Origin of the sequence: Streptomyces sp. NPDC007929 (assembly GCF_042959065.1) — a bacterium.
GTDB lineage: Bacteria > Actinomycetota > Actinomycetes > Streptomycetales > Streptomycetaceae > Streptomyces.
The window spans coordinates 729,321-841,715 of record NZ_JBIBKD010000003.1 but is presented as its reverse complement, the minus strand read 5'-3'; the positions used below and the strand labels follow the sequence as shown (position 1 = coordinate 841,715).

The window sequence follows — 112,395 nt, the reverse complement described above, 5'->3', positions numbered from 1 at the left end:
CGAGGACGACATCCGCACCCGTCCGGGCCGCCGCAACACCCGGCCCCGGACGAACATCCGCCCCAAGCACGAGGACGCCGCCGAGGGCCTGGTGCTCACCGTCGACCGGGGCCGACTGACCTGCCTCGTCGAGGACCGTATGGTCCTGGCGATGAAGGCCCGCGAGCTGGGCCGCAAGGCGGCGGTGGTCGGCGACCGGGTGGCCCTGGTGGGCGACCTGACGGGCAAGAAGGACACTCTCGCGCGGATCGTGCGCATCGAGGAACGCACCTCGGTGCTGCGGCGCACCGCGGACGACGACGATCCGTTCGAGCGGGTGGTCGTCGCCAACGCCGACCAACTGGCCGTCGTCACCGCCCTCGCCGACCCGGAGCCCCGCCCCCGCCTGATCGACCGCTGTCTGGTCGCGGCCTACGACGGCGGCCTGGATCCGCTGCTGGTGCTGACCAAGTCGGACCTCGCCCCGCCCGAGAAGCTGCTGGAGCTGTACGGCGACCTCGACATCCCCTACGTCGTCACCAGCCGCGCGGAGCTGGAGAGCGGGGTCGCCCTCGCCCGGGTGCGGGAGCAGCTCGACGGCAAGATCACCGCGTTCGTCGGTCACTCCGGGGTCGGCAAGACGACCCTGGTGAACTCGCTGGTGCCACAGGAGCGGCGGCGTACGACGGGTCATGTGAACGCGGTGACCGGCCGCGGCCGGCACACCACGACCTCGGCGCTGGCGCTGCCGCTGTCGGGCGGCGACGGCTGGGTGATCGACACCCCGGGCCTGCGGTCCTTCGGGCTCAACCACGTGGACCCGTCCCGGGTCATCCACGCCTTCCCCGACCTGGAGCCGGGCACCGAGGGCTGCCCGCGCGCGTGCAGCCACGACGAACCGGACTGCGCGCTGGACGCGTGGGTGGCCGAGGGGCACGCGGACCCTGCGCGGCTGTACTCGCTGCGCCGGCTGCTGGCCACGCGGGAGCGCAAGGAAGGCGACTGACCTCCGCGTTGTTTGTCCTGGCGTGTGAACGGTAAGTGCATAATCGCACCCAAGCCGGACGCGAGCCGGGCCAAGGCCCGGCAAGCGCGACGGAACTGACGAAGCGGTCACTGAACGTGGGATACGGGAGGACGACTCATGGCGTGGCTGCTGGTCATCGTGGCCGGATTGCTCGAGACCGGCTTCGCGGTGTGTCTGAAGCTGTCGCACGGCTTCACCCGGCTGTGGCCGACGGTCGCGTTCTGCGTCTTCGCCCTCGGTAGCTTCGGACTGCTGACCCTGGCGCTCAGACGGCTCGACGTGGGTCCCGCGTACGCGGTGTGGACCGGCATCGGCGCGGCCGGGACGGCCATCTACGGCATGATCTTCCTCGGTGACCTGGTGTCCACCCTGAAGATCGTGTCGATCAGCCTCGTCATCATCGGCGTGGTCGGGCTGCAGTTGTCGGGGTCGGCACACTGACGCGCCGTCACCCCGTCCGCCGGTGAAGGGCGCTGCGGACCAGGTCGGCGACGCCGCCCTCGGCGGGTGGCGCGGCCACGCACGACAGCGCCAAGCGGACGGCGAGTTCGCAGGAGCGGGCCAGGTCGGCCGAGTCGGAGGTGGCTATGCCGGGGCCGGCCAGGAGACCGACGGCCCGGTCCCGGACGAGGGCGACGAAGTCGCCGGGTGAGGGCAGCGGCCCGTCGGCGCGGCGCTGGGCCGGTACGGCGGAGGTGGACGGCACCGCCGTCAGGGCCGGGGCGGGCAGCCGCTCGCTCCAGCAGCCGGTGAGCATGGCGCGCACCAGGAGGTTCTCCCGGGCCGCCGACGCGGTCCACTCGGCGGTGGCGGTGAGCCGGTCGCGGGGGTCGCTGGGCCCGGTGAGCGCGCGGTCCACCCCGGCGAGGAATCCGTCGGCCTCTCTCCTGACCAGGGCCCTCGCGAGGCCGTCCTTGCTGCCGAACTCGTTGTACAGCGTCTGCCGGGACACTCCGGCCGCCGCGGCCACGTCCACCATCCGCACGGCGGACCACGGCCGGCGCGCCAGCGCCGTGTACGCGGCGTCCAGTAACGCTTCCCGCGCTGCAGGCATCTTCGCCTCCCCTTGGGGCGAGCGGTCTGCGCCCAGATTTGACGCGCACAGAACGACTGTCAAGGGTTCGAGAGCGCGCACGGGGGCGCGTTTCGGCCTTGTCGCGCGGGGTGTTGGCCGCAGGGCTCTGGCTGTGGCGGCCCGCGGTGTCGGCCCGGGGCTACCTCGGGTCGGCCCTGTCGCCGTAGGACTTCCGCGGCCCGTGCGCCGCGATGGCCAGATCGGTCATGAGAGGTGCTCCTTCGGACAGGCGGCGGGCTTCTAGAGGCTGCGGGCGGTGATGTCGCCCTGGCCGGTGGTCGCGTGGATGGTCAGGCCGGCGACACCGTCGGCGTTCTTGAGGGCGTTGTGGACCCGGCCGTGGCCGGTGCCGGCGTCGAGAGAGGCGGAGACGCCGTGGGCGGCGGCGACGGTGATGTCGCCCTGCTCGGTGCGCAGTGCGACGGCGCCGGACACGGCCTCGGCGACACGGAGGTCACCCTTCTGGGTGCTGATCTCGGCCGCACCGCCCAGCCGGCCGACGGAGATGTCCCCGGCGAGCAGGGCGAGGCGGGCGCTGCCGGTCTCGTCGAGCTTGACCGTGCCCTGGGCTCCCTCGAAGGCGACGTCGCCGAGCCGTCCGACGCCGCGCAGGTCGGCTGCGGCCGCCTTCGCCTGGACGCGGGATCCGGCGGGCAACTGGACGGTGACCTCGACGGATCCGGAGTGGCCGAGGAGGCGGTTCTTCGCCGCGGGGGCCTCGATCCGCAGGACACCGTCGTCGAAGGCGACCTCGATCTGCTCGGCCGCCTTGACGTCGCGGCCCTTGCCGGGGTCCGCGGGCAGGATCTCGACGGTGGTGTCGGTCCGGTCGGCGGCGATGAGGTTGATGCGCCCGGCGGGGATGTCCAGGACGGCCGAGACGAGGGCGGGGCTGTCGAACTTCTGCATCGTTGCTCTCCTTGACCTGAGGTCGTTCGTCGTTTCCAACGATGGAAAAGCTACGTTGCGTTCACGCGATAGGCAACTACTGCGTTGCATGCACGACAAGTAATCACAGCTCAAAGCCACAATTTCATTGCAACGACCTTGCCGACAAACGCAACACCCCTACGCCCATTCGTTGCAATGACATGGAGACGAACGCTATGGTGCGGACATCACACACCACGAAGGAGGCCGCGATGCCGGGAGGCAGACTCACGCAGCAGGAGCGCCAGCAGATCGCGCTGGGGCTGGCCGACGGCCTCGCCTACGCGGAGATCGCCCGGCGCCTGGACCGCCCGACCTCGACGATCACCCGAGAGGTCATGCGCAACGGCGGCCCCACGGCCTACCGCGCCGACCTGGCCCACCGCGCCTCGGAACGCCGCACCCGCCGCAAGCGGACCGCGCCACGCGACCCGGAGGCGCTCCCGCGAGCGGACGGCCGGGACGCCGAGGCCGTACGCGACTTCGAGGAGACGTTCACCACCGTCATGATGGGGTCGGGCATGCCCAAGATGATGTCCCGGGTGCTGGCAGGCCTCTGCATGACCGACTCCGGCAGCCTCACCGCCGCCGAACTGGCCCAGCGCCTCCAGGTCAGCCCGGCGTCGGTGTCCAAGGCGGTGGCGTTCCTCGACAGCCAGGGCTTCGTCCGCAGGGAGCCCGACCAGGGCCGCCGCGAGCGCTACATCGTCGACGACGACATCTGGTACCGGTCGATGCTGGCCAGCACACAGGCCCTCGCCAAGATCGTCGAAACCGCGCGGCAGGGCGTCGGCATCCTCGGCCCCGGCACCCCGGCCGCCGCCCGCCTGGAGAACATCGCCCGATTCCTCGACTTCGTCGCCGAGAGCTCCGCCCGCGCCGCCGAGCAGGCACGCGACATCCTCCACACCAAGCCCGAGCTCCACACCAAGCCCGAGCTCCACACCTGAGCCCGAACGCGACGCCCATCCCGAGACCGCTTCCGAATCCCCCACAAACCCCCGGTAGCCCCACCACCACCTCGGCAGATAGGTTCGTTGCATGCCCGACTACCTCGACGACCTGCGTCTCGCCCACGTCCTCGCCGACGCCGCCGACGCCGCGACGATGGACCGGTTCAAGGCCCTCGACCTCAAGGTCGAGACCAAACCGGACATGACCCCGGTGAGCGAGGCGGACAAGGCCGCGGAGGAACTCATCCGCGGCCACCTCGGGCGCGCCCGCCCCAGGGACGCGATCCTCGGCGAGGAGTACGGCGTCGAGGGCACCGGCCCCCGCCGCTGGGTGATCGACCCGATCGACGGCACCAAGAACTACGTGCGCGGCGTTCCCGTCTGGGCCACGCTCATCTCGCTGATGGAGGCCGGCGAGGGCGGCTTCCAGCCCGTCGTCGGCGTCGTCTCCGCCCCCGCGCTCGGCCGCCGCTGGTGGGCCGCGAAGGGGCACGGCGCGTTCTCCGGCCGCAGCCTCACCAAGGCCTCCCGGCTGCAGGTCTCCCGCGTCTCCAAGCTCTCCGACGCCTCCCTCGCCTACTCCTCACTGAGCGGCTGGGAGGAGCAGGGCCGCCTGGACGGCTTCCTGGACCTGACCCGCGAGGTGTGGCGCACCCGCGCGTACGGCGACTTCTGGCCGTACATGATGGTCGCGGAGGGCTCCGTCGACATGTGCGCCGAGCCGGAGCTGTCCCTGTGGGACATGGCCGCCACCGCCATCGTCGTCACCGAGGCGGGCGGATCCTTCACCGGCCTCGACGCCCGCCCGGGCCCGCACAGCGGCAACGCGGCCGCGTCGAACGGCCTGCTCCACGACGAACTACTCGGGTACCTCAACCAGCGCTACTGACGTAGACGGCCGGCGATCTTTTCCGGTCCGGGAGCGGATACGCGCGTTCGAGCCCCCCGTTGTTACCGAGCGCCCCCTTGTTGACCCTCCCTTTACCTGCCACCCTGAGAGTCCCCCCACTTGTGAATTTGTGAAATTCCGAACGAACGGCGGGGAGACCCCCAGGAGGTGGCTCCATCCATGCTCGTCCGTGACGCCATGAGCACAGTCGTCCTCACCATCGGCCCGACCCACACCCTGCGCCAGGCCGCAGCGCTGATGTCCGCGCGCAAGGTCGGCGCGGCCGTCGTCCATGACCCCGATTCCGGCATCGGCATCCTCACCGAACGCGACATCCTCAACTCCGTGGGTCTGGGTCAGGACCCGGACGCGGAACGCACCCACGCCCACACCACCAACGACGTCGTGTTCGCCACCCCGGCCTGGACCCTGGAGGAGGCGGCGGCCGCCATGGCGCACGGCGGCTTCCGGCACCTCATCGTGCTGGAGGGCGGCGAGCCCGTCGGCATCGTCTCGGTCCGCGACATCATCCGCTGCTGGGCACCGGCACGGCAGCGGGTCCCGGCGTAAGCACGCGGACGGGCCGGGCCCCGAAGAGGACCCGGCCCGTCAGCCACGCAAGCGGTCCAGCGCTGGAGTTCAGCCGCGCAGGGCCTGGACCGCGACCTCCAGCCGCTTGCCGTAGTCTCCGTCGGCCCGACGGAAGTTGTCGATCGCCCGCTCGACGATGTCGTCGCGCGACACCTTGGCGATGAAGCCGGCCAGATCGGCGATCAGGCGCTCCTTCTCGTCCTCGCTCATCAGCCGGTAGAGGTTGCCCGCCTGCACGAAGTCGTCGTCCTCGGCGTGCACCGGAGTCTGGTGGCTGCCGGTCGCGCCGCTCACGGCCGTGGCGGACCACAGCGGGCGGTCCGTCTGGAACGGGCCGCCGAAGCTGTTCGGCTCGTAGTTCTTCGCACCGGCGTGCCGGCCGTCGTAGAGGTACCCGTCCCGGGAGTTGGTGCGCGCCACGGTGGCGTGCGGCCGGTTCACCGGCAGATGGTCGGCGTTGATACCGACCCGGTAGCGGTGGGCGTCGCCGTAGGCGAAGAGACGGCCCTGGAGCATCTTGTCCGGGGACGGTCCGATACCCGGCACGAAGTGGGCGGGGCTGAAGATCGACTGCTCGACCTCGGCGAAGACGTTCTCCGGGTTGCGGTTGAGCTCCAGCTTGCCGATCTCCATGACCGGGTAGTCCGCGTGCGGCCAGACCTTGGTCAGGTCGAACGGGTTGAAGCGGTAGGTCGCCGCCTCGGCCACCGGCATGATCTGCACGCCGACGGTCCAGGACGGGTACTCACCGCGCTCGATGGACCGGCGAAGGTCACGCTGGTGGGAGTCGGGGTCCTCACCGGCGAGCCGGGCGGCCTCGGCGCTGGTGAGGTTCTTGATGCCCTGGTCGGTCTTGAAGTGGTACTTCACCCAGAAGGCCTGGCCGGCCTCGTTGCTCCACTGGAAGGTGTGCGAGCCGAAGCCGTCCATGTGGCGATACGAAGCGGGGATGCCCCGGTCGCCGAACAGCCAGGTCACCTGGTGCGTCGACTCGGGCGACAGGCTCCAGAAGTCCCAGACGTTGTCCGCCTCCGTCGAGCCGGTGTAGGGGTCGCGCTTCTGGGTGTGGATGAAGTCCGGGAACTTGATGGCGTCCTTGATGAAGAACACCGGGGTGTTGTTGCCGACGAGGTCGTAGTTGCCCTCCTCGGTGTAGAACTTCAGCGCGAAGCCACGCGGGTCACGGACCGCGTCCGCCGCCCCCAGATTGCCCGCCACCGTCGAGAAGCGCAGGAAGACCTCGGTCTGCTTGCCGATCCCGGAGAGGAAGGCGGCCCGCGTGTACGAGGTGACGTCGGCGGTCACCGTGAAGGTGCCGTACGCACCGGCGCCGCGGGCGTGGACGACACGCTCCGGAATGCGCTCACGGTTGAAGTGAGCCAGCTTCTCCAGCAGCAGCTGGTCCTGGACAAGCACCGGGCCGCCGACGCCCGCGGTCTCGCTGTTCTGGTTGTCGGCGACCGGAGCCCCGGCTTCCGTCGTAAGCGGTCCCTGCGTCACATGCGCCTCCTGCACCGTTCCTGACCGGCCTGTCCCACCGGTCGAAGCTGTTCTCGATCCTACAATAGACAATGTCTAAAGCAAGCAGGGCTCTAAACTCACACCTGTTCGGGACCTGGTCCCTTTAGCTGTTAGGCTGGTGGCCATGAGTGACCTTCTGGAACGCCTGCGCGGACGCGGATGGCGGATGACCGCGCAGCGACGCGTCGTGGCCGAGGTCCTCGACGGCGAACACGTCCATCTGACGGCCGACGAGGTCCACGCCAGGGCCGTCGCCAAGCTGCCCGAGATCTCCAGGGCGACCGTGTACAACACGCTGGGCGAGCTCGTGACCCTCGGTGAGGTGCTGGAGGTCTCGACCGACCAGCGCGCCAAGCGGTACGACCCGAACGCCCACCAGCCGCACCACCACCTGGTCTGCGCCCAGTGCGGCGCGATCCGGGACGTCCACCCGGTCGGCAACCCGCTGGCGGACCTCCCCGACACCGAGCGCTTCGGCTTCGCGGTCTCGGACGTCGAGGTGACCTACCGCGGCATCTGCCCGAACTGCGCGGCCGCCTAGCCCGCACGAACGCGCGAGAGCCCCGGCACCGATGGGTGCCGGGGCTCTCTGCTGCCACGCCACATGACCTCGCCGAAGACGACGCCGCCGCATACACCGAGGGCCGGAACCCTTTCGGATTCCGGCCCTCGGCCTTCAGTAGCGGGGACAGGATTTGAACCTGCGACCTCTGGGTTATGAGCCCAGCGAGCTACCGAGCTGCTCCACCCCGCGTCGGTGAATGCAACGTTACGTCACCGCGGACGACGGATGCAAATCCATTGCCCGGCCGCACCCCGGCCCCTTCCGCACCACCTCACGCGGACAGCTCCTGCCGCAGCGCGTCGCGCAGCCGCTCCGCCCGCTCGGTGACGGACGCCGGCCCCAGGGACACGGCCCGGTCGGCCCACCGCTGGCCCTCCGCCAGCTCACCCCGACGCGCGTAGACGAGAGCGAGCCGCAGCGCCGCCCGCCCGTGCCCCGCGTCGGCGGCGCGTGTCCACCAGACCGCCGCCTCGGGCTCGCTCCCCTCCCGGGCCAGCAGCAGCCCGAGATTGAACGCGCCGTTGCGGGACCCGGCCTCGGCCGCCTCCCGGTACCACCGAGCCGCCTCGACGACATCACCCCGGGCCGCCGCCAGCATGCCGACGCGGACCTGCGCCCGCCGGTGCCCCTGCGAGGCCGCCCGCTCGTACCACTCCTCGCACTCGCTGCGACGGTGCACCGGCTCCCCGAGCTCGTGCGCCGGCTCCGGCGGACGCCGGGCGTCGAGCACGGTCGCCAGCCGGTACGCGGCCTCGGCGCTCCCGCCCCCGGCCGCGCACCGCAGATGCCGCTCGGCCTCCTGCTCGTCGCCGTCCCGCAGCCGCGCCATGCCGACCTGGAGCGCCGCCTCGGTGTGCCCGGCGGCAGCGGCCCGCTCGTACCAGCGCAGCGCGGCCCGCTCCTCGTCCCGCCCGGCGTGCAGGATGCCGAGGTTGAAAGCGGCGTCGACGCTCCCGGCCTCGGCGGCCTTGGAGAACCACGGCTCCGCACCCGTCTCGTCGCCGCCCCGCAGCAGCAGGATCGCCAGCGCGTTCGCGGCCTCCCGGTGCCCTGCGTAGGCCGCACGCCGGTACCATTGCTCGGCCTGCGGGGTGCGCCCCTGCTCGGCGCAGAGCAGGCCGAGGTTGTACGCGCCGTTCACGTCGCCCGCGTCCATCGCGGCGCGGTACCACCGCTCGGCGGTCTGGGTCTCGCCCCGCTCGGCGTGCAGCGCGCCCAGCGCGTTCGCGGCGTTGCCGTCGCCGTCCTGGGCGGCCCGCAGCCACCACACGGCGGCGTTCTCGGTGTCGCCCGCGTCGCGCAGCAGGAAGCCGAGCGCGCAGGCGGCCCGCGCCTCGCCGTCCTTGGCGGACGTCAGGTACCAGCGTCCGGCCTCCTTGAGGTCCCCGCGCCTCTCCAGGATCGTCCCCAGGTGCAGGGCGGCCCGCCGGTGGCCGCGCGCGGCGGCCTGGCGGTACCACTGTTCGGCCTCCTCGGGTGCCTGGACACCGTCGTCATCGCCGGCTTCCCGTGCCGCCTTCCGGTCCAGCGCCCGCGCCAGCCGGTACGCCGCCTCCCGGTGGCCGCGCTCGGCCGCGACCCGCATCCACCGCTCGGCCGCGGCGTCCCCGCGGTGCTCCAGCAGGTCGGCGAGCGCGTATGCGCCCAGCGTGTGGCCCTGCTCGGCGGACTGGCGCAGCCAGTACTCGGCGGCGGGTTCGTCGCCGCGCTCGCGGTGGTGCCGGCCGAGGGCGTGCGCGGCCGCCGTGGATCCGGCGACGGCGGCGATCCGCCACCATCCGGCGGCCTCGTCGGCGTATCCCCGCTGGTGGAGGAGGACTCCCAGGTTGTTGGCCGCCGCCCGGTCGCCCGCGGCGGTGGCGGCACGCAGATGAGGCTCGGCACCGTCGAGATCGCCACGGCGCAGCAGCATGGCCCCGAGGACACTCATCGCTTCGACGTCGCCGGCCTCGGCGGCCAGCCGCTGGCGCAGCTCCTCGGCCGCCTCGTCGGCGATCTCCCCGGTCTCGTCCGGGGTCTCGGTGTCCTCCCGGCTGGAAGGCTGCACAAAACGCCCTGTCTCGAACAGAGTTGCCTTGTCCCCCATAACGTCCATCGTCGCACCACCTGCAACCTGGGTACACCTGGTATACCGCAGCCAGTGAGGTCACTTCAGCGTTTTGTCGACATGCCCACAGAGAGACAAGTCAAACACAGATCGCCCAACTCCCCACGGCGGCGCGGCCACGGCCTGGTCCAGCACATGCGTTCACACATCACGAAGGCCCGGATTCCTTGTGGAATCCGGGCCTTCGATGTCGCTACGTCACTCGGACATCGCGACTTCAGTAGCGGGGACAGGATTTGAACCTGCGACCTCTGGGTTATGAGCCCAGCGAGCTACCGAGCTGCTCCACCCCGCGCCGTTGTGTTCACAACCGTATCACGGCGCGGGATGGGCATTTGACCAGGCCAGGGCGCTAGCTACTGGGCTTCGGGCTCGGACTGCCGCTGGGGCTGCCGCTCGGCTTGCCGCCGGGCTTGCTCTCGCCGCCCCCGGAGCCGCCCGCGCCGCTCGCCTCGGACTGCGCGTCCTCGGCCCGCCGCAGAGCGTCCTCAAGGTCCTTCTGCGCCTTGCCGTACGCCTCCCAGTCGTTCTTCTTCAGGGCCTCCTGGCCCGCGTCGAACGCCTTCTGGGCGTCCTCCAGGGCCTGTTGGACCGTCGGGTTGTCGGACGTCGGCGGTGGTGGCGTATCGCCCTCGTCCGGTGGCTCGGTGGTCGAGCCGTCGGCTCCGAAGACCTTGTTGAGTGCCTCGTCGAGGGTGTTCTCGAAGGCGGTCTTGCCTCCGTAGGTGACCAGCACCTTGCGCAGCAGCGGATATTTCAGTCCGCCGCCGCGTACGTAGACCGGCTCGACGTACAGCAGTCCGCCGTCGAGCGGGACCGTCAGCAGGTTGCCGTACTCGACCTCGGAGTCGCCGCCTCTCAGGAGCCTGATGGACTCGGCGATCTCCTCTTGCGAGTTGAACTGGCTCTGGACCTGCTTGGGTCCGTTGACCGTGGTGTTCGTCGGCAGTTTCAGGATTCTGATCTTGCCGTAGTCACTCGTGCCCGCCTCGGCGTCGACCGCCATGAACGCACTGAGGTTGTCCCGGCCGTTGGGCGTGAAGGTCGTCGTCAGCGAGAACGCCTGCGCCTGCTGGTCGGGCATCTTCATGCTCAGGTAGTACGGCGGCACGGCGCTGCCCGACCGGTTCGTCGGGTCGTCCGGCACCTGCCACACCTCGCTGCCGCTGAGGAACGTCGTGGCGTCCTTCACGTGGTAGCGGGTGAGCAGCTCCCGCTGGACCTTGAACAGGTCCTGCGGGTAGCGCAGGTGGTCCATCAGGTCCTTGGAGATGTCGCTCTTGGGCTCCACCGTGTCCGGGAAGGCCTTCATCCAGGTCTTCAGGACCGGGTCCTCGGTGTCCCACTGGTAGAGCTTGACCTCGCCGGTGTACGCGTCGACGGTCGCCTTCACCGAGTTGCGGATGTAGTTGACCTGGTTCTGCTGGGCCACCACCGCGCGGTTGTCGTTGGTGGCGGTCAGCGAGTCGGCCGTCGTGTCACCGAGGGTCGTACGTGAGGAGTACGGGTATCCGTTGGTCGTCGTGTAGGCGTCGACGATCCACTGGATCCGGTGGTTGACCACCGCCGGGTAGGCGTCGCCGTCGATGGTCAGCCAGGGGGCGACCGCCTCGACGCGCTCCTTGGGTGTGCGGTTGTACAGGACCCGCGAACCCTCGCCGATGGCACCGGAGTAGAGGATCTGCGGCTCGCCGAACGCCACCGCGTACGCGGCCCGGTTGACCGGGTTGGAGAGGTCGACCCCGCTGTCACCCTTGTAGCTGGTGGTCTTTTCGCCGTTGTCGTCGGAGTAGTCGATCTCCTTCTGGGGGCCGCCGACGATCGAGTACGTGGTGGTCTTCTCGCCGTAGTAGACCCGCTGCTCGTAGGTGCCGAGGTCGCCTTCGGACGGGAGGTCGGACTCCGTGAAGTTGGGCCGGCCCTGGGCGTCGGCGCTGGTGCCCTCGGCGGCGACCACTCCGTATCCGTGCGTGTAACGGAAGTGGTTGTTGATCCAGTTCTTCTTCGGGATGCCCGCGAGGTTCAGCTCGCGCAGACCGATGACGGTGTCCTGGTCCTTGCCGTCCTTGGTGTAGCGGTCCACGTCCAGGTTGTCCGGGAACGCGTAGTAGTTCCTGATCTGCTGGAGCTGCTGGAACGTCGGCGAGACGATGTTCGGGTCCATGATCCGGATGCTCGCCGTGGAGGGGACGTCATCGCGCAGGGTCGACTTGTCCTCGGTCTTGCTGGTGCCCGAGTAGTCGGTGACCTTGGTGCCGTCGATGCCGTACGCCTTGCGCGTGGCCTCGAGGTTCTTCTCGACGTACGGCGCTTCCTTGGCCTGCTCGTTCGGCTGGACCTGGAACTTCTGCACGATCGCCGGGTAGAGGCCGCCGATGAGGATCGCGGAGAGCACCATCAGACCGAAGCCGATCACGGGCAGCTGCCAGGTGCGCCGCCAGATGGTGGCGAAGAACAGCAGCGCGCAGATGACGGCGATGCAGAACAGGATGGTCTTCGCCGGCAGGTAGGCGTTGGCGTCGACGTACCTCAGGCCCGTCCAGTTGTCGGTCGCCCTGAAGTCGCTGGACTTCACCGCGAGCCCGTAGCGGTCGAGCCAGTAGGCGACCGCCTTGAGGGCCACGAAGATCCCGATGAGCACCGACAGGTGCCCGGTGGCCGCGGCCGTGGCGCGGGCGCCCGGGCTGGTGACGCGCAGTCCGCCGTAGAGGTAGTGGGTCAGCGCGGCGGCGATCACGGACAGGATCGCGGCGGCGAAGCCGAAGCCGAGCAGGAACCGGTACCAGGGCAGGTCGAAGGCGTAGAAGGCGACGTCCAGCTTGAACTGGGGGTCCTTCTGGCCGAAGGGCACGCCGTTGACCCACATCAGCCATGTGCGCCACTGGCCGGAGGCGGAGGCTCCGGCGATCAGGCCCACCAGGGCGGTGATCCCGAAGAGCAGCCACTTCTTGTAGGGCGCGATGCTCATCCGGTAGCGGTCGAGGTTCTGCTGCTCCATCGACATGGCGCTCAGCGGCGGCCGCAGCCGGTGCGCCAGCCAGATGTTGAAGCCGACGGCGAGCGCCATGAGCAGGCCGAAGACGAAGAAGAGCCCGATCTTGGTCCACAGGGTGGTGGTGAAGACCGAGGAGTAGTTCACCGAGCGGTACCAGAGCCAGTCCGTCCAGAAGCCCGCGAACATGGTGAACGTCATGCCGAGAACGGCCAGGACGCCCAGTGTCATGAGCAGGGTCCGGACACGCCGGGACGGGCGGCCCACTCTGATCCGCGGCCCTGTCGGGCCTCCGCCGCGGTCCGGCATCTGGAAAGCCAAGGTGCGCACCTCGAAGTTCGCTGTTGATCCGTCAGGCCCGCGTCTTCACGGACCGTGTGTGGCCCCCGTGATCGTGGGCCCTCACCTATGCAACTTACTCACCGTTTACTCGGTTCCCGATTCCGGTGAGGAACGAGAGAGGATTGTGACCATGTCCAACACTCCCATGGCTGCGAACCCGCTCACCCGGGCCGTTCTCGAGATCGACGAGTACGTCTCCGGACTCGGCTGGGACCAGCCCGCCCGCCTTTTCGCCCTCGTCGACACCGCACGACTGCGGGCCGAACAGCCCTCGCTCGCAGACCGGCTCGGACTGGGGGACGAGCCGGAGAACTCCGGCCTGACCCCGATCGAGCAGGACGAAGTTCCAACGGGCAAGCCGCTCGACGAGTTCCTCGCCACCATCGCCTGGCCCGACGCGGTGGTCGGCTGCGCCCTCGCAGTGGAGCGCCTGATGCTGCCGCCGTCCGCGGAGGCCCAGGTTCCGAAGGGTCTGAGCGAAGCCGCGCTCACGAAGTGGGTGGCGGACCACCCGGACCGTCAGGAGGTCCGTATGACGGTCGCGGTCCTGCGGGACGCCACGCGCGAGTCGGCCCTGCGGCTGCGCGAGAAGGACTCCCCCACCGAGGTGCTGACCGGGTCCGACCTGGTCCCGGGCCTGGCGGAGGCGCTGGCGGCGACGTTCGAGGAGTAGCCCTGGCCGGGCAGTCCCCGACGGCTGAGGGGTCCGGCTTCCCGGACCCCTGGTCAACGTCCTACTTGCCGCACTTCGGCAGATCCGCGGTGTCTCCGCTGCGGATGTCCTCGAGAGCGCCGAGGGCGTCCTTGATGGTGCCCACCTTGATCAGGGTGAGACCGTCGGGGGTGTCCTTGGCGGCGGCCGCGCAGTTGTCGGCGGGCGTGAGGAAGTACCGCGCGCCCTTGGCCCGCGCGCCCACGGTCTTCATCTCGATGCCGCCGATCGGCCCGACCTTGCCAGCGTCGTCGATCGTGCCGGTGCCGGCCACGAACCTGCCGCCGGTCAGGCTGCCCGGAGTGAGCTTGTCGTAGATGCCGAGCGCGAACATCAGCCCGGCGCTCGGTCCGCCGACGTCGGCGAGCTTGATGTCGATGGAGAACGGGAACGTGTGGTCGGTCCCCGCGGAGATCCCCACAATGGCCCGCTTCTCACCGGTGTCGTCGGACGTCGTGGTGGTGATCGCGATGTCCTGCGTCTTGGTCGGCGTCCGCTTCTCCTTCTCCGCGGCGGCCTGCTCCTTGGCCGGCACGATCGTGAAGCGGACCTCCTGGCCCGGCTTGTGCTTGGTGACGAGCTTCGCGACGTCGGCCGGCTCCTTCACCGCCGTACCGTCGACGGCCTTGATCACGTCCCCCGCGTGCAGCTTGCCCTCCGCCGGGGATCCCTTGACAACCGTCGAGACGATCACCCAGGACTTCACCGGAACGTCCAGCTGCTTCAGGGCGGCGACCTTGGCGCTCTCCTGGGACTGGCTGAACTCCTCGGCGTTCTCCTGGGTGGACTGCTCCTCGGTCTTACCGTCCGGGTAGAGCGTCTCGTGCGGCACGACCTTGTTGTCGTGCGCGAGCCAGCCGTAGACGGCCTCGACCAGGTTCATCCGGTAGTCGGCGCTCGTGACGCGGACCGTGGTCATGTTCAGGTGGCCACTGGTCGGGTAGGTCTTCTTGCCCGCGATCTGCAGCACCGGCTCACCGTCGTGGTCGCCCAGCGTGTTCACCGTCGGCCCCGGGGACATCTCCGCGTACGGCACGGGGATGAACACTCCCGCGCACAGGAGCGCGATCAGCATCAGGGTGGAGGCGAGCATCGTCGCGGTGCGGCGTGGCATGACACGACACTACGGGACGGTCCTGTCAGCGCACCGTCAGGGCCGCCCGTCCGGGGCGACCCTGCGCTCCATCATGTCTGTGACCTGCTGTTTCCTGTCCGGTCAGGCACCGGGCCGGGGCTTTTCCATGGCCTCCCGGAAGCGGGCGTAGCCGGTGAGCTCCGGGCCGTCGTTTCGGACCTTGCGGGTCCGGTTGGCCCAACTGCCCCAGAGCCCCGCGCCGATGGCAGCCACAAGCGGAATCAGCAACCAGGCGAGCGCCGCCATGCCGACCTCCAACCCCTCTGAGCGTCCGCAACTGACTGATCAGCAGATTAACGATCCGCAGTGACAACGCTCACGCCGGGGGTGCGGTTACGCAACCGGAGGACGGCCCCCGGGATCAGCAGGCGCCGACCCACTCCTCGGTGCCGTCGGAGAACCTCTGGTGCTTCCAGATGGGCACCTCGTGCTTGAGGTCGTCGATCAGCTTCCGGCACGCCTCGAAGGCCTCTCCGCGGTGCGGGCAGGAGACGGCGACGACCACGGCGAGGTCCCCGACCCTGAGGTCCCCCACGCGGTGCACGGCGGCCAGGGCCCGCACCGGGAACTCGGCCACGACCTTCTCGGCGACCCGCCGCATCTCCGCCTCGGCGCCGGGGTGGCACGAATAGCCCAGCTCGTCGACGTCGGCACCCCCGTCGTGGTTGCGCACGGTTCCCACGAAGAGCGCGGTCCCACCGGCCGCGTCGTCCCCGACCGCCCGGAACACCTCGTCCAGGGAGAGGGCCGAGTCGCGGATCCCGATCAGCTTGATCGGGTCCTGCGCGGCCTGCTCACCGGGGTGATCGTTCGTGGTTGCCATGGGTCCATCGTGCCGCACCCGACCGACAGCGCGGAATAGAGCTATCGCCCGGCACGCGCGCGTACGCGTTTGGAGCCTCCTACAGGGGCGTCCCGCTCCAGCCCCGCCGAGGCGCCCCTCAGATCCGGCGCCGGGCCTTGCGCGCCCGCCGCACGACCGCCGCCGCGCCCAGCAGCGCCACCGTGGCACCCGCGGCACCGGCGGCCGTGGCGTCCTTGCGGCCCAGCCGCCGTCCGGCGACCGTGTGCCGACCGGACACCTCCTCCAGGAGTTCCGCCAGCACCTCCTCGTTGGTGTACCGCGGCCGCCACCCGGCGTCGTGCAGCCGGCTGCCGCTCACCACCCAGGGGTACATCGTGTACGCCAGGTCCCCGGCCGGGGACGGCGTGAGCCCGATCCGGTGCAGGCGCGCCGCCGCGCCGAGAGCGACCGCCGAGGGCAGCTCCATGCGCCGGATGCCGCTGAGCTCCTCGACCTCCTCCCCGACGGTCAGTTCCCCGTCGACCTTCTCCAGGACGGCGTACTCCAGCGCGCTGCACAGGTCCTCGACGTGACAGAACTGCCACGCGGGCCGCGACCCGGCGACGACGAGCAGCCGGGGAGACTCGAAATACCTGGTCAGCGCGGTGTCCGTACCGCCCACCAGCACGGCAGGCCGGACCACGGTGACATTGAGTCCGGGGTGCGCCCGGGGCGCCCGGCGCGCCAGCCGTTCGATCTCCAGGAGGTCGCCGACCCCGGTCGCCTCGGCGGTGGCGCGCAGCTCGGCGTCCTCGGAGAGCGGCAGCTCGTTGTCGGGCAGCGCCCCGTAGACCATCGCCGAGGTGCACAGCACGACCCGGTGCACCCCGGCCGCCGCGGCGGCCGTGAGGACGGTCTGCGTCCCCCGTACGTTGTAGGCCGTTCGGGCGGCCGCGTCGGTCTCCAGGTCGAGATCCAGCGCCAGGTGCACGACCACGTCGGCCCCGCGCAGTTTGTCCGCGATGGCCGGATCACGGACGTCCAGGATGTGCCACTGGGCCGCCGCGCACTCGCCACGCCGCTCGTCGATGGCGAGGACCTGCTTGACCTCGTCGGACGCGGCGAGCCGCTCCGTGAGCAGGGCTCCTACGCCGTACGCGGCGCCGGTCACCGCGACGACGGGTCCGCGCGCCGCGGGACTCGCGGAACTGGTTGACTGGTTTCGCGCTGCGCGAACCTGCGGATCTGGGGAACTCACCGGGCGTCTCCAGCGGTTGTCTTCAGTACGAGCGCGTCCGACGCGTGCGTACCAGGTGGCATCCATCCTGCCGCAGGCCGTCAGTCGGCGAAGCACCGAGGCCCGATCCGCCCCAGGTGTCTACGCTGGGTGGTGTTGTCGGGCAGCCGTGCCGCCGGAAAGAACCGGCGGCCCTACCAGCCGAGGAATCCCGTGAGTGACACCCCATTCGGATTCGGCCTTCCGCCGGAGGAGCCGGACGACGGCGACGAGGGCAAGAAGAAGGACCAGGAGAGCGGTGGTGGTCAGGGACCGGCCAACCCGTTCGGTTTTGGCGGCCTGCCCGGAGCCGGAGGCTTCGGCGGCGGTCCCGGTGGCCCCGGCGGCCCCGGTGCGGACAATCCGTTCGCAGCCATGTTCGGGTCGCTGAACCCCACCGACCTGGGCGCCGCGTTCCAGCAGCTGGGCCAGATGCTCTCCTACGAGGGCGGCCCGGTGAACTGGGACATGGCCAAGCAGATCGCCCGCCAGACGGTCTCCCAGGGCAGCCCTGACGGCACCAAGGACGCCAGCGTCGGTACGGCCGACCGCAAGGGCGTCGAGGAAGCCGTCCGCCTGGCCGACCTGTGGCTCGACGATGCCACGTCGCTGCCCTCCGGTGCCGCCTCCGCGGTGGCGTGGAGCCGCGCGGAGTGGGTCGAGGCGACCCTGCCCGCCTGGAAGGAGCTCGTCGATCCGGTCGCCGAGCGCGTCGGCACCGCCATGGGCGACGTCCTGCCGGAGGAGATGCAGGCCATGGCCGGTCCGCTGATCGGCATGATGCGCTCGATGGGCGGCGCCATGTTCGGCACGCAGATCGGGCAGGCCGTCGGTGTGCTCGCCGGTGAGGTCGTCGGCTCGTCCGACATCGGCCTTCCGCTCGGCCCGGCCGGCAAGGCCGCGCTGCTCCCGGTGAACATCGAGACCTTCGGCAAGGACCTGAGCGTCCCCCAGGAGGAGGTGCGGCTCTATCTCGCCCTGCGCGAGGCCGCCCACCAGCGCCTCTTCGCGCACGTGCCCTGGCTGCGCTCGCATCTGTTCGGCGCGGTCGACGGCTACGCCCGCGGGATCAAGGTCGACACGGCCAAGCTGGAGGACGTGGTCGGCCAGTTCGACCCGCAGAATCCCGAGCAGTTGCAGGAAGCCCTCCAGCAGGGCATGTTCCAGCCGGAGGACACGCCCGAGCAGAAGGCGGCCCTGGCCCGTCTGGAGACGGCTCTGGCGCTCGTGGAGGGCTGGGTGGACGCGGTGGTCCACGCCGCCGCGAAACCGCGTCTGGCGTCCGCCGACGCCCTGCGCGAGACGCTGCGCCGCCGCCGCGCCTCGGGCGGCCCTGCCGAGCAGACGTTCGCCACGCTGATCGGCCTGGAGCTGCGCCCGCGCCGTCTGCGGGACGCCTCCCGTCTGTGGGCCTCGCTCACGGACGCGCGCGGTGTCGACGGCCGGGACGCCCTGTGGCACCACCCGGACATGCTGCCCACGGCGACCGACCTGGACGACCCGGACGGCTTCGTGCACCGCGAGCAGATCGATTTCTCCGAGCTGGACAAGATGCTCGGCGAGGCGGCGGACAAGCCCGACCTGAAGAAGAAGGACCAGGGCGGGGCCGACGGCGAGAGCAAGGGCGACGACGCCGGGTGAGCCTGTACGACGACGCGGTCCTCGTGCTGAAGGAGTACGAGGACCAGCCTGAGCTGCGCCAGGCTTATCTGGACCACCTGGCGGAGCACCCGGACGGCCTGTGGAAGGCCTGCCACGCGGGTCACATCACGGCGAGCGCCCTGGTGATCGACCCCGAGGGCGGCCGGGTGCTGCTGACCCTGCACAAGAAGCTGCGGATGTGGCTCCAGATGGGCGGCCACTGCGAGCCCGGTGACGCCTCTCTGGCGGACGCGGCCCTGCGTGAGGCGACGGAGGAGTCCGGCGTGCCGGGTCTGACCCTGCTGTCCGGCGGCCCGGTGGGCCTGGACCGGCATCCGATCCCGCCGCCGTGCCACTGCCACTTCGACGTCCAGTACGCGGTCGTGGCGCCCCCGGGCGCCGCGCACGCGATCAGCGACGAGTCGCTCGACGTGCGCTGGTTCGGGTACGACAAGGTGGCCGAGGTGGCGGACGAGTCGGTCGTGCGGCTGCTGAGGGCGGCCCGCGCGAGGCTCGGGGTCTGAACACCTGGGTAAGGGACGGCCGCTGTGGCGACCGCCCCTTACCCTCCTGCTGACAGTGGGCAGCGCCCCCTCATGGGCGGGGGAACCGCGCGAGCGCGCACGGACGGCCGGCCGGCCGAGGCGAGAGGCACAGCCCCCGACCTGAACCGGCCGAACCCCGCGGAGCGCTCGCTCAGCTCCAGACGTTGCCCTGGTTCTGCCCCCGCGCCCCCTGCTGCCCCATGCCGTACTGCGCGGCGAGGCCCGAGCCGATCTGGGCGCCCTGCGGCGGCAGCAGCTCGCTGGGCTGGACCAGCGCGAAGCCGGTGCCCATGAAGCTGAGCTCCCAGCCCTCGCCGGTGCTGCCGCGCCGCCGCCACACCCCGGACGAGTGCGTCTGGGCCTGCATCTGCACCCGCAGGCTCGTCGACCAGGCGACGATCGCGTCGGCGTCGCAGTTGACGTACTTGTCGGGCGTCACCTGCAGCGCCAGCGGCATCCCGGACGTCATCAGGGCGACCTTGCCCCGGCCGGTGATGTTGAGCTGGTACTTACCGGAGCCGGAGATGCCGTACAGGCTGTCCACGGCGATGACCTCGTGGTGCAGGGAGGAGTCCATCGCCAGCACATAGCTGCTGTCGACGGTGAGGCCGTCCTGGTCCACCTCCATGACGTGCACGTGCTGCTTGAGGTTGGCGAGGTAGACCGTGCCCTGCCCGTGGCAGCGCATCAGGTCCAGACCCTCCCCGGTCTGCGCACGCGCGCGTGACTGCTGGTTGTTCTGGAACTCCGCGTCGAACTCGACGAGGCCCTGGTAGGCGACCATCGTGCCCTTGCGGGCCAGGACGTCGTCGTGGCCCTCCAGGGTGACGCGCAGCATCTGCTTGTTCTGCAGGCTCCAGCGGTCCTGGGTCTGCTGCTCGTTGTAGGCGAAAATCGGGCTCTGCATGACGTGTGGCTCCCCCTCAGCCCCGGACCCGGAGGCGGTCGGTGCTGTCCTCGCTGGGCTGGACGACGACGATGCCCTGACCGGAGAAGGCCATCTGGTAGGCCTCGCCGCTGCCGCGGCCGATCAGCGACTGGGCCCGGAAACTGCGCTTGCCCTTCACCTTGAGGTTCGGGGACCAGGCCACGAGCGCGTCGGGGTCGACGTAGGTCTCGTCCTCGCCGCCTCCGCAGTCGACGACGATGGGCTTGCCCCGGGAGGTCAGAGCAACCCAGCCCTGCCCGGAGATCTTGGTGTTCCACAGGCCCTGCCCGGCGAACTTCGCCAGGCCCTTGACCCGCTCCACGCCCCATGTGAGGTGGGCGTCGAAGGCGAGCAGGTTGGTGGCGTTGACGGAGATGCCGTCGCCGTTGAGGTTGATCACGACGACGTTGGCACCGTAGTCGGCGAGGTAGAGCAAGCCGTCGCCGGAGCACTTCATCAGGGGCGCGCCCTCACCGGTCATCCAGTCCTTGGCGATCTGGCGGACGGCGGGCGGGTTGGGCTCGTACTGGACGAATCCCTCGTAGGCGACCATCGACCCCACGCGCGCGAGGAGGTCGTTGCCGGTCTGCATGGCGACCTTCAGCATGTGATTGCCGTGGTTCTCCATGCGGGCGGTGACGGGTGCGGGGGCGTGGCCCGCGAACTGCTGTGTCATGACGGGCTCCCTCAGACCTCGTACGGCTGAACGACGATGAAGTTGCCGGGCGCTCCCCGGAACTGGAGGTTCACGCTCTCCCCCGTGTCACCGGGGTAGGCGTTGCGGCGCATCCGCACCTGGCTGGAGACGACGACCTGGGCGGCGGCCGACCAGGCGACCACGGCGTTGCAGTCGGCGAAGGTGGTGGGCGTGACGGGCAGCACCACGGGCGTGCCGTGCGTCTTGACGACGATGGTGCCGGTGCCCTGGAACTGCATGGTGAACAGTGCGCCGCCGGGGATGCCGTGGCCCTCGATGCGGCGGACCTCATAGGTGAGGCTCTCGTCGAAGGCGAGGACGTTCTCGGCGGAGACGCAGACGGCGTCGCCCTGCAGTTCGAGGGGGTGCAGCATGGTCGAGTTCTCGGCGAGGAACACCTGCCCCTGGCCGGTGCAGCGCATCAGCTGCATCTCCTGGCCGGTCGCGTTGCCCACGATCCGGCCGGCGAACCCGGCGCCCTTGTAGCTGAAGTCGACCTTGCCCTGGTAGAGCACCATGCTGCCCTGCCGGGCCAGCACGGGCTGTCCACCGATGCCGAGGTCGACGCGGACGAGCTTCTTGTTCTGCTGCGTCCAGCGCTGCCCCGTGGGGGTCTCCTTGAACTGCTGGAGCGCGCCGGACACACCGGGGCCCTGGGGAGCGCCTTGCGGGGCGCCCTGGGGAACGCCCTGCGGGGCTCCGTAGGGGGCCTGTCCCATCGGCGGCGGCTGCTGTCCGTAGCCGGGGGGCGGGGTGGGCTGGCCGTATCCGGGGGGCGGGGCCGGGGCGTGGGGCGCCTGAGGTGCGTGAGGCGCTTGGGGCTGGCCGTAGCCGGGCGGAGGCGGGGCCGTCTGACCGGGGACCTGACCGTACTGCGGCGGCTGGCCGTGCTGCGGGGGCTGCTGGCCCGGCTGGCCGTAGGGCGCGGGCGCCGGGGCCGGAGGCGGCACCTGGGAGCCGCCTGGCGGGGTGTGCAGAGGCGCGGCGATGGTCGGGGCAGCGTGCACCTGGGGCGCGGGCGCCGGGGTGGGCGGCGGGGTGGCGCCGGGCGGGGGCGCGAAGCCCTGGGCGGCCGGCTGGGGCGCGGGCGCTGGAGGGGCCGCCGGTGCGGGCGCCGGAGCCGGGGCGGGTTCCGGAGTGCCGGGGACGCCGAACGCGGGCGGGGCGAAGCCCGGTGCGGCGCCGGCCTGCGGCTGCTGCGGGGCGGGCGCGGGCGTCTCCTCCTCGGCCACCTCACCGCCGAAGTTCTTCAGCAGCGCGTCCAGACCGCCGTCGAAGCCCTGCCCGACGGCGGCGAACCGCCAGACGTCCTTCAGGTAGAAGTCGCCCAGCATCACGGCCCGTTCGGTGGAGAACTCCGAGCCGTTGAAGGAGTAGCGCGCCACCTCCTCGCCACCCGCGACGATGCGGATGTAGCCGGAGGTGATCTGCGACATCTGACCGGCGCCGTCGATCGTCGCCGTGAAGGACAGCTTCTGGATCCGCGACGGGACCCGGTCGAGCGTCACGCGGAAGGACTCCGTGTCGCCCGCCTGGGCACCCAGGAGCTGAATGGACTCCTCGGGAGACTTCGGCTGGTTGAAGAAGACGAAGTACCGGTCGTCCGAGAGCCGTTCATCGGCGTCGAGGCCGAAGCAGCTGATGTCGAAGCTCAGTCCGGGGCCGGCGATCTGTACACCTACGTACAGATCCGTGCCCGCGGTGAGGTCACTGATCCTGGCCTTGTGGCCGCGTTGGAATTCCCTGGCCATGCGTTACGACCGTCCCCCATCCAGAACGTGATTGCGTCGCGCCAGGCTAACGGCAAACCCGGACAACGGACGAGGTCGGTACAGAGCCGGTACAGAACGGCCACTCGGCCGTATCGGCTGTTCGCTCGCGGAAAGCGGCCGGTCACCCCGCGGGGCTCTCACCCCGCGCGCCGGGCACATGGGGCAACCGCTCGGCGGCGACCACGCCTTCGAGGTACCCGCGGGCCCGCTCGGTGCGCGGATAGGCCTCGAGGAGTTCCCAGAAGCGTGGACCGTGTCCGGGGACGAGCAGATGGGCGAGTTCGTGGAGGAGGACGTAGTCGACGACGTACTCGGGCATGCCCTGGAGTCGGTGCGAGAGGCGGATGCTGCCCTCGGCGGGGGTGCAGGATCCCCAGCGTGTGTTCTGGTTGGTCACCCAGCGCACCGACGCGGGCCGGGCCCGTCCGTCGAAGTACTGGTCCGACAGGCGCCGGGCGCGCTCCGCCAGCTCGGCGTCGCCGAGGGCCCGCTTGCTCTCCTGGGCGGCCAGCTTGTCGAGCATGACGTTCACCCAGCGTTGCTCCTCCGCCTCGGACATACGGGCGGGGATGAGCACCACGGTGCGATCGCCCTCGCGGTACGCGGAGACCGTTCTGCGTCGGCGCGCGCTCCTGCGGACCTCGATCGCGCTCGCCCCCGAGCCGGTCGGCGGCTGGCTCGTCTTGCTGCGGTGTGGCGTTCCGGCGCGGTGCAGTGGGTCGGCGGGCACGCCCCGACGTTACCCGCTGCACACGGGGAAGTCCCGGCTCCTGGACGGTTCGGTGCCGCCACCCCCACCGGCCGCCGGATTTGTACGACGAATGCTCGCGCCTGTGGACAACTTTCGGCAGCCGACGGCGGGGTTGGGCATGCTGGATCCCGTCGGCGAAGCGATGGCGGGGTCGGTCCGGGACCAGGGACCGGGAGCCCTGCTTGCGACCGGCCTCGGCGTTCCCTGCCCTGGCCCGCATCCGCGTTCCGCCGACACACGGGGACGATCTATGACATACGGGGGCTTGTCATGCATCCAGTGGTGAAACCCGCGCTCAAGCGTGGCTGGCGCAACCTCAACACCGTGCAGTTCGGGATGACACCGGCGCATGCGTTGACTCTCGGCCCGATGGACCAGGCGACGGGCAGCTTCCTCGACCTGCTGAACGGCACGCGGGGGCTGGAGCTCCTGCGCGAGGAAGGACGCCGCATGGACCTGCCCGACGGCCATGTCGACAGGCTGGTCCGGGGGCTCGCGGGGGCCGGGCTGCTGGACGACGCCCGGGGCGGTGGCCCGGCCGCCGATGCCCTGCGCGAGAAGAAGGACGTGCTCGACCGGCTGCGCCCCGACCTCGCCTCCCTGTCCCTGACGACCTCGGCGCCCGGGGAGGCCATGGGGCATTTGGCGGCCCGGCGCTCGCAGCGCGTGCGGGTGCGGGGCGCGGGACGGGTGGGTGCCGTGCTCGCCTCACTCCTGGCCGGGGCCGGCGTGGGCGAGGTGGATGTGCTCGACGGTGGCCATGTGGAGCCGTGGGACATCGCGCCCGGCGGGCTTCCCGCGGAGTCCGTCGGCGACCGCAGGGACGAGTCGGCACGCCGTGCCGTGCGCCGGGCGGCCCCGGACCGGCCGCCGCGCCGCACGACGGCCGGGGCGTCCCTGGAAGAGGGGGACCCCGGTTTCTCACTGGTGATCATCACCCCGCGCGACGATGTCGCCGTGCACGCGCCCGACCCGGCCGCCGCCGAGCCGCTGATGGCTTCCGGGACACCCCATCTGTACGCCGGGGTCGTGGAGGGCACCGGCGTGGTCGGCCCTCTCGTGCTGCCCGGGGAGACGAGCTGCGCGGGGTGTCTGCACGAGGGCCGCACCGACCGGGACCCTGCCTGGCCGCGCATGATCGCCCAGTGGCGCTCCGGCAGGCAGCGTCAGGTCCGGCCCTGCGATCTGACGCTGGCCACGACCGTGGCGGGCCTGGCGGCCGCCCACGCGCTGGCTTTCCTGGACGGCCGGGTCCCCTCCAGTGCCGGGTCACGCTGGGAGGTATCCGTCCCCGGTCTGCGCTGGCACGCCCGGTCGATCCGGGCACATCCGGAGTGCCCGTGCGCGGCGGTGGAGAGAGGAAAAGGGGAGCACCTCTCGGAGGACGGGGAGTCGCACGAGACAATGGCGGTGCAACGGCCGTCGGAGCAGTGCCGTGAGGCAGAGGCGGAGCGGCCGGCTGGGACTTGGAGGGCGCATGTCTGATCTTCCCCGGAAGGCGGTTACCCGGACCGCCAAGCTCGCCGCGCTCCCGCTCGGCATCGCCGGGCGGGCGACCTGGGGATTCGGCAAGCGGATCGTCGGCGAATCCGCCGAGCTCGTCGGCCGCGAACTCCAACAGCGAACGGCCGAGCAGCTGTTCAAGGTGCTCGGCGAGCTCAAGGGCGGGGCGATGAAGTTCGGCCAGGCCCTGTCCGTCTTCGAGTCCGCGCTGCCCGAGGAGGTGGCCGGCCCCTACCGGGCCGCGCTGACCAAGCTCCAGGAGGCCGCGCCGCCCATGCCGACCCGTACCGTGCACGCGGTGCTGGAGGAGCGGCTCGGCGAGGGCTGGCACGAGCTGTTCCTTGAGTTCGAGGACAAGCCCGCGGCGGCGGCCTCGATCGGCCAGGTCCACCGGGGGGTCTGGCACGACGGCCGCGAGGTCGCGGTCAAGGTGCAGTACCCGGGTGCCGGTGAAGCCCTGCTGTCGGATCTGAACCAGCTGAGCCGTTTCTCGCGACTGCTCGGTCCGCTGATCCCCGGCATGGACATCAAGCCGCTGATCGCGGAGCTGAAGGACCGCGTCTCGGAGGAGCTGGACTACGGTCTGGAGGCCCAGGCCCAGCAGGCGCACGCGGAGGAGTTCACGGACGACCCGGACGTGGTCGTGCCGCAGGTGGTCCACCAGTCCGACCAGATCCTGGTCACCGAGTGGATGAACGGCGTCCCCCTGTCGGAGATCATCTCGGACGGCACCCAGGAGCAGCGCGACCGTGCCGGTCAGCTGCTGGCCCGCTTCCTCTTCTCCGGCCCCGCCCGCACTGGCCTGCTGCACGCCGACCCCCACCCGGGCAACTTCCGGCTCCTGCCCGGCGGCCCGGAGGGCGAGGACGACTGGCGCCTCGGCGTCCTTGACTTCGGCACGGTCGACCGGCTGCCCGGTGGTCTGCCGGCCACCATCGGCGAGTCCCTGCGGATGACCCTCGACGGTGAGGCCGAGGCGGTCTACGAGCTGCTGCGCGTGGAAGGGTTCGTCAAGGAGACGATAGAGCTGGACCCGGATGCCGTCATGGACTATCTGTTGCCGATCATCGAGCCGGCCCAGGTCGAGGAGTTCACCTTCACACGGGGCTGGATGCGCAGCCAGGCCGCCCGTGTCGCCGACATCCGCTCCCCCGCCTATCAGCTCGGCAAGCAGCTCAACCTGCCGCCGGCCTATCTGCTGATCCACCGGGTGACGCTGAGCACGATCGGGGTGCTGTGCCAGCTCGGGGCGACGGTGCGGCTGCGTGACGAGCTGGAGGAGTGGCTGCCGGGGTTCGTCCCGCAGGACCCGGCGGACGACGGGGAAGAGGTGGCGGAGGCGTGAGTCCGGCCGTGGGCGTCACCACCAGTCCGAGTCCAGGCGGCCCTCGATGGATCTGAGGTTGTCCCGGGAGCAGGTCTCGCAGTAGTGGCGGCGGGAGCCGTCCTCCACGGAGTAGGTCCAGGTCAGCGGTGGGCCGTCGGTCAGGGCGTCGGCCGATGCGCCGCAGCGGGCACAGACAAGGCGCCGCGGCTGGGCGGCGGAGCCGTCGTCACTGCCTCCTGAAGGACTCGTCACCCTGGCGACGATAACTCCGCACCCGGCGATTCGGAGGGCACGAGCCCCGGTGCCTGCTGAGCGGCGCGGCATCACCCGGCTCGAAGCCCCGGACGCCGACCTGGCACGCCTCGGGCCGATGGAAGCGGTGCTCCCTGCTGCGCAACGCGCCACGGGGGCCGGTCCGTTCGGTACGGACCGGCCCCCGTGATGAGAGGCCGACGGCGGCAGCCCGGGCTCATGGCCGGGCTGGCGCCACGTCAGGTAGTGCGGGTTACTGCATGACCGCCATGGCGAGCGCCCGGCGGGCACGCAGGGAAGCGCGCTCCGCCCTGCGCTGCATCCGGCGGGCGGCGATCAGGCGCGCGGCCTGTCGGTCTCGCTCCGCCTCTTGCAGTCGCTCGCGCATATGCGCGCGGGCCATGGCTTCTGGAATGAGTTGCATCTCACGGGTCCTGTTCTGACGCGAGTCCTTCGCGCCGCTGATGGTGAAGTCTTGGTTCGCGGAGCCTGCGGGCTCGTAAGTGGACGGCTTCATCGGGGCCTGCTTCTGGGGGTCGTGCGTGAGGGGGCGGTCGATTGTTCCTGCGGTGTTCATGCCGTGACCGGGTTCTTGCGCGGGCGACCACGCGGCCGCTTCCGGGCGACGACGACACCCTGGACGAACAGCTCGCCACCCCAGACGCCCCAGGGCTCACGCCGCTCCTTGGCGCCGGCGAGGCAGGCCTCGACCAGCGGGCAGGTACGGCAGAGGGACTTGGCGTACTCGACGTCCGCGGGCGACTCGGCGAAGAAGACCTCCGGGTCGTAGGAACGGCACGGGACCGGTACGCCGAGGTTCTCGATGGCGTCGTCGAGCGCGGTGAGCGCGGTGAGCGGGGTCAAGGTGGGGTCCTCCGTGGAGCCGGGCTTGGGGATCGTGTCGGAAGGCGGTACGGACGGGACGTGCGCTTCGAGTTGCACGGTTCGTCTTCCTCGTCTGTTCGTTCCGGCCTGTTGGCCGGGGGGTGGTGGTACCGGGTTCTTTTCTTGTCCCGAGGCGCCTTCGGTCCGTCATCCCTGTTCAGAGACAAACAGAAGGGCCGCGGATCCCGGATGGGGTTCCGCGGCCCTGAAGGCGCCGGCCTGATCGGCGATCAGGCTGGATCACTCCAGGGTTCTGGCCCACGGAAGGCCCACATCTGGTGGTGCTGCGTCGTCTGCTTCCGGAATCCGGCACCGGTCGCCGTAAAGGCATAGGCCTGTGCCTGTGCCGCTACTGCCGCTTCCAGTGCCTTGGTCGGTCGCTCATTGCGCTCGCGGACAGGAAGACCCGCGGGAGCAGCGGAGGAGGACGCCGGACGGATGGCACGGATGCCGGACAGACCGGTGCCCAGGTTCGAAACGCCGAGCATGCACGTGGAGACGGCCGAGCGATCGGTCATTTTCACGATGCTGACGGAGCTGGTGTTGATGCTGATCACTGGACTCGCCTCCTCTCGGCGTCTCGGGGGACTGGACGAACCAGTCCTGCGGATATGCAAGTACAACACGGAATCAGGGCCTCCGAGAAGGCCGCTGCTCTCGTGCCTAAGAACCTATGGGGATTGCTGGGGCATGCGCAAACTATTTTTCTGACGAGTTGGTGTCAGTCGTCGTCCGTGCTCTCGGCGCGTGACTGGCCTGCGCAGATGGCCAGTACGTCGGCCCCGTAGCGGGTGAGCTTGCGCATGCCGACGCCCGGGATGCGGGCGAGCTCCCGCTCGTCGTCCGGGGCGGACTCGGCGATCGCCATCAGGGTGCGGTCCGTGAACACGCAGAAGGCGGGCTGGCCGCTGCTGCGTGCCTGGTCGGCGCGCCATTCGCGCAGCCGCTCGTACAGGCCCTCGTTCATGTCGGAGGGACAGTCGTCGCAACGCATCAGCTTCATCTCGCCCGGGTCGGTCAGGGTGCGGCCGCAGACTCGGCAGCGGGCGGGAACTCGCTGGGCCCGTCTCGGGGCGGACTCCCTGATTCCGGGGATTCCGCGCTCGATTCCGCCCGCCGCGCCCGCGGAGGGACGGCCCGTGGTGGCCGTCGAACCGGGGCGCAGTCCGTCGAGGAAACGGCTGGGGCGGCGGTTGGGGCGGCCCCCGGGCGAGCGGGAGAGCGCCCAGGAGACATGGAGGTGTTCGCGCGCGCGGGTCACCCCGACATAGAGGAGGCGGCGTTCCTCCTCGATCTGTTCGTCGGTCTTGGCGTAGGTGATCGGCATCATGCCCTCGGCCACGCCGACCAGGAAGACGACGTCCCACTCCAGGCCCTTGGCGGAGTGCAGGGAGGCGAGGGTGACGCCCTGCACGGTGGGGGCGTGCTGGGCGTTCGCCCGTTCGTCGAGTTCGGCGACGAGGTCGGCCAGGGTGGCGTCCGGTCTGGCGGCGGCGAAGTCCTGGGCGAGGTTCACCAGGGCGGCCAGGGACTCCCAGCGCTCTCGCACGGCGCCGGAGCCGGCCGGTGGCTGTGTCGTCCAGCCCTCTCCCGACAGCACGGCGCGCACCTGGGAGGGGAGGTCGACGACATCGTCGAGGAGGGAGTCGTTGCCGCCGAAGCGGGCCGCGCCGCGCAGGGCGATGCCCGCCTTGCGCACTTCCGGGCGGTCGAAGAAGCGCTCGGCGCCGCGCAGCTGGTAGGGCACTCCGGCGTCGGCCAGGGCCTGCTCGTAGGTCTCGGACTGCGCGTTCGTACGGAAGAGGATCGCGATCTCGGAGGCCGGGATCCCCGAATCGACGAGCTCGCGGATCCGGCGGGCCGCGCCTTCCGCCTCGGCGGGCTCGTCGGTGCACTCGACGTAGACCGGCTCGGGCCCCGCGGAGCGCTGGGAGACGAGCTCCAGGCGGTGGTCGGCGGCCCGGCCGCGGGCCTGGGCGAGCAGGCCGTTGGCGAGGTGGACGACCTGGGGGGTGGAGCGGTAGTCGCGGACCAGCTTGACGACCGTGGCACCGGGGTGGCGGGTGCGGAAGTCGAGCAGGTGGTCCGGGGTCGCGCCCGTGAAGGAGTAGATCGTCTGGCTGGCGTCCCCGACCACGCACAAGCTGTCACGCTCGCCCAGCCACAGTTCGAGCAGGCGCTGCTGGAGAGGGCTGACGTCCTGGTACTCGTCGACCACGAAGTGCTGGTACTGAGCGCGAATCTGCTCGGCGATGTCGTGCCGGTCCTGCAGGACGGCCACGGTCAGCAGCAGCACGTCCTCGAAGTCGATGACGGACCGCTCGCGCTTGACGTCCTCGTAGGCGGCGTACAGCTGGGCGATCTCGGCGGGGTCGCGGGGCGACTCGCGGCCGGCCTTGTCGGCGGCGGGCGCGTAGTCGGCGGGGACGGTCTGGGTGACCTTGGACCACTCGATCTCGGCGGTGACGTCCCGCAGCTCGCCCCGGTCGAGACGGATGCGGCAGGCGGCGGCCGCGTCGGCGACGAGCTGGATCTTGCGGTCGACGAGCCGGGGCATGGAGCCGCCGATCGCTTTCGGCCAGAAGTACTGGAGCTGACGCAGGGCCGCCGAGTGGAACGTGCGGGCCTGGACGCCCGCGGCACCGAGCTGGCGCAGTCGGCCGCGCATCTCCCCGGCCGCGCGGTTGGTGAAGGTGACGGCAAGGACGCTGGAGGGCTGCAGGATGCCGGCGCGCACTCCGTAGGCGATGCGGTGGGTGATCGCCCGGGTCTTGCCCGTGCCCGCGCCCGCCAGGACGCACACCGGACCGTACAGGGCGGTCGCCACCTCGCGCTGCTCGGGGTCGAGCCCTTCGAGCACCGCGTCGGCGGAGTCCGGTACCTGCGGGAACAGGGTGGAGTGCGTTGCTGCTGTCACATGGCCATGCTGCCAGGTCGCGCGAGACGGCCGCGTCGGTTGTCCACAGGCGGGCACTGATAGTCGTACTAATGCGGCAGGCGTCACGTCAGATGCGGCAGGCGTCACGTCGGGTGCGGCGGGCGTCACGTCGCAGCGGGCCCCGGGGCGGGAATGGTGGACCTTTCACATACGTTCCTCCACTGCGACCACCCGCCCCCGAGCCACCTGAGGAGCACGAGAGACATGCTGGGCACTGTGACGATGTACAGCACCACGTGGTGCGGCTACTGCCGCCGGCTGAAGAGCCAGATGGACCGCGAGGGCATCGCGTACACCGAGATCAACATCGAGCAGGACCCGGAGTCCGCCGCGTTCGTCGAGAAGGCGAATGGCGGAAACCAGACGGTGCCCACCGTCCTCTTCCCGGACGGCTCGACGCTCACCAACCCGTCGCTGGCGCAGGTGAAGCAGAAGATCGGCGTCTAGGCACCGATCGCTCGTGCGGAGAAGGCGGCTCCTGAGGCACCTCAGGGGCCGCCTTCTCGTGGTCGGTCCTGCCCTCGGACCCTCGGACACGTGGTGGCGTCAGGCGGCGCTCCGTGTCGGGAGCGGCTTGCCGTACCAGAGCTCGATCAGGCGGGCGGCGATCGAGATGCCGTAGGGCGGGAGCATCTCGCCGGACTCGAACGCGGCTCGCAGGTCCTCGCGGGAGAACCAGCGGGCCTCGTGGATCTCGTCACCGTCGACCTCGATCGCGGTCGAGGTGGCGCGGGCCATGAAGCCCAGCATGAGGCTGGACGGGAAGGGCCAGGGCTGACTGGCGACGTACTCGACCTGGCCGACGCTGATGCCGACCTCCTCCAGGACCTCGCGGCGCACCGACTGCTCGATGGACTCCCCGGGCTCCACGAAGCCGGCCAGCGTCGAGAAGCGGCCCTCGGGCCAGTGGACCTGGCGGCCGAGCAGGATGCGGTCGTCCTCGTCGGTCACGGCCATGATCACGGCCGGATCCGTGCGCGGGTAGTGCTCCGCGCCGCAGGCCGGGCAGCGGCGGATGTGCCCGGCGGCGGCGATGACGGTGCGCTCGCCGCAGCGCGAGCAGAAGCGGTGCGTGCGCTGCCAGTTCTCCAGGCCCACCGCGTGCACCATCAGGCCCACGTCGCGGGCCGACAGCAGCGCGCCCGCCTCGCGCAGTCCGGCCGGGCGCGCGGACTGGTCCATGCGCCCGGGCAGGGAGTCCTTCTGGAGGGCGAAGTAGCTGACGCCGTCCTCGTCGTTGCCGAGGAAGTAGCGGTGCGCCTCGGTGAGAGGGGCCTCGAAAGACGGGGTCATGACGAGTTCGGTGCGCCCGTCCGCCGTCTCGTCGATGAGGACCTGTCCGCCGGAGACGACGAAGCAGCGCGTCGTCGGGTGGCTCCACGCCGCCGCGAGCCAGGCCTCGTCGAGCCGGTGGTGAGCGGCCCGGTCGATGCCGCTCGGGGCGGTGAGCGAGATGGGGCGGTCGGCGTTCGGGTCGGTCCAGGTGGTCACGGGTGCTTCCAACTCCCCGGTGGAACGGTCGGGTTCGGCGTGCGATTCAGTGGATGTACGGCGGGAGGCGACCGGGTCCGGCGGGCTCGGGCGGTGTGGGCGGCGTGGGGCGGCGCCTCCAGTGTGCCCCGCGCGCGTGCCCGGCCCGGGACGGAACGGTGGGCTCAGGGCGCATGGCGCCAGTTCTCGGCGAGGTCACCCCACAGGTACGCGGTGGTCTCGACGCCCTTGAGGAGGAGGTCGAGCTCGACCTTCTCGTTCGGGGCGTGCCAGCCGTCCGAGGGGACGGAGATGCCCAGGAACAGCACCGGGGCGCCAAGGACGTCCTGGAGGTCCGCCGCCGGTCCGGAGCCGCCCTCGCGCGTGAAGCGGACCGGCTGCTCGAAGGCCCGGCCCATGGCGCGGGTGACCGACTGCAGAGCCGGGTGGTCCAGCGGGGTCAGGCACGGGCGCGTGGCCCCGCTGAACGTGATGTCGCAGCGGATCCCCGGCGGCACCTGCTGCTCGGCCCACGCGCGGACGGCCTTCTCCACCTGGCCGGGGTCCTGGCCGGCCACCAGGCGGAAGGACAGCTTCACCAGGGCGGAGCTGGGGATGATCGTCTTGCTGCCGGGGCCCTGGTAGCCGCCGCCGATGCCGTTGACCTCCGCGGTGGGACGGGCCCAGATCCGCTCCAGGGTGGTGTAGCCGGCCTCCCCCTGGGCGGCGTGCGACTTGGCCGTGCGCAGCCACTGCTGCTCGTCGAAGGGCAGTTCGGCGAGGAGGTCGCGCTCGCGGTCGGTGAGTTCGATGACGCCGTCGTAGAAGCCGGGGATCGCCACGCGTGCGTGCTCGTCGTGCAGGGCGGCGACCAGGCGGGCGGCGGCCGTCGCCGGGTTGGGCACCGCGCCGCCGAAGGACCCGGAGTGAATGTCCTGGTCTGGGCCGTGCAGACGTATCTCGCACTCGGCGAGGCCGCGCATGCCGGTGCAGACCGTGGGGGTGTCCTCGGACCACATGCCGGTGTCGGAGACGATCACGGCGTCGGCGGCCAGCCGCTCGGCGTGCTGCTCGACCAGGGCCCGGAAGTGCGGGGAGCCGGACTCCTCCTCGCCCTCGACGATCAGCTTGAGGTGCACGGCCGGGGTGGTGCGGCCGGTGGCGGCGAGGTGGGCGCGGACGCCGAGGGTGTGGAAGAACACCTGGCCCTTGTCGTCGGCCGCCCCGCGCGCGTAGAGGCGGTTCTCGCGCACGACCGGCTCGAAGGGCTCGCTGTCCCAGCCGTCCTCCCGGGTGGCGGGCTGCACGTCGTGGTGGCCGTAGACCAGGACCGTGGGCGCCTGGGGATCGTCACAGGGCCACTCGGCGAACACGGCGGGCGCACCCGGGGTCTGCCAGACCTCGGCCGTCGGGAAGCCGGTCTCCTTCAGCTTGGCGGCGAGCCAGTCGGCGCTGCGTCGTACGTCGGGCGCGTGGTCCGGCTGGGCGGACACCGACGGGATGCGCAGCCACTCGGTGAGGTCGTCGAGGAAGGCGGCGCGGTGCTGCTGGATGTACGTACGGACGACGCTGTCCGGGGTCTGGCTCATGGTCACGAGCCTATCGGCCCGCACCGACGTCCTCGGAGTGCGGTTCCTCACCGGGCGGCTCCTCGCTGAGCAGCCGCTCCAGTGCCGCCCGGTCCGGCAGGGCGTCGGGGCGGACGATCTCGCCGCTGCGTACGTACAGGAACGCGGCCGTGACGGACTCCGGGGGGATGCCCTGCTGCTCGGCCCACGCGATGCGGTAGACGGCCAGCTGGAGGGGGTCCGCGGTGCGGGCGCGGTGGGTCTTCCAGTCGACGATCTCGTAGGTCGCGCCCTCGCCGTCGCCCACCTTGTAGACGGCGTCGATGCGGCCCCGTACGACGCGGCCGGCGAGCGCGAGCTGGAAGGGGGCCTCCACTCGGTAGGGCGTGCGGTGGGCGTACTCGGTCTGCTCGAAGGCCTCCTTGAGGGCCTCCAGGTCTTGTTCGTCAGCGATCTCGGCATCGCTGCCGGGCAGCTCCTCCGGCTCCAGCATGGGCAGCGTCAGCTCTTCGAATCGGGCCTCGACCCAGGCGTGGAAGCGGGTGCCGCGGCGGGCGGCCGGCTGGGGCGGCCGGGGCATGGGGCGGGCCAGCTCCTCGGCGAGGCCGTCCGGATCGGCGGCCAGGAGCAGCAGCTGGGAGGCGGTGAGGGACGTGGGCAAGGGGACCTCGGTGATGCTGTCGCGGGCGCGCAGGAGCTCGCCGGTGAGGGCGTCGAGGTCGCGGTCCCAGGAGGCGACGGTGCGGGCTTCCTCCGGGGTGAGGCGCGGCGTGGGGTGTCGCTGTGGGCCCTGGGGTCCCGGTGGGCCCGCCTGGTGGGGGACCGTGGGGCGGCCGGCGTCGTGGAAGGGGCCCGCGTCGGTCTGGAAGGGTGCCGCGTCGTCCTGGAAGGGTGCCGCGTCGTCCTGGAAAGGGTCCGTGGCGACGTCGAACGGGTCCGGTTCGTCGTGGGGAGGCTCTGGGGGCTCCTCGTCCTCGGGGGGCGGCGGCCACTCCGGGTCGTCGAGGGCGTCCGGGTCGTGCGTCGCCGTGGGGTACCCGGACTCCTCTGACGCGAGGTGTTCCAGGTGGGCCAGGACCGTCTCAGCGGCGGCGCGGCGGCGGGCCAATGCGGCCGCGTCCAGGGGCAGGGGCCACACTTGGTCGGCCGTCGCCCGGTGGAGGGCCGGGTTCTCCTCGTCCTCGGCGGGTTCCTCCGCCCAGGCCTCGATCTCGCCGTACCCGGCCTCGCAATGCTCGTAGAGGGCCTGGAGGAACGTGGACGGTCCGCGGCGCTTCTTCTGGGTGGGGCCCCACCAGTGGCCGGAGCCCAGGAGGAGGGAGCGTGGGCGGGTGAAGGTGACGTAGCCGAGGCGGAGTTCCTCGGTGTGCTGGTGGTCCTTCATGGCCTCGTGGAAGGCCTTCAGGCCCCTGGCGTCCCAGGACGTCACATCGGGCAGGGTGTCGGCGTCGCCGCGCAGCTCGTGCGGCAGGACCTTGCCCTGGGAGGTCCATTTCTCGCGGCCCTGGCTGCTGGGGAAGGTGCCGGTGACCAGGCCGGGGACGACCACGACGTCCCACTCCAGGCCCTTGGACTTGTGGGCGGTGAGCACCTTGACGGTGTTCTCGCCGCCAGGGAGGGCGTTGTCGAGGCCCTTTTCGTACTGGGCGGCGGTGCGCAGGAAGCCGAGGAAGGCGAGCAGGGACGCCTCGTTGTCCCCGGCGGCGAAAGAGGCGGCGACGTCCAGGAAGTTGGACAGGGTCTCGCGGCGGCGGGCGGCCAAGGCGTGCGGGGACGCCGACAGCTCGACCTCCAGGCCGGTGACGGCGAGGACCCGGTGCAGGACGTCCATCAGCGGGTCGGCCAGGGAGCGGCGCAGCTCGCGCAGTTCGGTGGCCAGCCGGGCGAAGCGCACGCGCGCGTCGGGCGAGAACGGCAGTCCGTCGTCGTCGCGGCCGTCCAGTGGTGTCTCCAGGAAGGTGTCCAGGGCGTCCGCGAGGGAGATCACCTCGGACGGGTCGACCCCTTCGACCGCTTCGGCGAGGCGGCGGTCCTGGTCGTCGTCGTCCGCCACGCGCGCGTGGGCCACGAGGAGCCGGGCGCGCCGCCCCAGGAGAGCGAGGTCGCGTGGGCCGATGCGCCAGCGCGGGCCGGTGAGCAGGCGCACCAGGGAGGCGTTGGCACCGGGGTCCTGGAGGACCTCGCAGACGGCGACGAGGTCGGCGATCTCGGGGAGGTGCAGCAGCCCGGACAGGCCGACGACCTCGACCGGGATGTCGCGGGCGACCAGGGCTCCCTGGATCTCGGCGAAGTCGGTCGCGGTGCGGCACAGGACGGCGATCTCACCGGGCGCGGTACCGGTCCGGACGAGGTGGGCGACGGAGTCGGCGGCCCAGTCGATCTCCTCGGCGTAGGTGGGCAGCAGAGCGCAGCGGACGATGCCGTCGTGTTCGGCGCCGGGGGCCGGGCGGAGGGCCTCCACGCCCGCGTGCAGGGCGCGCAGGGGCTCCGCGAGACCGTTGGCGAGGTCGAGGAGGCGGCCGCCGCTGCGGCGGTTCTCGCTGAGGGCCTGGCGGGTCGCGGGCCGGCCGTCGGCGTGGGCGAAGTGCTCGGGGAAGTCGTCGAGGTTGGCGACGGAGGCGCCGCGCCAGCCGTAGATCGCCTGGCAGGGGTCGCCGACGGCGGTGACGGGGTGGCCGGTGCCCTCACCGAACAGGCCTGCCAGGAGGACGCGCTGGGCGACCGACGTGTCCTGGTACTCGTCGAGCAGGACCACGCGGAACTCGTCGCGCATGGCCTCGCCCACTTCGGGGACTCCGGCGAGCCGGGCCGACAGGGCGATCTGGTCGCCGAAGTCGAGCAGGTCCCGCTCGCGCTTGGCGGCCCGGTAGCGGGTGACGAGCTCGGCGAGTTCACGCCGGGCGGCCGCGGCGTCGGGGACCTTGCGCAGGTCGGCGTTGCTGAGCTTGGCGCCCCGCAGGGTCAGCAGCAGTTCGGCGTCGTACGCGCGCAGCGCCTCGGGGCGCACGAGGTGCTCGGCGAGCTCGGAGTCGAGGGCGAGGAGGTCGCCCACGAGGTCCGGGAAGGAACGGGTCAGGGCCGGGTAGGGCCCGGGGGCCTCGCGCAGGACGCGCGCGGCGAGCTGGAAGCGGGTGGCGTCGGCCAGCAGCCGGGACGTGGGCTCGAGGCCGATCCGCAGGCCGTGGTCGGTCAGCAGGCGGCCCGCGAAGGCGTGGTAGGTGGAGATGACCGGCTCGCCCGGCGGGTTGTCCGGGTCGATGGCGTCCGGGTCGGTGACGCCGGCCTTGACCAGCGCCTTGCGGACGCGCTCGGCGAGTTCGGCGGCGGCCTTGTTGGTGAAGGTGAGGCCGAGCACCTGCTCGGGGGCGACCTGGCCGGTGCCGACCAGCCACACCACGCGTGCCGCCATCACCGTCGTCTTGCCCGAGCCGGCTCCGGCCACGATCACCTGCGGGGCGGGCGGCGCGGTGATGCAGGCCGTCTGCTCGGGGGTGAAGGGGATGCCGAGGAGCTCCTTGAGCTGCTCGGGATCGGAGATACGGGAGGGCACGTCAGAGAGGCTAGCGGCGGCCACTGACAGTGGCCGCCGGATCGGCTTGCGGGACGGAGGAAGCGCAGGTCACCACGGGTGGTGCGGTTCATCACTCGACGCGCGGTTCATCGCTCGACGAGCGCTTTCATCACTCGACGAGCGCTTCATCACTCGACGACATGGCGGCCCTCCTGCCGGGCGCTGCACGAGGCCCGGAACGCGCAGTGCGTGCAGTGCTGTCCGGCGGTCGGCGTGAACCTCTCGTCGAGGACCTTGCCGGCGGCGGTGGCGAGCAGGTCGCCGATCCACTCCCCCTCCAGCGGCTCCTGGGCCTGCACCTTGGGCAGGCTCTCGCCGCCGTCGCGTTTGGCCGCTCCCTGCCGGAGGTGGACGAGCTCCGCGCCGCCCGGCTCCGGACGTACGCCGTCGAAGGCCTCGTCGACGGCTCCCTCGCGGACGGCCAGCTGGTAGACGGCGAGCTGCGGGTGGCGCTCCACGTCCTTGGAACTGGGCGCCTGCTTGCCGGTCTTGAAGTCGACCACGTAGGCACGGCCGTCGCCGTCCGCCTCGACCCGGTCCATCTGGCCCCGGATGCGCACCTGGTAGTCGCCCGCTTCGAGGGTGACGTCGAAGTCGTGCTCGCTGGCCACCGGTGTCCGCCCGGTGCGGTTCGTCACGTGCCACTGCAGGAACCGTTCGAGCGCCACGCGCGCGTTGTCCTTCTCCTGGGCCGACTTCCACGGCGCGTCGAAGGCCAGCGCGTTCCACACTGAGTCGAGGCGCTCCATGAGGACGGTGAGGTCGGCCGGGGTGTGCCCGGAGGCGACCTCGTCGGCGAGGACGTGCACCACGTTGCCGAAGCCCTGGGCGACGGTGGCGGGCGCGTCGGCCTTCACCTCGCGGCCGAGGAACCACTGGAGGGCGCAGGTGTTGGCCAGTTGGTCGAGGGCGCTGCCGGAGAGCACCACGGGCTGGTCGCGGTCGCGCAGTGGCACCTTGGACTCGGTCGGCTCGAACATGCCCCACCAGCGGTAGGGGTGCGCGGACGGCACCAGGGGGCGGCCGTCCTCGTCGGCGAGGGCGGCGAGCCGGGCCAGGCGGCGGGCGGCGGCCTCCCGGAGTGCGTCGGAGACGCGCGGGTCGACCGTGGTGGCGCGCAGTTCGGCGACGAGCGAGGCGACGGACAGCGGACGACGGGGGCGTCCGGTGACGTCCTTGGGTTCGACGCCGAGTTCGGTCAGGAAGCGCGAGGGCTGGTCGCCGTCGTCCGCGGGAGCCTTGACGGCGGTGACGACGAGGCGTTCACGCGCGCGCGTGGCGGCCACGTAGAACAGGCGGCGCTCCTCGGCGAGCAGCGCGCCGGGGGTGAGGGGTTCGGCGAGTCCGTCGCGGCCGATGCGGTCGGCCTCCAGGAGGGAGCCGCGGCGGCGCAGGTCCGGCCACAGGCCCTCCTGGACGCCCGCGACGACCACGAGGCCCCACTCCAGCCCTTTGGAGCGGTGCGCGGTCATCAGGCGGACGGCGGCCGGGCGTACGGCTCGCCTGGTGAGGGTGTCGGCGGCGATGTCCTCGGCGTCGATCTCCGCCAGGAAGTTCAGGGTGCCCCGCCCTCCGGTGCGTTCCTCGGCGCGGGCGGCGGTGGCGAACAGGGCGCAGACGGCGTCCAGGTCACGGTCCGCGTTGCGCCCGGCGGCGCCGCCCCGGCGGGCGGCCCGTTCCAGGCGCGTGGGCCAGGGCGTGCCGTCCCAGAGGTCCCACAGCGCCTCCTCGGCCGTGCCGCCGCCGGCGAGGCGTTCGCGGGCCTTGCGCAGCAGCGCGCCGAGGCGCTGGGCGCCACGCGCGTACGTGGGGTCGTGCACGGCGAGCCGCTCCGGTTCGGCGAGCGCCTGGGCGAGCAGCACGTCGGAGGGCGGCGGCAGCGGGTTGCCGGCGGCCCTCTCCTCGTCGCGCAGGGCGCGGCCGAGGCGGCGCAGATCGGCGGCGTCCATGCCGGCGAGGGGCGAGGTCAGGAGGGTGAGGGCGATTTCGGTGTCGAGCCAGCAGTTGTCCTGCGGCACGACGGGAGCGCCCTCGGCGGAGGGCTTCCCAGCCTCCGTTACCGGAGCCGGAGCCTCCCCGGAGGAACGTCCCGCACCCCTCGCGCCCTGCGGCTCCGTCGATCCCACTTCAGCCGATCCGACCTCCGCCGAACCGACCTCCGTCGATCCCGCCTCCGCCGCGGCCACCGCCCGCAGTGCCGTCAGCAGCGGCGCCACCGCCGGTTCGTGCCGCAGCGGCACGTCGTCGCCGTCGACGTCCACGGGGACGCCCGCGGCCGTGAGGGCGCGGCGGACCGTGGGGATCGTGCGGGAGCCGGCCCGCACCAGGACGGCCATGTCGCTCCAGGGAACGCCGTCCTCCAGGTGGGCCCTGCGGAGGATGTCGGCGATGTTGTCCAGCTCCGTCCCGGGCGTCGGGTAGGTGTACGCCTCGACGCGGCCGCCGTCCCGTACGGGGGCGAGTTCGCGGTGGGCGCGCACCTTCTCGGCGGGCAGCCGGGTGAGCGGCATGCGCTGGGTGAGCAGCCGGGTGGCATCCAGCAGGCCGGCGCCGGAGCGGCGGGACGTGCGCAGCACGGCGACGGGGGCGGGGCGGCCGTCCACGCGCGGGAAGGCGTGCGGGAAGTCCAGGATGCCGTTGACGTCGGCGCCGCGGAACGCGTAGATCGACTGGTCGGGATCGCCGAAGGCCACGAGCGTGCGGCCACCGCCGGCCAGGGCGTCCAGGAGTCGTACCTGAGCGGGATCCGTGTCCTGGTACTCGTCGACGTACACGGCGTCGTACCGGGCGGCGAGCCACGCCGCTACCTCTCGGCGGTGGGCGAGGAGCACCGCGCGGTGGACGAGTTCCGCGTAGTCGATCACGCCCTGGAGGTCGAGCACGTCGAGGTACTCGGCGAGGAAGCCCGCCGCCGCGCGCCAGTCGGGGCGTCCGGTGCGGCGGGCGAAGGCGTCCAGGGCGTCGGGGCCGAGGCCCAGTTCACGGCTGCGGGCGAGGACGGCGCGGACCTCGTCGGCGAAACCGCGGGTGGTCAGGCAGGCGCGCAGTTCGTCCGGCCAGCGCACATGGGCGAGTCCGAGCCGTTCCAGGTCGACCTGACCCGCGAGCAGCTCGCGCACCGAGACGTCCTGCTCGGGGCCGGACAGCAGGCGCAGCGGTTCGACGAACAGATCGCTGTCCTGGTGGGCGCGGACCAGGGCGTAGCAGAACGAGTGGAAGGTGGTCGCCTGGGGAGTGCGGGCCGCCCCGGCCCGCCGGGCCATGCGGTCGCGCAGCTCGACGGCGGCCTTGCGGCTGAAGGTGAGGACCAGGATGCGCTCGGGGTCCGCGCCCCGGGCGACGCGTTCGGCCACGGACTCGACGAGTGTGGTGGTCTTGCCCGTGCCCGGACCCGCGAGGACGAGCAGCGGGCCCCGCGTGTGGTCAACCACGGAGCGCTGCGCGGCGTCCAGAAGAGGGGGGTCCACCCGGGCAGGAGGGGTACGTACCAGTCGGTAGGCGCCATGGCTCCCCCGCCGCGCCCGGGGGTGCGACAGGCCGCTGGTGAAGGAAGAGGAGCTCACGTGGTTCGCCGGTTCTGGTGGAAGTGCTGGTGGGCGGGCCACCGCGGGTGGCGGGCGGTGGCCGCGGGGTGACGGGGGCGCGCGCAGCCGACGCTACGCCGGTGACCGAGGCAGAAGCAGGGCTTCCCCTTCTTCCCGCCGGCCACTCTGGGCACTCGTGGCACTCACGCCCCTCGCCTCCCGAACGTACGGCATGCCCCCGGTGTGCCCCGATTCCCCCGTACGGATCACGCGTCACACGACAGGCCGTCCGATGGCGGAAGCTGTCAGGTGTGACCCTCCGCGCGATCGCCGCCGTCCCACCGCGCCCGTCTCATGTCGATGCGCGGCAGGTGGCCCTCGGCGGCACGGCTCGCCGTCTTCAGGGGCGTGCCCTCCGCCCGGTAGTGGCCCAGGGCCCGCTGTTCGTGCCCGGGCAGCAGGACGCCGTCCGCCCGGACGACCCGCCACCAGGGAGCGGCTCCCCCGTAGAGCGCCATCACACGGCCGACCTGCCGCGGGCCCCCCTGCTCCAGCCACTCGGCGACATCGCCGTAGGTCATGACGCGACCCGGCGGGATCAGTTCGGCGACGTCGAGGACCTGCTCGGCGTACTCGGGCAGCGCGTGCGCGGGCCCGTCCTCGTACCGGCCCCCCTCAGGGCTCTGCTCACTCATCCGCCCCATCCTGCCCCACCCCACCGACAACGGGCGTGGCGTGCTCCGGAGCGTTTCCCTCGCCCGGCAGGGGCGCGTCGGGCAGACTGTCCGACCCCGCATGTGCACCCTGATTGCCCCGTGTGCCGGTGCGGCATGCCACCATCGTGCGGGCGGTGATCGGTGATACGAGATCAAGAAGAGACGATGAAGCAGCAGGGTGCGCACCCCGGGGACACGGAGGGCACCTCTGACGCTTCGTCGCGCCCGGACACCCCGGCCGACGGTCCGAAGGGGGCCGCGAAGAAGGCCCGGGCTTCCGCCGAGGAGCCCGACTTCGCGCACATCGACGAGGTGGAGGGCGACGAACCGCTGCTCCCCGCGCGCGTGCACCGCCCGTCCGACCTGATGCGCCTGCTGGTGGGGGTGCTCGCCGTCGCGATCCTGATCGGGATCGCCGCCTTCGCGCACGGCACCACCTCGGGCCTCGAACAGGACATCAACAAGGGCACCGGACAGGCGCCCGACCTGCTCATCAAGATCGCGGGGCTGGCCTCCAGCATCGCGATCCTGCTGGTGCCGGTCGCCTTCGCCATCGAGCGCCTGATCAAGCGGGACGGGCTGCGCATCGCCGACGGCGTCCTCGCGGCGGTCCTCGCGCACGGTGTGACCCTCGCCACGGACCTGTGGGTGGCCCGGGCCGCCCCCGATTCGATCCAGGAGGCGCTCACCCAGCCCTCCCCCGGCGACATCCACGCCCTGACCGATCCCGTGCACGGCTATCTCGCCCCGGTCATCGCCTACATGACGGCCGTCGGCATGTCACGCAGACCGAGATGGCGCGCGGTGCTGTGGGTCGTGCTGCTCCTCGACGCCTTCTCGATGCTCGTCACCGGGTACACGACCCCGTTCTCGATCATCCTGACCGTGCTGATCGGCTGGACCGTGGCCTACGGCACGCTGTACGCGGTCGGCTCGCCCAACGTCCGTCCCACCGGGCAGACGCTGATGGCCGGTCTGCGGACCGTCGGGTTCCGCCCGGTCAGCGCCTCACGCGAGGACACCTCCGACAACCCGGACACCGGGGACCGGGGCCGCCGCTACTTCGTCACGCTGGAGGACGGCCCGCCCCTGGACGTGACGGTGGTCGACCGTGAGCAGCAGGCCCAGGGGTTCTTCTACCGCGCCTGGCGCAACCTGACCCTGCGCGGCTTCGCCACCCGCAGCAGTCTCCAGTCGCTGCGCCAGGCCCTGGAGCAGGAGGCCCTGCTGGCGTACGCGGCCATCGCGGCCGGGGCCAACGCTCCCAAGCTGATCGCCACCTCCGAGCTCGGCCCCGACGCGGTCATGCTCGTCTACGAGCACAGCGGCGGACGCACCCTGGACTCGCTGCCGGACGAGGAGATCACCGACGGCCTGCTGCGCGACACCTGGCGCCAGGTGAAGGCCCTGCAGTCGCGGCGCATCGCGCACCGCAGGCTGGTGGGTGACGCGATTCTGGTGGATCGTTCCGGCAAGGTGATCCTCACCGACCTGCGCGTCGGCGAGATCGCGGCCGGAGATCTGCTGCTGCGCATGGACACCTCCCAGTTGCTGGTGACCCTCGGCCTGCGGGTGGGCGCCGAGCGCGCGGTGGCCTCGGCGGTCGGGGTGCTCGGCCCCGACGCGGTGGCGGACTGCCTGCCGATGCTCCAGCCCATCGCGCTGAGCCGCTCCACGCGCGCGACGCTGCGCAGACTGGCCAGGGAGCGAGCACAGCGCGAACGTGAGGCGGTCCTGGAGGCGTCCCGGCAGGCCAAGCAGGCCCGCCTGGGCGAGGACGCGGACGACTCGCCCGTCGTCCTGGAGAAGCCCGACAAGAAGGCCGTACGGGCGGAGCAGCGGGCCGAGAAGCGGGCGATCGACGAGGCCCTGGAGGAGGCCCGCGAGGAGGACCTGCTCACCCAGATCCGGCACGCGGTGCTGCGGATCCGGCCGCAGGCGCCCGTCGAGCCGGCCCGGCTGGAGCGGGTGCGGCCGCGCACGCTGATCAGTTTCATCGCCGGCGCGATCGGCGCGTACTTCCTGCTGACCCAGCTCACGCACATCGAGTTCGGGCCGCTCATCGCGAACGCCGAGTGGGGCTGGGTCGCCGCGGCCGTGCTGTTCTCGATGTGCAGCTATGTCGCTGCGGCGATGGCGCTGCTGGGGTTCGTGCCCGAGCGGGTGCCGTTCGTGCGAACCGTGGCGGCGCAGGTCGCCGGGTCGTTCGTGAAGATCGTCGCCCCGGCGGCGGTGGGCGGGGTCGCCCTGAACACGCGCTTCCTGCAGCGCGCGGGAGTGCGGCCGGGGCTCGCGGTGGCGAGTGTCGGCGCCTCGCAGCTGTTCGGCCTCGGCTGCCACATCCTGATGCTGCTGTCCTTCGGATACCTGACCGGCACCGAGAAGACGCCGTCCCTCTCGCCGTCCCGGACGGTCATCGCCGGGCTGCTGACGGTGGCCGTGCTGGTGCTCGTGGTGACGTCGGTGCCGTTCCTGCGCAAGTTCGTCGTCACGCGCGTGCGGTCGCTGTTCGCGGGGGTCGTGCCACGCATGCTGGACGTGCTCCAGCGGCCGCAGAAGCTGGTCACCGGCATCGGCGGCATGCTGCTGCTGACCGCCTGCTTCGTCATGTGCCTGGACGCGTCCATCCGCGCGTTCGGCGACGAGTCCACGTCGATCAGCATCGCCAGCGTCGCCGTCGTCTTCCTCGCGGGCAACGCGCTGGGGTCCGCGGCGCCGACGCCGGGTGGTGTGGGCGCGGTCGAGGCGACCCTGACGGTCGGTCTGATCGCCGTCGGGCTGCCGAAGGAGGTCGCGGCGCCGGCGGTCCTGCTCTTCCGCCTGCTGACGCTGTGGCTGCCGGTGCTGCCGGGCTGGCTGGCCTTCAACCACCTCTCACGCAAGCAGGCCCTCTGACCCGACCGGCGGGGAGCGGGGCCGTCTTCTGACCCGACAGGCGGGGAGCGGAGCCGTCTCTGACCCGACCGGCAGGGAGCGGACCTTCTCCGGCGGCGGCCTCCCCTGCCCCTCCTACCTCATACGGCACGCGTCCCGCGCGCCCCGTTCGCCGCCGCCGCAGGATGGAACCATGCCATCGCTCCCCCGGCTGCGCGCCGCCGCCCTGACCGCCTCCGCCGTGCTGCTGTCCACCGTGCTGGCGGGTTGCGGCGACGACGCCAAGGACCAGGACCTCACGCGGCAGAACCTGAGCTGGAAGGCCTGCCCGGCCCCGGACGCGGCCCAGGGCGGAGGCCCCTCGCCCTCACCGCTGCCGGACGACGGGGAGTGGCAGTGCGCGACCATGAAGGCCCCACTCGACTGGGACGACCCGAAGGGCGACACGATCGGCCTGGAGCTCATCCGGGTCAGGACGACCGGCGCGGACAACGCCCGCATCGGCTCACTCATCTTCAACTTCGGCGGCCCCGGCGGCTCGGGCGTCACCTCCCTGCCCGCTTTCGCGGAGGGCTACGAGAAGCTGCGCACCCGCTACGACCTGGTCAGCTTCGACCCCCGCGGGGTCGGCCGCAGCGACCCCGTGATCTGCGAGAACGACCAGCAGCTCGACGCCTTCTTCCAGCAGGACGCCACCCCCGACGACGCCGCCGAGCGCACCCAGCTGGTGGACAACACCAAGGAGTTCAACAACGCCTGCGAGGACAACTCGGAGAAGATCCTGCCGCACGTGCGCACCACCGACGCGGCCCGCGACCTGGACCTGATGCGCCAGGTCCTCGGCGACGACAAGCTGCACTACTTCGGCATCTCCTACGGCACCGAGCTGGGCGGCGTCTACGCGCACCTGTTCCCCCAGCGGGTCGGCCGAGCCGTGTTCGACGCCGTCGTCGACCCCACGCAGAACCCCGAGCAGGGATCGCTCGGGCAGGCCAAGGGATTCCAGCTCGCGCTCGACAACTTCGCCGAGGACTGCGTCTCGCAGGCCGAGGACTGCCCGATCGGTGACAGCGCCCAGGACGTGAAGGACCGTATCGCCAGACTCCTCGACGACCTCGACCGCAATCCGATCGAGGGGATCTTCCCGCGCCAGCTGACCCAGACCGCGGCGACCAGCGGCATCGCACAGGCGCTGTACTCGAAGGACTTCTGGGAGTACCTCACCGAGGGTCTGGAGCAGGCGTACGACGGCGACGGCAGGATCCTGTTGTCGCTGGCCGACTCGATGAACGGGCGCAGCGAGAACGGCGAGTACAGCAACATCACCCCCGCCAACGTCGCCATCAACTGCGCCGATGACAAGCCCCGCTACGACACCGCCTACGTCGAGCGGAAGCTGCCCGAGTTCCGGGCCGCGTCCAATCTGTTCGGCGACTACCTGGCGTGGTCCATGCTCAGCTGCACCGACTGGGCCGTACCGGGAGCCGCCGACCACCCGGACGTGAGTGCTCCGGGCTCGGCCCCCATTCTGGTCGTGGGAAACACCGGCGACCCGGCCACGCCCTACGAGGGCGCTCGGGCCATGGTGAAGGCGCTGGGCGAGGGCGTCGGCATCGAGCTGACGTACCGGGGCCAGGGGCACGGCGCCTACGACAGCAAGAACAAGTGTGTACAGGGGGCGGTGGACGGCTATCTGCTGGACGGGAAGGTGCCGCCGACGGGGACCGTCTGCTCCTGACACCTGCACCGATCCCGGAGAAATCGCAGGTCAGAAGGTTATCCACAGGCTGAAACGGACGGCGCGAGATCTGCCTACCATGGCCTGACCGCCATCCGCGGCACGGAGCGGACGGCCTGCGAGGGGGATGCGCGATGACACGCTTGGTTCGGTGGACCGCTCTGGCGGCCGCCTCGGCCCTGCTGGCCACCGGCTGCGGCGGCGGCTCGTCCGGCGACGACAAGGGCGGGCTCTCCTGGGGCCGTTGCAAGGCGACCGCCGACGGGCCGGCGCCTGGCGGCGAATGGCAGTGCGCGACGGTGAAGGTGCCGCTGGACTGGTCCGAGCCGGACGGCGAGACGATCGGGCTAGAGCTCATCCGCGCCAAGGCCCGCGGCGACGACCGCCTCGGTTCACTGCTGTTCAACTTCGGCGGCCCGGGCGCCTCGGGCGTCTCCATGATGCCGTCGTACACCCCGGCCGTCTCCTCCCTGCGCGAGCGGTACGACCTGGTGAGCTGGGACCCTCGCGGCGTGGGTGCCAGCGAGGGCGTGCGCTGCCGCGGTGACAAGGAGATCCAGGCCGCCGAGTCGGTGGACGTCACCCCGGACACCCCCGCCGAGGAGAAGGCGTACTTCGAGGACGCCGCCGGCTTCGGCAAGGGCTGCCAGAAGGACGCCGGGAAGCTGATGGCGCATGTCTCGACCGCCGACTCGGCCCGCGACATGGACCGCATCCGGGAGGTCCTCGGCGACGACAGGATGAACTACTTCGGCATCTCCTACGGCACCGAGCTCGGCGGCACCTATGCCCACCTCTTCCCGAAGAAGGTGGGACGCATGACGCTGGACGCGGTCGTCGACCCCACCGCGGACACTGTGCGGCATGCCCAGAACCAGGCCAAGGGCTTCCAGCGCGCGCTGAACGGCTATCTCACGTCCACGGGCCAGGACCCCGAGGACGGCACGCGCAAGATCGCGGAGCTGCTCCGCCGCATCGACGCCCGCCCCCTGCCTACGGGGACGCCGGAGCGGAAGCTGACCCAGAACCTCGCGGTCACCGGCATCATCCTGCCGCTGTACAGCAAGGACAGCTGGCCGACCCTGTCGAGCGCTCTGGAGGCGGCGGAGGACGGCGACGGCTCGGAGTTGCTGACCCTCGCCGACCGCTACAACGAACGCGATCCTTCGGGGCGTTACGGCACGACGACCCATGCCCAACGGGTCATATCGTGCTTGGACGACAAGCAGCGGCCGACCGTGTCCGAGACGAAGAAGCTGCTGCCTCGGTTCGAGAAGATCTCCCCGGTCTTCGGGACGTTCCTCGGCTGGGACACGGCCGGCTGGTGCCACGACTGGCCGGTGCCCGGACAGCGCGACACCCCGGAGGTGAGCGCCCCCGACGCGGCACCGGTCCTGGTCGTCGGCAACACCGGCGACCCGGCCACACCCTACGAGGGCGCGCTGAGGATGGCCAGCGAGCTGGGCAAGGGCGTCGGAGTGCTGCTCACCTGGCGGGGCGAGGGGCATGGCGCCTACGGCAGTGGGAGCGACTGCGTGGACTCCACGGTCAACGCGTATCTGCTGCACGGCTCGGTGCCGAAGGACGGCAAGGTCTGCTCATGACGACGGCGGGGGCTTCGGGCACCCTTCGTGCCGGAAGCCCCCGCCGCGGGGAAAGGTCAGTACACCGGCTTGGACGGCTCGATCTGGTTGACCCAGCCGATCACGCCACCGCCGACGTGCACCGCGTCCGAGAAGCCCGCGGACTTCAGGACCGCGAGGACTTCCGCACTGCGGACACCCGTCTTGCAGTGCAAGACGATCTTCTTGTCCTGCGGGAGGCTCTCCAGGGCGCTGCCCATGAGGAACTCGTTCTTCGGGATCAACCGGGCGCCCGGGATGGAGACGATCTCGTACTCGTTCGGCTCGCGGACGTCGATGATGTCGATGCTCTCGCCGTCGTCGATCCACTCCTTGAGCTGCTTGGGAGTGATCGTGGAGTCCGCGGCCGCCGCCTGGGCCTCTTCGGAGACGACGCCGCAGAAGGCCTCGTAGTCGATGAGCTCGGTGACGGTCGGGTTCTCGCCGCAGACCGCGCAGTTCGGGTCCTTGCGGACCTTGACCTGGCGGTACTGCATCTCCAGGGCGTCGTAGATCATCAGTCGGCCGACCAGCGGGTCGCCGATGCCGGCGAGGAGCTTGATGGCCTCGTTGACCTGGATGGAGCCGATGGACGCGCAGAGCACGCCCAGGACGCCGCCCTCGGCGCAGGAGGGGACCATGCCGGGGGGCGGGGGCTCCGGGTAGAGGCAGCGGTAGCAGGGGCCGTGCTCGGACCAGAAGACGGACGCCTGGCCGTCGAAGCGGTAGATCGAGCCCCAGACGTACGGCTTGTTCAGCAGCACGCAGGCGTCGTTGACCAGGTAGCGGGTCGCGAAGTTGTCCGTACCGTCGACGATCAGGTCGTACTGGCTGAAGATGTCCATCACGTTGTCGGCCTCGAGCCGCTCCTCGTGAAGGATCACGTTCACGTACGGGTTGATGCCCTTGACGCTGTCACGGGCGGACTCGGCCTTCGGGCGGCCGATGTCGGCCTGGCTGTGGATGATCTGACGCTGCAGGTTCGACTCGTCGACCTCGTCGAACTCCACGATGCCGAGGGTGCCGACGCCCGCGGCGGCCAGGTACATCAGCGCCGGCGAGCCCAGGCCGCCGGCGCCCACACACAGCACCTTGGCGTTCTTCAGCCGCTTCTGCCCGTCCATCCCCACGTCGGGGATGATCAGGTGGCGGGAGTACCTGCGGACCTCGTCTACGGTGAGCTCGGAAGCCGGCTCGACCAGGGGTGGCAGCGACACGGGGACTCCGTTGGTCGGTCAATCACTACGGTTGTTCTCCCCGTAACAGTGCCATGGCCTTTTTCATTCCGAGACACCCGTTCCGATACGCGAGACGAATTCGTCCCAGTAGCCGGGCATGGCCTCCCAGGGGTCGGTTTCTCCGTCGCGATCCGTGTGGTCGGTGATCCAGACCGTCGCGGCGCCCTGCCAGCGGGCGATGCGCAGCGCCTCGGCCAGGTGCGGGCGGGGCACGCCGTGGACGAAGTGGCAGAACCGCTCGGGCGCGTGGTCGGCGGTCCACTCGGCCACCTGGGACCAGCGGTAGTCGCTCCACGGCCCGGAGAAGGTGACCAGCTGGTCGGCGAGTTCGACGTAGCCGGGGTGCGGGTGGATGCCGTGGCCGAGGACGATGTGGGCAGCGTCACGGATCACACGGAGTGTGGCGACCATGCGGCGGACCTCGGGCAGCCCGGCGTGGTCCGCCGGGCAGCGCTCCAGGAGGAAGCCGTCGACCTGGTACCAGTCGACGAACCGGTGCGCGTCCGAGATCAGCTCGCCGAAATTGCGGGTGCCGTAGCGGGTGTCGAGGTGACCGAGGACGCGGATGCCCGCGTTGCGCAGCCGGCCGGCCGCTTCCAGGCAGTGCGGGTCGGGGCGGGTGCCGGGGCCGTCGGCCACGTTGAGGACCACCCAGTGCAGCGGGGTGCCGGGACGGGTCAGCTCACCCCACTCGGTGGGGGCGAGGAGGGGGTGCGCATAGCCGGGGACGCCGACGCCGGGGCGCAGTTCCGTGTCCGAGGCGCGACTCAGGGATCGGGTCAGATGCGGCATGCCGCCTCCATCCAGATGTCCGCGAGGGACTCCTCAAGGCCGATCCGGGGGCGCCAGCCGAGCCGGTCGCGCGCGGTGCGCACATCGGCCTGCTGCCAGCTGCCGCAGCCGTCGGGGTACGGGTATGCGACCGGGGGCGCGTGGTCCGGGTCGGGGCGGGGGTGGCCGATGGCCGAGCGCAGGGCGCCGGGCGGTCCGTCGAGTTCGTGGAGGGCGCCGCCGTATCCGGCGACGCGGGCGAGGACGGCGGCGGCGTCGCGCAGGCGCACGGCCCGGCCGGAGCCGATGTTGATGACCCCCTGCGCGGCGGAGAGCGAGGCGGCGTGTACGGCGCGGGCGACATCGCGGACGTCGACGAAGTCGCGCTGTGCGCCGAGACCGCCGAGCTTCAGCTCGCCGTCCCCGGACTGCATGGCCCGGCGCATGGCCTCGGCGAGGCGGCCCAGCGGGGAGCCGGCGGGGGTGCCGGGTCCGGCCGGTGAGAAGACTCGCAGGACGACGGCGTCCAGACCGGAGCCGAGGACCAGTTCGGTGGCGGCGAGTTTGCTGACGCCGTACGGACCTCCGGGCCGGGGCACGGCGTCCTCTGCGGTGGAGGAGCCGGGCTGGCTCGGGCCGTACTCCGCGCTGCAGCCGATCTGCACCAGCCGGGCCCCGCAGCCGCTGCGGCGCAGGGCCTCGCAGACGGTGGCGACGGCGACGGTGTTGTGGCGGGTGAGCTCGCGGGCCCCGCCGCGGGTGGCGCCGGCGCAGTTGACGACGACGCCCGGGTGGACCGCGTCGAGGAAGCGGGTGAGGGCGCCGGGGCTGCCGGAGGCGAGGTCGAAGCGGACATCGGCGTCGTCCCCGCGGCCGAGGGCGGTGAGCTGCACGGCCGGGTCGGCGAGCAAGCGGTCGGCGACGAAGCGTCCGATATAGCCGTTGGCTCCGATCAACAGGACTCTCATCGCACGGCTCCCCAGGTGGCCGGGGTTTCTGGGTGGGTGATCATGCGGGTTCTCCTCGAAGCGGTAAGGAAATGACGGGGCGGGTGTTGCCCGCGGCGGTGGGGCCGGTGTCCGCGGCGCTCACCGCGCGGGCTCCGGCGGTGCGTGGGCCGAGGCCCGGGTGAGCTTGCGCGTCGCGTGGACCAGGAGGGCCAGCGCCGCGGCTGCGCAGGTGAGGGTGGGCACGCTGTCGGCACCCCACGTGGTGACGAGGGCTTCGACGGGCGTGGCCAGGAAGCCGAGGCCGGGGAGCCGGGCGGCGAAGACCGTGGCGAGGGCGACCGCCTCGACCGTGGCCGCCGCGGTGAGGACCACGGCGGGGGCGTAGGTGAAGCCGTGCGTGGTGAGGAGGCGGGCCAGGAAGAGGAGGGCGCCCAGGGCGAGGGCCTCGACGTGGGCCGCGGGCTGGCCGAGGGCCGCGCCGCTGAGGGTGAGGAGGACTGCCAGGGCACCCAGGAACAGGGCGAACACACCGAGCAGAAGGGGGCGTACGGCGGTGGCGAAGTCCTCGAGGCCTCGGCTGGCGGCGAGTTTGCGGCGGGCGCGGGCGGTGAGGAGGTGCGCGGCCCAGGCGGCGGGTGCGCAGGCCAGGGCCAGGGCCAGGACCGGGGCGGCGGTCAGGGGCCAGGGGCCGTCGGCGGTGCCGGTGGGCAGGGTGTCGGGGCCGCCGGCGAGCGCGTTGTCGAGCAGGCCGTTGCCCAGGAGGGAGTAGGCGAGGAGCCACAGCGTCCAGGGCGTGGTCCTGCCGGAGGCTGCGCCGGGTCGTGGCCCGGGGCGGTCCGTGCCGGTCCTGCTGAGGGGCCCTCGGCGCAGGGCCGCGTGGAGGGCCAGGGCCACGGCGAGGGCCCCGGCCGCCGCCGCGAGCAGACGCGAGCGCCCGTGGGTGAGGTGCACGGCGGCGAGGGCGGCTGCACACAGCACCCCGGGCAGGAGGGTCAGCACAACCCAGCCGGCGTGCACGCGGGGAGCGGCGGGCGGGGCGGGCTGGGAGGTGTCTGCGTCCCGGGAGACGCGCGCGTACATCTCCTCGGCGAGGGCGAAGACGTCCCGGTGCCGGAAGCGGGCAGCGGTCCGATCGGTCATGCCGTGCGCCTCCAGCCCGGCGGCGATCTCGAGGGGGTCCACCGCGCGCTCGCAGAGCTCCCGGTGACGGTGCATCAGCGCCTTCACCGGATCGACGACCCCGCGCCGCGGTGTGGAGGCGGCGGCAGAGCGCGCTGCGGCGTCCCGTCGGTCCAGTTCGTCCAGGCCGCTCATCGTGCTGCCCCCGGGGCGGGGGCAGGAGTTGTGGCGCGTACGGGCCTGCCCGACGCCCAGCCGGGGCCGCCGCGGGTGGTGAGGCGGGGGGACGCTGCGGTCCAGCGAACGGGGACGTGTGCCTCGGCGGGAACCGCGAAGGGCAGCGGCTCCCCCGCCCCGTCGAGGGCGACCCGGCGCACGGGCGCGCGCGAGACGATCTCCAGGTAAATGCTGTGAAACGCCTCGATGTTCTGCTCGACCGTGAACAGTTCGAGGGCACGGGCGCGGGCGGCGGCGCCCAGGCGCGCACGGCGCTCGGGGTCACGCAGCAGCGCCACGCACGCCTCGGCGAGCGCCCGCGGATTGCGCGGCGGCACGACGAGCCCGGTGCCGCCGATGACCTCCACGACCACGCCGACGTCCGTCGACACCGTCGCGCGCCCGCAGAGCATGGCTTCGGCGAGGCCGACGGGGAAGCCCTCGACGACGCTGGAGAGGACGGTCACGGCACCCGAGGCGTAGGCGTCGGCGGCGGCCGGGAGGTCGGGGCCGCCGGTCTCCTCGAAGGACACCGGGTTGTCGCCGGTGGCATGCGGGCCCGCGGCCTCGTCGGGGAAGAGCTGGGCGGCCAGGGACCTGCAGTGTCCGAGGTAGGCCGCGCCCTCGGGGCCGGTGGGGGCGCCGACGATGCGCAGACGGGCCCTCGGCTGCTGTTTGCGGACCTCCGCGAAGGCGTGCAGCAACGAGACCAGGTCCTTGGCGGGCTCGACGCGGCCGACCCAGACGAGCGTGTCCGGGTCCGCGCGGTCGGGGGACTCGCCGATTTCGGCGAAGGGCCCGGCGTCCATGCCGGGGTGGACCGTGCGGAGCTTGTCGCGGCCGGCGCCGCAGCGCTCCTGCCAGCGGCGGGTGTGGGTGTTGCCGGCGGTCACGACCTCGGCCCGACCGTAGGCCTCGGCGGCGAGCCGCCCCTGGAAGGCGGCCAGCAGCGACCGTACGGCGGGTGGGGCGTCCGGAGTGGTGAGGTAGTGCGTCCGCAGGCGCACGCCGTACTCGGTGACCATCAGGGGGACGCCGGTGAAGTGCCGGGCGAGCAGGCCGGGCAGAACGGCCGTGCCGCCGGACGCGGCATGGCAGAGGTCGACAGCGCCGAGCCCGTCGTCCTCGTACCAGTCGAGGGAGAGGGGGCGCAGAGCGCGTTCCACATGGCCGGCGACGGCGAGCAGATCGGGTACGCGCGCCCCGCGCGCGGCGTGATGGGCGCCGGGCGCGCGACAGGCGCGTTCCAGGGTGCGTACGGCGGCCTCCGAGCGGAGGGCTCCTGCCAGCCCGCCCTCGTCGCGGGCGAGTTCGGCGAGTCCGTACAGAGCGTTGGCGAAACGGTCCGCCTCAGCGGTCGGCGCGCCCACGGAAACGCTCCCGGCCGCACCCTCGGGCACGTTCCCGGCCGCGCCCGAGGCGCCCTCGGGGACTCCGCACAGCACGGCGGCCAGTTCCCCGAAGTGCTCGGTGAAGCGCCGGCGCGCGCGGCGCCCGAGCACCACCTCGTCGTCCTCGGCCATCCACAGCGGGGCGGTGCGCACCCGGCGGACGTTCGGTGGCAGCGGGATCCAGCCCTCGTCCTCCTGGTGCTCGCTGCGGCTGAGCGCGTAGACGTCGAACTCGTGCTGGGCGAGTCCGTGCACCAGCCGGTCGCACCAGAGCTTGGCGTCACCGCTCACATACGGATAGCCACCTTCCGTAAGCAGTCCGATCCGCACGAGTGCACCCCCGATCTCCCGTATGGGGAGCCACCGTTGCCCGGCGGCTCGCAGCGGGACGAACGTATGCGGACAAGGCGGTGGTGCGATGGACGGTTGTCCGTCGCACCACCAAAAGGGGTGAACGGTCGTAACTTTCCTGTGCGGGTCGCGTTCTGTCGCGCTAGGAGATCAACCAGACACGGATCGTCATGCCGCGCCAAATCCCGACGCCGAGCGCGGCGTCATTGCCTCACCGCACCGGCCGTGACGCCTCAGCTCCCGGGATACGGCCAGGCGTTGGCGCGGCAGTCCACACCGTCGTGGTCGATGAACTTGGTCTGCTGCTGCATGACCGGCGCGAGTTCGCCGTCCTTGTCGCAGGTGACGTGGCCGTAGCCGAGGCGGTGCCCGACCTCGTGGTTGATGAGCATCTGACGGTAGGCGTGGATCTCGGCGTCGCCGTAGGTCTCCGAGCCCTGCGCCCACCGGTAGGCGTTGATCATCACGCGCTCGGTCGCGGCCGAGTCGCAGGAGACGTTGTCCTCGGTGGTGTCCAGACCCGATTTGGCGCACCAGTCGGCGGTCGTGCCCGGGCTGGCGAGCGTGATCACGAAGTCGGGCTCGCCGGAGTGGATGCGCTCGAAGGTGCGCGCGCCGTTGTGGGCCCAGCTGCGCTGGTCGTTGAGCGTCTTCTGCACGGCCTCGGCGAACAGCTCCGCGTCGAGTCCGAGCCCCTGCTCCACGTCCACGCGGTAGGTGAACTTCTGGCCGGCGCCCGGCGCCTTGGCGATGCCGGGGACGGCGTCGAACTTCCCGGATCCCTTGAGCTCGACGCCGAGCGGGTAGGTCCGGCCCATCTTCTCGGCGTAGGTCAGCGGGGTGGCCTCGGGGGCGGGTGCCCGGCCGTCCGCGCGGGACGCGCCGCCCCGGACGTCACGGGCGCGGTCGGGGGCGGACTGCGACTGCACGCCCGCGCCGTCGGGGTCGTCGGCGACCTGACCGGCGACGATGACGGCCAGCACGGTGGTGACGGCGGCGGCCGCGATGCCGGTGAAGGTACGGCCCTTGCCGCCCTTGCCCGCGACGGGCGCGCCGGTGGGCCTCGCGTCGTCGTCGCCGGGCCCGGATGCGGCCGGGGTGCCGACGGTCCAGTCGGAGACGGAGGCGTAGGCGTCCGCGGCGTGCGCGGAGGCGGGCGTACGGGGCGCGAAGACGTCGTCCTCCTCGTGGAAGGCGTCAAGGTAGTCCTGTCGCGGCTCGGGCACGGAGGCCCGGCGCTGCCGCGGTATGGGAGCACCGACACCGGCGGGCCCCCCGCCACTCCCCCTCAACTCGCCCCAGCCACCCCCGGCTTCGCGCTGCTCGGGATGCCCACTCCGCGCCTGCGGGAAGCCGTGCGCGGGCGTCCCGTCGGGCAGCCGGGGAACGCCGTGCGCGGGCGTCCCGTCCGGGAACCGCGGAACGCCTCGCGCCGGAGCGCCGCCGGCCGGCCGCGGAACGCCGCGGGGCGGAGTCCCGTCCGGGAACCGCGGAACGCCTCGTGCCGGGGTGCCGTCGGGCAGCCGGGGAACGCCATGCGCCGGGGTGCCGTCGGGCACCCTCGGAACGCCCTGCGCTGGAGCCCCCTCCGGCATGCGCGGAACGCCCCGCGCCGGAGTGCCGTCCGGATGCCAGCCGTCGGGCAGGCGCGGCATGCCGTGCGGCGGAGTGCCGTGCGGCGGCATGCCATATGACGGCGTGCCAGGTGACGACCCGCCATATGACGGCGCGCCATGTCGCGGCATGCCCTGCGATGGCCCGCCCTGCGGCGGCATGCTCTGCGGCGGCAAGTCGTACTGAGGCGGCGTGCCGTGCGGCGGATTTCCCACTGGCGGCACACCGCGCGTCGACTGCGGACCGTCCGTCGGTGCGGGTCGTGGGCCCGGCACGCGGCGCTGGCCCGGCGGCGGCCAGCCGCTCTGCGGCACGCCGGGCGGTGCGCCGGGCGGTGCGGTCCGGGCGGCTCCCCGGCCGGTGTCCGGCGCCTGGCCCTGGCCCGGCCTCTGCCCCTGCGCGGACCCGGCCCGGCCGCCTCGTACTGCTGTGGTGTCCGCGCTGTCGCCCTTGGCGACCGGCCCGCGGCGGCTGTGGCGTCCCACGTCGCGCCTCAGCCCCCCATGCTCTCGTCGGTGCCTGCTCTGTCGACGGCGTCGACCCCTGCCCCCGCCGGCTCGGCCCGGTCGGACCGCCGCGCCCGCCTTGCTCGCTGCGCGCCCAACTCTCCCGCATCTTCGAGGAGTTCGCGAAATGCCATGGCCACGGTCTCCGGGTACTCCATCATCGCCACATGACCGGCATCGGGCAACGTCACCAGCCGGGAGTCACGGAAGGCCCGGGCCGCTTTCTGGGCCATGCGGTAGCCGACGAGCTGGTCACGGCCGCCGTAGACGAGGAGGGTCGGCGCGAGAACTCGTTCGGCCTGGCGCCACAGCCCCTGCTGGCCACCCAGCGTGTAGGCGTTGACGATCCCGCGCGCGGAGCGCGCCATCGCGTCCCAGAAGTACGGCAGCCGCAGCCGCCGCTCCATCTCCTGCACGGCGTTGCGGAATCCTTCCGGCGTCACCCGCCCGGGATCCCCGTAACACAGCGCCATCACGCCGCGAACCCGCTGCTCCGCCGTCCACTCCCGGGTGAGCCGCGTGAAGAGCGGCGCGACACCCGGCACCGCCAGCAGCCCCGTGGGCACGGCGGTGCGCTGCACTCGGAGTTCCGGCAGAGCGGGCGACACAAGGGTGAGCGTACGGACCAGATCGGGCCGAACCGCGGCGACACGGGTGGTGACGGCGCCGCCGAGCGAGTTCCCGAACAGGTGCACGGGACCGCGGCCGCGGGCGTCGAGGAAACGGATGACCGCGCGCGCGTGCCCCGTGACGGAGTAGTTGCCGTCGTCCGGTGGCGGGGAGTCGCCGAAGCCCGGCAGGTCGACGGCCTCGCCGTCGACGTCACCGTCCAGCAGCGCCATCAGCGCCGACCAGTTCTGCGAGGAACCGCCCAGCCCGTGCACGTACAGCGCGGGTGGCAGATCCTCGCGCGCGGGTGGTCTCGACCGGACCGTCAGGGTGACTCCGGGCAGCTCGACCGACCGCAGGCGCTCGCCCTCCGCGACCCGGACGGTCCCCACCTTCGGCAGCACGTTGGCGGGCGGCACGAAGGGCAGCTCGGTCGAAGACATGCGGCAATGTTACGAGACGATCACGCAGTGACTCATGTGTTCGCCTGTGTTCGCCGTCACAGGAATCGGCTCGTTGAGGCACCGGAAAGGGAGGCACCCGGGGCACGCGTGGGTAGCCGCGTGGGTAGCCGCGTGGGTAGCAGTGAACGGGATGAGCGCTGTGTCACGTCGTGGACGCGGATCGCATAGCGTCCGGACCGGGTGTCTCCTAGGCTCATAGGGAGGGCACCCGCGTGTGGCCCCTGCATTCCCAGGGACGTTCGTAGGAAGGGAGCCCAGCATGGCCGTAGACCCCAGCGACCCGGAGACGTTCGAGGTCGAGGACGCGCCCGAGGAGCAGGAATTCGACGTCGAGGCCCCCGAGGTCGACGCGGCCGAGCAGCAGGCGGATCTCGCGCCGGACCGCGACGACCCGCTGACCGGCGTCGACCCGGACCGTGCCAACGAGGCCGATCTGGTGGAGCAGGCCCGGATCGTCTCGCTCGACGAGGACGACTACCGGTGAGTTTCGCCGCCGACGGGCGACAAACAGCTCCATCACAAGGGAAAGAGGCAGCATTTTGCCCGCTCTGCCCCTGTTTGAAACTTTCGCAACCGCTTTCGTAACCGTCCGGTCCGTGAAATTCTGCGCTCTCACCGCGCACACCACGGTTACCGAAAAGTACGATGGCGACGCGGCCAGATCCGCACGTGGACGACTATGGGAGGCGGCGTGACAGCCATCGAGCAGACAGAGGCGGTTCGCCCGCGGGGCACACGCCTGCCGCGCCGTGCCCGACGCAACCAGCTCCTGGGCGCCGCCCAGGAGGTTTTCGTGGCCCAGGGCTACCACGCGGCCGCGATGGACGACATCGCGGAGCGCGCGGGCGTCAGCAAGCCGGTGCTCTACCAGCACTTCCCGGGCAAGCTCGACCTCTACCTCGCGCTGCTGGACCAGCACTGCGAGTCGCTCATCCAGGCCGTACGGAACGCGCTCGCGTCGACCACCGACAACAAGCAGCGCGTCCGGGCGACCATGGACGCCTACTTCGCCTACGTCGAGGACGACGGCGGCGCGTTCCGCCTGGTCTTCGAGTCGGATCTGACGAACGAGCCCGCCGTGCGCGAGCGCGTCGACAAGGTCACGAACGAGTGCGCGGAGGCGATCTGCGATGTCATCGCCGAGGACACCGGCCTGTCGCGCGCGGAGTCGATGCTGCTCGCCTCGGGCATGGGCGGCCTCGCCCAGGTGGTGGCGCGGTCCTGGCTGCACAGCGACCGCAGTGTGCCGCGCGACCAGGCCGTGCAGCTGCTCACCTCGCTGGCGTGGCGCGGCATCGCGGGCTTCCCGCTGCACGGCATGGACCAGCCGCACCACTGACGCCGTTCACCACCGACGGCACTTTGTTCCCGCCCGATGTTCGCTCGTGGCGTTCTCGGGCGGAGCATGTACGTCCCCTCACCGGGCTAATGTGTGCTGCGTACGGCGCGGAAGGTCGCGCACATCACTGACCGTCGGAGGGACATAGCCGTGGAGGTCAAGATCGGCGTGCAGCACGCGCCCCGCGAGATCGTTCTGGAGAGCGGTCAGACTGCCGAGGAGGTCGAGCGCGTGGTCGCCGAGGCGCTGGCCGGCAAGTCGCAGCTGCTGAGCCTCGTGGACGAGCACGGCCGCAAGCTCCTCGTCCCGGCCGACCGTCTCGCGTACGTCGAGATCGGTGAGCCGGCCCCGCGCAAGGTGGGCTTCGGCGCGCTGTAGGCGCATGCGTGAAGCGGGGCGGGACGGCTTCGGCCGACCCGCCCCGTTCGCGTACCCGGCCCGGTTCGCATACTCGGGCCGGTTCGCGCACCGCGGCCTGTTCGCATACCCGACCCGATTCGCGCACCGCGGCCTGTTCGCGTACCCGGCCCGGTTCGCGCACCGCGGCCTGTTCGGGTGCGCCGCTTCGCGTGCCACCCCTGTGTGGGAGGCAGGCTGCCCCGTTCGCACCACGACCCCGTTTGCGCCGCGCTCTCCCGGACACCCCTCCCGCGTAGCCCTCGGATTCCCCTTCCGGCGCACCGGTTTCTCCACGGATGGAGCACAAGTCGCCCACAGGGGTGGATTGGATTCCGCAGGTCAGGGGTAAGACGGGCTACGACCGATTTGGGCAGGCCGGCCATGTGGGAGGGACCCCGACATGCTCCTGGAAGCGCTGAGTTCCGCGATCCTCGGCCTCGCTCTGGCGTGGGCGGCGACCCAACGCCTGCCGCACCGTCTCCCGGCCCGCCCCATGGTCCTGTCGACCGGGGTCGCCGGTGCCCTCTTCGGGGCCTTCGTCATGCACAGCGCGCTCGACGCGGGGCATGTGCTGCTCGTCCTGCTCGGCGCGGCCATCGTCTCCGTCGCCTCGCTGTCGCTGCTGCTGCGCCCCGCGGGAAGACTGCGCCGCCGATCGGCGACCGCGTGACGAGTCGCCGATGGTGGCGGCGCTGACGACGCCGCCGACGGGCCTTTCCGGCGTCAGGCGGCCAGGCCCAGAGCGGCCATCCGCTTGGTGTGGGCCTCGGTGATCCGCGAGAACATCTTGCCGACCTCGGCGAGGTCGAAGCCGTCCGCCACCCCGCCCACCAGCATGGTCGACAGCGCGTCCCGGTCGGCGACCACCCGCTGGGACTGCGACAGGGCCTCGCCCATCAGCCGCCGCGCCCACAGCGCGAGCCGCCCGCCGACGCGCGGATCGGCGTCGATCGCGGCCCGCACCTTCTCGACGGCGAAGCCGCCGTGCCCCGTGTCGTCGAGCACGGCCAGCACCAGATCGCGGGAGTCGGAGTCCAGCCGGGCGGCGACCTCGCGGTAGAAGTCGCTGGCGATGGAGTCACCGACGTAGGCCTTGACCAGTCCCTCCAGCCAGTCCGAGGGGGCGGTCTGCTTGTGGAACCCGTCGTACGCGGCGACGAACGGCTCCATCGCCCGCGTCGGCTCCTCCCCGATCTCGGCGAGCCGGTCGCGCAGCCTCTCGAAGTGGTGGAACTCCGCCGAGGCCATCTTCGCCAGCTCCGCCTTGTCCGCCAGCGTCGGCGCCAGCTTGGCGTCCTCCGCGAGCCGCTCGAACGCCGCCAGCTCCCCGTACGCGAGCGCGCCGAGCAGATCCACGACGGCGGCGCGGTACTGCGGGTCGGCGGAGGCCGTCGCCCAGTCCTGGGCGGCGACCGAGGTGGGTTCGGCGGCGGCGGTGTCCGAGGCGTTCTCAGGCTTGTCAGAGCTCGTCATGAAGCGCACAATAGCCCGCCCGCCAGGAGGCGTAAGGCCCTGGTCAATCACTGTGACGACGACTACGTGACCGAATCGGCCATCGCATGTGCGCGAATCCGGGGTATGGTGGTAATGCGCCTGCTGGTACGTCGACGTACCTCGACAGGCCGCACGTATGAGGATGCCCGGTCGGTGGCCCGATCGGCTCCGACCCGACAGCCCTCCCCGGCCGTCCGCCACTGTGCGTACGAGACCCGGAGGGGGACACCCTCAGCGGCACGAGCGCTAGAGCGTCGGCGCGGTCCCGTGCTCTACGGCCCGCCCGTAGGCAGCCGACGTCCCCGGCACGGTCTGACACGACCCCGCGCTCGCCTCGCGCCGCCCACACAGAAGAGGCAGCACCCTGACTACGTTCCGAGAGCTCGGAATCCTCCCCGAGACCGCCGAGGCCCTTGAGGCCGTCGGCATCATCACCCCCTTCCCCATCCAGGAGATGACGCTCCCCGTTGCCCTGTCGGGCAAGGACGTCATCGGCCAGGCCAAGACCGGCACCGGCAAGACGCTGGGCTTCGGTCTCCCGCTCCTTGAGCGCGTCACCGTCCCCGCCGACGTCGAGGCCGGGCGCGCCGAGCCCGAGGACCTCACCGAGGCCCCGCAGGCGCTCGTCGTCGTCCCCACGCGCGAGCTGTGCACGCAGGTCACCAACGACCTGCTGACCGCGGGCAAGGTGCGCAACGTCCGCGTCCTCGCCATCTACGGCGGCCGGGCCTACGAGCCTCAGGTCGAGGCCCTGAAGAAGGGCGTCGACGTGGTCGTCGGCACCCCGGGCCGGCTCCTCGACCTCGCCGGGCAGAAGAAGCTCAACCTGAAGCACGTCAAGTCGCTGGTCCTCGACGAGGCCGACGAGATGCTCGACCTGGGCTTCCTGCCCGACGTCGAGAAGATCATCAACATGCTTCCGGTGCGGCGTCAGACCATGCTGTTCTCGGCGACCATGCCGGGTGCGGTCATCGGCCTGGCCCGCCGCTACATGTCGCAGCCCACGCACATCAGCGCCACGTCGCCGGACGACGCGGGCGCGACGGTCGCGAACACCAAGCAGTACATCTACCGCGCGCACAACATGGACAAGCCCGAGATGGTCGCGCGCATCCTCCAGGCCGAGGGCCGGGGTCTTGCCATGGTCTTCTGCCGCACCAAGCGCACGGCGGCCGATCTCGCGGACCAGCTGAAGCAGCGCGGGTTCGCCTCCGGCGCGGTCCACGGCGACCTCGGCCAGGGCGCCCGCGAGCAGGCGCTGCGCGCCTTCCGCAACGGCAAGGTGGACGTGCTCGTCTGCACCGACGTCGCCGCCCGCGGCATCGACGTCGAGGGCGTGACGCACGTCATCAACTACCAGTCGCCGGAGGAGGAGAAGACGTACCTGCACCGCATCGGCCGTACGGGCCGCGCGGGCGCGAAGGGTACGGCGATCACGCTGGTCGACTGGGACGACATCCCGCGCTGGCAGCTGATCAACAAGGCGCTGGAGCTGGACTTCAACGACCCGCCGGAGACGTACTCCACCTCCCCGCACCTCTACTCCGACCTCGGCATCCCCGAGGGCACGAAGGGTGTTCTGCCGCGCTCGGAGCGCACGCGCGCCGGGCTGGACGCGGAGCAGCTGGAAGACCTGGGCGAGCCGGGCGGTCGCGGACCGCGCGGGCGTGGCGACCGGGGTGGCCGGGGTGGCCGCGGCGACCGGGACGAGTCCCGTTCGAGCGAGCGCGACCGGTCGTCGCGTACGCCGCGTCGTCGCCGCCGTACCCGTGGCGGTGCCGCGGTCGACGGTGCGCCCGAGCCCACCGGCAGCACCGGCAGCACCGCGCCGGGCAGCACGGGCCCCGGTGGCGCCGCCGAGGCGGACGCCGTGACCGGTCCGCGCACTCCGCGTCGCCGTCGCCGCACCCGTGGTGGGGCGCAGTCCGAGCAGGCTCAGGTCGCGGTGGTCGAGTCCCCCGTGTCGGAGCAGGCGGAGCAGGCGGAGCAGGCGGAGACCGCCGTCGCCACGGCGGAGGGCACGGCCGCGGACGTCGTCGAGACGGCCGCGAAGCCGCGTCGTCGCCGCACCCGCCGGTCGGCGGAGACGCCGGCGGTGGCGACCGAGGCCGCGGTGACGCCCGCGGCGCAGACCGAGGCGTCGGCGTCCGCCGTGACGCCGACGACGGTGGAACCGGCGATCGTCGCCGAGACCCCGGCCGCCGCGGAGACGGCGCTGCCCGAGGCAGCCGCCGCCACGCCGCGCCGCCGCACCCGCAAGACCGCGGCGTCCGCTGCGTCCGCTGCCGAGGCGGCGGTCGACACGGCCGAGGGGACCACCGAGTCCACGCCGGAGCCCGCGGAGACGAAGCCGCGCCGCACCCGCAAGACGGCCGCGAAGGCCGAGGCGAGCGCCGACACGGCCGAGGCGACCGAGGCCAAGCCGCGTCGCACCCGCAAGGCGGCTGCCGTGGTGGAGGACACCGCCGCCGAGACGGCCGAGGTGACCGAGGCGAAGCCCAGGCGTACGCGTAAGGCGACGGCACCGGCCGAGACCGCGGTGGACACGGCGGAGGCCACCGAGGCCAAGCCGCGCCGCCGTACGCGCAAGGCCGCGGAGAGCGCCGAGACCGCGGGCGAGGCCGTGGCCGTCGAGGCCGCGGAGGCCAAGCCGCGCCGTACCCGTAAGGCCGCCGCTCCGGCGGAGGCCGCGGTCGACACGGCCGAGGGCACGGAGGCCAAGCCGCGCCGCCGCACCCGCAAGGCCGCCGAAGCCGCTCCGGCCGTCGCCGAGATCCCGGCCCAGACGGTTCAGGAGCCGGAGACCGCCGAGGCCAAGCCGCGGCGCACGCGGAAGACCGCCGCCGTCGCCCCGGACGCGGAGACCGTGGAGGCCAAGCCGCGCCGTACGCGCAAGACGGCCGCCACTGCCGTGGACGCGGAGGCCGCCGAGGCCAAGCCGCGCCGTACGTGGAAGGCCGCCGCTTCGGCGGAGGCCGCCGTCGACACGGCCGAGGGCACGGAGGCCAAGCCGCGCCGCCGCACCCGCAAGGCCGCCGAAGCCGCTCCGGCCGTCGCCGAGATCCCCGCACAGGCGGATCAGGAGCCGGAAGCCGCCGCCAAGCCGCGCCGTACGCGCAAGGCGGCCGCGAAGGCCGAGGCGAGCGCCGACACGGCCGCCGCTTCGGAGGATGCGGCGGAGGCGAAGCCCAGGGCCCGCCGCACCCGCAAGGCGACCGCCACCGCGGAGCCCACGGACGGCTGACCCACCCACCCCTCCACGACGGCCCGGCCCCCTCACAGGGAGCCGGGCCGTCGGCGTTCTCCCGGGGCACACAGGACCCGACGCAGCTCACAGCACCGGCCCCACCGATCCCCACCCGGGTCACAAGGCCCGGCCCGACCCGCCCGGGTAGGGCACCGGCCCCCTGCCGATCTCCACCCCGCGCACGAAGCCACTCCCCAACTCCGCCCACAGCACCAGCGCCACCCCACCACCCAGCCCACCCGCTGCCGACCCGCTACCCTCGCCCCGTGACCAGCCACTCCCCCTTCCCCCCGCCCCCGGGCGCCCGCGCCTACCCCCTGCGCACCGCACGCGGTGAGTTCGCCGTCGTCGACTCCTCCGCGTCGCCGGAGGCGGGTGTGGTGCGGGGAGTTGTGCTGATGTTGCCCGGGTTCACCGGCAGCAAGGAGGACTTCAGGCTGCTCCACGAGCCACTCGCGCGTCGGGGGTACCGGGTCGTCGCCGTGGACGGGCGGGGCCAGCACGAGTCGGACGGGCCCCTGGAGGATGAGTCCGTCTACGCCCAGCGGGAGCTCGCGCGGGACGTGCTCGCGCAGGCCGAGGCACTGGGCGGGCCCGTACACCTCGTGGGGCATTCGCTCGGCGGGCAGATCGCCCGTGCGGCCGTGCTGCTCGACCACGCCCCGTTCGTCTCGTTCACCCTGGTCTCGTCCGGCCCGGCGGAGATCTCCGTCTCCCAGCAGCAGCGCGTGAAGCTGCTGCGGGACGCGCTCGCCGTCATGTCGATGGCGGAGGTGTGGGAGGCCATCCAGGCCATGGGGCCGCCGGAGGAGGTCGGCGGGCCCGCTCGCGGCCTCGGCGACCAGGACCAGTTGCGCAGCCGCTGGCTGCGCCACAGTCCGGCCCAACTCCTGGCGACCGGGCGTCAGTTGTGCACCGAGCCGGACCGCGTCGCCGAGCTCGCCGCGATCCCGCTGCCGATCCACGTGCTGTCGGGCGCGCACGACGACACCTGGCCGGTGGCGATCCTGGACGACATGGCCCTGCGGCTGGACGCGCACCGCACGGTCATCACCGGAGCCGAGCACTCACCCAACGCCGACCAGCCGCTCCCGACGGCCCACGCCCTCGCCGACTTCTGGGACGGCGTCGGGCCGGGCCGGTGCCCGTCTGCTTCCGGAACGGCCTAGTACTGCGTCCGCAGGTGATCCCAGAAGCCGTCCCGCAGTGCCCGTCGTAGGTCCGCCTGCCCCCGCAGCGAGTACTGCAGAAGCCCCTCCGCCTCCACGAGCAGTTCCTGGTCCACCGAGCCGGGCAGGTACGGGTGACCGGGCAGCAGCTCCACCAGCGTGTCCCGGCCGCGTGCCGCCAGCCATTTCGCCGCGATCTGCGCGCCGACGAACCGCACGTCCTCGCGGGTGGGCCGGTTCACGGTCGTCTCGTAGCCGGGGGCGGTGCGGCGGGAGACGTACGGCTTGAAGAAGTCGAGGTCGAGGGTGCGCTGGCTGTCGACCTCCCACAGCAGGGGCTCGGCCTGGTTGCGGCCCTCCGGTGCCTCGATGCCCCACAGGTGGACCCGGGCGCCGTACCCCTGGGCCGCCTCGACCGCCGAGACCAGGTCCTCGTCGCCGCCGAGCAGGGCCGCGTCGCTGATGGCGCGGTGCCGGGCGAGGGATTCCAGGTCGGAGCGGATGAGTGAGTCGACGCCCTTCTGCTGGTTGTTGGCGTTGAGGTTGCCGAGGCGGACCTTGACGTCCGGCAGTTCCGCGATGGTCTGCTGCTCGGCCGTGTGGATGCGGCGCCGGGCACCGTCGTACCAGTAGACGCGCAGCAGCCTGCTGTCCGCGAAGATCGTGCGGGCCCGGTCGATGAGCGCGTCGATCAGGCCCTCGGCGTCCAGGTCGAAGGCGCGGCGGTCCTCCGTACCGGCGACGAGGCGTCCCGCGGCCGCGTAGAGATACCCGGCATCGACGAAGATCGCGTGGGTCGAGGGCGTCTTCGCCACCTCGGCGAGCATGCGCTGGAGCAGCTCGTTGGTGCGGTCGATGCGGGTGTGGAGGGCCGCGAGGTCGTCGTTCATCGCCCCCATTGTCCCGGCGGTCACGCTGCGAACACAACCGGTCCCCGTCGGTCCCGTAACAACACTCTTACGACTCAGTAATTAGCCGTTCGAAAAATTTCCTTAGCGTAGGGAATGTTTGACCCCCGCATCCCCGTTGACCCATACGGAACACCGGGCACGGGCCTGGTGGGCCGCACACCCAAGTAGTTCTCCTCAGGAGGATGACCAGACGAAGGGAGAAGCCCTTGCGCTTCGAAATCATGCGACTCGACGACGTCGACGGCACGCCCGTGGACTCGACCGTTGTGGACGCCGCCTCCGTCAATCGCATCGTTCAGCAGGCGGCCGCCATAGGGCAGCGCCTCTGGATCCGCCCGGCCGCGACCACGGCCTCATAACGCGCAGCTCTCCCACACTTCGCAGCCCCCGCCCGGCATCGGCCGTGCGGGGGCTTGCTGTTGCGGGCGGTGCCGGCCGGGGGCGTACTGACTGAGGGGGCACGGCGCGCACCCCAACGGGACGCGCGAACCCAGAAACAGGACGGTGGAGCATGTCGGTGACGGACCGGTCGCACAAGGAGCTGCACCAGCGGGCCGCCGACGAGGCCGCGCGGCGCTACGAGGACTCGGCCGAGGAGCGCGAGCGGGTGGAGGACCGTCTCGCGGCGGGCGAGCGGTTCCCGGACTCCCCGGACGCGCTGGCCGTGCGCGCGGACCGGATCCTCGACCGGGGCGGCCTTTCGCCCTCCGCGGTGAAGGCGGACATCCACCGCGAGGCCATGGATCTGCCGGCCGCCAACGAGCGGATCATCGACCTGTCCAACGAGCTCCAGGCCTGGAGCTTCCTGCCGCGCGGGGTCAGGGCCGGGGCCACCGTCGCCAGGATCACGCTGCGGCGCGGCGGCCGGGAGCTGCCGCACGGCACCGGCTTCCTGGTGTCGCCGCGACTGCTGATGACCAACCATCACGTCCTGCCCGACGAGACCTTCGCCCGCGGCTGCTTCGCCGAGTTCAACGCCCAGATCACGGCCGACAACCTGCCCGACACGGTCGTCCGGATGGAGCTCGACCCCGGGACGTTCTTCGCCGCCGACCGGCGGCTCGACTTCGCCCTGGTCGCGGTGCGGCCCACCCAGGACGGCCTCGCCCCGGGCGAGGTCTTCGGCTGGAACCGGCTGAGCGTGCAGATCGGCAAGCTGGTGCTCGGCGAGAAGGTGAACATCATCGGCCATCCCTCGGGGCGGCTGAAGGAGATCGCGCTGCGTGACAACGCGGTGCTGGTCCGCCTGGACGACTTCGTCCACTACAAGACCGACACCGAGCCGGGGAACTCCGGCTCCCCCGTCTTCAACGACCAGTGGGAGGTCGTGGCGCTCCACCACAGCGGCGTGCCGAAGAAGGACGCCCAGGGCCGCGTCCTGCGCAAGGACGGCCGGCCGTGGCAGCAGGGCGACGGCGACGACGCCATCGACTGGGTCGCCAACGAGGGCGTGCGGATCAGCTCGATCCTGAAGCACCTGGCCGGCCTGGACCTCGAGCCGGCCCGGCGCGCCCTGCTGGCCGAGATGGGGCCGGACGCGGGTCTGGACCAGACCATGACCATGGCCACCGCCCCGCCTGCCCCTGCGACGGCCCCGGTGACCCGGCCCGCTCCTGCGACGGCCCCCGGGACCCGGCCCGAGCAGGCGACGGCTGCCGGGACCCCGACCGCACCCACGAACGCGGTACCGGGCGTCACCACCCCGCCGGTCCCCGGGGTGCCGGTGACGGTCCCCATGACCGAGAGCGAGTCCGGGGCCCAGCGGCCCAGGGTCGGGCTCCGGGCCCGCGACACCGCCTTCGGCGGCCACCGGCACCTGGTCTTCCTGCACGGCCGGGACCAGCAGGAGAAGTGCCCCGACGATCTCCGCCTGTCCTGGACGGCCGGCCTGAACCGCGGGCTCACCCTCGCGTCCCTGCCCACGCTCGACCCGGAGGACATCTGGTTCCCGTTCTACGGCACGCGACTGCACGACCTCGTGACCGGCAGGGAGAGCACGGCGGAGCCCATCGGCCTGGACCGCGTGAGCGCCGCCGCTGCCGCCGAGGTGTTCGCCGCGGAGTCACCGACGGGCGCCTACGAGCAGCTGCTGTACGAGGCCGCGGCCCGGGCCGGCATGCCCCAGAACGGTCCGGCGACCACCGAGGGCTTCGGCTCGGGCCTGGTCGGGGTACTGCACCGGCCGCTGAGCTGGCTGGCCGCCCGTTCCGACCTGGACGAGTGGACCATCGCCACGTTCCTGCGGGACGTCGACCTGTACCTCGGTGACGACGCCGTGCGGCAGGCGGTGCTGGACAGCGTCATGGAGACGATGCCGACCAGCGGTGAGCTGGTGCTGGTCACGCACAGCCTGGGGACGGTCGTGGGCATGGACCTCCTGACCCGTCTCCCGGCCGCCGTCGACCCCGTCCTGCTGGTCACCGCGGGCAGCCCGCTCGGCCTGGACGGCGTCAACGAACGTCTCCTCACCCGCGGCCCGCACCAGCCGCCCCGGGTGCGTGACTGGGTGAACGTCTGGTGCCCCACCGACGCGGTCGCCATCGGCTGCCCCCTGGAGGACGAACGGTGGGGGAAGCTCACCCAACTGGCCGTCTCCAACGGCCGCGACCGCGCCCACAACATCGACGAGTACCTGGGCCACCCCAAGGCGGCCCAGGAGATCCGCGGCGTCCTGAGGGCCTGAGAACACCTCGGGAACCCAGATGCGTCAGCTCCCCTGGATCACCTGAGTGACGCCGTTGATGATCTGCTGCACGGCGATCGCGGAGAGCATCATGCCGGCGAGGCGCGTCACCAGGACCACACCGCCGTCCTTGATGATCCGGATGATCACCAGTGAGTAGCGCATCACCATCCACAGCACGACGTGGATGGCGAGGATCGCGGCCCACACGGACACCTGCGTGGCGACGCTGTGGGCCTTCTGCACCGCGAGGATCACCGACACGATCGCGCCGGGCCCGGCCAGCAGCGGCATGCCCAGCGGCACGAGGGCGACGTTGACGTCCTTGGTCTGCTTCGGCTCGTCGGTCTTCCCGGTGAGCAGGTCCAGCGCGATCAGCAGGAGCAGCAGACCACCCGCGATCATCAGCGCGGGCACGGACACGTGCAGGTAGTCGAGGATCTGGTGCCCGAGGAGCCCGAACACGGTGATCACACCGCCGGCGACACAGACGGCCTGGAAGGCCATCCGCTTCTGCACCTTGCCGGGGCGGCCGGCGGTGAGCGCGAGGAAGATCGGCGTGATCCCGGGGGGATCCATGATCACGAAGAGGGTCAGGAACAGGGAGCCGAAGACGGCGAGGTCGAACATGAGTGAGCCTTGCGGGATTGCTGAGAAGCGCGGTGGGCAGCAGCGAGCCACGACCGCTGTGGGCAGGCGTTCCGCGGGGCGGAACGGAGGGGCACGACCGGTGACACCGGGTGCCTGAAAGGGGATCCGGACGACAGGAACTCAGCGAGCCCCGCCGGTCCCCTTCGGGACTGGAGAGATACTCGGCGAGCCGCCGGCCCCCGTTACGGGAGACGGGACAAGCTCAGTGCGCCCCGCCGGCCCCCGGCACGGGAAACGCCCCGAAGGCCCGCCGGGTGATCTCCCCGTACACCTCGGGATCGGTCGTGTACTCCCCGAGCACGCACGTCTTGCGGCTGCCGTGGTAGTCCGACGACCCGGTCACCAGGAGCCCCAGCTCCTTGGCCAGGCCCCTCAGCCGCGCCCTGGTGTCCGCGTCGTGGTCCATGTGGTCGACCTCAAGGCCGTCCAGCCCGGCCGCGGCCATCTCGGCGATGGTGGCCTCCGGCACCGTGAGCCCGCGCTTGCTCGCGCCGGGGTGCGCGAACACCGCGACCCCGCCGGCGCCCTTGATCAGCCGGATCGCTTCGAAGGGGTCGGTCTCGTGCTTCTCCACGAAGACCCGGCCCCCGTCGGCGAGCCAGTCCTGTGTGAACGCGTCGTTCACGGTGGGCACGACACCCAGCTCGACGAGCGCGCTCGCCACGTGCGGGCGTCCGACGGACCCCTCACCGGCGATCCGCGCCACCTGCTCCCACGTCACCGGCACGCCCAGCTCCTGGAGCTTGGCGATCATCCCCTGGGCGCGCGGCACCCGGTCGTCGCGGACCAGCTCCCGCTCGGCGAGCAGCGCCGGCTCCTCGGCGTCGAAGAGGTAGGCCAGCATGTGCATGCTGATCCCGTCGGTCCGGCAGGAGAGCTCGGCCCCGGTGATCAGCGTGACACCCTCGGGCAGCGCGGCGATCGCCTCGGCATGCCCGCGGGTGGTGTCGTGATCGGTGAGTGCGACGACGTCGAGCCCGGTCACGGCTGCTTTGCGCACCAGCTCGGCGGGCGAGTCAGTGCCGTCGGAAGCGGTGGAGTGGGTGTGCAGATCGATGCGCACGACTCGGACTCCAGACGCGACGGCAGGAACAGGACCGCTCAAGGATAACCGGATTTTCAACGACCCCTGTCACACCTGAACCCGGCAGACGCCCCCTACATCAAGCACCCCGAAGGGGCGCGGGGCGGTGTCATCATGCGGCTCCGCCGCGGGGGCGCGAACAACCGCAACCAGCCGGCAGCCGCCAACACCCCCGCACCCCTGGGCGCTAAGGCTGAAGCAAGCGCGGCGACAACGCCCCGCAGGGCACCAGCTCCACCTCCGCCCCCGCCTCCCGGAGATCCGCCAGCACCAGTTCGTCGTACATCAGCAGCCCGGACTGCTCGGGCCACACCACGGCCCACAGCCACATCCCGAGCGCCTCCCCGGCGAACACCGCCCGGTCGCCCGGCGCTCCGGCCACGTGCCACAGCGGCGTGGGGCGCCCGGCGGCCAGCACCTTGGCCTGGGGTGGCTTCTCGACGTTCATGTGCGGTCCCGGGTCGGGGCCGTCCATGCCGGCGTAGCGGGCGCCGAGCCCGACCCCGAGCTCCTCGGCCACCAGGATCAGCTCGCCCATGCCGCCGAGTGGCCCGGGTCCCGTGCAGGCGACGGCGGTGGCACGGCCGCCCGTGCGGTCGTCCCCCGCACAGGCCACTCCCGTGAACAGCCATCCCACCGGCAACGGCCATGGCATCCACAGCGGCACCTGGGTGCGGTGCACCACGACGTTGAGGGCATCGACGCTGGGCGGTATCACCGGCTGCACCGGATGAACGGTGCCGTGCACATCGCACTGCCAGGAGTCGGAGAAGAGGCCGGGAGCCCTGACCCGGCCACCGCACTTCGGGCAACTGGGTTCGCCCCTCATAGGGCCCCACGGTCCTACCCCTGCCGCGCCGCGTCAAGGACGATCACCCATCCGGACGGAACCCTTCACCACCCGGACTAGATGTAGCTTGCATTAATTAGCTCGACTAACTTAGTGTGTGTATATGCCAACTAACTACGTCTGAGGGAAGGGAGCACGCAATGGACCCCTTCGACGCCGGGGCGGGCGGCCTCCTGAAGCAGCCCAGGTCCGTGTGGGCCACTGCCGGGGCATCGGTCGTCGCCTTCATGGGAATCGGGCTGGTCGATCCGATCCTGCCGTCCATCGCCCAGGGCCTGAACGCCACGGCGAGCCAGGTCTCCCTGCTCTTCACCTCGTACTTCCTCATCACCGCCGTCGCGATGCTGGTCACCGGGTTCGTCTCCAGCCGGATCGGCGGGAAGAAGACGCTGCTGCTCGGCCTCGCGTTCGTCGTGGTGTTCGCCGGCCTCGCGGGCACCTCCGGATCCGTCGGCGAACTGGTGGGCTTCCGGGCCGGATGGGGGCTCGGCAACGCGCTGTTCGTCTCGACGGCCCTCGCGGTCATCGTCGGCGCGGCGGCCGGCGGCAGTGCGGCGGCGATCCTGCTGTACGAGTCGGCCCTCGGCCTCGGCATGGCCTGCGGCCCGCTGCTGGGCGCCCTGCTCGGCGACGCCAGCTGGCGCTACCCGTTCTTCGGCACGGCGTTCCTGATGGCCGTCGGCTTCCTGTGCATCACGGTGTTCCTGAAGGAGCAGCCCAGGCCCGCCCGCAAGACCTCACTGCTGGACCCGCTCAAGGCCCTCGGCCACGGCGGTCTCGCCTCCGCGGCGGTCTCGGCGTTCTTCTACAACTACACGTTCTTCACCGTGCTGGCCTTCACGCCGTTCGTGCTGGACATGAGCCCGTACAACTCGGGTGCGGTGTTCTTCGCCTGGGGCGTGCTGCTGGCCGTCTTCTCGGTGATCGTGGCGCCCCGGCTCCAGAAGCGGTTCGGTTCGCTGAAGGTGCTCGGCGGTTCGCTGGTGCTGCTCGCGGCCGACGTACTCGTGCTCGGCTACGGCTCCCACCCGACCGCCGTCGTCTGCACGATCCTGTCCGGCGCGTTCATCGGCGTGAACAACACCGTGTACACCGAGCTGGCCCTCGGCGTCTCGGACGCGCCCCGGCCGGTGGCGAGCGCGGGCTACAACTTCGTGCGCTGGTTCGCGGCGGCGGCCGCTCCGTTCTTCGCGCCGAAGATCGAGGAGTGGACCGACGTCCACATCCCGTTCGTGGTGGCGGCCGTCACCGCCGTCGCCGGCGCGGCCGTGGTCGTCGTACGGCGCACGGCGCTCACACACCGGGCCGAGGAGCTGGAGCCGAAGCACGCGACCGAGGACGGTGTCGCGGTCTTCGCCAACTGACGTGCCGCGACTGGGATTTGGTGAGCTTCCTCACTCCAGCGGGACGGACTTGCGGGACGGATCCCGCAGGTCCGTCCCCTGGTTCAGCCACCGCTCCTGAAGCGCCTGCGCGCCGTGCACCCGCTTCCAGGCGGCCTCGTTCGGGGTCATCGGCAGCAGCGGCAGGAAGCGCACGGGGTCCAGCGGCTCGTCGAGCTCCAGGTCCTCCACCAGGCCGCCCGGCTCGGCGACCAGGACCGAGGTGAACGGGGCGCCGGGCCACAGCGGCTCACCGACGTCGAGCGAGGCGCCGGGCGCCACGACCAACCCCTCCACCTGCGGAGACGCGGCGAGCACGGCGAGCGGCCGGAGCACCTTGTCGGTGGCGGCGACCCCGGAGCGGACCGACAGGACCAGCTCGGCGCGCGGCCCCTTGACCGGGTCGGCGACGACCGCGGTGGGGTCCGTCATGGGGTGCACGGACATGCCGAGCGAGGCGTAACGGGCGATGCCGCCCTCCTGGAAGCGCAGCACCTCGATGCGGTCCGTGCCGAGGAAGGTGACCGCCGCGCGCGCGTCCGGTTCGCCCAGCGCGGTACGCAACCGGGCTTCGACCAGAGGAAGAACATCTGCCATGCGGCGAGCATAGAACTCGCCAGTAGCGGGCAAAGCAGCACCTTGACAGTTGTGTCGGCTGCTACTCTTGCCCGGTGGTTCGGGGCAGCACGCAGAAGCGTCGCGATCAAGCCCCGACGCCGAAGGAACTCCCTTACGAGGGACCGGCCGGAGGAGGTGGGGCTGCAATGGATCGAAGTCGACCGTGCAGTAGCACCACGCTCTTCGCGCCGCCGATGTAGCTGCTTCTGTCTCTGGCTGCCACCTCTCGCACTCGCTTCACCGCGGAAGAGCGCTTCGTTTCGCTTTGCCTGATCTGCCTCAGTAGCTGAATCAGTAACGAAGCCGGCCACCGCGACGGTGCGGTGCTCCCCGCTTTGTGGACGTGCCAAACATCCGTGGTCACTACGTCCTCATTCCGGGTGGTTCCACCCGTCGCCGGCGCCGTTCGTTGCACGCCCGCGAAGGAGCCCGCCATGTCGATGATCCGCGACCTGCGCGCAGCAGTCGTCCGTCCGTCCTGTGTGTCGCTGCGCAAGGACGGCGGGACGTACGACGCCACTCGCAGCCCCGCGGCCGCCTCGGCCGTCGTCGACTGCGCCGTCTACCGGGACGGCCGCCGCATCGAGACCGAGACCGCGCTGACCCCGCACGAGGCGGTGCGCCTGGTTCGCCGCGACGGGGGGTTCGTGTGGATCGGTCTGCACGAGCCGACGGAGGCCGAATTCTCCGGCATCGCCAGTGAGTTCGGGCTGCACCCGCTGGCCGTGGAGGACGCCGTCCAGGCCCACCAGCGGCCCAAGCTGGAGCGCTACGACGACTCCCTCTTCACGGTCTTCAAGACCATCCACTACGTCGAGCACGACCAGCTCGACGCCAACAGCCAGGTCGTCGAGTCCGGCGAGGTCATGTGCTTCACCGGACGGGACTTCTTCATCACCGTCCGGCACGGCGGGCAAGGCTCTCTGCGGGCCCTGCGGCACCGCCTCCAGGACGACCCCGAGCTGCTCGCCAAGGGCCCCTCGGCCGTGCTGCACGCCATCGCGGACCATGTCGTCGACGGGTACATCGCCGTCGCCGACGCGGTGCAGGACGACATCGACGAGGTGGAGACCGAGGTGTTCTCCCCGGGGCGCAAGGGCTCGCCGCGCGGTTCGGACGCCGGCCGGATCTACCAACTCAAGCGCGAGGTGCTGGAGTTCAAGCGGGCCGTGTCGCCCCTGCTGCGGCCCATGCAGCTGCTGAGCGAGCGGCCGATGCGGCTGATCGACCCGGACATCCAGAAGTACTTCCGGGACGTCGCCGACCATCTGGCCCGCGTCCAGGAACAGGTGCTCGGCTTCGACGAGCTGCTCAACTCCATCCTCCAGGCCAACCTCGCGCAGGCGTCCGTCGCCCAGAACGAGGACATGCGGAAGATCACCTCCTGGGCCGCGATCATCGCCGTGCCGACGATGGTGTGCGGGGTGTACGGCATGAACTTCGACCACATGCCCGAGCTGCACTGGCGGTACGGCTACCCGGTGATCCTGGGCTTCACGGTGGCCGTCTGTCTGGGCATCCACCGCACCCTGAAGCGCAACGGCTGGCTGTGAGCGGCCTGGATAGGCTGGTGCCCATGACAAGCGAGCTGCTCGATACGGCCCTCGTCGAGGAGGCCACGAAGAAGTCCGGCCTCGTCTGGGTCCAGGGCCCCGACGGCCCGGCGCGTGCACTGTGGCACGAGTGGCACGAGGGTGCCGCGTGCCTGGTCGGCGACGGGCCGGGCGAGCAGCCGCTGCCGGGCCTCGCCGACGGCTCCGAGGCGAGGGTGATGGTCCGCAGCAAGGACAAGGGCGGCCGGCTGGTCACCTGGACGGCGCGGGTCACCGAGCTCACGCCGGGCTCCGAGGCGTGGGACGCGACGGTCGCCGAGCTCAAGGGCAAACGGCTGAACGCGCCCGACGGCGAGGCCATGCCCGGGCGCTGGGCCCGCGAGTGCCGGGTGCTGCGCCTGGAGCCGACCGGGGCGACGGCGCCGCTGCCCGACGGCTCCCTGTCCGAGCCGCCCCTGCCGTCCCCGGCGCTCACCCGCCGGCCGGCCCCGGCGGGTCTGCCCCGCCTGCTGCTGAAGAAGCGCAAACGGGCCTGACGGGCTACGACGCCGGCAGCTGCTTGCCGTAGTCCACCGTCTCGTTGCGCTCCGGCTTCCTCAGGGAGAAGTCCTCGCCCCAGGCGGAGAACGTGAGCGTGCCCGCCCCACCGGCCCGCTCCAGGCGCAGCGGATACGGCTTGCCCTCCAGGGAGACCTCCAGGGTGCCGCCGGAGCCCTTGTCACCGGTGACGCGGATGGTGCGGACGCCCGCCTCCTCGTCGTGGCCGTCCGTCGCGAGCGTCCCGTGCAGGGTCAGCAGACTGTCGAGGAGGAGACCCTTGTCCGTGAAACCGCTGAACTTCTTGTACGAGGGGTCGCCCTGCGGCACCTTCACGTACTTGCCGCCGAGCTTGGAGGCCGCCGCCGCGTCCCCCTTGCCGCCGTCGCCCTTGCCGTCGCCGTGAGCCCAGAACTCGGCGTCCGCCTTGACGTAGAGCTGCTCGCCGATGCGCAGCAGCTTGAAGGTCGCGCCCTCGGAGGTGACCGAACCGTCGCCGCCGTCGTCCTTCAGCCGCACGTCGAGCGCGTAGGTCCGCCCGCCGCTGACGACGTTGCCGTGCATCCGGACCGCCCCGGCGGACTCGGCGGCCGACCGGGTCTTGCCCTGGATCTTGGCGGCGGGCAGTCTGCCGACCCCGTTGGTGCCCTCGTTCGGATCCTCCGCGCAGCCGGTGAGCACCGTTCCCGACACGAGCAGCGCGCACATCGCGCTCGCGAGTGCGGCACCGCGGCCACGGTTCTGGCGAATCGGAGTCACAGGTGGGGCTGCCTCTCTGACGGGAGACCTGAACGGCGTACCGCAGGGTACCGGGGTCGTACGGGCAGATCGGAGCCAGTCCGTCCGGACCGCCCGCCGACGCGTCACCGATCGGGACGGGCTAGCCTGAAGCCCACCCGAGCGGGCAATTCGGAAGAGACAGGCACAAGGAAAGCCACCCACACAGCCACCACGAACCACCCCGCACGAAAAGGAGCCGCGGCCATGGCAGCGGGCGCCCCCCGGATCTTCGTATCGCACCTCCAAGGTGTCGCCGTCTTCGACCCAGCCGGTGACCAGGTGGGGCGGGTGCGCGATCTGGTCGTCATGCTGCGGGTGGGGCAGCGGCCCCCGAGGCTGCTCGGCCTCGTCGTCGAACTCGCCACCCGCCGCCGCATCTTCCTGCCGATGACCCGGGTCACCGCCATCCAGTCCGGCCAGATCATCACCACCGGCGTGCTCAACGTGCGGCGCTTCGAGCAGCGGCCCACCGAGCGGCTGGTCTTCGGGGAGCTGCTGGACCGGCGGGTGACGCTCACCGAGACCGGCGAGGAGGTCACCGTCCTGGACCTGTCGGTGCATCAGCTGCCGGCCCGCCGGGAGTGGGAGATCGACCGGGTCTTCGTCCGCAAGGGCAGGAAGGGCGGTGCCTTCCGGCGCGCCAAGGGCGAGGCGCTGACCGTCGAGTGGACCGCCGTCACCGGCTTCTCGCTGGAGGAGCAGGGGCAGGGTGCCGAGAACTTGCTCGCCACCTTCGAGCAGCTGCGCCCCGCCGACCTGGCCAACGTCCTGCACCACCTCTCCTCCAAGCGCCGGGCCGAGGTCGCCGCCGCCCTCGACGACGACCGGCTCGCCGACGTCCTGGAGGAGCTGCCGGAGGACGACCAGATCGAGATCCTCGGCAAGCTGAAGCAGGAGCGCGCCGCCGACGTCCTGGAGGCCATGGACCCGGACGACGCGGCCGACCTGCTGGGCGAGCTGCCGACGGACGAGCAGGAGCGGCTGCTGAGCCTGATGCAGCCGGGCGACGCGGCCGACATGCGCCGCCTGATGTCGTACGAGGACCGCACGGCGGGAGGTCTGATGACCACCGAGCCGATCGTGCTGCGCCCGGACGCCACGGTCGCCGACGCCCTGGCCCGCGTCCGCAACGCCGACCTCTCCCCCGCCCTGGCCGCCCAGGTCTACGTCTGCCGGCCCCCCGACGAGACACCGACCGGCAAGTACCTGGGCACGGTCCACTTCCAGCGCCTGCTGCGCGAGCCACCACCGTCCCTGGTCAGCTCCATCCTGGACAGCGACCTCCAGCCGCTCGACCCCGAGGCGGAGCTGCCGGCCGTCGCCGGGTTCTTCGCCACGTACGACATGGTCGCGGCGCCCGTCGTCGACGAGGCCGGTTCGCTGCTGGGCGCGGTGACGGTGGACGACGTGCTCGACCACATGCTGCCGGAGGACTGGCGCGAGACGGAGTTCCACCTGGACGAGGAGGTGGCCACCGATGGCTCCTGAGCGCGAGAGCGTGCGCGAGCGCACCCTGGCGGGCGCCACGGCCGCCTCGCGGCCCCGCACCACCCGCCTCGACCAGCCGCTGCCGCCCCGGCGCCGGTTCCTGCCCGAGTACGACCCGGAGGCCTTCGGGCGGCTGTCGGAGCGCATCGCCCGCTTCCTGGGCACCGGCCGGTTCATCGTCTGGATGACGGTCGTGATCATCCTGTGGGTGGTGTGGAACGTCTTCGCGCCGGCGGTCCTGCGCTTCGACGAGTACCCGTTCATCTTCCTGACCCTGATGCTCTCCCTCCAGGCCTCCTACGCCGCCCCGCTGATCCTGCTCGCGCAGAACCGGCAGGACGACCGCGACCGGGTCAACCTGGAGCAGGACCGCAAGCAGAACGAGCGGTCGATCGCGGACACCGAGTACCTGACCCGCGAGATCGCCGCCCTGCGCATCGGCCTGGGCGAGGTCGCCACCCGCGACTGGATCCGCTCGGAGTTGCAGGACACGATCAAGGAACTGGAGGAACGGCACAACGGCCACCGTCACGACCCCGTCGTATTCCCGGCGGAACGGTCACGGGGACGTGACGCAGACGACCGCTGAGACGCTTTCCTAGGCACCGGTACGGCGCCGTACCATCGTCCTATGGCTACGGAAGACGCGGTGCGCGAGGCACTGGCGACGGTGAACGACCCCGAGATCCACAAGCCCATCACCGAACTCGGGATGGTCAAGTCGGTGGAGATCGGCGCGGACGGGGCGGTCGCGGTCACCGTGTACCTCACGGTCTCGGGCTGCCCGATGCGGGAGACGATCACGCAGCGCGTGACCGACGCGGTCTCGGCCGTCGAGGGCGTCACCCGCGTCGACGTCACGCTCGACGTGATGAGCGACGAGCAGCGCAAGGAGCTGGCGTCCGCCCTGCGCGGCGGCCAGACCGAGCGCGAGGTCCCCTTCGCCAAGCCGGGCAGCCTCACCCGCGTCTACGCGGTCGCCTCCGGCAAGGGCGGCGTCGGCAAGTCCTCCGTGACGGTCAACCTGGCCGCGGCGATGGCGGCCGACGGCCTCAAGGTCGGTGTCGTCGACGCCGACATCTACGGCCACTCCGTGCCGCGCATGCTGGGCGCCGACGGCCGTCCCACCCAGGTCGAGAACATGATCATGCCGCCGTCGGCGAACGGCGTGAAGGTCATCTCGATCGGCATGTTCACCCCGGGCAACGCCCCGGTCGTCTGGCGTGGCCCGATGCTCCACCGCGCCCTCCAGCAGTTCCTCGCGGACGTCTACTGGGGCGACCTGGACGTGCTGCTGCTGGACCTGCCGCCCGGCACCGGCGACATCGCCATCTCCGTGGCGCAGCTGGTCCCGAACGCCGAGATCCTGGTCGTGACGACCCCGCAGCAGGCGGCGGCCGAGGTCGCCGAGCGCGCGGGCTCCATCGCCGTCCAGACCCACCAGAAGATCGTCGGTGTGGTCGAGAACATGTCCGGCCTGCCCTGCCCGCACTGCGACGAGATGGTCGACGTCTTCGGCACGGGCGGCGGTCAGACGGTCGCCGACGGCCTCACCCGCACGACCGGCGCGACCGTCCCCGTCCTCGGCAGCATCCCCATCGACGTCCGCCTGCGCGAGGGCGGCGACGACGGCAGGCCGGTCGTCCTGACCGACCCCGACTCCCCCGCGGGCTCGGCCCTGCGCGCGATCGCCGGCAAGCTGGGAGGCCGCCAGCGCGGCCTCTCGGGCCTGTCCCTGGGCATCACCCCGCGGAACAAGTTCTAGATCGCGACGCCCCTGGGGGCATGGCAGCCCCCTCGGGGGCGCGGGGAACTGCGCGACAGGCCACCACGCACCCGCACCCGCCCCAGGGCTCAGGCAACACGGCGATGGGGCGCCGAAAACCCGGCGCCCCTCCGAATCACGCGTAGGCGGCGATGTCCTTGACCACGGCGAAGCCGAGCCCGTACGCACTCATGCCCCGCCCGTACGCCCCGACGTGAACCCCCGCCGACGTGGACCCGGCCAGCACCCAGCCGAACTCGGACTCCCGGTAGTGGAACACCGTCGGCACCCCGTCCACCGGCAGCGACAGCGTCGACCAGTCGTCCCCCTCCAGGTCGTCCGCCAGCACCCACGCCGTCTCGGTCTGCTGCTCCAGCCAGTCGTCCCGCAGCGTGTGGTCCATCTGCCCGGGCCAGGTGAAGGACAGCAGCCCCACCCCCGCGAGCCACGCCGCCGAGGACACCGAGGTGGCCTCCAGGAACCCCGTTCCGTCCGCCGTGCGCCGTGAGGGGTTCGCCGCCACGGTCACCACGACCGCGAACTTCTCCTTGGCGTCCTGATCGCCGCCCGCCGCGTGCTCGTTGCGCACCGTGGGTTCGTCCCCGTGTCCGATCGACCCGTGTTCCACGGCCCCGTCGGCCGTCATACCGACCTGCATCAGCCATCGCGGTCCCGTGAAGGCCTCGTCGAGGCCGTACCACGGGAAGGACGCACGCAAGTAGCCGTCGACCGTACGCCGGGCGGAGGGGACCTGTTGTCCACCCTCCGCGGCCGGCGCCTGCTCGACTGCCCGACTCGTCGTCTCCATGTGCCCGGACGCCTCCTCGCTCTAGTCGGACCGGAACGGCCCGCCCCCCTTCGGGCGTACTCGTCACGGTCCGCACAACAACTCGGCAGCATAGCCACACCGCTGCGAGCAGCAGGGAAAGCGCCCGGCGCGTGGGCCGCACGGGCGCCCGGTTCAGGCCGTAGACAGCCCGACCGGAGTATGAAACGCGTCACGCGCGCGGGGGCGTACGCCCCTGGGCGACTCGCTCAGGTGGCGTCCGCGTCGAACGGCGGCCGGTCGTCCGCGGCGGGCGTCTCCGGCTTCTTGGTCATGTCGACGCGGCCACCGGAGGAGCCGGTGGACGACGCGGAGGACGTGTCGGAGTCACGGCTGTGGACGGCGTCGGTGACCTCGGCCATCTCCTTCTTGAGGTCGAAGCCGTTGCGGATCTCCTTGAGCCCCAGGTCCTCGTTGTCCAGCTGCTTGCGGATGAACGTCTTGGGGTTGAGATCCTCGAATTCGAAGTCCTTGAACTCCGGGCCGAGTTCCTCCCGGATGTCGTTCTTGGCGCTCTCCGAGAACTCACGGATCTTCCGGATCGTGCGCGTCACGTCCTGGATGACCTTGGGGAGCTTGTCCGGACCGAAGACGAGCACGGCGAGGACGATGAGCGTCACCAGCTCGAGTGGTCCTATGTCATTGAACACCTGAAGCTCCTAGCGATGTCCTCGGTCCTCGGCCCTCGTGGTCGGGGCGGGTCTCGCCGTGGTCCGGGCCGGATCCACGGTACCCGGCGATCCCGTCCGACCGGTACTGTCCCGGGACCTCCGAGTGCGGGAGGTGGGAGCGCTTTCCCGATTGTTTGCCTCGTTGGTCCCTTGTGGGACCTGTTGCGGCGTCTTGGCGAGTCCCCGGCCTCATGGCCTCAGCCATCGGACGATCCGAGGACGAGCGAGACCTTCCGTTCCTTGTCGCCGCGCTCGACGGTCAGCTCCAGCCGGTCGCCGGGGCGGTGCGCACGGGTCTTGACGATCAGTTCCTCACCGGAGTGCACCCGCAGGCCGTCGACCTCCGTGATGACGTCGCCCGGCTTGATCCCGGCCTTGGCACCGGGGCCGCCCGGGGTGACCGGCGCTCCGCCCTCGTTGCCCTTCGCGGCGACGCGCGCACCGTCGCCCGAGTAGTTCATGTCCAGGGTGATGCCGATGACCGGGTGGGTCGCCTTCCCGGTGTTGATCAGCTCTTCCGCGACGCGCTTTCCCTGGTTGATGGGGATGGCGAAGCCGAGGCCTATCGAGCCGGACTGGCCGCTGTCCTGCGTGGAGCCGCTGCCCGCCGAGCGGATGGCCGAGTTGATGCCGATCACCCGGGCCCGGGCGTCGAGCAGGGGCCCGCCGGAGTTGCCGGGGTTGATGGGCGCGTCGGTCTGCAGCGCGTCGACGTACGACACGTCGCTGCCGTCGCCCTTCTCGCCACCGGCGGTGATGGGCCGCTGCTTGGCGCTGATGATGCCGGAGGTGACCGTGCCGGCCAGGTCGAAGGGGGCGCCGATGGCCACGACCGGGTCGCCGACCTGCACGTTGTCCGAGTTGCCGAGGGGCAGCGGGGTGAGTCCGCCGACACCCTTCACCCTCACGACGGCGAGGTCGTAGCCGCTGTCCCGGCCGACGACCTCGGCCTTGGCGGTCTGCCCGCCGTTGAAGGTCACGGTGATCTCGCCGCCCGAGCCGCCGGGCTGCACGACGTGGTTGTTGGTCAGGATGTGCCCGCGGGTGTCGAGCACGAAGCCGGTGCCCGTGCCCTGCTCGCCGGAGCCGCTGACATGCAGGGTGACCACGCTGGGCAGGGCCCGCCCGGCGATCCCGGCCACACTGTCCGCGTCCCGCCCCGAGGCCTCCTTCCCGGCCTGCGGCAGCTCGACAGTCCCCACGCCGCCGTTCCGCTCCAGATACGTCCCGACGACGCCGCCGAAGCCCCCGGACACGAGCGCGAGCAGCACGGCTCCCAGCACCAGGGCCTTCCTGCCGCGCTTGCGCCGCTGCTCCGTGCTGAGCACGGCGGCGCCGTTCTGCTGGAAGGGGCCGTGTCCCCCGGCGGCGGGAGCGGCCCAGGGGTCGTAGCGCTGCCAGGGGTCGGGGGCAGGAGCGGGGGCAGGCGCGGGTGTGGGGGCAGGCGTGGGCGCCGGGGGCTCGGCATGGACCGGGGCGGCCGGAACGGGCGCGGGGGCGCCGGGCGGCGGCATGTCGGCGGGCACAGGCGGCGTGCCCGGCCCGGCCGGAGTGCCCGGCACAGTCGGCTGGCCCGGGATCGCCCCGCCCCGCACCGCGGGCGCCGGGGCGGCCGCTGGAGCCGCTGTGGCCCCTGTCGCCGGGTGCTGGACGGGCGGGGCGGGTGCCCAGGGGCCGGGTTCGCCGTAGGGCGGGGTGCTGTACGGGTCGGGGTCGTGCAGCGGCTTCGGAGCCCCCTCGACCGGTGCGGCCGTCGAGGCGACGGGAGACGCGGGGGCGGAGGCGACCGGAATCTCCCGCTCGCCCTCCCGGGCAGCGGGGACCGGGGCGGCGGCCTCCACAGGCGCCTCGCCGGAGGCGGTCGATGCGGCGGCCGGGGGCGTCTCGGGGCGCCTCAACTCGTAGTCACCGTCCTCCTCGGCCCGAGCCGCGGGACGGGCCAGCTCGAAGTCACCGTCCCCGTCCTGCGGCCGTGGACGGCTCCACCACTTCGCCTTCGTGGGCTTCCCCTCGTTCATGCTCTCCCCACAGCCGCGGCACGGCTCGTCGCGGTGGCCGCAGTTCGTCGAATCGGCGCCCGGCCACACCTCGGCGGCGGGCGACAACCCCCGGATTCAATCAGGTTCGCGGGCCACCGCGCAGAGCCCGGTCAGTGAGCCGTGCGCGAGGAGGCGGAGGACGAGGGGGACGGGGACGGGTCGGGAAGGGGCGCGGCGAACAGGGGGGCCGCCATCTCGGGGACCGACGACCACGAGGTCAGGGCGGCCGGTGTGGCCGCTTCGAGCGGTCGTATCAGCGGGGACATGACCGCGGCACCGGCCATCACCGGGGCGGTCAGCGCGTGCAGCGCCTGGTGCCGGGGGGTGGACGGCACCCCGGGCAGCAGCGGGGCGGACACCTCGGTCGGGGCGACCGGGACGTGGCCGAGCATGTTCTGGCCGTGCACCTGCCCGAGCAGCGGTGCCGTGCGGCGGCGCTGGGATTCGGGCGGGGTGGCGGCGCCGGTGCCCTGGGTGCGCAGCGGTGTCACGTTGCTTCCGGCGCCCTGGCCGCCGCGGGCCTCGGTGTCGGCCGGGGCGACCGTGCTGACGCCGCCGAGCGCGATCGCGGCCAGGGAGACGGCACCGGCGGCCGCGAAGGCGAACCGCAGCCGCGAGGAGGACCGGTCGCCGTCGGGCCGGCCGGCGTCATGGATGCGGAACCCCCTCCCCGAGGGGAGGCCGCGGTGCCCGGAGGGCAGACCGCCGGTGTCGGAGGGGAGGCTCCGGTCCCCCGGGGAGGCGGGCAGCACGGGCAGGTGCGGCCGGGACGGCGCGTACCCGAAGTCGAACCGCTCGCGTTTCACGCCGAAGGCGCCGGACGATCCGAACCGTCCGCTCACGCCTCCGGGCAGCCCTGCGCCGCCCGGCGGTGTGGCATCACCGTCCGGGCCGCCGCCCGCGGGTAGTCCCTGCAGGCGGGCCAGGAAACTCTCGGACGGGGGCGGCGGAGCCGCCTCCGCGAAGACGTTCTTCAGCCGGCGCTGGGCGTCCACCTCCGCCTTGCACTTCGGGCAGGTGGCCACATGCGCCAGTACGCGCTCACGCGCGTCATGACCGAGCTCTCCGTCCACCAGGGCGGAGAGTCGGTCTCCCAGATGCTGCTCTGCGAGGTGACCCTCGGAGGCTTTCGGCCGAGATCCGCTCACGCGCTCGCGCCCCCTCCTCCCAGGGCCGGGACACGGGGCACGAAGGAGCGGCGCTCGGCACGCGCCTGCGGGGAGCGGTGCGCGAGGGCCTTGCGCAGCTGCGAGCGCCCACGGTGGATCCGCGAGCGGACCGTGCCGAGCTTGACGCCGAGGGTCGCGGCGATCTCCTCGTACGACAGCCCCTCGATGTCGCACAGGACGACCGCGGCGCGGAACTCGGGGGCCAGGGTGTCGAGGGCCTGCTGGACGTCGGCGTCGAAGTGCGCGTCGTTGAAGACCTGCTGCGGGGTGGGCTCCTTGCTGGGCAGCCGCTCGGCCGCGTCCTCGCCGAGCGCGTCGAACCGGATGCGCTGCTTGCGGCGGACCATGTCCAGGAAGAGGTTCGTGGTGATGCGGTGCAGCCAGCCCTCGAAGGTGCCCGGCGTGTAGGTCGACAGGGAGCGGAAGACGCGGACGAAGACCTCTTGCGTGAGGTCCTCCGCGTCGTGCTGGTTGCCGGTCAGACGGTAGGCGAGCCGGTAGACCCGGCCGCTGTGCGTGCTGACGATCTCCTCCCACGTGGGCGGAGTCCACGCCTGCCCGTCCGCGTCGGTGGTGAAGGTCGCGGTCTGGGCGAAGTCAGCGGCGTGACTGTGGTCAGCAGCGGTGTCGTTCACGGATGTCGGCCTGCCCGCCGATCCGAGGAGGCGCCGGAGCACTCCTCCACGATCCACAGGCGCAGCCGCACCTCCCCTGTCAGCTCTGGTGGTGTCCAGTGGAGCCCCTACCATAGCCACCTCGCCCGTTAGGACCGGATAAGCGGTTTTACGAGAATTTGATGTGGGTGGATACCCCTCGTACTGCTGCGTCGGCACTTGCTCGCCGCTCCGATCCACCGCTCGCCCCCCGTCCCGGCCCACGCCGCTTGCTCATCCCTTTAAACGACCGGTCCCATCTGCGGGTTCCCGTGCCCAACGGATACAGTCACGCCGAGGCATTCACGGGGACAGGAGAGGGTCATTACCGGCAACCGGCAGACGAGCTGGGCGTTCGCCGACGCCTATGTCGCCGAGGACGAAGCGCTGCACTGGGCCCGGGACCGCGCCCGTGACGCAGGGCTGCGCTCGGTGACGCCCGGCACGGGCGCCGCGCTGCGGTTGCTGGCCGCGTCGGTCGACGCGAAGGCCGTCGCGGAGATCGGGACCGGCTGCGGCGTCTCCGGGATCCACCTCCTGCACGGTATGCGGCCCGACGGCGTCCTGACGACCGTGGACCCCGAGCCCGAGCACCAGCAGTTCGCCCGGCAGGCCTTCCGTGCCTCCGGCTTCGCCAGCAACCGGGCCCGCTTCATCCCGGGCCGCGCCCTGGACGTGCTGCCGCGCCTCGCGGACGCCGGCTACGACCTGGTGTTCTGCGACGGTGACCGCCTGGAGGTCATGGACTACCTCGCTGAATCGTTGCGGCTGCTGCGCACCGGCGGGCTGGTCGTCTTCGAGGGCGCCTTCGCCAACGGCCGGACGGTCGACTCCGGTCCGCAGCCGACCGAGGTGCTGCGCCTTCGGGAACTGCTGCGCGCGGTGCGCGAGAGCCAGGAGCTGGTGCCGTCCCTGCTGCCGGTGGGCGACGGGCTGCTGTGCGCGGTGAAACGCTAGGGCCGCACGTTAGCCGTGCGGGAACCTGGGCAGGCGCATGTCGTCAGCGGGAAAAACAGCCGCCCCGGCACCACCTGGGATGCCGGGGCAACTGAAAGGGTATGGTCGCTTGCGCGTCAGCCGACGACCTTCTTGAGGGCGTCGCCGAGCGCGTCGGCCTCGTCCGGGGTCAGCTCGACGACGAGCCGACCGCCGCCTTCGAGCGGAACGCGCATGACGATGCCCCGCCCCTCCTTGGTCACCTCGAGCGGGCCATCACCCGTTCGCGGCTTCATGGCCGCCATGCTCGTTCCCCTTCCTGAAACCCAGCTCATCGTCAAAGCCGACGGCCCCTGAGAAGGGCACACGTGCGGCCCTTGTGGCAGGACACGCGACACCGGCATCGAACACATTGCTTCCAAGCCATTATCCCGCATCTCAGGACCCGATGACCAACATCAGTAGGCATCGCTTGGGCAACGCACACGAGCAAAACCACTCAATTCGGCGATGAGACTGCGATACTCCGCCACCGCACACACGTCCGCCGAACGAATCCGGGCGAGAATTCTTTGACGCAGGTCACACGTCCGGTCCGGTTCCCCGTCGGCGATCTCCGTCATGCTGTCCTCCAGACCCGGGGCGTACCGGCCGGTACGCCCCCGATTCGCGACTCGGAGGGGATACGCCATGACCGACACCGTGCTCTACGAGGTGAGCGACGGACTCGCGACGATCACGCTGAACCGCCCGGAGGCGATGAACGCGCTGAACGTGGCGGCCAAGGTCGCCCTGCGGGAGGCGGTCCGGTCCGCGGCGGACGACCCGGCCGTGCGGGCGGTGCTGCTGACCGCCGCCGGTGACCGGGCGTTCTGCGTCGGACAGGACCTCAAGGAGCACATCGGCCTGCTGGCGGCGGACCGGGAGACCGGGTCGGGGCAGACCATGAGCACCGTACGGGAGCACTACAACCCGATCGTGCGGGCGCTGGCCGGGGCGGGGAAGCCGGTCGTCGCGGCGGTGAACGGGGTGGCGGCCGGGGCGGGCTTCGGCTTCGCGCTCGCCGCGGACTACCGGATCGTGGCGGACACGGCGTCGTTCAACACCTCGTTCGCCGGTGTCGCCCTGACCGCGGACTCGGGTATCTCCTGGACCCTGCCGAGGGTCGTCGGCCCGGGGCGCGCCACCGACCTGCTGCTCTTCCCGCGGACCATCAGCGCGCAGGAGGCGTACGAGCTGGGGGTGGCGAACCGCCTGGTGCCCGCCGGTGAGCTGCGGGCCGAGGCCGAGAAGGTGGCGCGGGCGCTGGCCGAGGGGCCGACGGTGGCGCTGGCGGCGCTGAAGGAGTCGGTGGCGTACGGGCTGTCGCACTCCCTGGAGGAGACGCTGGAGAAGGAGGACGAGCTCCAGACCCGGGCCGGCTCCTCCGAGGACCACGCGATCGCGGTGCAGGCCTTCGTCAACAAGGAGAAGCCGAAGTATCTGGGCCGGTGAGCTCGGGGTGGTGCGGCGCCGTCGGGGGCTGCGGGTTCTGCGTACGTGATCGCGCCCACGCGGCGGAGCCGCACAGGGACTCAGCCCCGCGCCCCTGAGGAGGCGCCCCTCACCACGCACGCCGCCAGGTGATCGTCCACCAAGCCGCACGCCTGCATCAGCGCGTACGCCGTCGTCGGCCCGACGAAGCGCAGGCCCCGCTTCTTCAGCGCCTTGGACAGCGCCGTCGACTCCGGGGTGACCGGCGGGACGTCGGCGAGGGTCTTCGGGGCCGGGCGGCCGGCCGGGTCGGGGGCGTGGGACCAGATCAGCTCGTCCAGCTCACCCGGGGACCAGGCGGTCAGCTCACGCGCGTTGGCGAGGGTCGCGTCGATCTTCGCGCGGTTGCGGATGATGCCGGCGTCGGCCAGCAGCCGCTCGCGGTCCTCGTCGGTGAAGGCGGCGACCGACGCGATCTTGAAGTCGGCGAAGGCGGCGCGGAAGCCGGGGCGGCGGCGCAGGATCGTGATCCAGGAGAGGCCGGACTGGAAGGCCTCCAGGCTGAGCCGTTCGAACAGGGCGTCGTCGCCGTGGACCGGGCGGCCCCACTCCTCGTCGTGGTACGCCACGTACTCCGGGGCGGACAGGGCCCAGGGGCAGCGCAGCGCGCCGTCCGGGCCGGGCCGGGCGGTCCCGTCGCTCACGGCCGGTCCTCCGGCCGCTTGTCCATGGACACGTGGTTCTCCCCGGAGGCGTGCGCAGGACCGGAGGCGTGCACCGGGCCGTGGGTGGCGGCCGAGCGGGCACCGGCCAGGGCCGACTCCAGGTCGGCGATGCGGGCGTCCCGCTCGGCGAGCTCGGCGCCCAGGCGGCCGAGGGCGTCGTCCACGTCGGCCATGCGGTAGCCGCGGGCGGCGAGCGGGAAGCGCAGGCCCTCCACGTCGGCGCGGTCGACCGGGCGGTCCGGGGGCAGTGGGTCCCGCAGCCGCTCGGGGGCGGCCTCGGGGAGTGGGCCGTTCTCACCGCCGCCCACCACGGCGAGCGTCACCGCGCCGACCACGACGACGAGCGCGACGACCAGGAACAGGAACATAACCATCGCGGGGCCCCCACGGTCGGATGGATCGGACTCCCCGGGAGTCCAGCGAGTCGGATGTTGTCAGGCTCCGATCGTGCCATGCGAGTCCGGCGGTTAGGGTCACAGGCGGCGGAAGACGGCTCGTACCAGGAGAGGTCACAGGGGATGCTCAGGCTGGGCAGGCGGGAATTCGGGACGCACGAGCCGGTGATCATGGCGATCGTGAACCGCACCCCGGACTCCTTCTACGACCAGGGCGCCACCTTCCGCGACGAGCCGGCCCTCGCGCGCGTGGAGCAGGCCGTGGCCGAGGGCGCCGCGATCATCGACATCGGCGGGGTCAAGGCAGGGCCGGGCGAGGAGGTCACGGCCGAGGAGGAGGCCCGGCGCACGGTCGGGTTCGTCGCGGAGGTGCGGCGGCGTTTCCCCGACGTGATCATCAGCGTGGACACCTGGCGGGCCGAGGTCGGCGAGGCCGTGTGCGAGGCCGGGGCCGATGTGCTGAACGACGCGTGGGGCGGTGTCGATCCGGGGCTGGCCGAGGTCGCCGCACGCTACGGGGTGGGGCTGGTGTGCACCCACGCCGGCGGGGCGGAGCCTCGGACGCGGCCGCACCGGATCGAGTACGACGACGTCATGGCCGACATCCTGGACGTGACGGTCGGGCTGGCCGAGCGGGCGCTCGCGCTGGGCGTGCCGCGGGAGTCGATCATGATCGACCCGGGGCACGACTTCGGGAAGAGCACGCGGCACAGCCTGGAGGCGACGCGGCGGCTGGACGAGATGGTCGCCACGGGGTGGCCGGTGCTGGTGTCGCTGTCCAACAAGGACTTCGTCGGGGAGACGCTGGACCGGCCCGTGAAGGAACGGGTCGTGGGGACGCTGGCGACGACGGCGGTGTCCGCGTGGCTGGGGGCGCAGGTGTACCGGGTGCACGAGGTCGCCGAGACGCGGCAGGTGCTGGACATGGTCTCGGCGATCGCGGGGCATCGGGGTCCCGCCGTTGCCCGGCGAGGGTTGGCCTAGCCCGGGTACCAGGAACCCCCTGGACCCCCGGACCTTTGCCCACCCCCGCCCGACACGGTCCGACAGAAGGCCGGGCTCGAGAAGCCTCCTAGCGGCCCGCCTCCTTGGACACCAGGGCCACCGCCTCGTCCACGTCGTCCGTCACATGGAACAGCAGCAGGTCCTTCTCCGACGCCTTGCCCTGGGCGATCACCGTGTCGCGGAGCCAGTCGACCAGACCGCCCCAGTAGTCGCTGCCGAACAGGACGATCGGGAAGCGCGTCACCTTCTGGGTCTGGACCAGCGTGAGGGCCTCGAAGAGCTCGTCGAGGGTGCCGAGGCCACCGGGCAGGACGACGAAGCCCTGGGCGTACTTGACGAACATCATCTTCCGCACGAAGAAGTAGCGGAAGTTCAGGCCGATGTCGACGTACGGGTTGAGTCCCTGCTCGAAGGGCAGCTCGATGCCGAGGCCGACCGAGATGCCCTTCGCCTCCAGGGCGCCCTTGTTGGCCGCCTCCATCGCGCCCGGGCCGCCGCCCGTGATGACGGCGAAGCCCGCGTCGACCAGGCCCTGACCCAGCCGGACGCCCGCCTCGTACTCGGGCGAGTCCGCCGGGGTCCGGGCCGAGCCGAACACGCTGATCGCGGGCGGGAGTTCGGCGAGCGTGCCGAAGCCCTCGATGAACTCCGACTGGATGCGCAGCACCCGCCACGGGTCGGTGTGGACCCAGTCGGAGGGGGCCCGCTCGTCCAGCAGCCGCTGGTCGGTGGTGCTGGCCTGCACCTGGTCCCGCCTCTGGAGGACCGGGCCCAGGCGCTTCTCCTCCGGCGGCTGCTTCTTCCCCTCGGGGTTGCCGGTCGCCATGTGCGCTCCCTCCGTCGTGCCTGTTTTTCCACCTCAGCGTAGTTCTACGCGGGTTACGAACGAGGGACGTGAGCATGTCCGCGATGAAGCGCCGTAAACCCGCCGGGTGGGCCGGTGGGGTCAGGCGGTCAGCCAGTTCCGCAGGCGCTCCTCGCCCGCGAGGATCTTGGCGATCTCCACGCGCTCGTCCCGCTTGTGCGCCAAGTGGGGGTTGCCGGGGCCGTAGTTGACCGCCGGGACGCCGAGCGCCGAGAAGCGGGAGACGTCCGTCCAGCCGTACTTGGGCATCGGGGTGCCGCCGACCGCCTCGATGAACGCCTTGGCCGCCGGGTGGGACAGACCGGGCATCGCCGCACCGCTGTGGTCGACGACCTCGAACTCCTCCACCCCGCAGTCCGCGAAGACCTCACGGACGTGGGCGATCGCCTGCTCGGGCGTGCGGTCGGGGGCGTAGCGGAAGTTGACCGTGACGACGCACTCGTCGGGGATGACGTTGCCGGCCACTCCCCCGCCGATGCCGACCGCGTTCAGGCCCTCGCGGTACTCCAGGCCGTCGATGACCGGCCGGCGGGGTTCGTAGGAGGCCAGGCGGGCGAGGATCGGGGCGGCCTTGTGGATCGCGTTGGAGCCCATCCAGCCGCGTGCCGAGTGGGCCCGCTCGCCCGTGGTCTTCAGCAGGACCCGCAGCGTGCCCTGGCAGCCGCCCTCGACCTGCCCGTCCGACGGCTCCAGAAGCACCGCGAAGTCGCCCTGAAGCCACTCGGGGTGCGTCTCGGAGACGTGCTTGAGGCCGTTCAGCTCGGCGGCGACCTCCTCGTTGTCGTAGAAGACGAAGGTCAGGTCGCGGTTGGGGGCGGGGACCGTGGCCGCGATGCGCAGCTGGACCGCGACGCCGGACTTCATGTCGCAGGTGCCGCAGCCCCACAGCACGCCGTCCTCGTCCAGCCGGGAGGGGACGTTGTCCGCGATCGGCACCGTGTCGATGTGCCCGGCCAGGATCACCCGCTCCGAGCGGCCGAGGTTCGTGCGGGCCACGACGTTGTTGCCGTACCGGTCGACCGTCAGGTGAGGCAGCGCGCGCAGGGCGGTCTCGACCGCGTCGGCGAGGGGCTTCTCGGTGCCGCTCTCGGAACGGAAGTCGACGAGCCGGGCGGTGAGCTCCGCGGCGTCCAGCGTGAGGTCAAGCGAGGTGTCGGCCATGCCGTCGACCCTAACGCGCCAGGCCGCGGCCTCACTGTCCACACCCGGCTCATGCCACTCCGTACTCTCCAGTACCTTGTACGGCGTGCCAGAGCCGTCCTCTCCCAAGCGTCGTGGCCGCCTCTTCCGATGCGGGGCCGCCTTCATGGCCCTGCTCGCGGTGGCCGGTTACCTCGCCGTGCAGTACATCACCGGGGGCTCGGGTGGACCGGGCTGCAAGGTGGTCTCCGGCAAGGGCGACGGAGCGTCGTACGAGTTCACGCCCGAGCAGGCGGTGAACGCGGCGACGATCACCGCCGTCGGGACCGCGCGCGGGCTGCCCGAGCGGGCCGTGACCATCGCGCTGGCGACCGCGCTCCAGGAATCCGCCCTGCGGAACATCGAGCACGGCGACCGGGATTCCCTCGGCCTGTTCCAGCAGCGGCCCTCTCAGGGCTGGGGAACGCCGAAGGAGATCATGGACCCGACGTACTCGGCCGGTGAGTTCTACGACCACCTGGTCAAGGTGCCCGGCTACACCCGGCTGCCGCTCACCGTCGCCGCGCAGCGCGTGCAGCGCAGCGGTTTCCCGCAGGCCTACGCCAAGCACGAGCCGGACGCCGCGCTGCTCGCCGCGGCCCTCACCGGGCAGTCGGCGGCCACGCTGACCTGCGAGGGCCGCCCGGCCGCGACCCGGGCCTCGGGGCCCGACGGGGTACGGGCGGCGCTCGTGCGGGACTTCGGGCGCGATGTGCTGGAGCCGGCCGGTGCGGAGGTGGGCGGCGGTCCGTCGACGGCCACGCCCGCGCCGTCCCCGAGCGCCGGGGGCGAGGCCGGCGGGCGGACCGTGACCCTGCCGGTGACCGCCGGCCCCGGCGCGGCGACCGGCCGGAACCCCGAGCAGCGGGGCTGGCAGCTGGCGCACTGGGCCGTGGCCAACGCCTCCGAGCTGCACATCGCGCGCGTCACCTACGCGGGGCGCGAGTGGGTCGCCGGGAACACCGCCAGCCAGTGGCGGGAGCCCACGGCGAAGGGCACCGCGGGCGCGGAACGGGACGCGGACGCGGTCCGTGTCGTCACGATGGGCTAGATCGCGCAGAGGTACGGGGTCTCACCCGAGGGGGTTACCCACACGGTGCCTCGGCGATGGTGTGCGCAGGTTTTCGCACCCTCACTCCGGAAACCGCGAAATCCCTTGCGCGCACAGGGCTGGAAGGATTCGGCAGGGTTTCCTCCGGAAGCCTCTTTGACCGTTTTTATCCGCAGCTGATAATGCGACGCATTACCAACTCTTTACGTTGCGGCGCCGCAACCTTCGCGGGCTTCGAGCGGTAGTCACTGCGTCCGAGCCGGGGTGATCCACAGCCGGTCGATCAACTGCCGGACTCGGTCGGACACTTCACGAAGCTCACCGTTCTCTCCCGTCGAAGGAGCACCATGTCCCTCCCCCTGACCCGCCGTATCGCCCGTGCCGCGCTGATCGTCGCTGCGGGAGCGGCTGCCGGGGTCGGTGCGGCCGGCTCCGCCAGCGCGGCCCCCGAGCTGCCCGCCACCCCGAACCTCGGCGGTCTGACCGCCCTGGACGGTGCCAACGTCGGCAACACCGTCGACGGCGCGGCGCAGAAGGTCACCGAGTCCGCGGGTGAAACCGGCGGCAAGACCGTCAAGAAGGCCGTGCCGGCCGCGGGCAAGACCGGCGGCAAGGCGGTCAAGAAGACCACGCCCGTGGCGCAGAAGGCAGCCGGTGACACGGCGGGCTCCGCCGGGCAGCTCGTCGGCGACACCGCTGGTTCCGCCAAGGGCGGCCTGCCGACGGACTCGCTCACCAAGGGCGGCGTGCCGTCGGCGGACTCCCTGCCGGTGAAGAGCCTGCCGGTCGGCTGACACAGCCGCGTCTGACGTCGAAGGGGTCCGGGGAGCTTTCCCCGGACCCCTTCGGTGTGCGCCTGGGCCTCTTCGGTGTGCGCCGGGCCTCTTCGGTGTACTCGGGGCGCCTCGGTGTGCCCGGGGTGCCTCGGTGTGCTCGGGACCGTTTCGACGTGCCCTGGAGTGGTCACAGCCGCTGTACGGCCGCCGCCACCCTCTCGTCCGTGGCCGTCAGCGCCACGCGCACGAACTCCGCGCCCGCCGGGCCGTAGAAGTCGCCGGGTGCCACGAGGATGCCCCGCTTGGCGAGGTGGTCCACCGTGTCCCAGCAGGACTCGCCCCGGGTGGCCCACAGGTAGAGGCTGGCCTCGCTGTGCTCGATGCGGAAGCCGTGGGTGACCAGGGCCTCGCGCAGCAGCTCGCGACGGGACGCGTAGCGCTCGCGCTGGACACGGACGTGGTCGTCGTCGCCGAGGGCCGCGATCACCGCCGCCTGCGTCGGGGCCGATGTCATCATGCCGCCGTGCTTGCGGATCTCCAGGAGCGGGCCGAGGACCGCCGGGTCACCGGCCAGGAAGGCCGCGCGGTAGCCGGCGAGGTTGGAGCGCTTGGAGAGCGAGTGGACGGCGACGATGCCGTCGTAGGAGCCGCCGTTGACGTCCGGGTGCAGCACCGAGACCGGGTCGGCCTCCCAGCCCAGCTCCAGGTAGCACTCGTCGGAGAAGAGCAGGATGCCGTGCGAGCGGGCCCAGGCGACGGTCCGGGTCAGCTCCTCCTTCGAGAGGACCTTGCCCGTGGGATTCGACGGGGAGTTCAGCCAGAGCAGCTTCAGGCCCTCGGGGTTCAGCTCCGTCGGGTCGTCGTAGGCCTCGTGCTCGGCGCGGGCCAGGCGGGCGCCGACCTCGTACGTCGGGTACGCCAGGCGCGGGTAGGCCACCCGGTCGCCCGGGCCGAGGCCCAGCTGGGTGGGGAGCCAGGCGACGAGCTCCTTGGAGCCGACGATCGGCAGCACGTGGCGGTGGGTGACCTCCCGGGCGCCGAGGCGGCGCTCGACCCAGCCGGTGATCGCGTCGCGCAGCTCGGGAGTGCCCCAGACGGTCGGATAGCCCGGCGAGTCGGCCGCGGCCACCAGCGCCTTCTGGATCAGCTCGGGCACCGGGTCGACCGGGGTGCCGACGGACAGGTCGACGATGCCGTCCGGGTGGGCGGCGGCCGTGGCCTTGTACGGGGTCAGCTTGTCCCAGGGGAAGGTGGGGAGGCGGTCGGAGACTGCGGACACGGGTTCGGGCTCACTTTCTGGCGCGTACGAGCCGGTCACGGCAAACGCCTCGGCCCCGTACGGCGATCAGCGGGCTGATCTGGCCGTACGGGACCGAGGCGGCACGGTGTGCGGGCCGCTTCTTACTGGTTCTGCGGCGGCAGCGCGGCGACGAAGGGGTGGTCGCGCTCGATCAGCCCCAGCTTGCTGGCTCCGCCGGGCGAACCGAGCTCGTCGAAGAACTCGACGTTCGCCTTGTAGTAGTCCTTCCACTCCTCGGGAGTGTCGTCCTCGTAGAAGATCGCCTCGACCGGGCAGACCGGCTCACAGGCACCACAGTCGACGCATTCGTCCGGGTGGATGTACAAGGACCGCTGGCCCTCGTAGATGCAGTCGACCGGGCACTCCTCGATGCACGCCTTGTCCTTGACGTCGACACAAGGCTGCGCGATGACGTAGGTCACGCTGTCGTTCCTCCTCGATAGGGCGCTGGCGGGCCTCCTCAGGCTCCGCCGCCTGGCGCGCGGGAGCGCGGCGTCGTCGATGCCCGCCCCTAGTATCTCCGTTCCTGGGCATGATCCGAACAGGAGGGGTGAACTGACCTGTGGAAATCTCTGCCGCCGGGCGACTCGAGGTCCGTATCACCGCTGCTGACGTGGGCAAACGGGTCTCCGTGCGGAGCTTGATCGAACATGAGGCTCCGGGTGAGAAGTTCACCGACACGGTCGGTGTTCTCACATCATGGGACAACGGTGTGCTGCTGATCACACGCAAGAGCGGCGAGAGCGTCCGCATCGCGGAATCGGCGCTGGTCGCGGGCAAGACCGTGCCCGCCGCACCGGCGCGTCGCCGTGGCCCGGCCACCTCCTACGAGGAGCTGGCCCGGGTCGCCGCGCGGGCCTGGCGGCCCGTGGAGAGCGAGCGGCTGGGCGGGTGGGAGCTGCGGGCCGCCTCCGGGTTCACCCGGCGGGCCAACTCGGTGCTGCCGCTGGGCGCGCCGGACGCGCCGCTCGACGAGGCCCTGGAGGCCGTGCGGCGGTGGTACGGCGAACGCGGACTGCCCGCCTACGTCCAGACCGCGACCGGCGCCGAGGGCACGCAGGAACTGCTCTGTGCCGAGCTGGAGCGGCGGGGCTGGGTGCGGGAGGTGACCGCCGAGCTGTGGACCGGGCCGCTGGCGCCGATCGCCGACCGGGGTGATCCGGCGGGCGTCGTGCTGTCCCGGCAGGCGGATGAGGGCTGGCTGGGCCGGTACCAGCGCAAGGGCGTGAGCGAGGTGGCGCTGCGGGTTCTGCAGAGCGGGCCGTCGGTGTGGTTCGCGACCGTTCCCGGGGCCGCCGAGGGCGCGCCTCCGGCCGCCATCGGGCGGTGTGTCGTCGACGGGCGGTGGGCCGGGTTCGCCGCCGTCGAGATCGATCCGGAGCTGCGGCGGCGGGGGCTCGGCACGGCCGTGATGGCCGCGCTGGCCCGGCAGGCGCTCGACGAGGGCGCGTCGGCCGCGTGGCTCCAGGTCGAGGCCGACAACACGGCGGCGCGGGCGCTGTACACCGGGATGAACTTCGCGGCGCACCACGCCTACCACCACTACCGGGCGCCGGAGGGCGCCGCGGGGGGTGCCACGGCGGGTGCCGCTGCGGACACCCGGGCGGACACCGCGGCCGGTACCGCGGCGGACACCGCGTCGGGCACCGCAGCCGGTACCGCGGCGGACACCGCGTCGGGCACCGCGGCCGGTACCGCAGCGGACACCGCGGCCGGTACCTCAACGGACACCCCCGCCGGTACCGCAGCGGACACCCCAGCGGGCACCGCGGCCCGTACCCCCGCGGGCACTGCGGCGGACACCCCAGCCCGCACCACAGCCGACACCCCGGCGGGCACCACGGCCGACACCCCAGCCCGCACCACAGCCGACACCCCGGCGGGCACCCCCGTGGGCACCGCGGCCGGTAGTCGTTCGTCGTGAGAGGGCACGAGCCAGTCATGCGTCCCCCGTTTCCCCCGTCCCCCGAGCGCTCCGCCGAACTGCGGCGGCGGTTCGCCGAAGAGGTCCGGTCCGAGCGGCCCGATCTGTCGACGCTGTGCCTGCTGGTGGGCGCGGAGGCGGACCGGGAGCTGGACGAGGCCGGCCTGGACGCCGCGCAGGTCGAGCTGGACCGGCTGGCCGGGCTGCTGCCGTACCGGCCCGGCGGGCCCCGGGCGTGGGCCCTCGCCCTGCGGGAGCTGCTCGGTGAGCGCATGGGGTTCCACGGCGCCCCGGCCGACTACCAGCGGCTGGAGTCCTCGCTGCTGCACGAGGTCCTGGAGCGGCGCAGGGGGCTGCCGATCCTGCTGTCCGTGGTGTGGCTGGAGGTGGCCCGGCGGGCAGGGGCCCCGGTGTACGGGGTGGCCCTGCCGGGGCACTTCGTGGTCGGGTTCGGGCCGGACGAGGGGCAGGTGCTCGCGGATCCGTTCGACGGCGGGCGGGTGCTGACGGGGGCGGACGCGGAGGTGCTGGTGGCCGGGGCGACGGGGGCGGGGATCGATCCGTCGATGCTGCGGCCGGCGGATCCGCTGGATGTGGTGCTGCGGATCCTGAACAACGTGCGGGCGTGGGCGGCGGCGCGGCCGGAGCGGTCGGATGTGGCGTTGTGGGCGGTGGACTTGTCGCTGCTGCTGCCGTCGCATCCGGCTCGGTTGCGGTACGAGCGGGCGCAGTTGCTGGTGCGGCGGGGGGAGTTCCTGGGCGGGGCCTCGGAGTTGGAGGCCTATGCGGAGGTGGTGGAGGCGGTGGATGAGGCCGCTGCCGAGCGGGTGCGGGGGGAGGCTTTCGCGGCTCGGGCGATGCTCAACTGACGCCTTCTCGCCCTAGGGGCTCGTGTGGTCCTGCGTGTGCGGGCGCGTGGGCCTGCTTCGCGCAGTTCCCCGCGCCCCAAGGCATTACAACCAGCCCTTTTCCCGTGCCACCCGGACCGCCTCTGCTCGGTTTCTCACCGCGAGCTTCTGGATGGCTGTGCTGAGGTAGTTGCGGACGGTGCCCTGGGAAAGGTGGAGGGATGCTGCCAGTTCGGCGTTGGTGGAGCCGTCGGCGGCGGCGCGCAGGACCTCTCGCTCCCGGTCCGTCAGCGGGTTGGCGCCCTCCGCCAGGGCCGCTGCCGCCAGGGTCGGGTCGATGACGCGTTCGCCGGTGAGGACCTTGCGGATCGCCTCGGCGAGCTGCGCGGCGGGGGCGTCCTTGACCAGGAAGGCGTCGGCGCCGGACTCCATGGCGCTGCGCAGGTAGCCGGGACGGCCGAAGGTGGTGAGGATGACTAGCTTCACCGCCGGGAGCTCCGCGTGCAGGAGGGCCGCGGCCTCGATACCGGTGGCGCCGGGCATCTCGATGTCCAGGAGGGCCACGTCCACGGCGTGCGCGCGTGCGGTTTCAAGGACCTCGTCGCCGCGGGCCACCTGGGCGACGACCTCGATGTCCTCCTCCAGGCCGAGCAGGGCGGCCAGGGCCTCGCGGACCATCGACTGGTCCTCGGCGAGCAGGACCTTGATCGTACGGCTCATGCCGGGGATCCTACGTCCGCCGGTCCGGCCGCCGGCACGCGGGCGACCAGGCGGAAACCGGACTTGAGCGGGCCCGCCTCCAGGGTGCCACCGGCCGTGGTGAGGCGTTCGGTGAGGCCCGCGAGACCGTTGCCCTGGCCGGTGCCGTCACCACCCGAGCCGTCGTCCTCGACGGTCAGTTCCAGCACCGGCCCGTCCAGGGTCTGGCGGCGCAGCAGCTCGACCGTGCAGCGGCGGGCCCCGCTGTGCCGTACGACGTTGGTGACCGCCTCGCGCAACGCCCAGGCGAGGGCCGACTCGCTCTCCTCGGGCACGCCGTCGAGGTCGGGTTCGTCGGGGAGCGCGGCGGTGACGCCGGCCGCGGTCAGGGCGACCCGGGCACCGGCGAGTTCGCCATGCAGCCGGGGGCGGCGGTAGCCGGTGACGGCCTCGCGTACGTCGACCAGGGCCTGGCGGCTGACCTGCTCGATGTCGGCGACCTGCTGGGCGGCCTCGTCGGGCCGGCCGGGCAGCATCCGTCCGGCCAGCTCGCTCTTCAGCGTGATCAGGGACAGCGAGTGGCCGAGCAGGTCGTGCAGGTCCCTGGCCAGCCGCAGGCGCTCCTCGTTGGCGGCCAGCTGGGCGACGGTGGCCCGGGCCTCGCGCAGGGCGATGGTCGTACGGACGAGTTCGCGTACGCCCGTCATCGCGAAACCGCCGAGCAGCGCCGGGATGAGCAGTCCGGCCAGGTAGGAGTGGCCGTCCGGCACGGCGAACGCCACGGCGGTCAGCAGCGCGCAGGCGCCCGGGATCGTCCAGCGGGCCATGCGCAGCGGCAGGGCCGCGCCCGAGGCGATCGAGACGTACACGAACAGCACCAGCCACTCGCGGCCCAGGGTGAGGGCGAGGAGCGTGGACTGGGCCGCGAGGACGCCGAGCGAGCCGAGCACCAGGCCATTGCGCTCGCCGCGGCCGGTGCGGAAGACCAGCAGCATGTACCAGGTGACGAAGGCGGCCAGGCCCAGCCAGCCGAGGACCCGCACGCCGGTGCTGTGGCCGCCGTGCAGCAGGTCGGTGACGGGTGCGCTCAGGTAGACCAGCCAGATGCCGGTCCACAGCGACTTCACGACCCGCTGCCTGCGGTTGACCGGGCGCTGCCCGATCCCGACGCCGACGTCGTTCACGCCTTCAGGGTGTCCTTCCGGTACAGCCAGGCCGCGCCGCCCGCGAACAGGACGAACGACACCACGAGGACGGCGAGGTCCTGGACGTGTGGGGCCCGGCTCTGCTCGATGGCCTGCCCCAGGGCAGCGTACGCGTGCGTGGGCAGCCACTTCGCGATCTCCTGGAGCCAGTCCGGGAAGGTGGTCGTGGGCATCCACAGGCCGCCGAGCATGGACAGGCCGAAGTAGGTGATCATCGTGATCGGGCGGACCGCGTCCCCGCTGGCCAGGTAGCCGATGGCGACGCCGAGCGCCGCGAAGACGAGGCTGCCGGCCCAGATCGCGCCGGTCAGGGCGAGCCACTGCCAGGCGTCCAGGCGGACGTCCTTCACGGCCGCCGCCACGGCGAAGACGATGACGATGGACGGCAGGCTGACGACGGCGGCGCTCGCGGTCTTGGCGAGGACGTAGCCGCGGCCCGGCAGCGTGGTCAGGCGCAGTTGCCGCACCCAGCCGCCCTCGCGTTCCTTGGCGATGCGCTCGCTGTTGCCCATGAGCACGGCCGTGAGGGCCCCGAAGGACGCCATGGAGACCATCATGTAGGTCGGGAGGGTCAGGCCGCTGCCGGGGACCTTCGTGGTGCTGTCGGCCTTGCCCGCGACGATCAGGAACAGCACCGACGGGTAGATCACGGAGAAGAACAGGAACTTGCGGTTGCGCAGGGCGCGGGCGAGTTCGAGCCGGATCAGGCTGTTCACTTCGACTTCGCCTCCTCGGCGGTGGTGATGGCGACGAAGGCCTGCTCCAGGCCGAGCCCGGCGACTTCCAGGTTGCGCGGGTAGACGCCCAGGCCGTACAGGGCGTGGACGGTGGCGTCGGCGTCGGCGGACTGGATGCGCACGGTCCGGCCGGAGATGTCGATCCCGGTCAGGAACGGCAGGGCGCGCAGGGCGGGTTCGTCGAGGGCGCCCTCCACGTCGAAGGAGACCCGGCGGGCGCCCGCCCTGGCCTTGATCTCGGCGGCCGTGCCGTCGGCGAGGAGCCGGCCGCGGTGCAGCACCAGGACCCGGTCGGCGACGGCGTCGGCCTCTTCCAGGTAGTGGGTGGCGAACAGGACGGTCCGGCCCTGGTCGGCCTGTTCGCGCATGGTGGCCCAGAAGGCCTGACGGGTGGTGACGTCCATGCCGGTGGTGGGCTCGTCCAGGACGATGAGGTCGCTGTCGCCAGCGGTGGCCAGGGCGAAGCGGACACGCTGGGCCTGGCCGCCGGAGAGCTTGTTGACCTTGCGGTCGGCGATCTGCGCGACGCCCGCGCGGGCCAGGACCTCGGAGGGCCGGTACGGCTTCGGATGCAGATCACAGGCGAGCCGCACCAGTTCGGCGACGGTGACCTCGTCCATCAGCCCGCCGCTCTGCAGCATGGCGCCCACGCGCCCGGCGACGATGGCGTCCCGGGGGCTGGTGCCGAAGAGCCGGACCGTGCCGCTGTCGGGCTTCTTGAGGCCGAGCAGCAGATCGAGGGCGGTGGACTTGCCGGCCCCGTTGGGCCCGAGCAGCGCCACGGTCTGCCCCGGGCTGAGATCGAGGGTCAGCCCGTCCACGGCCCGGACCGCGTCGTACACCTTGCTCACCTGGTCGAACGCGACCACGGAGGCTGTCTTTGTCATACCGACATCGTGGCTTCGGGGGCGGGGGCGGGGGCAGTGTCGGGCGTCCGGAGTGCCGTATGACGGTTGTCATGGGTGCGGGGTGACACCGAGAGCCCCCACCCTCAGCGGGCGGGGGCTCTCGTACGGCGGGTGGCGGAAGGTCAGTTCGGCTTGGTGTCGATGACTCCGATGCGCTCCGCGGGCGTCTTGCCGCGCAGGGCCTTGCGCAGGGCCGTGACGACGTCCTGCGGCGTGACGTCGCGCTTGCCGCTCGCGCCCTCGATCTGCACGCCGTCGAAGGTCGTGCCGTACGCCTCCTGGAGCGCCTTGAGGTTGTAGGTGTCCACGAGCTTGCCGTCGACGGCCTTGAAGCTGAGGATCTTCGGCAGGGACAGCGCGCCGAACGGAATGCTGTGCTCCGCGTCGGTCTGCACGATGGCCTTGGCCGACATCGCGGGCTGCGCGAAGTCCTTCAGGACCCGGTCGACCTCGGCGTTCGAGACCGTCGGCCGGCGGGTGGTGGTCGGGAGGTTCACGGTGCCGGCCGTGCCGGTCTCCACCTGGGTGCGGTACGCCTCCTCGACCGCGGTCGTCGACTTGGCGAGGTCGACGCCCTTGCCGGTCTTGCCGTAGACGGGGACGGCCTTGCCGCCCTTGAACTCGATCGTGCCGTCGGTCGTCGCCCCGGAGCCGCCCACGGCGGCCTCCAGGGAGGCGTGCAGCTTCTCCTCGTCGACGGGCATGACCGGGGTGACGACACGGTGGTTGCCGAAGAGGGAGCCGATCACGGAGACCGGGTTGTAGTCGCTCTTGGCCGCCGCGTCGGCCGTGGCGTCCATGTCGAACTGCAGGCCCGCGTTGTCCGGGTCGAGGGCGACGGTCTTGCCGCCCAGCGACAGCTTCAGCTCTTTACCGGCGTTCTTGTCGAAGGCCTCGTCGAGCTTCTTGACCGCGCCGTCGCGGGTGGTGCCGCCGATGTCGACGCCGAGCACGGTGGTGCCCTTGGGCACGTCGGTGCGGTTCATCAGCAGCCCGGCGCCGTAGACGCCACCGGCGAGGACGACCACGCCGACGGCCAGCAGCACGAGCTTGCTGCGGCCCTTCTTCTTCGGCGCCTTGGAGGAACTCGCCGGGGGCGGCGACACCGGCTCGGGCAGCTTCGGCGCCGTGTGGGGCACCGGGCCGTCACCGGGCGCGCCCGGGCCGAACGGCGACGCCGCGCCGGACGGTACGACGGGGATGCCGCTGGTGACCGTGTGCCCCGAGACGTTGTCGTGCCGGGGGTTGTAGCCCTGGCCGTCCGGCGGTTCGGGGGCCGGCTTCTGCGGGGTCAGGATGGCGGTGTCGTCGCTCATGCCGCCGCCGGGGCCGGGGCCTGGGCCTGGGCCTGCGGCGCCAGGAGCGGGGGTGGTCCCCCGGGTGCCCGGGCCGCCGGGGCCGCCGGGGCCGCCGCCTATGGCTCCGGGGCCTCCGGGCCGGCCGGGGGCGTTGAAGGCCTCGGGGGCGCCGGGGCGGCCGGGGTCGTTGAAGGCCTCGGGGGCACCGGGCCTGCCCGGGTCGCCGAAGCCGTCGGGGCCGCTACGGCCGCCGGGTCCACCGGGACCGCCGGGGCCGCCGGGACCGCCGGGGGCGTTGAAGGCGCCGGGACCGGCCGGGCCGCCCGGATCGTTGCCGAAGCCGCCGGGACCACCGGGGCCGCCAGGACCGCCCGGGGCGTCGAAGGCGCCGGGTGCGCCCGGGCCTCCCGGTGCGTTGAAGCCGCCGGGGCCACCGGGACCGCCCTGGTCGTCGAAGCCCGCTCCGGCCGGCGGCACCATCGGGCCGTCACCGGTGACGGGGCCGCCGGTCGGACCGGCCGGGCCCAGGGAGCCGGGACCGCCGGGCGTGCCGAAGGCGTCCGCGGCGCTCGGGCCACCTGCCTGACCGCCGTAACCGCCCTGCCCGCTCTGGCCGTTCTGACTGGTCTGCCCAGCCCGACCGTTCTGCCCGTTCTGCCCGTCGCGGCCGTTCTCCGAGAAGTACGGCAGGTCGTCGCGGCGCGGTTCGCCGCCGGGGGCCGGACGCGAGCCGCTGCCCAGCGGGCCCGCCGCCAGGGCCTCGGTGACGTCGAAGGAGCCGGTGCCGCCGCCGTGCCCGGGCGCGACGGGGCCGCCGGTCGCGCCGCCCGGGAGCCCGGCACCGTTCGTACCGCCGGAGCGGGAGCCGCCCGGCGCGCCCATGGAGCCGACCACGCCTCCGGGCCGCCCGGCACCCGGCCGCGCACCGCCGGACGCACCGGCCGCGGGGCCACCCGCACCCGAGCCACCCGCACCCGAGCCGCCCGGCGCCGGACGTGAACCGCCCGGCAGCCCGGCCCCGTTGGTGGAGCCGCTGCCCGGACCGCCCTTGCCGCCGCCCGACTTGCGGGGCGCGAACCAGTCGCTGGCCGGCTTGTCGTCGCCCTGCTGCGCGGGCTCGGCGGAGGGCTCGGCCGGGCTCACGCCCGCGGACACGGACGGGGCGTTGCCCGGCCCCGTGGACGTCCCACCGTGCGTGTCGGTGTCGGCCGGGGCCTCCGTCTCCGCGACGGGCTTGCGCACCACCACGGGCGGAATGGGCCGTGACCCGGGGATGTTGATCCGGATCCGGGTCGTCAGCGTGGTCTCGGTCTTGCGTTCCTCCGGCCGCGCGGCGGAACGGCCCGCGTCCGTACCGGCGTCGGTGACCGCCGGGGTCCCGTACGGCGGCGTACCCGACGGGTAGGCGGCTCCACCGCGCCCGTTGGGCCCGGAGGACGGAGTGTCAGTTTCACGACTCAAGGCAGGTTCTCCCGGTTGGCTCCGCCGCCCGACACAACCTCACGCGGGCAGCTCGGCGGCGCGCACCACCATACTGGCCACTTCTCGCTCGTATCCCGTGACCGCTGTGGAAACCCACACCGGACCCCCACGGCCAGGTCCTGGCGAAGTGGTACGTCACTTGGCAAGTCGGACGGGACCGCCGTCCGGTTGCCGCCCCGGGGCGAGGGTGGCGCAGATCACAGCCACGGCGATGCCCCCGAGCAGGAAGAGATAGGAGCCGCTTCCCGCGGCGAAGAGGAAGTCGCCCTCGGGGCGGCTGGCGGTCAGCAGGACGATCGCGAGCATCCAGCCCGCGGCGACCGCGACGCCCCCGGCCCGGCCGCGCAGCACGCGACTGGCACCCAGGACGGCTCCGGCCTCACCGGCGAGGGCGAGCAGCAGCCCACCCGGGAACAACCCGGGCTGCACCAGGGCCCCGGCCACGCCGATCAGCGCGCCGAGCACGAAGAATCCGAGGCAGGCACCGACGCGTCCGGCGGTGGGCGGGCGCATCGGCTGGGCGAGCATCGACGTACGGTCGCTCATGAGTCCTCCCCGACACCGGCGAACAGGTCCGTCTCCAGCGCCCCGGGACCCCGCTCGCCGCGCACCAGCTCGTAGTTCTCGGTGGTGAGGATCGGCTGGGCGAGCTCGTTGGACAGCACGAAGTAGGGCTCGGCCACGGTGATCTGGGTGGCGTGGGCGCGCATCGCGGCGGCCTTGGCTGCGGCGTGGGCGGTGCCGTCGATCACGGTGCTGATCCGCTCCTCGGGCACGACGCCCGGGACGTCGTCGACGTCGGCGGCCTTGGCGAAGGGCGTGCCGGGCAGGTCCTGCCTCAGCCGCGCGAAGGACTCCTCCACAACAGGACGGGGGACCCGGTTCCAGTAGACCTTGGGGACGGGCACTCCGGCGTCGGCGGACAGTTCCGCGGCGCGCATGGCGACCCGGTGGGCCTGGATGTGGTCGGGGTGGCCGTAGCCGCCGTGGTCGTCGTAGGTGACGAGGACCTGGGGGCGTACCTCGCGGATCACCTCGACGAGGTGGGCGGCGGCCTCGTCGACGTCGGCCTGCCAGAAGCAGCCGGGGTCGTCGTTGTCGGGCAGGCCCATCATCCCGGAGTCGCTGTAGCGCCCGGCGCCGCCGAGCAGGCGGAAGTCCGTCACGCCGAGTTCGGCCATGGCGGCGGTGAGCTCGCGGCGGCGGTGCTGACCCAGGGCGGCGCCCGTCAGATGCGCCAGCCCGGGCGGGATGACCTCGCCGCGCTCGCCGAGGGTGCAGGTGACCAGGGTGACGTGGGCACCTTCGGCCGCGTACCTGGCCATGGTCGCGCCGTTGTTGATCGACTCGTCGTCCGGGTGCGCGTGCACCAGCAGCAGACGCCGGTCGGGCAGTTCCGTCATGGGGCCAGCCTACGAGGCGCCGGAGAGCCGTCCGTCACCCCTCGTCATCGTGGCCGGGAAGGTCGTCGCCCTGGTAGCGCGGCAGGCCGCTGGTGGAGATGGTCCACTCACCGATGGTGACGTCCTCGCCGTAGACGAAGTTCTTGCGGGTGGCGTACCGAGGACCTTCCGGTGTGGGGTGGATGTCGGTGAGGACCGCACCGGTGCCGGTCCGGGGGTCGAAGATCGCGTAGACGGGAACGCCGAGCAGCGGATAGTCACGCATCTTGCCCACCCAGTCGTTGCGCGGATTCGACCGGGAGACGACCTCGATGGCCGCGATGAGCGTACGGGCGTCGAACGATCCCTCGATGTCCATGTCCTCTTCGGCGATCACCATGACGTCAGGGCGGCGCATGACGCCCTCGGGCTCGTCCTCCACATCGGGCTCGCCAGTATGGGCCACGAGATCTTCCGGCATTACCTTCTCCAGGCGCTTCCGGAGCCGCAGCGTGGTCAGCTCGTGGCGACCGCTGGGCGACATCATGTCGTGGACGATCCCTTCCTTGGTGATCTCGAATTTGCCCGGCAGCACGTCGTCCGTGGACTGAACGAAGTCGCGCATGGCCCGGTACAGGTAGGAGGCGCTCTGGTGCGCGCCGTCGGGTGCGACAGTCATGGCGCTCGCTCCTCGTCGTCTGTGCCCAGGGGCAAGGATCGTCACGTTCATGCTAGGCGGCCTCCTGAAGGTCGGGGCGGCAGTCGCGGCAGCGGCCGGGGCGGGGCGCCCGGAAGCCGCGGTCGCAGCCGTCGCAGTTCTGCATCGCGTGCCGCGCGGGCGGCGGGGCGGCGGCCGGTGCCCGGAACGGCGGTGGAGGCGGGAGCTGGGCGGCGAGACGGTGCGCCAGGAAGGCAGCCGGACGGCGTACACCCTCGGACGGCAGGTCGGCGCTCAGGGCCCGGCTCACGGCGGCGGGGGCGACGTCCCGCTCCAGCCAGGCGGCGACGCCGGGCGCCAGATGGGCGGTGTCGCAGGCGGAGAGGAGCAGCCGGGGATCGTGGCGGTGGAGAGCCGCGAGGAGGTCGGTGGCGGCTCGCAGGAGGGCGGGCGCGGGGTAGGCGGGGCGTGGCACGTCCGGGAGTGGCTTGCGGGGCGCTCGTTCCCCGCGCGATGCCCGCGTGGGGTGCGCCCTGCTCTCCTCACACGCCTCCCTCTGCTGAGGAGCCGTGGCGGCTCGGCCCTCCGGGCGGGGGCGGGCTGCCGCAGGCTGGTTGCAGGAGATCGTGCGGGTCACGATGCGGCCGGTGGAGGTCCGGGCACGTTCGCGGCGCAGGTAGCCGTGGGTTTCCAGATCACGCAGGGCGGCAGCGATCCGCGTGGCCCCCTCGGGGAACCGGGCGGTGAGGGTCTTGATGTCGGCCGGGGCGCCCTTCGGCAGCGACTGGAGGTGCGTGGCGAGCCCGATGGCGAGGAGCGAGAGCTCCCTGTGCTGGGCCAGGTGGTTGCCGATCACCGTGAAGCGGGTGGTGTGGCGGGTGTTGTCGTGTTGGAGGCCACCGGTGCGGGGCCCCGCGTCGGGCCGCCGATTCGGGTGCTTGTCGCCCGCAACTCGGGCCTGGGCGCGCGGGGGCACGCTAGGGTCCTGGGTAGCCATCGGGAAGCTCTTCTCTTCCTGGGTGGTCAGGCCCTCGCACTGGGATTGCAGTCCCGGCGGGGGCCGTTTCATGTCTGCGGTTGTGGTGGTGCGTTGCGCTGAGCGTCGGGCCTCGGGGGCCGCGAGATCCAGCCGGTTGGGGGATGTTCACCCGCCCGAGTGAGCGTGGGCCACGGGGCGGGGGGTGGGGCTTGGCGGGGTGCTTTCTCCGTGAGTTCTTTGTCTTTCAGTCGTCGACGGCACCGGGGCGCGAGGGTGCGGGTTCCGGTGGTGTGAAGCCCAGTGCCGGGGCCGGGCCTGGGCTGTTTCCCGATTCGCGTCGCTCGGCGTGGCCGACCGGACCTACCGTGATGTGTGATCGCCCCGCCACGGAGAGCTACCGCCCGAGGCTTGTCCGGTGCCGCCCGGACTGTCGACGCGGCTCCCACTGACGGGGCGCGACGGTACGACGCGGCACTACGAAAGGGGCGCACATGCCGGTGAACGGCGAGGCGGTGCGGGTCAGGACCGAGGTGGAACAGGCCGACGAGCCGGGCTGGGAGGTGGACCCGGACGACGACTGGGCGCTCGCGGTGGTGGCCACGGTGGGGCGGCAGTTGAGGCTCCGCCGGGAGGCGGTGGGGCTGCGGGCCGGCGAGTTCGCGGTGGCGGTCGGGTACGGCGAGGACCTCGTCTACAAGATCGAGGGCGGCAAGCGGATCCCCCGGCCCGAGTATCTGGACACGGCGGACGAGGTGCTGGGCGCCGGTGGGCTCGTCGCGGCGATGAAGGAGGACGTGAAGAGGGTCCGGTATCCCAAGAAGGTGCGGGATCTGGCGCAGATGGAGGCGCGGGCGGTGGAGCTTCAGCTCTACGATCCGTTGCACGTCCATGGCCTGTTGCAGACTCCGGAGTGCGCACGCGCCCTGTTGACCATGCGGCGTCCCGTCTACTCGACAGAGGAGGTGGAGCAGTTCATCGCAGCTCGCGTAGCGCGCAAGGCGATCTTCGAGCGTGACCCGGCACCCGACCTCAGCTTCGTCCTGGAGGAGTGGACCCTTCGGCGGCCTCTGGGGGGACGAGCGGTCCTGCGCGACCAACTCGAACATCTGCTTGAAGCAGCCCAGTTGCGCAACGTCGAGCTTCAGGTGATGCCGATCGAACGGGAGGCCCACGCCGGCGTGGACGGCAGCATCGAGGTACTCAAGTTTGAGGACGGGTCAGCGATCGGGCGTTCCCCAGCAGTGGCCAACGGACGACCGGTGTCCGACCTGCGGCAGCTCCGTATCCTGGAACTCCGCTATGGCATCATCCGGGCTCAGGCGCTCACACCACCTGAGTCGACTGCCTTCATCGAACAACTGCTGGGGGAGACATGATCCGCAAGATCTCGTCCGGAGACGCCTCCGGCCTGGTGTGGTTCAAGAGCAGCTACAGCAGCGGCAGTGAAGGCGACTCCTGCGTGGAGGTCGCCACAACACCCGGCACCGTCCACGTCCGTGACTCGAAGGACGTCGAGAGTGCCCGGCTGGCCTTCGCCCCCGCCGCGTGGGCCGACTTCGTGCCCTACGCGGTCAGGGGCTGACACAAAGGCGCGCGTCGCTCAGAACTTGATGCTGCCGATCATGCCCGCGATGTTCGTCGTCAGCTCGTTGATCGTGGGAGCGACGGTCGAGGAGGCGAGGTAGAAGCCGAGCAGCATGCAGACGATCGCATGCCCCGCCTTCAGTCCCGACTTCTTGATCAGCAGGAAGACGATGATCGCCAGCAGCACCACCGCCGAAATCGAGAGTGCCACGGCGGCTCACCTCCAAAGATCCACGAGGGCGCGGGGGGTCGGACTATGGGGGCATCAAATCCGTACAGCAGCCAGCAGGTTCATACCCACTATGCGACATTGATCATAACTATCCCGCTGCGCGCATCGCTCGGCGCACGGCCGCACAAGGGGGCGCATGGCCAATATGGTCAGGGCATGACGACCGAGCCTCACTCCTTCCCCCGACGGCACGCCCGTACCCAGCGCTTCACGCTCGGCGCGCCGCGTTCGTTCACCGTGGCGCCCGACGGTTCGCGTGTCGTGTTCCTGCGCTCCGGTTCCGGTACGGACCGGGCGAATTCGCTCTGGGTCCTCGACACGGAGGAGGGCGGGGAGCGCGTCGCCGCCGACCCGCGCGCCCTGCTGGGCGGCGCCTCGGAGGACCTCTCGTCCGAGGAGCGGGCCCGGCGCGAGCGCAGCCGCGAGGGCGGCGCCGGCATCGTCGGGTACGCCACCGACACGGCGGTCGAGCTGGCCTCTTTCGCCTTGTCAGGGCGGCTTTTCGCGGCCGAGCTGCGGGCCGGGACGGCGCGTGAACTGCCCACGCCGGGGCCGGTGATCGACCCGCGGCCCTCGCCCGACGGGCGGCACGTCGCGTACGTCGCGCAGGGGGCCCTGCGGGTGGTGGGCGCCGAGGGGGAGGGCGACCGGGCGCTCGCCGAGCCGGAGTCGGAGAATGTCTCATACGGACTGGCCGAGTTCATCGCGGCCGAGGAGATGGGACGGTCCCGGGGCTTCTGGTGGGCCCCGGAGTCGGACCGGCTGCTCATGGCGCGGGTGGACGACACGCCGGTGCGGCGGTGGTGGATCGCCGACCCCGCGCATCCGGAACGGGAGCCGCAGCGGGTGCCGTATCCGGCGGCGGGCACGGGCAACGCGGAGGTGCGGCTGTTCGTGATCGGGCTGGACGGGCCGCGCACGGAGGTCGCCTGGGACCGGGCGCGCTACCCGTATCTGGCGCATGTCCACTGGTCAGCGGCGGGGGCGCCGCTGCTGCTCGTACAGGCGCGCGACCAGCGCAGTCAGCTGATCCTGGCCGTGGATCCGGACACCGGCGCGACGCGGATGGTGCACGCCGACGAAGATCCAACATGGCTTGATCTTTTCCCCGGGGTGCCGTGCTGGAGCCCCTCTGGGCAGCTGGTGCGGATCGCGGACGAGGGCGGTGCGCGGGTGCTGGCGGTCGGGGACCGGCCGCTCACGGGAGCACAGTTGCACGTCCGGGCCGTGCTGGACGTCTCCGAGCACGACGTGCTGGTCTCGGCGTCGGCGGGCTCGGAGGCCGCCGGGGAGGCGGAGACGGGCCAGGTGCACGTCTACCGGGTGAACGAGCTGGGCGTGGAGCGGGTGTCCGAGGAGCCGGGCGTGCACGCGGCGGTGCGGGCCGGGGAGGTGACGGTTCTGGTCTCGGCGGCCCTGAACCGGCCAGGTTCACTGGTGCGGGTCCTGCGCGACGGAAAACCGACCAGGACTGTCCCTTCGTACGCCGAAGATCCCGGTATGTCCCCCCGCGTGACGCTCACCGAGGGGGGCGCACGCCGTGTCCCGTGCGCCGTGCTTATGCCTCGGGACTACGACGGTGACACCCCGCTGCCGGTGCTCATGGACCCCTATGGGGGTCCTCACGGCCAGCGGGTGGTCGCCGCGCACAACGCCCACCTCACGTCGCAGTGGTTCGCGGATCAGGGTTTCGCGGTCGTGGTCGCGGACGGCCGGGGCACCCCGGGCCGCTCCCCCGCCTGGGAGAAGGCGATCCACCACGACTTCACGCTGTCGCTGGACGACCAGGTCGACGCGCTGGAGGACCTCGCGAAGAGCCACCCCCTGGACCTGTCCCGGGTGGCCATCCGCGGCTGGTCCTACGGCGGCTGGCTGGCGGGCCTCGCGGTGCTGCGCCGCCCGGACGTCTTCCACGCGGGCATCGCGGGCGCGCCGGTGACCGACTGGAGCCTCTACGACACCCACTACACCGAGCGCTACCTGGGCACGCCCGCGGAGCACCCGGAGTCGTACGCGAAGAGCTCCCTGGTCACTTCCGACGGACTGTCCTCCCCCGCCGAGCCGCACCGCCCCCTGATGATCGTGCACGGCCTCGCCGACGACAACGTCGTGGTCGCCCACGCCCTGCGCCTGTCCTCGGCCCTGCTGGCCGCCGGCCGCCCGCACGAGGTGCTGCCGCTGTCCGGCGTCACCCACATCACCCCGCAGGAGCAGGTCGCCGAGAACCTGCTCCTGCTCCAGGTCGACTTCCTGAAGCGCGCACTGGGCATCAGCCGGGCCTGATCACGGCAACGGGCCGGGGCCACATGGCGCGCCCCGGCCCGTCTACGGCACCCGCACGGCCGTACGCCCACCAGCGTGCCGCGTCCGTATATCGGAACCGGGTCGGCGAAGTTGCCTGCGTGTTAACGCAGTTGACGGGGGCTTCCGGGGGTGTGGGCCCCGGCCGCGGAGTCGAACAGCCCACCGGGAAACGGAGTTGCCGTGTGCACCGCGGTCGAGTTCCCTGGGGCGATGTCCGACCTTCATATCGCGCGTCCGAGCGACGACGCGGGCCTCAGAGACTGGCAGCACGTCCACAACGTGATCATTCCGGCTCACACCCTCTCCCTGGACGAGGTCCGGGAGCGTGCCCAGCGCAACCACCTCGAAGTCGCCTACCTCGGCGACGTGCTCGTCGGTTGCAGCACGGTGCGCCCACCGACCGACGACACGCGCACGGCGACCGTGATCGCCCGGACGCTCCCCGCTCACCGCGGTCAGGGGTTCGGCACCGAGCTGTATGTGAGAGGCATCGGACGGGCGCGCGAACTCGGCGCCGAGGCGATCGAGACGGTCGTGCTCAGCAGCAACGAGGACGGACTTCGGTTCGCGCGCAAGCGGGGGTTCGTCGAGATCGACCGGTACCTGCTGCCGGGTGACACCATCCCCTGGATCGACCTGCGCCTCTCCTCGGATCTCCTTCCCCCAGGAGAGTAAGGAGAACGGCACGGCTGATTCCCGGCACCCGAGTGGGTGCCGGGAATCAGTGACGGGTCCGACGGCGGTTCACACCGCGTGGACGACGTTCTTCTCCTCGGCGAAGTGGCACGCCGACTCGTGTGCCGCCGGGGTGTCCACACCCTCGAAACGCCGGGGTACCGCCAGCAGGGGCACCTCCTGCGCGCACCGGTCCTCCGCCTTCCAGCAGCGGGTGCGGAAGCGGCAGCCGGAGGGCGGGTTGGCCGGGGACGGGACGTCGCCGGTCAGGATGATCCGCTCGCGGCCTTCACGGGCCTCCGGATCCGGCACCGGAACCGCGGAGAGCAGCGCCTGGGTGTACGGATGCGTCGGGTGGTCGTAGATCTGCTCGTCGGTCCCGATCTCGGCCATCTTGCCGAGGTACATCACACCCACGCGGTCCGAGATGTGCCGGACGATCGACAGGTCGTGCGCGATGAAGAGATACGAGAGGTTGAACTCGTTCTGCAGCTTCTCCATCAGGTTGATGACCTGCGCCTGGACGGACACGTCCAGCGCGGAGACCGGCTCGTCGCAGATGATGATCTCGGGGTTGAGCGCGAGGCCGCGGGCGATGCCGATGCGCTGGCGCTGACCGCCCGAGAACTGGTGCGGGTAGCGGTTGATGTACTCGGGGTTGAGGCCGACGACGTCCAGGAGGTCCTGGACCTTGCGGCGGCGGTCGCCCTTCGGGGCCACCTCGGGGTGGATCTCGAAGGTCTCCCCGATGATGTCGCCCACCGTCATACGGGGGTTGAGCGAGGTGTAGGGGTCCTGGAACACCATCTGGATGTTCCGGCGGACGGCCTTCAGCGCGCGCCCGGACAGCTTGGTGATGTCCTGGCCCTTGTAGAAGACCTCGCCCGCGGTCGCCTTCTCCAGCATCATCAGCAGCTTGGCGACCGTGGACTTGCCACAGCCGGACTCGCCCACGATGCCGAGCGTCTCGCCCTGGTAGAGGTCGAAGGAGATGCCGTCGACGGCCTTGACCGCCCCGACCTGCTTCTTGAACAGGATGCCCTGGGTGAGCGGGAAGTGCTTCACCAGGTTGCGCACCTGGAGGATCGGCTCGCCCCGCTCCACCGGCGCCTCGATCGCGGCGACCGCCTCCGTTTCGGAGGAGGCGTCGACGACCTCGACCTCGGAGACGTTCGGCGTGGCGTCCTGGGGCTCGTCGCTCTTGCGGAGCTCAGCCATGGATCGTCTCCTTCCAGAAGTGGCACGCGCTGCCGCGGCCGGCCAGCTCGCCGCCGTCCCGCTCGGTGACGGGGTACAGCTGCGGGATGTCCGTACGGCAGACGTCCTGGGCCTTGGGGCAGCGCGGGTTGAAGGCGCAGCCGGACGGGATACGCGTCAGGTTGGGCGGCAGGCCCTTGATCGCGTACAGGTCCTGGCCCTTCTGGTCCAGGCGCGGGATCGAGTCCAGCAGACCCTTGGTGTACGGGTGCGCGGGGCGCTTGTACAGCTCGTGCACGGGAGCGGTCTCCACGATCCGGCCCGCGTACATCACGGCGATCTTGTCCGCGACGTCGGCGACCACGCCGAGGTCGTGGGTGATCAGGATCAGACCCATGTTGTACTCGCGCTGCAGGTCCGCGAGCAGGTCCATGACCTGGGCCTGGACCGTCACGTCGAGGGCCGTGGTCGGCTCGTCGGCGATGATCAGGTCCGGCTCCAGCGCGAGCGCCATCGCGATCATGATGCGCTGGCGCATACCGCCCGAGAACTGGTGCGGGTAGTCGTTCACCCGGGCCGCGGCGGCCGGGATCTTCACCCGGTCCATCAGCTCGATCGCCTTGGCCTTGGCGTCCTTCTTGGACATGCCCTGGTGGACGCGGAACATCTCGCCGAGCTGGTAGCCGACGGTCAGCACCGGGTTCAGCGAGGACAGCGCGTCCTGGAAGATCATGGCGATGCGCTGACCGCGGATCTTACGACGCTCCTCGGCGGACATCTTCAGCATGTCCTGGCCGCGGAAGAGGATCTCCCCCTTCGGGATGCGGCCGGGCGGCATGTC

The 112,395-nt window shown here is 71.8% G+C and carries 101 protein-coding genes, 2 tRNA genes and 1 pseudogene (2 of these 104 running past the window's edge); 40 read left to right on the top strand and 64 right to left on the bottom strand.

The window, feature by feature from the left end; all coding sequences use genetic code 11:
* Both rsgA and ACFZDE_RS13470 read left to right on the top strand, forming a co-directional pair.
* Positions 1-985: the 3' portion of a ribosome small subunit-dependent GTPase A gene (rsgA, locus tag ACFZDE_RS13475; protein WP_390993791.1), read on the top strand. The gene continues 26 nt to the left of window position 1, outside the view; 985 of the gene's 1,011 nt are visible here — the last part of the coding sequence; its start codon lies off the left edge, out of view; it ends in the stop codon at positions 983-985.
* Between the two features lie 138 nt (positions 986-1,123).
* Positions 1,124-1,447, top strand: a complete 324-nt coding sequence (locus ACFZDE_RS13470) for an SMR family transporter (RefSeq protein ID WP_390993790.1) — start codon at positions 1,124-1,126, stop codon at positions 1,445-1,447.
* Between the two features lie 7 nt (positions 1,448-1,454).
* Here the strand turns inward: ACFZDE_RS13470 and ACFZDE_RS13465 are convergent, their stop codons facing one another.
* Together ACFZDE_RS13465 and ACFZDE_RS13460 are read right to left on the bottom strand one after the other, a co-directional pair.
* The gene (locus ACFZDE_RS13465) at positions 1,455-2,060 is read right to left on the bottom strand and encodes a TetR family transcriptional regulator (RefSeq protein WP_391199866.1); all 606 of its coding nucleotides are present in this window, start codon (positions 2,058-2,060) and stop codon (positions 1,455-1,457) included.
* A gap of 261 nt (positions 2,061-2,321) precedes the next feature.
* Positions 2,322-2,990 (bottom strand): DUF4097 family beta strand repeat-containing protein, encoded by a 669-nt coding sequence (locus ACFZDE_RS13460; RefSeq protein ID WP_391199864.1) that lies wholly within the window; start codon positions 2,988-2,990, stop codon positions 2,322-2,324.
* Between the two features lie 233 nt (positions 2,991-3,223).
* On the opposite strand from ACFZDE_RS13460, the gene ACFZDE_RS13455 reads away from it, so the two are divergent.
* The 3 genes from ACFZDE_RS13455 to ACFZDE_RS13445 all read left to right on the top strand — a co-directional run bounded on the left by ACFZDE_RS13455 (position 3,224) and on the right by ACFZDE_RS13445 (position 5,423).
* Entirely contained in the window at positions 3,224-3,961 is a 738-nt protein-coding gene (locus ACFZDE_RS13455) for a helix-turn-helix domain-containing protein (protein WP_391199862.1), read from the top strand.
* Positions 3,962-4,052: 91 nt separating this feature from the next.
* Positions 4,053-4,853: a histidinol-phosphatase gene (gene hisN / locus ACFZDE_RS13450; protein ID WP_391199861.1), complete on the top strand. Its 801-nt coding sequence runs from the start codon at positions 4,053-4,055 to the stop codon at positions 4,851-4,853.
* A gap of 180 nt (positions 4,854-5,033) precedes the next feature.
* Positions 5,034-5,423, top strand: coding sequence for a CBS domain-containing protein (locus ACFZDE_RS13445; protein WP_390993785.1), 390 nt, complete (start codon positions 5,034-5,036; stop codon positions 5,421-5,423).
* A gap of 69 nt (positions 5,424-5,492) precedes the next feature.
* Here ACFZDE_RS13445 and ACFZDE_RS13440 read toward each other — a convergent pair whose 3' ends face one another.
* Positions 5,493-6,944 carry a catalase gene (locus ACFZDE_RS13440; protein WP_391199859.1) on the bottom strand — a complete coding sequence of 484 codons (1,452 nt, stop codon included), beginning with the start codon at positions 6,942-6,944 and terminating at the stop codon, positions 5,493-5,495.
* 145 nt (positions 6,945-7,089) lie between these two features.
* Here ACFZDE_RS13440 and ACFZDE_RS13435 point away from each other — a divergent pair, with 145 nt between their 5' ends.
* On the top strand, positions 7,090-7,506 hold the full coding sequence (locus ACFZDE_RS13435; RefSeq protein WP_390993783.1) for a transcriptional repressor: 417 nt from the start codon (positions 7,090-7,092) through the stop codon (positions 7,504-7,506).
* A 139-nt stretch (positions 7,507-7,645) separates the two neighbouring features.
* Here ACFZDE_RS13435 and ACFZDE_RS13430 read toward each other — a convergent pair.
* The 4 genes from ACFZDE_RS13430 to ACFZDE_RS13415 form a co-directional block, all read right to left on the bottom strand.
* Positions 7,646-7,719: transfer RNA gene (locus ACFZDE_RS13430), tRNA-Met, on the bottom strand.
* Positions 7,720-7,801: 82 nt separating this feature from the next.
* The gene (locus ACFZDE_RS13425; protein WP_390993782.1) at positions 7,802-9,625 is read right to left on the bottom strand and encodes a tetratricopeptide repeat protein; all 1,824 of its coding nucleotides are present in this window, start codon (positions 9,623-9,625) and stop codon (positions 7,802-7,804) included.
* 233 nt (positions 9,626-9,858) lie between these two features.
* Positions 9,859-9,932: transfer RNA gene (locus tag ACFZDE_RS13420), tRNA-Met, on the bottom strand.
* Between the two features lie 57 nt (positions 9,933-9,989).
* Positions 9,990-12,938: a UPF0182 family protein gene (locus ACFZDE_RS13415; protein ID WP_391199929.1), complete on the bottom strand. Its 2,949-nt coding sequence runs from the start codon at positions 12,936-12,938 to the stop codon at positions 9,990-9,992.
* A 163-nt stretch (positions 12,939-13,101) separates the two neighbouring features.
* On the opposite strand from ACFZDE_RS13415, the gene ACFZDE_RS13410 reads away from it, so the two are divergent.
* Complete coding sequence (locus tag ACFZDE_RS13410) at positions 13,102-13,644, top strand: PPA1309 family protein (RefSeq protein ID WP_391199858.1); 543 nt, start codon at positions 13,102-13,104, stop codon at positions 13,642-13,644.
* 61 nt (positions 13,645-13,705) lie between these two features.
* On the opposite strand, the gene ACFZDE_RS13405 is transcribed toward ACFZDE_RS13410, so the two are convergent.
* From ACFZDE_RS13405 to ACFZDE_RS13390, 4 genes are all read right to left on the bottom strand, one after another.
* Complete coding sequence (locus tag ACFZDE_RS13405) at positions 13,706-14,797, bottom strand: PDZ domain-containing protein (RefSeq protein ID WP_390993780.1); 1,092 nt, start codon at positions 14,795-14,797, stop codon at positions 13,706-13,708.
* 102 nt (positions 14,798-14,899) lie between these two features.
* Entirely contained in the window at positions 14,900-15,064 is a 165-nt protein-coding gene (locus ACFZDE_RS13400; protein WP_167455419.1) for a hypothetical protein, read from the bottom strand.
* A gap of 115 nt (positions 15,065-15,179) precedes the next feature.
* On the bottom strand, positions 15,180-15,641 hold the full coding sequence (locus tag ACFZDE_RS13395) for a molybdenum cofactor biosynthesis protein MoaE (RefSeq protein ID WP_390993779.1): 462 nt from the start codon (positions 15,639-15,641) through the stop codon (positions 15,180-15,182).
* A 118-nt stretch (positions 15,642-15,759) separates the two neighbouring features.
* Positions 15,760-16,860: an NAD-dependent epimerase/dehydratase family protein gene (locus ACFZDE_RS13390; RefSeq protein WP_391199856.1), complete on the bottom strand. Its 1,101-nt coding sequence runs from the start codon at positions 16,858-16,860 to the stop codon at positions 15,760-15,762.
* Positions 16,861-17,052: 192 nt separating this feature from the next.
* Between ACFZDE_RS13390 and ACFZDE_RS13385 the strand changes: the two genes are divergently transcribed.
* Both ACFZDE_RS13385 and ACFZDE_RS13380 read left to right on the top strand, forming a co-directional pair.
* Complete coding sequence (locus ACFZDE_RS13385) at positions 17,053-18,519, top strand: zinc-dependent metalloprotease (RefSeq protein WP_390993777.1); 1,467 nt, start codon at positions 17,053-17,055, stop codon at positions 18,517-18,519.
* A complete protein-coding gene (locus ACFZDE_RS13380; RefSeq protein ID WP_391199854.1) occupies positions 18,516-19,043 on the top strand; it encodes an NUDIX domain-containing protein in 528 nt (175 codons plus the stop codon). Before ACFZDE_RS13385 ends, ACFZDE_RS13380 begins: the two co-directional genes overlap by 4 nt.
* 172 nt (positions 19,044-19,215) lie before the next feature.
* Here the strand turns inward: ACFZDE_RS13380 and ACFZDE_RS13375 are convergent, their stop codons facing one another.
* The 4 genes from ACFZDE_RS13375 to ACFZDE_RS13360 form a co-directional block, all read right to left on the bottom strand.
* Positions 19,216-19,971 carry an AIM24 family protein gene (locus ACFZDE_RS13375; protein ID WP_390993775.1) on the bottom strand — a complete coding sequence of 252 codons (756 nt, stop codon included), beginning with the start codon at positions 19,969-19,971 and terminating at the stop codon, positions 19,216-19,218.
* A gap of 16 nt (positions 19,972-19,987) precedes the next feature.
* Positions 19,988-20,668 (bottom strand): AIM24 family protein, encoded by a 681-nt coding sequence (locus ACFZDE_RS13370; RefSeq protein WP_107455555.1) that lies wholly within the window; start codon positions 20,666-20,668, stop codon positions 19,988-19,990.
* Between the two features lie 11 nt (positions 20,669-20,679).
* On the bottom strand, positions 20,680-22,440 hold the full coding sequence (locus ACFZDE_RS13365; protein WP_391199852.1) for a TerD family protein: 1,761 nt from the start codon (positions 22,438-22,440) through the stop codon (positions 20,680-20,682).
* Between the two features lie 142 nt (positions 22,441-22,582).
* Positions 22,583-23,191 carry a SprT-like domain-containing protein gene (locus ACFZDE_RS13360; protein ID WP_391199850.1) on the bottom strand — a complete coding sequence of 203 codons (609 nt, stop codon included), beginning with the start codon at positions 23,189-23,191 and terminating at the stop codon, positions 22,583-22,585.
* A 291-nt stretch (positions 23,192-23,482) separates the two neighbouring features.
* Between ACFZDE_RS13360 and ACFZDE_RS13355 the strand changes: the two genes are divergently transcribed.
* Both ACFZDE_RS13355 and ACFZDE_RS13350 read left to right on the top strand, forming a co-directional pair.
* Complete coding sequence (locus tag ACFZDE_RS13355) at positions 23,483-24,697, top strand: ThiF family adenylyltransferase (protein WP_391199848.1); 1,215 nt, start codon at positions 23,483-23,485, stop codon at positions 24,695-24,697.
* The gene (locus ACFZDE_RS13350) at positions 24,690-26,060 is read left to right on the top strand and encodes an AarF/UbiB family protein (protein ID WP_391199846.1); all 1,371 of its coding nucleotides are present in this window, start codon (positions 24,690-24,692) and stop codon (positions 26,058-26,060) included. The genes ACFZDE_RS13355 and ACFZDE_RS13350 overlap by 8 nt, the downstream gene beginning before the upstream one ends.
* Positions 26,061-26,075: 15 nt before the next feature.
* Here the strand turns inward: ACFZDE_RS13350 and ACFZDE_RS13345 are convergent, their stop codons facing one another.
* The 5 genes from ACFZDE_RS13345 to ACFZDE_RS13325 form a co-directional block, all read right to left on the bottom strand.
* Positions 26,076-26,294 (bottom strand): hypothetical protein, encoded by a 219-nt coding sequence (locus ACFZDE_RS13345; RefSeq protein WP_390993770.1) that lies wholly within the window; start codon positions 26,292-26,294, stop codon positions 26,076-26,078.
* Between the two features lie 253 nt (positions 26,295-26,547).
* Entirely contained in the window at positions 26,548-26,871 is a 324-nt protein-coding gene (locus ACFZDE_RS13340) for a hypothetical protein (protein WP_390993768.1), read from the bottom strand.
* Positions 26,868-27,236: a WhiB family transcriptional regulator gene (locus ACFZDE_RS13335; RefSeq protein ID WP_024884377.1), complete on the bottom strand. Its 369-nt coding sequence runs from the start codon at positions 27,234-27,236 to the stop codon at positions 26,868-26,870. Before ACFZDE_RS13335 ends, ACFZDE_RS13340 begins: the two co-directional genes overlap by 4 nt.
* Positions 27,237-27,409: 173 nt before the next feature.
* Positions 27,410-27,736, bottom strand: a complete 327-nt coding sequence (locus ACFZDE_RS13330) for a hypothetical protein (RefSeq protein WP_390993767.1) — start codon at positions 27,734-27,736, stop codon at positions 27,410-27,412.
* 164 nt (positions 27,737-27,900) lie between these two features.
* Positions 27,901-30,153, bottom strand: coding sequence for a UvrD-helicase domain-containing protein (locus tag ACFZDE_RS13325; protein WP_391199845.1), 2,253 nt, complete (start codon positions 30,151-30,153; stop codon positions 27,901-27,903).
* A 168-nt stretch (positions 30,154-30,321) separates the two neighbouring features.
* On the opposite strand from ACFZDE_RS13325, the gene ACFZDE_RS13320 reads away from it, so the two are divergent.
* Positions 30,322-30,564 (top strand): mycoredoxin, encoded by a 243-nt coding sequence (locus ACFZDE_RS13320; RefSeq protein WP_142159789.1) that lies wholly within the window; start codon positions 30,322-30,324, stop codon positions 30,562-30,564.
* A gap of 99 nt (positions 30,565-30,663) precedes the next feature.
* On the opposite strand, the gene nudC is transcribed toward ACFZDE_RS13320, so the two are convergent.
* The 5 genes from nudC to ACFZDE_RS13295 all read right to left on the bottom strand — a co-directional run bounded on the left by nudC (position 30,664) and on the right by ACFZDE_RS13295 (position 40,945).
* A complete protein-coding gene (nudC, locus tag ACFZDE_RS13315; protein WP_390993765.1) occupies positions 30,664-31,608 on the bottom strand; it encodes an NAD(+) diphosphatase in 945 nt (314 codons plus the stop codon).
* 164 nt (positions 31,609-31,772) lie between these two features.
* A complete protein-coding gene (locus ACFZDE_RS13310) occupies positions 31,773-33,176 on the bottom strand; it encodes a dipeptidase (RefSeq protein ID WP_391199843.1) in 1,404 nt (467 codons plus the stop codon).
* A gap of 10 nt (positions 33,177-33,186) precedes the next feature.
* On the bottom strand, positions 33,187-36,705 hold the full coding sequence (locus ACFZDE_RS13305) for a UvrD-helicase domain-containing protein (protein WP_391199841.1): 3,519 nt from the start codon (positions 36,703-36,705) through the stop codon (positions 33,187-33,189).
* 149 nt (positions 36,706-36,854) lie between these two features.
* A complete protein-coding gene (locus tag ACFZDE_RS13300) occupies positions 36,855-40,289 on the bottom strand; it encodes a UvrD-helicase domain-containing protein (protein WP_391199839.1) in 3,435 nt (1,144 codons plus the stop codon).
* 266 nt (positions 40,290-40,555) lie between these two features.
* A complete protein-coding gene (locus ACFZDE_RS13295; protein WP_390993761.1) occupies positions 40,556-40,945 on the bottom strand; it encodes an MGMT family protein in 390 nt (129 codons plus the stop codon).
* A gap of 186 nt (positions 40,946-41,131) precedes the next feature.
* Between ACFZDE_RS13295 and ACFZDE_RS13290 the strand changes: the two genes are divergently transcribed.
* From ACFZDE_RS13290 to ACFZDE_RS13280, 3 genes are all read left to right on the top strand, one after another.
* On the top strand, positions 41,132-43,861 hold the full coding sequence (locus ACFZDE_RS13290) for a lysylphosphatidylglycerol synthase domain-containing protein (RefSeq protein WP_390993760.1): 2,730 nt from the start codon (positions 41,132-41,134) through the stop codon (positions 43,859-43,861).
* A 172-nt stretch (positions 43,862-44,033) separates the two neighbouring features.
* Positions 44,034-45,578, top strand: coding sequence for an alpha/beta fold hydrolase (locus tag ACFZDE_RS13285; protein WP_391199837.1), 1,545 nt, complete (start codon positions 44,034-44,036; stop codon positions 45,576-45,578).
* Between the two features lie 134 nt (positions 45,579-45,712).
* Positions 45,713-47,182: an alpha/beta fold hydrolase gene (locus ACFZDE_RS13280; protein ID WP_391199835.1), complete on the top strand. Its 1,470-nt coding sequence runs from the start codon at positions 45,713-45,715 to the stop codon at positions 47,180-47,182.
* A 56-nt stretch (positions 47,183-47,238) separates the two neighbouring features.
* Here ACFZDE_RS13280 and moeZ read toward each other — a convergent pair whose 3' ends face one another.
* The 7 genes from moeZ to ACFZDE_RS13245 form a co-directional block, all read right to left on the bottom strand.
* Entirely contained in the window at positions 47,239-48,417 is a 1,179-nt protein-coding gene (gene moeZ / locus ACFZDE_RS13275; protein WP_390993757.1) for an adenylyltransferase/sulfurtransferase MoeZ, read from the bottom strand.
* Between the two features lie 63 nt (positions 48,418-48,480).
* The gene (locus ACFZDE_RS13270) at positions 48,481-49,230 is read right to left on the bottom strand and encodes a spherulation-specific family 4 protein (protein ID WP_391199834.1); all 750 of its coding nucleotides are present in this window, start codon (positions 49,228-49,230) and stop codon (positions 48,481-48,483) included.
* A complete protein-coding gene (locus ACFZDE_RS13265) occupies positions 49,218-50,177 on the bottom strand; it encodes an NAD(P)-dependent oxidoreductase (RefSeq protein ID WP_307177379.1) in 960 nt (319 codons plus the stop codon). The genes ACFZDE_RS13270 and ACFZDE_RS13265 overlap by 13 nt, the downstream gene beginning before the upstream one ends.
* 120 nt (positions 50,178-50,297) lie before the next feature.
* Positions 50,298-51,473, bottom strand: a complete 1,176-nt coding sequence (locus tag ACFZDE_RS13260) for a hypothetical protein (protein ID WP_391199832.1) — start codon at positions 51,471-51,473, stop codon at positions 50,298-50,300.
* Positions 51,470-53,215, bottom strand: coding sequence for a DUF3492 domain-containing protein (locus ACFZDE_RS13255; protein ID WP_391199830.1), 1,746 nt, complete (start codon positions 53,213-53,215; stop codon positions 51,470-51,472). The genes ACFZDE_RS13260 and ACFZDE_RS13255 overlap by 4 nt, the downstream gene beginning before the upstream one ends.
* A 254-nt stretch (positions 53,216-53,469) precedes the next feature.
* The gene (locus ACFZDE_RS13250; RefSeq protein WP_391199828.1) at positions 53,470-54,981 is read right to left on the bottom strand and encodes a DUF3152 domain-containing protein; all 1,512 of its coding nucleotides are present in this window, start codon (positions 54,979-54,981) and stop codon (positions 53,470-53,472) included.
* Between the two features lie 362 nt (positions 54,982-55,343).
* A complete protein-coding gene (locus ACFZDE_RS13245; RefSeq protein ID WP_390993752.1) occupies positions 55,344-56,408 on the bottom strand; it encodes an alpha/beta fold hydrolase in 1,065 nt (354 codons plus the stop codon).
* 280 nt (positions 56,409-56,688) lie between these two features.
* On the opposite strand from ACFZDE_RS13245, the gene ACFZDE_RS13240 reads away from it, so the two are divergent.
* The 4 genes from ACFZDE_RS13240 (at position 56,689) to ACFZDE_RS13225 (ending at position 58,837) form a co-directional block, all read left to right on the top strand.
* A complete protein-coding gene (locus ACFZDE_RS13240; protein WP_390993751.1) occupies positions 56,689-56,913 on the top strand; it encodes a hypothetical protein in 225 nt (74 codons plus the stop codon).
* 207 nt (positions 56,914-57,120) lie between these two features.
* A complete protein-coding gene (locus ACFZDE_RS13235) occupies positions 57,121-57,768 on the top strand; it encodes a TetR/AcrR family transcriptional regulator (protein WP_184559960.1) in 648 nt (215 codons plus the stop codon).
* A 150-nt stretch (positions 57,769-57,918) separates the two neighbouring features.
* The gene (locus ACFZDE_RS13230) at positions 57,919-58,146 is read left to right on the top strand and encodes a DUF3107 domain-containing protein (protein WP_030854792.1); all 228 of its coding nucleotides are present in this window, start codon (positions 57,919-57,921) and stop codon (positions 58,144-58,146) included.
* Between the two features lie 421 nt (positions 58,147-58,567).
* On the top strand, positions 58,568-58,837 hold the full coding sequence (locus ACFZDE_RS13225; RefSeq protein ID WP_185014108.1) for a hypothetical protein: 270 nt from the start codon (positions 58,568-58,570) through the stop codon (positions 58,835-58,837).
* A gap of 53 nt (positions 58,838-58,890) precedes the next feature.
* On the opposite strand, the gene ACFZDE_RS13220 is transcribed toward ACFZDE_RS13225, so the two are convergent.
* The gene (locus tag ACFZDE_RS13220) at positions 58,891-59,640 is read right to left on the bottom strand and encodes a ferritin-like fold-containing protein (RefSeq protein ID WP_381465860.1); all 750 of its coding nucleotides are present in this window, start codon (positions 59,638-59,640) and stop codon (positions 58,891-58,893) included.
* 475 nt (positions 59,641-60,115) lie between these two features.
* Between ACFZDE_RS13220 and ACFZDE_RS13215 the strand changes: the two genes are divergently transcribed.
* On the top strand, positions 60,116-62,905 hold the full coding sequence (locus ACFZDE_RS13215; protein WP_391199827.1) for a DEAD/DEAH box helicase: 2,790 nt from the start codon (positions 60,116-60,118) through the stop codon (positions 62,903-62,905).
* A gap of 269 nt (positions 62,906-63,174) precedes the next feature.
* Positions 63,175-64,077 carry an alpha/beta fold hydrolase gene (locus ACFZDE_RS13210; RefSeq protein ID WP_391199825.1) on the top strand — a complete coding sequence of 301 codons (903 nt, stop codon included), beginning with the start codon at positions 63,175-63,177 and terminating at the stop codon, positions 64,075-64,077.
* On the opposite strand, the gene ACFZDE_RS13205 is transcribed toward ACFZDE_RS13210, so the two are convergent.
* A complete protein-coding gene (locus ACFZDE_RS13205) occupies positions 64,074-64,967 on the bottom strand; it encodes an NYN domain-containing protein (protein WP_390993747.1) in 894 nt (297 codons plus the stop codon). The two genes, ACFZDE_RS13210 and ACFZDE_RS13205, sit on opposite strands and share 4 nt — an antisense overlap.
* Positions 64,968-65,194: 227 nt before the next feature.
* Here ACFZDE_RS13205 and ACFZDE_RS13200 point away from each other — a divergent pair, with 227 nt between their 5' ends.
* On the top strand, positions 65,195-65,347 hold the full coding sequence (locus ACFZDE_RS13200) for a hypothetical protein (protein ID WP_355769920.1): 153 nt from the start codon (positions 65,195-65,197) through the stop codon (positions 65,345-65,347).
* Between the two features lie 152 nt (positions 65,348-65,499).
* Positions 65,500-67,671: a trypsin-like peptidase domain-containing protein gene (locus ACFZDE_RS13195; RefSeq protein WP_391199823.1), complete on the top strand. Its 2,172-nt coding sequence runs from the start codon at positions 65,500-65,502 to the stop codon at positions 67,669-67,671.
* A gap of 24 nt (positions 67,672-67,695) precedes the next feature.
* Here the strand turns inward: ACFZDE_RS13195 and ACFZDE_RS13190 are convergent, their stop codons facing one another.
* From ACFZDE_RS13190 to ACFZDE_RS13180, 3 genes are all read right to left on the bottom strand, one after another.
* On the bottom strand, positions 67,696-68,301 hold the full coding sequence (locus tag ACFZDE_RS13190) for a MarC family protein (protein ID WP_184908810.1): 606 nt from the start codon (positions 68,299-68,301) through the stop codon (positions 67,696-67,698).
* Between the two features lie 223 nt (positions 68,302-68,524).
* Complete coding sequence (locus ACFZDE_RS13185) at positions 68,525-69,385, bottom strand: PHP domain-containing protein (protein WP_391199821.1); 861 nt, start codon at positions 69,383-69,385, stop codon at positions 68,525-68,527.
* A gap of 208 nt (positions 69,386-69,593) precedes the next feature.
* Positions 69,594-70,235, bottom strand: a complete 642-nt coding sequence (locus ACFZDE_RS13180) for a DUF6758 family protein (RefSeq protein ID WP_381442208.1) — start codon at positions 70,233-70,235, stop codon at positions 69,594-69,596.
* Between the two features lie 161 nt (positions 70,236-70,396).
* Here ACFZDE_RS13180 and ACFZDE_RS13175 point away from each other — a divergent pair, with 161 nt between their 5' ends.
* Positions 70,397-71,620, top strand: a complete 1,224-nt coding sequence (locus ACFZDE_RS13175; protein WP_391199819.1) for an MFS transporter — start codon at positions 70,397-70,399, stop codon at positions 71,618-71,620.
* 30 nt (positions 71,621-71,650) lie between these two features.
* Here ACFZDE_RS13175 and ACFZDE_RS13170 read toward each other — a convergent pair whose 3' ends face one another.
* Entirely contained in the window at positions 71,651-72,235 is a 585-nt protein-coding gene (locus ACFZDE_RS13170) for a suppressor of fused domain protein (protein ID WP_391199817.1), read from the bottom strand.
* Positions 72,236-72,690: 455 nt separating this feature from the next.
* On the opposite strand from ACFZDE_RS13170, the gene ACFZDE_RS13165 reads away from it, so the two are divergent.
* Together ACFZDE_RS13165 and ACFZDE_RS13160 are read left to right on the top strand one after the other, a co-directional pair.
* Positions 72,691-73,809: a CorA family divalent cation transporter gene (locus ACFZDE_RS13165; protein WP_391199815.1), complete on the top strand. Its 1,119-nt coding sequence runs from the start codon at positions 72,691-72,693 to the stop codon at positions 73,807-73,809.
* 23 nt (positions 73,810-73,832) lie between these two features.
* Entirely contained in the window at positions 73,833-74,345 is a 513-nt protein-coding gene (locus ACFZDE_RS13160) for a hypothetical protein (protein WP_391199813.1), read from the top strand.
* A 4-nt stretch (positions 74,346-74,349) separates the two neighbouring features.
* On the opposite strand, the gene ACFZDE_RS13155 is transcribed toward ACFZDE_RS13160, so the two are convergent.
* On the bottom strand, positions 74,350-75,105 hold the full coding sequence (locus ACFZDE_RS13155; protein ID WP_391199811.1) for a hypothetical protein: 756 nt from the start codon (positions 75,103-75,105) through the stop codon (positions 74,350-74,352).
* A 225-nt stretch (positions 75,106-75,330) separates the two neighbouring features.
* Between ACFZDE_RS13155 and ACFZDE_RS13150 the strand changes: the two genes are divergently transcribed.
* From ACFZDE_RS13150 to ACFZDE_RS13140, 3 genes are read left to right on the top strand one after another with little or no spacing between them, the layout of a single operon-like run.
* A complete protein-coding gene (locus ACFZDE_RS13150) occupies positions 75,331-76,614 on the top strand; it encodes a magnesium transporter MgtE N-terminal domain-containing protein (RefSeq protein ID WP_390993740.1) in 1,284 nt (427 codons plus the stop codon).
* Positions 76,604-77,203, top strand: coding sequence for a DUF1003 domain-containing protein (locus tag ACFZDE_RS13145; RefSeq protein WP_390993739.1), 600 nt, complete (start codon positions 76,604-76,606; stop codon positions 77,201-77,203). Before ACFZDE_RS13150 ends, ACFZDE_RS13145 begins: the two co-directional genes overlap by 11 nt.
* A gap of 42 nt (positions 77,204-77,245) precedes the next feature.
* Positions 77,246-78,379, top strand: coding sequence for a P-loop NTPase (locus ACFZDE_RS13140; protein WP_390993738.1), 1,134 nt, complete (start codon positions 77,246-77,248; stop codon positions 78,377-78,379).
* 136 nt (positions 78,380-78,515) lie between these two features.
* On the opposite strand, the gene ACFZDE_RS13135 is transcribed toward ACFZDE_RS13140, so the two are convergent.
* From ACFZDE_RS13135 to sigE, 5 genes are all read right to left on the bottom strand, one after another.
* Positions 78,516-79,187 carry a hypothetical protein gene (locus ACFZDE_RS13135; protein ID WP_391199809.1) on the bottom strand — a complete coding sequence of 224 codons (672 nt, stop codon included), beginning with the start codon at positions 79,185-79,187 and terminating at the stop codon, positions 78,516-78,518.
* 227 nt (positions 79,188-79,414) lie between these two features.
* On the bottom strand, positions 79,415-79,855 hold the full coding sequence (locus ACFZDE_RS13130) for a sec-independent translocase (RefSeq protein WP_390993736.1): 441 nt from the start codon (positions 79,853-79,855) through the stop codon (positions 79,415-79,417).
* A gap of 218 nt (positions 79,856-80,073) precedes the next feature.
* Complete coding sequence (locus ACFZDE_RS13125; protein WP_391199807.1) at positions 80,074-81,894, bottom strand: trypsin-like peptidase domain-containing protein; 1,821 nt, start codon at positions 81,892-81,894, stop codon at positions 80,074-80,076.
* Positions 81,895-82,025: 131 nt separating this feature from the next.
* Positions 82,026-83,063, bottom strand: a complete 1,038-nt coding sequence (locus tag ACFZDE_RS13120) for a zf-HC2 domain-containing protein (protein ID WP_391199805.1) — start codon at positions 83,061-83,063, stop codon at positions 82,026-82,028.
* Positions 83,060-83,833: an RNA polymerase sigma factor SigE gene (gene sigE, locus ACFZDE_RS13115; protein ID WP_390993733.1), complete on the bottom strand. Its 774-nt coding sequence runs from the start codon at positions 83,831-83,833 to the stop codon at positions 83,060-83,062. The genes ACFZDE_RS13120 and sigE overlap by 4 nt, the downstream gene beginning before the upstream one ends.
* Positions 83,834-83,995: 162 nt before the next feature.
* Between sigE and ACFZDE_RS13110 the strand changes: the two genes are divergently transcribed.
* The gene (locus tag ACFZDE_RS13110; protein WP_390993955.1) at positions 83,996-84,694 is read left to right on the top strand and encodes a class I SAM-dependent methyltransferase; all 699 of its coding nucleotides are present in this window, start codon (positions 83,996-83,998) and stop codon (positions 84,692-84,694) included.
* A 116-nt stretch (positions 84,695-84,810) separates the two neighbouring features.
* Here the strand turns inward: ACFZDE_RS13110 and ACFZDE_RS13105 are convergent, their stop codons facing one another.
* Positions 84,811-84,978 carry a DUF3117 domain-containing protein gene (locus ACFZDE_RS13105; RefSeq protein WP_003966491.1) on the bottom strand — a complete coding sequence of 56 codons (168 nt, stop codon included), beginning with the start codon at positions 84,976-84,978 and terminating at the stop codon, positions 84,811-84,813.
* 153 nt (positions 84,979-85,131) lie between these two features.
* A complete protein-coding gene (locus tag ACFZDE_RS13100; RefSeq protein ID WP_390993732.1) occupies positions 85,132-85,296 on the bottom strand; it encodes a hypothetical protein in 165 nt (54 codons plus the stop codon).
* A gap of 67 nt (positions 85,297-85,363) precedes the next feature.
* On the opposite strand from ACFZDE_RS13100, the gene ACFZDE_RS13095 reads away from it, so the two are divergent.
* Positions 85,364-86,167 carry an enoyl-CoA hydratase-related protein gene (locus tag ACFZDE_RS13095; RefSeq protein WP_390993731.1) on the top strand — a complete coding sequence of 268 codons (804 nt, stop codon included), beginning with the start codon at positions 85,364-85,366 and terminating at the stop codon, positions 86,165-86,167.
* Between the two features lie 80 nt (positions 86,168-86,247).
* Here ACFZDE_RS13095 and ACFZDE_RS13090 read toward each other — a convergent pair whose 3' ends face one another.
* Positions 86,248-86,850, bottom strand: a complete 603-nt coding sequence (locus tag ACFZDE_RS13090; protein ID WP_391199804.1) for a DNA-3-methyladenine glycosylase I — start codon at positions 86,848-86,850, stop codon at positions 86,248-86,250.
* Positions 86,847-87,245: a DivIVA domain-containing protein gene (locus ACFZDE_RS13085; RefSeq protein WP_391199802.1), complete on the bottom strand. Its 399-nt coding sequence runs from the start codon at positions 87,243-87,245 to the stop codon at positions 86,847-86,849. The genes ACFZDE_RS13090 and ACFZDE_RS13085 overlap by 4 nt, the downstream gene beginning before the upstream one ends.
* 144 nt (positions 87,246-87,389) lie before the next feature.
* Here ACFZDE_RS13085 and folP point away from each other — a divergent pair, with 144 nt between their 5' ends.
* Complete coding sequence (folP, locus tag ACFZDE_RS13080) at positions 87,390-88,250, top strand: dihydropteroate synthase (RefSeq protein ID WP_391199799.1); 861 nt, start codon at positions 87,390-87,392, stop codon at positions 88,248-88,250.
* 88 nt (positions 88,251-88,338) lie between these two features.
* On the opposite strand, the gene ACFZDE_RS13075 is transcribed toward folP, so the two are convergent.
* Entirely contained in the window at positions 88,339-89,097 is a 759-nt protein-coding gene (locus ACFZDE_RS13075; protein WP_189592074.1) for a TIGR00730 family Rossman fold protein, read from the bottom strand.
* A 120-nt stretch (positions 89,098-89,217) separates the two neighbouring features.
* On the bottom strand, positions 89,218-90,297 hold the full coding sequence (gene dapE, locus ACFZDE_RS13070) for a succinyl-diaminopimelate desuccinylase (RefSeq protein ID WP_391199797.1): 1,080 nt from the start codon (positions 90,295-90,297) through the stop codon (positions 89,218-89,220).
* Positions 90,298-90,442: 145 nt separating this feature from the next.
* Here dapE and ACFZDE_RS13065 point away from each other — a divergent pair, with 145 nt between their 5' ends.
* Positions 90,443-91,366, top strand: a complete 924-nt coding sequence (locus tag ACFZDE_RS13065) for a heavy metal transporter (RefSeq protein ID WP_391199927.1) — start codon at positions 90,443-90,445, stop codon at positions 91,364-91,366.
* A 347-nt stretch (positions 91,367-91,713) separates the two neighbouring features.
* On the top strand, positions 91,714-92,160 hold the full coding sequence (locus ACFZDE_RS13060) for an ATP-binding protein (RefSeq protein WP_390993725.1): 447 nt from the start codon (positions 91,714-91,716) through the stop codon (positions 92,158-92,160).
* A gap of 169 nt (positions 92,161-92,329) precedes the next feature.
* Here the strand turns inward: ACFZDE_RS13060 and ACFZDE_RS13055 are convergent, their stop codons facing one another.
* Positions 92,330-93,421: a bifunctional succinyldiaminopimelate transaminase/glutamate-prephenate aminotransferase gene (locus ACFZDE_RS13055; RefSeq protein WP_391199795.1), complete on the bottom strand. Its 1,092-nt coding sequence runs from the start codon at positions 93,419-93,421 to the stop codon at positions 92,330-92,332.
* Positions 93,422-93,543: 122 nt separating this feature from the next.
* Entirely contained in the window at positions 93,544-93,864 is a 321-nt protein-coding gene (gene fdxA / locus ACFZDE_RS13050) for a ferredoxin (RefSeq protein ID WP_003973842.1), read from the bottom strand.
* Positions 93,865-94,004: 140 nt separating this feature from the next.
* On the opposite strand from fdxA, the pseudogene ACFZDE_RS13045 reads away from it, so the two are divergent.
* A pseudogene (locus ACFZDE_RS13045) lies at positions 94,005-95,015 on the top strand (GNAT family N-acetyltransferase); the annotation flags it as partial.
* Positions 95,016-95,383: 368 nt separating this feature from the next.
* Positions 95,384-96,235, top strand: coding sequence for a tetratricopeptide repeat protein (locus ACFZDE_RS13040; RefSeq protein ID WP_390993723.1), 852 nt, complete (start codon positions 95,384-95,386; stop codon positions 96,233-96,235).
* A gap of 84 nt (positions 96,236-96,319) precedes the next feature.
* Here ACFZDE_RS13040 and ACFZDE_RS13035 read toward each other — a convergent pair whose 3' ends face one another.
* The 9 genes from ACFZDE_RS13035 to ACFZDE_RS12995 form a co-directional block, all read right to left on the bottom strand.
* Entirely contained in the window at positions 96,320-96,934 is a 615-nt protein-coding gene (locus tag ACFZDE_RS13035; RefSeq protein ID WP_391199793.1) for a response regulator, read from the bottom strand.
* On the bottom strand, positions 96,931-98,097 hold the full coding sequence (locus ACFZDE_RS13030; RefSeq protein ID WP_391199791.1) for a histidine kinase: 1,167 nt from the start codon (positions 98,095-98,097) through the stop codon (positions 96,931-96,933). The genes ACFZDE_RS13035 and ACFZDE_RS13030 overlap by 4 nt, the downstream gene beginning before the upstream one ends.
* Entirely contained in the window at positions 98,094-98,834 is a 741-nt protein-coding gene (locus ACFZDE_RS13025; protein ID WP_390993720.1) for an ABC transporter permease, read from the bottom strand. The genes ACFZDE_RS13030 and ACFZDE_RS13025 overlap by 4 nt, the downstream gene beginning before the upstream one ends.
* Positions 98,831-99,742 (bottom strand): ATP-binding cassette domain-containing protein, encoded by a 912-nt coding sequence (locus tag ACFZDE_RS13020; protein ID WP_391199789.1) that lies wholly within the window; start codon positions 99,740-99,742, stop codon positions 98,831-98,833. The genes ACFZDE_RS13025 and ACFZDE_RS13020 overlap by 4 nt, the downstream gene beginning before the upstream one ends.
* 143 nt (positions 99,743-99,885) lie before the next feature.
* Positions 99,886-102,522 (bottom strand): hypothetical protein, encoded by a 2,637-nt coding sequence (locus ACFZDE_RS13015; RefSeq protein WP_391199787.1) that lies wholly within the window; start codon positions 102,520-102,522, stop codon positions 99,886-99,888.
* Between the two features lie 156 nt (positions 102,523-102,678).
* Positions 102,679-103,089 carry a DUF6113 family protein gene (locus ACFZDE_RS13010; RefSeq protein WP_390993717.1) on the bottom strand — a complete coding sequence of 137 codons (411 nt, stop codon included), beginning with the start codon at positions 103,087-103,089 and terminating at the stop codon, positions 102,679-102,681.
* Positions 103,086-103,946: an N-acetyl-1-D-myo-inositol-2-amino-2-deoxy-alpha-D-glucopyranoside deacetylase gene (mshB, locus tag ACFZDE_RS13005; RefSeq protein WP_391199785.1), complete on the bottom strand. Its 861-nt coding sequence runs from the start codon at positions 103,944-103,946 to the stop codon at positions 103,086-103,088. The genes ACFZDE_RS13010 and mshB overlap by 4 nt, the downstream gene beginning before the upstream one ends.
* A gap of 34 nt (positions 103,947-103,980) precedes the next feature.
* Complete coding sequence (locus ACFZDE_RS13000; RefSeq protein WP_391199783.1) at positions 103,981-104,604, bottom strand: Uma2 family endonuclease; 624 nt, start codon at positions 104,602-104,604, stop codon at positions 103,981-103,983.
* 52 nt (positions 104,605-104,656) lie between these two features.
* The gene (locus ACFZDE_RS12995; RefSeq protein WP_391199781.1) at positions 104,657-105,580 is read right to left on the bottom strand and encodes a helix-turn-helix domain-containing protein; all 924 of its coding nucleotides are present in this window, start codon (positions 105,578-105,580) and stop codon (positions 104,657-104,659) included.
* Positions 105,581-106,053: 473 nt separating this feature from the next.
* Here ACFZDE_RS12995 and ACFZDE_RS12990 point away from each other — a divergent pair, with 473 nt between their 5' ends.
* Together ACFZDE_RS12990 and ACFZDE_RS12985 are read left to right on the top strand one after the other, a co-directional pair.
* Positions 106,054-106,938 carry a Scr1 family TA system antitoxin-like transcriptional regulator gene (locus tag ACFZDE_RS12990; protein WP_391199779.1) on the top strand — a complete coding sequence of 295 codons (885 nt, stop codon included), beginning with the start codon at positions 106,054-106,056 and terminating at the stop codon, positions 106,936-106,938.
* Positions 106,935-107,144 (top strand): DUF397 domain-containing protein, encoded by a 210-nt coding sequence (locus ACFZDE_RS12985; RefSeq protein ID WP_391199777.1) that lies wholly within the window; start codon positions 106,935-106,937, stop codon positions 107,142-107,144. Before ACFZDE_RS12990 ends, ACFZDE_RS12985 begins: the two co-directional genes overlap by 4 nt.
* A gap of 18 nt (positions 107,145-107,162) precedes the next feature.
* On the opposite strand, the gene ACFZDE_RS12980 is transcribed toward ACFZDE_RS12985, so the two are convergent.
* On the bottom strand, positions 107,163-107,357 hold the full coding sequence (locus tag ACFZDE_RS12980) for a hypothetical protein (RefSeq protein ID WP_030842840.1): 195 nt from the start codon (positions 107,355-107,357) through the stop codon (positions 107,163-107,165).
* A 177-nt stretch (positions 107,358-107,534) separates the two neighbouring features.
* On the opposite strand from ACFZDE_RS12980, the gene ACFZDE_RS12975 reads away from it, so the two are divergent.
* Together ACFZDE_RS12975 and ACFZDE_RS12970 are read left to right on the top strand one after the other, a co-directional pair.
* Positions 107,535-109,661: a prolyl oligopeptidase family serine peptidase gene (locus ACFZDE_RS12975; RefSeq protein WP_391199776.1), complete on the top strand. Its 2,127-nt coding sequence runs from the start codon at positions 107,535-107,537 to the stop codon at positions 109,659-109,661.
* Between the two features lie 231 nt (positions 109,662-109,892).
* On the top strand, positions 109,893-110,357 hold the full coding sequence (locus tag ACFZDE_RS12970; protein WP_390993713.1) for a GNAT family N-acetyltransferase: 465 nt from the start codon (positions 109,893-109,895) through the stop codon (positions 110,355-110,357).
* Positions 110,358-110,426: 69 nt separating this feature from the next.
* Here the strand turns inward: ACFZDE_RS12970 and ACFZDE_RS12965 are convergent, their stop codons facing one another.
* Positions 110,427-111,575, bottom strand: coding sequence for a dipeptide ABC transporter ATP-binding protein (locus ACFZDE_RS12965; RefSeq protein WP_390993712.1), 1,149 nt, complete (start codon positions 111,573-111,575; stop codon positions 110,427-110,429).
* A protein-coding gene (locus ACFZDE_RS12960) for an oligopeptide/dipeptide ABC transporter ATP-binding protein (RefSeq protein ID WP_390993711.1) crosses the window boundary here: on the bottom strand, positions 111,568-112,395 show its 3' portion. 231 nt of this gene lie beyond the right edge of the window; only the last 828 of its 1,059 coding nucleotides appear in the window; the start codon falls outside the window, past its right edge — the gene reads right to left on this strand; its stop codon occupies positions 111,568-111,570. Before ACFZDE_RS12960 ends, ACFZDE_RS12965 begins: the two co-directional genes overlap by 8 nt.

Excerpts from the sequence above, each read along its gene's own strand:
- ACFZDE_RS13470 (WP_390993790.1), top strand. The coding sequence starts at position 1,124 with ATGGCGTGGCTGCTGGTCATCGTGGCCGGATTGCTCGAGACCGGCTTC.
- ACFZDE_RS13465 (WP_391199866.1), bottom strand. The coding sequence starts at position 2,060 with ATGCCTGCAGCGCGGGAAGCGTTACTGGACGCCGCGTACACGGCGCTG.
- ACFZDE_RS13460 (WP_391199864.1), bottom strand. The coding sequence starts at position 2,990 with ATGCAGAAGTTCGACAGCCCCGCCCTCGTCTCGGCCGTCCTGGACATC.
- ACFZDE_RS13455 (WP_391199862.1), top strand. The coding sequence starts at position 3,224 with ATGCCGGGAGGCAGACTCACGCAGCAGGAGCGCCAGCAGATCGCGCTG.
- hisN (WP_391199861.1), top strand. The coding sequence starts at position 4,053 with ATGCCCGACTACCTCGACGACCTGCGTCTCGCCCACGTCCTCGCCGAC.
- ACFZDE_RS13445 (WP_390993785.1), top strand. The coding sequence starts at position 5,034 with ATGCTCGTCCGTGACGCCATGAGCACAGTCGTCCTCACCATCGGCCCG.
- ACFZDE_RS13435 (WP_390993783.1), top strand. The coding sequence starts at position 7,090 with ATGAGTGACCTTCTGGAACGCCTGCGCGGACGCGGATGGCGGATGACC.
- ACFZDE_RS13425 (WP_390993782.1), bottom strand. The coding sequence starts at position 9,625 with ATGGACGTTATGGGGGACAAGGCAACTCTGTTCGAGACAGGGCGTTTT.
- ACFZDE_RS13415 (WP_391199929.1), bottom strand. The coding sequence starts at position 12,938 with ATGCCGGACCGCGGCGGAGGCCCGACAGGGCCGCGGATCAGAGTGGGC.
- ACFZDE_RS13410 (WP_391199858.1), top strand. The coding sequence starts at position 13,102 with ATGTCCAACACTCCCATGGCTGCGAACCCGCTCACCCGGGCCGTTCTC.
- ACFZDE_RS13405 (WP_390993780.1), bottom strand. The coding sequence starts at position 14,797 with ATGCCACGCCGCACCGCGACGATGCTCGCCTCCACCCTGATGCTGATC.
- ACFZDE_RS13400 (WP_167455419.1), bottom strand. The coding sequence starts at position 15,064 with ATGGCGGCGCTCGCCTGGTTGCTGATTCCGCTTGTGGCTGCCATCGGC.
- ACFZDE_RS13395 (WP_390993779.1), bottom strand. The coding sequence starts at position 15,641 with ATGGCAACCACGAACGATCACCCCGGTGAGCAGGCCGCGCAGGACCCG.
- ACFZDE_RS13375 (WP_390993775.1), bottom strand. The coding sequence starts at position 19,971 with ATGCAGAGCCCGATTTTCGCCTACAACGAGCAGCAGACCCAGGACCGC.
- ACFZDE_RS13370 (WP_107455555.1), bottom strand. The coding sequence starts at position 20,668 with ATGACACAGCAGTTCGCGGGCCACGCCCCCGCACCCGTCACCGCCCGC.
- ACFZDE_RS13365 (WP_391199852.1), bottom strand. The coding sequence starts at position 22,440 with ATGGCCAGGGAATTCCAACGCGGCCACAAGGCCAGGATCAGTGACCTC.
- ACFZDE_RS13355 (WP_391199848.1), top strand. The coding sequence starts at position 23,483 with ATGCATCCAGTGGTGAAACCCGCGCTCAAGCGTGGCTGGCGCAACCTC.
- ACFZDE_RS13350 (WP_391199846.1), top strand. The coding sequence starts at position 24,690 with ATGTCTGATCTTCCCCGGAAGGCGGTTACCCGGACCGCCAAGCTCGCC.
- ACFZDE_RS13340 (WP_390993768.1), bottom strand. The coding sequence starts at position 26,871 with ATGAACACCGCAGGAACAATCGACCGCCCCCTCACGCACGACCCCCAG.
- ACFZDE_RS13320 (WP_142159789.1), top strand. The coding sequence starts at position 30,322 with ATGCTGGGCACTGTGACGATGTACAGCACCACGTGGTGCGGCTACTGC.
- ACFZDE_RS13310 (WP_391199843.1), bottom strand. The coding sequence starts at position 33,176 with ATGAGCCAGACCCCGGACAGCGTCGTCCGTACGTACATCCAGCAGCAC.
- ACFZDE_RS13295 (WP_390993761.1), bottom strand. The coding sequence starts at position 40,945 with ATGAGTGAGCAGAGCCCTGAGGGGGGCCGGTACGAGGACGGGCCCGCG.
- ACFZDE_RS13290 (WP_390993760.1), top strand. The coding sequence starts at position 41,132 with ATGAAGCAGCAGGGTGCGCACCCCGGGGACACGGAGGGCACCTCTGAC.
- ACFZDE_RS13285 (WP_391199837.1), top strand. The coding sequence starts at position 44,034 with ATGCCATCGCTCCCCCGGCTGCGCGCCGCCGCCCTGACCGCCTCCGCC.
- ACFZDE_RS13280 (WP_391199835.1), top strand. The coding sequence starts at position 45,713 with ATGACACGCTTGGTTCGGTGGACCGCTCTGGCGGCCGCCTCGGCCCTG.
- ACFZDE_RS13270 (WP_391199834.1), bottom strand. The coding sequence starts at position 49,230 with ATGCCGCATCTGACCCGATCCCTGAGTCGCGCCTCGGACACGGAACTG.
- ACFZDE_RS13265 (WP_307177379.1), bottom strand. The coding sequence starts at position 50,177 with ATGAGAGTCCTGTTGATCGGAGCCAACGGCTATATCGGACGCTTCGTC.
- ACFZDE_RS13260 (WP_391199832.1), bottom strand. The coding sequence starts at position 51,473 with ATGAGCGGCCTGGACGAACTGGACCGACGGGACGCCGCAGCGCGCTCT.
- ACFZDE_RS13250 (WP_391199828.1), bottom strand. The coding sequence starts at position 54,981 with ATGCCGCGACATGGCGCGCCGTCATATGGCGGGTCGTCACCTGGCACG.
- ACFZDE_RS13245 (WP_390993752.1), bottom strand. The coding sequence starts at position 56,408 with ATGTCTTCGACCGAGCTGCCCTTCGTGCCGCCCGCCAACGTGCTGCCG.
- ACFZDE_RS13240 (WP_390993751.1), top strand. The coding sequence starts at position 56,689 with ATGGCCGTAGACCCCAGCGACCCGGAGACGTTCGAGGTCGAGGACGCG.
- ACFZDE_RS13225 (WP_185014108.1), top strand. The coding sequence starts at position 58,568 with ATGCTCCTGGAAGCGCTGAGTTCCGCGATCCTCGGCCTCGCTCTGGCG.
- ACFZDE_RS13220 (WP_381465860.1), bottom strand. The coding sequence starts at position 59,640 with ATGACGAGCTCTGACAAGCCTGAGAACGCCTCGGACACCGCCGCCGCC.
- ACFZDE_RS13215 (WP_391199827.1), top strand. The coding sequence starts at position 60,116 with ATGACGCTCCCCGTTGCCCTGTCGGGCAAGGACGTCATCGGCCAGGCC.
- ACFZDE_RS13205 (WP_390993747.1), bottom strand. The coding sequence starts at position 64,967 with ATGAACGACGACCTCGCGGCCCTCCACACCCGCATCGACCGCACCAAC.
- ACFZDE_RS13195 (WP_391199823.1), top strand. The coding sequence starts at position 65,500 with ATGTCGGTGACGGACCGGTCGCACAAGGAGCTGCACCAGCGGGCCGCC.
- ACFZDE_RS13190 (WP_184908810.1), bottom strand. The coding sequence starts at position 68,301 with ATGTTCGACCTCGCCGTCTTCGGCTCCCTGTTCCTGACCCTCTTCGTG.
- ACFZDE_RS13180 (WP_381442208.1), bottom strand. The coding sequence starts at position 70,235 with ATGAGGGGCGAACCCAGTTGCCCGAAGTGCGGTGGCCGGGTCAGGGCT.
- ACFZDE_RS13175 (WP_391199819.1), top strand. The coding sequence starts at position 70,397 with ATGGACCCCTTCGACGCCGGGGCGGGCGGCCTCCTGAAGCAGCCCAGG.
- ACFZDE_RS13170 (WP_391199817.1), bottom strand. The coding sequence starts at position 72,235 with ATGGCAGATGTTCTTCCTCTGGTCGAAGCCCGGTTGCGTACCGCGCTG.
- ACFZDE_RS13165 (WP_391199815.1), top strand. The coding sequence starts at position 72,691 with ATGTCGATGATCCGCGACCTGCGCGCAGCAGTCGTCCGTCCGTCCTGT.
- ACFZDE_RS13160 (WP_391199813.1), top strand. The coding sequence starts at position 73,833 with ATGACAAGCGAGCTGCTCGATACGGCCCTCGTCGAGGAGGCCACGAAG.
- ACFZDE_RS13150 (WP_390993740.1), top strand. The coding sequence starts at position 75,331 with ATGGCAGCGGGCGCCCCCCGGATCTTCGTATCGCACCTCCAAGGTGTC.
- ACFZDE_RS13145 (WP_390993739.1), top strand. The coding sequence starts at position 76,604 with ATGGCTCCTGAGCGCGAGAGCGTGCGCGAGCGCACCCTGGCGGGCGCC.
- ACFZDE_RS13140 (WP_390993738.1), top strand. The coding sequence starts at position 77,246 with ATGGCTACGGAAGACGCGGTGCGCGAGGCACTGGCGACGGTGAACGAC.
- ACFZDE_RS13135 (WP_391199809.1), bottom strand. The coding sequence starts at position 79,187 with ATGGAGACGACGAGTCGGGCAGTCGAGCAGGCGCCGGCCGCGGAGGGT.
- ACFZDE_RS13125 (WP_391199807.1), bottom strand. The coding sequence starts at position 81,894 with ATGAACGAGGGGAAGCCCACGAAGGCGAAGTGGTGGAGCCGTCCACGG.
- sigE (WP_390993733.1), bottom strand. The coding sequence starts at position 83,833 with ATGGTAGGGGCTCCACTGGACACCACCAGAGCTGACAGGGGAGGTGCG.
- ACFZDE_RS13105 (WP_003966491.1), bottom strand. The coding sequence starts at position 84,978 with ATGGCGGCCATGAAGCCGCGAACGGGTGATGGCCCGCTCGAGGTGACC.
- ACFZDE_RS13100 (WP_390993732.1), bottom strand. The coding sequence starts at position 85,296 with ATGACGGAGATCGCCGACGGGGAACCGGACCGGACGTGTGACCTGCGT.
- ACFZDE_RS13095 (WP_390993731.1), top strand. The coding sequence starts at position 85,364 with ATGACCGACACCGTGCTCTACGAGGTGAGCGACGGACTCGCGACGATC.
- ACFZDE_RS13085 (WP_391199802.1), bottom strand. The coding sequence starts at position 87,245 with ATGGTTATGTTCCTGTTCCTGGTCGTCGCGCTCGTCGTCGTGGTCGGC.
- folP (WP_391199799.1), top strand. The coding sequence starts at position 87,390 with ATGCTCAGGCTGGGCAGGCGGGAATTCGGGACGCACGAGCCGGTGATC.
- ACFZDE_RS13075 (WP_189592074.1), bottom strand. The coding sequence starts at position 89,097 with ATGGCGACCGGCAACCCCGAGGGGAAGAAGCAGCCGCCGGAGGAGAAG.
- dapE (WP_391199797.1), bottom strand. The coding sequence starts at position 90,297 with ATGGCCGACACCTCGCTTGACCTCACGCTGGACGCCGCGGAGCTCACC.
- ACFZDE_RS13065 (WP_391199927.1), top strand. The coding sequence starts at position 90,443 with ATGGCCCTGCTCGCGGTGGCCGGTTACCTCGCCGTGCAGTACATCACC.
- ACFZDE_RS13060 (WP_390993725.1), top strand. The coding sequence starts at position 91,714 with ATGTCCCTCCCCCTGACCCGCCGTATCGCCCGTGCCGCGCTGATCGTC.
- ACFZDE_RS13040 (WP_390993723.1), top strand. The coding sequence starts at position 95,384 with ATGCGTCCCCCGTTTCCCCCGTCCCCCGAGCGCTCCGCCGAACTGCGG.
- ACFZDE_RS13035 (WP_391199793.1), bottom strand. The coding sequence starts at position 96,934 with ATGAGCCGTACGATCAAGGTCCTGCTCGCCGAGGACCAGTCGATGGTC.
- ACFZDE_RS13020 (WP_391199789.1), bottom strand. The coding sequence starts at position 99,742 with ATGACAAAGACAGCCTCCGTGGTCGCGTTCGACCAGGTGAGCAAGGTG.
- ACFZDE_RS13010 (WP_390993717.1), bottom strand. The coding sequence starts at position 103,089 with ATGAGCGACCGTACGTCGATGCTCGCCCAGCCGATGCGCCCGCCCACC.
- mshB (WP_391199785.1), bottom strand. The coding sequence starts at position 103,946 with ATGACGGAACTGCCCGACCGGCGTCTGCTGCTGGTGCACGCGCACCCG.
- ACFZDE_RS13000 (WP_391199783.1), bottom strand. The coding sequence starts at position 104,604 with ATGACTGTCGCACCCGACGGCGCGCACCAGAGCGCCTCCTACCTGTAC.
- ACFZDE_RS12995 (WP_391199781.1), bottom strand. The coding sequence starts at position 105,580 with ATGGCTACCCAGGACCCTAGCGTGCCCCCGCGCGCCCAGGCCCGAGTT.
- ACFZDE_RS12990 (WP_391199779.1), top strand. The coding sequence starts at position 106,054 with ATGCCGGTGAACGGCGAGGCGGTGCGGGTCAGGACCGAGGTGGAACAG.
- ACFZDE_RS12985 (WP_391199777.1), top strand. The coding sequence starts at position 106,935 with ATGATCCGCAAGATCTCGTCCGGAGACGCCTCCGGCCTGGTGTGGTTC.
- ACFZDE_RS12975 (WP_391199776.1), top strand. The coding sequence starts at position 107,535 with ATGACGACCGAGCCTCACTCCTTCCCCCGACGGCACGCCCGTACCCAG.
- ACFZDE_RS12970 (WP_390993713.1), top strand. The coding sequence starts at position 109,893 with ATGTCCGACCTTCATATCGCGCGTCCGAGCGACGACGCGGGCCTCAGA.
- ACFZDE_RS12965 (WP_390993712.1), bottom strand. The coding sequence starts at position 111,575 with ATGGCTGAGCTCCGCAAGAGCGACGAGCCCCAGGACGCCACGCCGAAC.